This is a genomic window from Ureibacillus sp. FSL K6-0165 (assembly GCF_038004285.1).
In the GTDB taxonomy this organism is placed as follows: Bacteria; Bacillota; Bacilli; order Bacillales_A; family Planococcaceae; genus Ureibacillus; species Ureibacillus thermosphaericus.
In genome coordinates this window covers 1,823,187-1,938,529 of the sequence record NZ_JBBOQS010000001.1, presented here as the reverse complement: position 1 = coordinate 1,938,529, position 115,343 = coordinate 1,823,187, and the positions used below count along the sequence as shown (strand labels likewise).

Below are 115,343 nucleotides of genomic sequence, written 5' to 3'. Positions count from 1 at the left end.
ATCCCGAAGAAGTTCACCTATTTTTGGTATATAAATAACCATCTCATCTTGCAATTTTTGTGCATGATTAATATAGTTTGAATCAGCTTCTTCTGCATAACCGCCCGCTAATTGAATGGCATCGATAATTCGATCTTCTGTTGTTAATTCATATACGCCGGGAAATTTTACAGCCCCTTTTACATCAACAATGACTTTTGTAGAAGTGGGTTCTTCCGATTGAAGGGTTTCCATGTCATCGAAAATTTGTGGTTGAGGAATGGTTGAAACGAGTTCAGCGTCATCCGAACTGTCTTGCTGAAGTAAATAGATAGCAATGAATAGGCAAAGGATTCCGGGTGCTACAAGCATTTTTCCATACTTCTTTAAGAAATCGTGGAAAATCATAGAGCACCCCTTCTAGAAGGTAAATCATATGGAGTCACCTTTATGATACTCGATTTACCTTCTAAAGAAAAGATGTCATTTCACTGCACGAATAAAAATACGTTCACTCGTGTTGGTAGGTGATTGGTCTTCCCAATCTGCAGTTATAAATATTTGTGAAAAACCAACTTCCTTTAACCAATTTTCATAAGTTTCAATTGAAAAGGTTCTCTGATAATGTTGTTCATCAAAACGCTCATAAAGATTCGTTAAATCTTCCATTACAAAAAATGTGATGTCATGAACAACAGAATGCTCTTCTTCCCCTTTTTCTGTATACCAGATATAGAAAATTTCGCCGTCATCATACGTAAAAGGACTTTGTAAAAAGATTTCATCCATTTTATAAACGGAATGGACATCAAAAAATAGTTGACCTCCCACACGTAAAGTTGAATATACTCTTTTGAACGTTTCTTTCACTTGTTTTTCACTTTGTAAGTAATTGATTGAATCAATGGGAATGACAACAACATCTATATTTGAAAAGCCCTCTAAATCATCCATTGACATATGGTAAAACGGTATCGTCAAATCCTCTTTTTGGGACCGTTCTTGAGCAATTGTAAGCATCGATTCAGATAAATCAATGCCACTAACTTGATAACCCGCTTTACTAAAAAGTATCGATAATGTACCAGTCCCGCATCCGACATCTAATAATGTGGGATAATTGGAACTTGGTGCTAAGGCAGTAACCCACTTAACATACTGATCATATGGGATGTCTTCCATGAGAACATCGTACACTTCGGCAAAACGTTCGTAACTATTCACTGACACTCGGCACTTCGATTTGTGGTGCATCTCCCCATAATCGTTCTAAATTGTAGAATTGTCGTTCGTCCTTATTGAATACATGAACGACCATATCACCTAAATCGATTAAAATCCAACGAGCAGAATCGTATCCTTCAATTCTTCTAACATCAAAACCATTTTCTTCCGCTTTTTCTTTCACTTCTCTCGCAATCGCTTGAATTTGACGATCTGAATTTCCATGACAAATAATAAAATAATCTGCTAGTAATGAAATGTTTTTCATATTTAAAATGACGATATCTTCTGCACGCTTATCGTCTAATGCTTTATAAACTACTTGCAACAAATCTGCCATTGAGTCACAATTCCTCTCCTTCTGTATTTACTATCTATTTTTTCGAATTGTCAAAAAAGCTAAACAAATTATTTATAATAATCGTTATAACATTCGATGGAATCAGGAAAAATCGGCTGCTTTGTATGAACTAAAAAGGCAATAGAATGACGAATACATGCACACATCGCTTGATTTAAATCTTGTTGTGCCTTATTTCTTAATTTTTCTACTCCATCGAATGAACGATTCGGTTCAATCATATCGGCAATATAAATAATTTTTTCCAATTTCGACATGCCTGCTCGACCTGTCGTATGGAAACGAATGGCATTTAAAATATCTTCATTGGATATATGAAATTCATGTTCGGCAATCCAAGCACCTACAGGACCATGTAAAATTTCTGGCCCCCAATCCAACAATCTTGTATCCAGACCGTGTTCCTTTACGATATTTTTCATCCAATCTTCATCCGCATATTTCGCAACATCATGCAAAATGGCAGCTGTTTCTGCTGCTTTCACATCTGCTCCATATAGTTCAGCTAATTGAATTGCCGTTTCCATTACTCCTATTGTATGAATATAGCGCTTTTCTGGCATTCGAGATTTAATTCGATTCAATAATTCACTTCGCTCCATAAAGTCCTTCCTTTCGAATATAAGCTTCCACTTCCGGTGGTAATAGAAATCTTAATGTTCCACCTGTGGCAAACCGTTCACGTATTAATGTGGAAGATAAAGCTATATCTGGAGCTTCTACCATAATAATGTTATAAGGTGACTCCGACTTGGCACCAGGGCGCTTAATACCAACAAACTGAACAATTTTTACGAGTTCATCGATATGATGCCAAGTGTGGAGGGTATCAATCATATCTCCACCAATAATAAAATAAAACTCGACATCCGGCTCTCTTTCTCTTAATGCCACCATCGTGTCATAAGTATAAGAAACTCCACCACGTTCCAGTTCAATCGTTTCCACCGTAAATTCTTTATAAGGTTTTATTAGTAATTGCACCATTTGCAGACGATTTTCATTTGTTGATTCGTCTTCCTTTTTTTTATGTGGAGCAATTGCGTTTGGCATAAAGCGGACTTCATCAAGTTGTAAGGCATGATAAACTTCATTTGCCATAATTAAATGTCCGATATGTGGAGGATTAAAAGTCCCTCCTAATATGCCGACTTTTTTCATTAAAGAACACCTGACTTTAAAATTTATTTAGGTAATTCAATTCTTTTATTTTTCTTTGAAGGTTTATATAGCACAACTGTAAGGCCAATTAATTGAACAAGTTCAGAATTCGTTCCCGAAGCCAATGCTTCTGCTACATCGTGTTTATCTTCTTCACAATTATCTAGAATGCGAACTTTAATAAGCTCTCTAGCTTCAAGAGCATCTTCTATTTGGCGAAGCATTTGTTCATTCACTCCGCCCTTCCCTACTTGAAATATCGGATTTAAATGATGGGCTTCTGCCCGCAAAAATCTTTTTTGTTTACCTGTAAGCATAGGTTCCTCCTAGTAATCTATTTTAATTGCTCTATTAATTTCTCCATCATTTTTTCGGTGTTTGGATATTGACCTAGCCAATGGTTAAATGCGATTGCTCCCTGATGAATAAACATTCCTAGCCCAGTTACAATCTTTGCTTGTCGTTTTTCAGCTTCTAACAGGAAAGGAGTCATTAACGGATTATACACGATATCGGCAACAATTGTTCCCTCCTGTAATTGATCCAATGAAATTGGGAGCTTGTTTTCTCCAGTTGAAAGCCCTAGAGAAGTCGCTTGAATAATAATACCATATTGATCTAATTGTTTTTCTGCTTGTTCAAGAGAAAGAGCAATCCCTTCACCAAGTTCTTGGATGATTGCTTCTGCTTTTGAAACAGTGCGATTGGCAATATGGATTTGTTCATAACCATATTGCTGCAACGCAAAAGCAATTCCCCTGCTTGCTCCTCCAGCTCCAATCAGAAGCACTTTCTTCTCTTTGTTCTTTCCGACCGCCTCTTCTAAAGCATGTACAAAACCAGCACCATCCGTATTATAACCTTTTAATGAGCCATCATTTTGTCTAACAATTGTGTTGACTGCCCCCATCTTTTGAGCAATCGGATCGATGTCATCTAATAAAGGTATAATGGATTCCTTATGGGGAATTGTCACGTTCCATCCACTAGCACCTAGCAATTTTAAAGCAGCAACGGCTTCCTCTAATTGTTCACTTTTCACGTGAATTGGAATGTAAGTCGCATCAATTCCCATTTCATGAAACCACGTATTATGCATGAACGGCGATTTTGAATGAGCGATCGGATCACCAATAACAGCAAACCATTTCTTCATTACCTAACCCTCTTCCAATACTTAAATTAAAGAAGGACGTATAAATACTTCTACACCTTTAGGCGCATGACAAGCAACGACAACATTTGGTTGTTGCACTGTAATCCATCCTAGCCCGGAAATGACGATATCTGTTTTACCTTCTTTTATCGAAAACTCGTGACGAACAAATGGAGGTAATTGGTTGATAAACTCTTCCGAAGGCGGAGATAATAACTTGCCTCGGTGTTCATCATATAATGCGTCGGCTTTTTCCAATTTCGTACGATGGATTGGAAGTTCGTTTGATACATACACAGTAAACGAGTTGCGATTACCTTTAATAAAATCAAATCGAGCTAGTCCACCGATAAACAATGTCTGTTCAGCATTTAATTGATACACTTTTGGCTTAATTTCTTTTTTCGGTGTAATATACTTTAACTCACTTTCATGAATATGATGAGCCATTTGGTGATGATTGATAATACCGGGCGTATCGTAAATTGCTTTTCCATCTTCCATTGGAATTTCAATCATATCTAGAGTTGTTCCAGGGAAATGAGATGTTGTAATTAAATTCCCTTCTCCAGTAGCGCGTTTGATAATGCGATTAATAAATGTAGACTTTCCTACATTGGTACAACCGACTACGAATACATCTTTTCCTTCACGATATTGATCGATTGTTTCAATGACTTCATCCATTCCGTGTCCTTTATGGGCACTTACTAGTTTTACCTCGACAGGATGTAATCCAAATTCTCGTGAAGCTCTCTTTAGCCAACGCACCACTTTTTCTCGTTTCACAGATTTCGGTAACAAATCCGATTTATTTGCTACTAGTAATACCGGATTATTTCCAACAAATCGATGAATTCCTGGTATGAAGCTTCCATTAAAATCAAAGATATCTACAATTTTCACAATCAGTCCATCATGATTACCTAAGCCATTTAATATTCTCAAAAAGTCATCATCAGTTAATCGTACCGGTTGAATCTCGTTATAGTTTTTTAATCGAAAACATCTTTGGCAAATTACTGTTTCTTTTTCTAACGTTTTTGGCGGCGCATAGCCTGTTTCTTCTGGATTTTCAGTTTGAATTTTTACACCGCAGCCAATACAAGTTGGCATTTCTGTCATTATTGTTCCTCCCACATCGTAATTCCTTTTCTTTTTAATACTTTAAATAAGCGTCGTTCAACAAAACGGTTAAAGCGCGTAACAAAGCCATCCGACTCCGCTACAGGTCGAACTAAAAAAGTATAAAGTTGCAATCGTTTTGCACCTAAAATATCCGTAAGCAACTGATCGCCTACCATTGCCACTTCATTTCTATTTAATTGCAATTTATGAAGAGCAGCTTTATAAGCTTGTCCAAGCGGTTTTTTTGCACGATAAATATACGGTATTTTCAATGGTTCTGCAAACCGTTTTACTCTTTCTTCGTTGTTATTGGAAGCAATGATGATTTGGATGCCTGCTTCTTGCATCAATCTCATCCATTCAGCAATTTCTTTCGTCGCTTCCTTTCGATTCCATTCGATTAATGTATTATCCAAATCGGTTATTATACCTCGAATTCCAAGTGATTTTAATTTTTCTGGAGTAATTTCAAACACTGATGCAACAAATTCATTTGGTAAAAATAACTTATACAAAACCTTTTCCCCTCTTACAAAAATTTATTTCCCATTATAGCATAACCTTCAATTTGAAACCTATGTAGCACGAACATAACGATGGAACTCAATGCTCCTCACATAATACTACAACAATTGAAACATTTACTAAACTATCAAATGTTAAACAGTTCTTTCAAGCCTTTTCTTATGAATTTTACTTTTTTCTACAGAATAAGCGTCGTTACGCATTTTTTCATACTTCAATTCATATAATGTCGAAAAAAGCGGAAAGGATGACCTCCTTGAGCGGAATATTGGCATCACTGATTCAGCTTTGGTTAGATATTCCCGCATTTCTAGGATACCTTAAAGGTCAGGCATTTCATAAACCATTCACATCAGAAGAAGAAGCAAAAGCAATTGAACGATTTTTAGCGGGCGATGAGCAAGCGCGACTTGATTTAATTGAACGGAATATGCGGCTTGTTGCCCATGTGGTGAAAAAGTTCCATCCCCCACACGAACAATTGGACGATTATATTTCAATTGGAACGATCGGGTTAATGAAAGCTGTGAGCAGTTTTACACCAGATAAAAAAACTCGCCTCGCAACATATGCAGCCCGTTGCATTGAAAATGAAATACTCATGCACCTTCGAGCACAAAAAAAGGTCCAAAAAGACGTATCCTTATTCGAACCCATTGGAGTGGATAAAGAGGGACAATCTTTGCAAATACGAGACATCTTACAACTAGATGAAAAACCTGCAATCGAAAAAATCGAACAAAAAGAAAGTTTCGAACAATTGTATACGTATCTCAATACATTGGATCCGAGAGAATTGGAAATTATTATTTACCGTTACGGATTAAATAATGAAGAACCTTTAACTCAAAAAGAAATTGCAAAAAAATTAAACATATCCCGAAGTTATGTATCTCGAATTGAAAAAAGAGCTCTTGTGAAATTGTACCAACAATTTAAACATAATCAAAATGAAAGAGAAAGAGAACGGGAAAAAAAGTAAAACAATGAGCCAGCTCAAATGTTGAGCCGGCTCAATTCTTATATAAATAGAAAAAGCTCATTTAAATATTAATTTAAACGAGCTAATTGTTTTTTATTTTGATTTTACAGAACCGTCATTTGCACCGTACCAAGCAATCAATCCAACAAGTGCAGTAATTGTTACAGAAACTAACATTAATGTTAAAATCATACCTTTACCTCCTCCAAAAATGCATAACGAGCTTACATATATATTACTTTTTACCAAATGATGCAGTCAAGACCTTCTAGAATCCTTATAATTTCTCTATCGTTTTCAGAACAATTGCAGTTGAATGTTTCGCCGCCAATGGTAAAAACTCATCAAATGAAATGTCGGATTCTTTCCCTGCAATATCTGATAAGGCGCGAATGACTACAAATGGCGTTTGAAATTGATAACATACTTGGGCAACCGCAGCAGCTTCCATTTCACATGCTTTCATTTGCGGAAAATGTTTTCGAACCGCTTCAACTCGTTCAGGGTCATACATAAATGAATCACCGGAACAAATGAGCCCTACTCCATATTGATGTTCCCCTACTTCTTTTACCGACTCAACAGCCAGTTTCATTAACTTTTCATCTGCTTTGTAAGCAGGTGGCATTTGCGGTACTTGCCCCATTTCATATTTAAAAACAGTACAATCCACATCATGGTGTCTAACTTCATCTGATATTACAACGGAACCTACTTCTAAATCAGGGTCATAGCCGCCAGCAGAACCTGTATTGATAACAACATCTGGTTGAAAATGATGAAGTAAAATCGTTGTGGACATGGCAGCATTCACTTTTCCAATTCCGCTTTTCAATAAAACGACATCTTTTCCTTTATATGTACCAGTAGTATATTCACAATTTGCAATGGTCGTAACGGTTTTATTTTCTAATGCTTTTCGCAATAATTCAACCTCTTCTTCCATTGCACCGATAACTGCAATTTTCATATTTTAATTCCTCCTTGAAATCCACATCTATTCCAACTTAACGGAAATATCCATTGTGGTCAATTCATTACTTCATACGTGCCATCAATTTTTTTTAGTATTTCTACTTTAATTGGAATCCATCCTGCATTTTCAATCCATTTTATGTGAACTCGATATTTTTCTGTTTGATCTTTTGATGATACAACGGCAACTGCCCCTTTTCCTGTGCCATCATTTCTTACAGACCAATAAATAATATTATCTTCTTGTAATTCCACAGCATTTCGAATCGTCAATAATTTTTCTTCATAATCTACATGGCCCTCTTCAAAAGCAGAAACGTGCTCACCAGTTTGTCTCGTAGGCGTCACTTGCCAGTTGTTATTAACAATGACTTTTTCCACATTGGCATCTGAGGAAGTAGACACGATAATTTCATCATTGTTTTCATCATGAATGGACGAATTGTCTTCTTGCAGATTATTTGGCTCTTCATTTTTATTTGAAGCGTCTAAAGATTCTTCTTCATCCTTTTTACTATCCTGCTCCTCCAATTCTTCACTATCTTCATGTTCTTTTAATTCTTCCACTTTCGTATCTTCTCTAGCCACTTCATCTTCTTCATCATCTTTTACGATGAAATAAATATTAATCACAATTAACGTAAATACAATGGCTATCAATACATTGAGTATACGATTCATTTTTCGTTTATTATCTGAATAACGTTTCATTCTACGGCTATTTAATTCTTGTTTTTCCTTCGCCATATGATTCCTCCTTATATTTCTTTTTCCATATTACCAAGAAATTGAGATAAACAAATACTTCAACTAAATTTTTAATATTGTTGTCATATGAATATTACAAATGAAAAAGTCGACAAATTTTTATAAAATTTGTCGACTTTATTATCCATTAGTCGTTTGAAGAACGAATTGCTACGATTTTAACTTCCATTTCGCCGCCAGGAGTTGTTAATTTCACTACATCTCCAACTTTATGACCTAATAATGCTTTCGCGATTGGAGAATCGTTCGAAATTTTTCCTTCAAAAGGATCTGCTTCTGCAGAACCAACGATTACATACTCTTCTTCTTCGCCATCCGGCAATTCAATAAATGTTACCGCTTTACCAAGGGTAACGATATCTGCATCTTCTTCGCTTTCTTCAATAATCACTGCGTTACGCAACATATTTTCAATTGCAGAAATACGCCCTTCTACAAATGCTTGTTCTTCTTTTGCAGAATCATACTCGGAGTTTTCAGATAAATCTCCAAAACCACGAGCAACTTTAATGCGTTCTACAACTTCTTTTCTTTTTTCTGTTTTCAAATATTCAAGTTCTTTTTCTAATTTTTCTTTACCCGCTAAAGTCATTGGGTATTGTTTTTCGTTTGACAAGACACTCACTCCTTAAGAAACATCACTTTTTTCATCCAATCACATTACCATATTTTGTAATGCAATCGTTTTCTTTTTCTGAAGAAAAATTTCTTATATATGATAAAACCCGGTTATTAGAAAAGCATATGTTACCTTTGGACAATTTAGAAGAATCCAACGGACGCTTTCTAATAACCGAATTTTATTTCAACAATATATCAAATTGTCATTTAATAGTGAATAATGTAAAAATCATGCAAAAGAATCAATACCATACTCATCATATTATACTATGAGTTTTGTTTCAAGAGCAGTTCTTATTTATTTTTTCTTCTCATCATATTGTATCGGTGAAGTGGTTTTTCGACTTTAAATTTCACGATTTGAAGTGGGTGGTTCGCCACCTCAATCGGTTCATTCTCTTCATTCCACATTTGACCGACTGTCATAGTAAATGTATCGATTTCTGGACCGAAGAATTCTACCGTATCTCCTGTTTTGAAGTAATTGCGCTGTTGCAATGTAACCATTTGTGTTTCCTCATCATAATCAAAAACAAATCCAGCAAAATCCCATTCCGGCTTCTTCGCATGGAAACCAAACATTTGTTGTTTATAGCTAGGTTCGCCTTCAAAGAATGCTGAAGCTGTGGCACGATTTGCACAACGATCTAATTCTTCCAACCATTCTCTTTTAATTTTGAAATTTTCCGGATCCGCACAATAGCTATCGATCACTTTGCGATAAACTGAAATTACCGTAGCAACGTAATGAATGGATTTCATGCGCCCTTCTACTTTTAATGAATCAATTCCTAATTCTATCATATGAGGAATGGATTCAATTAATTTTAAATCTTTCGGGCTCATTGCAAAAGGTGCGTCTCCTTCATTAAATAAAGGTTTTTCTTCCCCATTTACATTTTCATATAAGTCATAATCCCAACGGCAGCTTTGACAACAACCGCCACGGTTTGAGTCACGAGCTGTCATGTGATTTGATAACACACAACGCCCAGAATATGCAATACACATAGCACCGTGAACGAATGTTTCAATCTCAATATCCACTTTTTCTTTGATTAGACGAATCTCTTCCGCACCTACTTCACGGGCTAAAACAACCCGATCCAAACCTTCAGATTTCCAGTATTTTACCGCTTTCCAGTTCGATAAAGATTGCTGAGTTGAAAGATGGATTTCCAACTCTGGCGCTACTCTTTTACATGTTTCAATAATTAATGGATCTGCTACAATGATTCCTTTTACACCTACGTCAGCAATTGCACGCAAATATTCTTCTAGGCCTGCCATATTTTCATTGTGGGCAAAAATATTTGTCGTTACATAAATTACTGCACCATATTTTTTTGCAAATTCAACACCTTCACGCATTTCTTCAATGGTGAAATTATCTGCATTGGAACGCAATCCAAATTCTTGACCACCGATAAATACTGCATCAGCACCGTAATGTACAGCTACTTTTAATTTTTCTAAACTACCCGCAGGAGCAAGTAATTCCGGCTTTTTCGTAATAATGCGTTTGCCATTTATTGTTTCACGAATGCTTTCATTTTCAATTAATTGTAACAATGGAGATCCCCCTTTCTTAATAAACTGTTTCCTTATAAATAAATCCAGTATCTAATGGACGTAATGGTGGTTGAATCGCTTTAATTTTTTCGAATAATTCATCTTTTATTTCATCATAAGCATCTTCCCCTTTATCGAAATAAGCATCAATTGCTTGTCGATAAAGGCTTGTTACTGTCGTAATATATTCTTCAGTTTGCAAAATTCCATCAATCTTCAACGAATCGATTCCCGCTTCGAAAAACTCTGTTAATTCATCAATTAAACAAATATCATTTGGCGAGAAAATATGCGTTCCATTCAAGTCTTCATATATCGGATATTTGTTGTTACGTTCTTTATCGTGTAAGAACATGTTTTTATTTTCTTTTCGATTTTCAATTTCCATTACTTCTCCTCGGTAAAGGAAATAGTTTCCTAATAATTTCCGTTTTGATTGGAACATGCAAGTCATCCCATGTACTTGTACTTCAATTTCGTATTTGGAGTTTTCTTTTATTTCTAAAATCTCATCAAGGGATAACTCACGGGCTAATACTGCACGCTTCGCTCCTCGTTCTCCCCAATAATTTACTTGGAACCAGTTTGTTGCTGTTGTTTCTGGATTCCAATGTAGGGGAATTGTAATACCAAATTCTCGAACTGACATGAGAACTGCAGGGTCACCGAATAAAATCGCATCAGGTCCAATTTGTTGTAATTGTTTTAAATATTCATCCAACGCATCAATGCGATCATTATGGAATAAAGCATTGCAAGAAACATAAACTTTCTTACCTGCTTCGTGGATGATTTGCGTGGCTTCTTTTACTTCGTCAATGGAAAATTCTCCGGCAAGTCTCAATCCAAATTTTTGTTCACCGATAACAAATGCATCGGCACCAGCCTCGATTAATTCTTTAATATGGGGTATTGATTTAGGCGTCACGAGTAATTCTGGTTTTTTCAAATGTCTTCACCTCTTTAAACAAATTAGTAAACCATCGCCAACGGGGACAAAGGTCGTAGAATAATCTGAATGGTTTTTAATCCACTCGGTAAACTCTTTTAAATTGCGAATCATCGAGCGTTTTCGTTTTGGTACTTCTTCCAATGGAATGTCCGATAATCCGTGCATGTAAATATTGTCAATATAAATGACTCCACCTGACGGAACTAGGGGAGAATATTTTTCAAAAAAGCGCATATTTTGCCCTTTCGCTGCATCAATAAAAACAGCATCAAAAGTAGATTGAAACTTCGTTACATCTACTTCTAACGCATCTCCTTCAATCACCGTAATTCGGTTTCCAACGTGACTTTCCTCAATAAACTGCTTAGCAAGTTGGACGCGTTGTTCATCTCTTTCGATTGTAACGATACGGCAATAAGGCACCGCTTCAGCAATGCGAATAGCCGAATAGCCAATTGCTGTACCAATTTCTAAAACTGTCTTCGGTCGTTGAATACGCAGTATTTGAGTTAAAACTTCGATTGCCGAAGCTTTCATAATCGGAACATGGTGATTTTGTGCATATTGTTCCATTTTTTGCAGCAATTCATTCCGAGGATGAATGAAGGACTCTATGAACTGATCTGAAAACTCCATGTTTTCTCTCCTTCAGATTATATATAAAAAGAAAAAAACCAAACGAGTTGGCTTTAATCAACTACACTATGGAAAAATCACATCTAATCATAACATGAAAATCAATGGAAAGCGAACATTCTTTACTATTTTCATATTGAAAAGTTTAGAATTCAGACTATTGACCGAATGATTACCAATATCGGAATTGAATGAATAAAAAATAGCAGTTAACCAACATGGTTAATTCTGCTATTTTTGCATTTTATTTATTATTCAAATAAAGACTTTTGTTTTGTAGATGTTCATCGTATGATTTCGCGAAATGATTGTTCCCTTCTTTATCCGCTAAGAAATAGAGATAATCAGTATCTGTAGGATTTAAAGCAGCTTCAATTGAAACGACACCAGCATTAGCAATTGGACCTGGTGGTAATCCTGGGTTCACATAAGTATTGTATGGACTTTGAACTTCTAAATCTTCATATAATACTCTTTCTTTATGTCCGCCTAATGCATATAATACAGTTGGGTCCGTTTGAAGAGGCATGCCGATTTCTAATCGGTTATAAAATACGCTTGCAATCGTCTCGCGATCCGTCTTTTCAGTGGCTTCCTCTTCCAATAATGAAGCAAATGTTAATAGCTCATGAACTGTCATCTCTTTTTCTGCAATTAAAGATTGATACTCATTGATGACATCGTTTGTTTTTTCAATCATCGGAATAACGATATCATCTAAAGTAACATCTTCTTCATAGAATGCGTAAGTCGCAGGAAACAAATATCCTTCTAACGGGTAACGGATGTTGGAATCCAATACCTCTTCCGTAATAAGTTCAGGATAAGAAGCCATCATGCTATTAATGAATTCTTCGCTGTTTACCTTCTCCATAAACTGTTCTTTTGTGTATTTCGTCTTTTTTTCAATAATGTTAGCAATCTGCTCTAATGTTAATCCTTCTGGAATCGTTATCGCTAGTACAGGTTCTCTATATACTTTTCCTGTTTTCAAGCTTTCTAAAATTTCATCTAAAGTCATGCTTGGCGACATCGTATAATTGCCGGCTTGGAAATTCGACTGATTATTAAATTTTGCGTAATATTTAAAGATTGTCGCATTTTTTATAATACCATGTTCTTCTAATATTTTTGAAATGGTAGATAACCCAGAGCCCATAGGAATTTCTACTTGAATTTGTTTTTCCGATTGTGGATCAACAGGCTGTAATGCACTTTTTACAAATAACGTGCCAGATAACCCAACAACTACAATTAACGTCAAAATAAACAGCGTTACTGTTGTTACAATTCGACGGACTACTTTTCCTTCTTGTTTACGCAATTTTACTTTATCCATTATTTCATTTTTCCTTTGTTGTTCTTGCTCCACTGGTTTCCCCCCTTGCAACTCTTAACATATCATATAAAATTATGAAAGAATTAACAATATTGAAATGCGCTTTCGGTTGACTCTTTCGTTTTGTATATGTATTTGTACGTTTTTTCACAAGAAAAAGTTCTATCAATCTTATCATTTCTGATAAATACGAATTTTCAAACAACAATTTATAACAATGATGATTTAATAAATTGTCAATACAACTGTTTTTATTATGTTTCCCTGCGGTATGAAAAAATCAAACCGCAGGAATTCTTCAGCCTAAAAGGATTGATTAGAGTTATTGATTCAAAAACTCAACTGTTTCTTCAATTTTTTTCCATTCCTCATCTGACTCTACTGGGAAAATTTCTTGTATTTCACCATCTTCCGAATCGACGTAGCTTGCAACATAAAGGTTTTCAATTGGTTCCGTTTCATCGGTTGTATACACGACATATTTTTTTCCGAATTCATCTAATGTAAATCGATAAATGACTTTGCATTCTATTTCATTTCCTTCTTCATCCGTTGCAATAAATGCGTCTCTTTCTTCTTCAGAAAATGTATCAACTAGTGTATTGTATACTTCTTCAACCATGTCCCACTCTTCTTCTGTTTCCAATTCCTGAAAATTCGTCATTTCTAAATTTTCATCAAGTTCATATCGTACTGCTGAAATTTCTTCGCTTTCATTACCATCTTCATCGATTATCGTATAAATGCAATAAGAATGGTCGTCTGTATCAAAGGTAAATAATACTTTGTATTTCATCTCTACACCATCTTCTGTTGTTAAATAAAAATATTGTTGATCCATGTTTTCCTCCTAATATTTATAACCTTTTCAAGTTTAGTGTGGAACGTTCCATGAAAAATAATCGATATTATTAACAAGTAAATCAATCATAAGCATGAAAAAAGTAGGCAAAATTTTGCCTACTTTATATGATTATTCTTCATCGTCTTCTAGTTCAAATTCTTCTTCCAAAGAATTTAATACTTCTTCAATCATATCCCATTCTTCTTCCGTTTCAATCGGCTGAAGTTCTCCATCTTCTCCATTTTCAGCAGGAGTAAATGAAGAAGCGAAAATTTCGATTTGACCATCTTCATCTTCTTCCGCACCGACGATTGTATATAATACATAGGACTTTCCGAATTTCTCAGAATCAAAAGTGTGTATTACTTCGCATAATTGCTCATTTCCGTCTTCATCAATTACAGTAATATGTCTTTCTTCATAATCATGTTCATGTACCATGTTGGTCACCTCTTTTTAAGAATATAAACAAAATATATAATCATCCCTCGACATAATTGTCTTTAGGAAAGTATAAAACATGATGAAATCACTTTATTCACCCAACATGGGATCTTATTTAAATGATTTACTATCCAAATATCCTTGTAAAATCATGACCGCTGCCATTTTATCGATTACTTTTTTTCTCTTTTTTCGACTGACATCGGCTTCAATGAGCATTCGTTCAGCAGCCATTGTTGTTAAACGTTCATCCCAAAGCGTTACTGGCAAATTGAACGCATTTTCTAAAAGCTTCTTATAGTTCTCGGAAGCTTCTCCTCGTGGACCAACAGTGTTGTTCATATTTTTAGGATATCCGACAACAAATTCGGTAACCCCGTACTCTTTTACAAGCTCTTTAATTCGTTCAATCCCAAATTCGCCAGTTTCTTCGTCTATATGAATCGTCTCAATTCCTTGAGCTGTTAAACCCAATGGATCGCTGATTGCAATGCCAACTGTCTTCGTACCGACATCTAATCCCATTACTCTCATTGATTATTCCTCATTTGTTATTTCTAATATAGAATTTCACAAGCTCTTCTAAAATTTCATCACGTTCAAGTTTACGAATTAAATTTCGTGCATCTTGATGGCGAGGAATATATGCCGGATCACCAGATAACAAGTACCCTACGATTTGATTTGTCGGGTTATACCCTTTCTCCTCAAGTGCAGAGTACACTTTTAGCATTACTTGCTTGACTTCATCTTCCATTGATTCTTCTGGAAAGCTAAATTTCATTGTTTGATCAAACGAACTCAAGACCAGCACCTCGCTTTCGGAAATAAGGAGTTGGAAATTCTAGCTCCATTTTCTATATTATAACTGATTCAATTAGTCAGTGAAATAGATTTCTTTTTAATTATTATATAGATTTAACGTAATCATACACAGATTGAAGGGCTTCATCAAGTTTTGAAACTTCTTTCGCACCAGCCATTGCCATGTCAGGACGACCGCCACCTTTTCCTCCGCATTTCTCAGCTACTGTTTTGACGATGTTACCTGCATGATATTCTTTACCAGCAATATCTTTTGTTACACCTGCACAAAGCATGACTTTATCTCCGTCAACAGCTCCAAGAACAATAACTGCTTTTTCAAGCTTCACTTTTAAATCATCCATCATTTGACGAAGTTGATTATTATCTTTTGCCTCTACTCGTGTAGATAAAACAGTTATATCGCCGATTTTTTGTGCTGAATCAAGAACGTTTGCTGTTTCAAGGTTTGCCAATTTTTGTGATAATGATTCATTTTCTCGTTGTAATTCTTTATATTCACTTTGTAAGCCTTGAATTCTCATTACTAAGTCTTTTGGATTTGCTTTAAATTGTGCAGCTGCTTCTTGCAAGATTTTTTCTTCTTCTTTTACTGCAAGATATGCCCCCTTACCAGTAACAGCTTCAATACGTCTTACCCCGGCACCAATTCCACCTTCTGAAACGATTTTGAACAATCCAATTTCAGATGTGCGGTTTACGTGTAAACCACCGCAAAGCTCAATTGAATAATCGCTTACTTGTACAACGCGAACGATATCTCCATATTTTTCGCCGAAGAGGGCCATAGCACCAAGAGCTTTTGCTTCGTCAATCGGCATTTCTTCAATAACTACTTCAATGTCGTCCCAAATTTTTTCATTGATGATTTGTTCAATTTTTTCTAACTCTTCTTTTGTTGCTTGTCCGAAGTGTGTAAAGTCAAAGCGTAAACGATCTGGACCTACATATGAACCAGCTTGATTTACATGTTCACCTAATACATCTTTTAAAGCACGGTGTAATAAGTGAGTTGCCGTATGGTTTTTCACAATCAGTTTTCTTTCTTCTGCATTCACTTGCGCCTTTACATGATCGTTAAGATGCATTTCACCTGATTCAACAATTACTGTATGAAGATGCTGCCCGTTCGGTGCAAGTTGAACATCTTTTACAACAGCTTTGAATGTATCGCTCTCAAGAGTACCTTTATCAGCGATTTGACCACCCATTTCAGCATAGAATGGTGTTTCCGCTAAAATGACTAATACCTCTTCTCCTTCAGAAGCTACATTTACTTCCTGACCGTTTCCTACCATAGCAACGATGGTTGAGTCACATTCTGCCACTTCATATCCAACGAATACGGAAGGTTGTTTTAAGTTCGTTAATACTTCATTTTGCACTTGCATAGAATCAACATCAACACGTGCACTTCTTGCTCGTTCACGCTGTTTTTCCATCTCCGCTTCAAAACCTTCGTAATCGATTGTCATTCCTTGTTCTTCAGCATATTCCTCTGTTAATTCAATTGGGAATCCATACGTATCATATAAGCGGAACGCGTCTTCACCTGGTATTTCATTACGCCCTAATTTCTTTTCACGTTCAATTACTTCATTTAAAATTTCAAGGCCACCATCTAATGTTTCTAGGAAACGAATCTCTTCATTTTTCACAACTCGTTGAATAAATTCACTTTTCTCACTTACTTCTGGATAGAAGTCTTTCATAATTTCTCCAACAGTTGGAACGAGTTCAAACATAAATGGCTTTTCAATACCGATTTGTTTTGCATATCTTACAGCACGACGTAATAAACGGCGAATTACGTAACCGCGTCCTTCATTTGATGGAAGCGCTCCATCACCGATGGCAAATGCGACTGTTCGAATATGGTCCGCAATTACTTTAAACGGTGTGTTGATATCTTCTTTATTGTTGAAAATTTCTTTCAAATCAATTTCACCAGGTCGTTTGTAACGACGGTTTGCAAACTCTTCAATTTTTTCAATGATTGGCATAAATAAATCTGTATCAAAGTTTGTCGGAACGTTTTGTACGACAGAAGTAATCCGTTCAAGGCCCATACCCGTATCGATGTTTTGTTTAGGTAGCGGCGTATATGTGCCATCTGGATTGTGATTAAATTGAGAGAACACTAAGTTCCAAACTTCTAAGTAACGTTCATTTTCGCCACCTGGGAATAATTCTGGATCGTTTGGATCATCGCCATATTCTGGACCGCGATCATAGAAAATCTCTGAATTTGGACCAGATGGACCTTCCCCGATATCCCAGAAGTTTCCTTCAATGCGAACGATACGTTCTTCTGGTAAGCCAATTTCATTTTTCCAAATGTTATAAGCTTCTTCATCTTCTGGATGGATTGTTACTGAAAGCAGTTCTGGGTCAAATCCCATCCATTTTGGATCTGTTAAAAACTCCCAAGCATAATGAATTGCTTCTCGCTTAAAGTAGTCACCAATAGAGAAGTTACCTAACATTTCGAAAAATGTATGGTGGCGAGCCGTTTTCCCTACGTTTTCTATATCGTTTGTACGAATGGATTTCTGAGCATTTGTAATACGTGGATTTTCAGGAATTTCACGACCATCAAAATATCTTTTTAAAGTCGCTACCCCAGAGTTAATCCAAAGTAAAGACGGGTCATTCACTGGAATTAATGAAGCTGATGGTTCAACTGCATGGCCTTTTTCAATAAAAAAATCTAAAAATTTGCGACGAATGTCTGCTGCTTTCATTCAATATTACCTCCTACTAATATTTTTGAAATTAAAAAAAGCCTTCATCCCAATAAGGGACGAAGACATTAAATTTCGCGGTACCACCCTCGTTACAGTTTCATTTCATATCGTACACCTAAATACTCGTTTAACCGTTTCATTTTGAAACTGTCACTCTAGCCACTGTAACGTAAGTGAACGGCAGGTTTTAACTGCACTCTGGAGTAGCTTTCCGCAATTGCCACTAGTGAAGATTCTTTCAGCCTACGGAATCTCTCTCTTTCCACTGGACAAAAACGTACTCTCTCCATCATCGTATTGAAGTATAAGCTGTTTATGATACATAGTACGAATTGAAATATTCTCACTAAATTATAAAAAAACGATAATTTCATGTCAATTAAAAATACCTTCTTTGTAAATTACTTCTTAACATGGATGGTAGGACATATACTTTCCAAAAAAGTATAGATGGGAGAGCAGATATGGAAACTATTTCGATGGAATTTTACACTGCACTAATGTCTATTATTTTTATCGATCTTGTTCTTGCTGGCGATAATGCATTATTGATTGGAATGGTTGCAAAAAATCTGCCATCGAAACAACAAAAAAAGGTTATTATCATTGGAACGCTAGCTGCCATTTTTATGCGCATTATCTTTACACTGCTTGCAGTGAAATTGTTAGAAATTGATGGATTACTATTTATTGGCGGCGTATTGTTAGTATATATAGCGATAAAACTGCTAGTGACTGAAGAAAATACCGATATACGCGTATCAAAGAAATCCTTTTGGGGTGCAGCTTGGACAATCATGTTAGCAGATTTTTTAATGGGCATTGATAATATTATTGCGGTTGCAGGAGCAGCTTATGGAAATATGCTACTAGTCATCTTTGGTCTCCTTATCTCTATTCCCATAATTGTTTGGGGAAGTACAATTGTCATTCGCATCATCGAAAAATTTCCTATTTTCATCTATTTAGGTGCTGGTGTCCTTGCATGGACTGCATCAAAAATGATTATTCAAGATGCTTATGTTCAGCCTTATTTAACAAATCCGTTACCTATAATCTTGTTCCAATTATTATTAATATTCATCGTTATTGCAATTGGTTTTATTCTGCGTAATAGAAATAAAACACATATAAGTACAAATTGAATATTGATTAACAAATTGAAATAGAATGGAAATAAAAGCTTTTGGGAGGTAAAATATGCAGCTTCTCTTTGAAGATGGTTTATTGCTATCAACAATTGAAATTTGCTATAAAGGGAAAAGTAAATTGTTAAGCCGAGTTGCAATCGATTCAGGTGCCTCCCATTCCTTTATCAATATTGATTCAGTACAAGAGATAGGTATCTATTTTGAAAACGGAGATTCGCTAGTTCGTCATTATGGAATCGGTGGAGTAGAATATAGTTTTATGAAAAAATTGGATTATGTAAAAATTGGCGAAAAGACGTTTCCTAATGTTCATATTGATTTTGGAACATTGCAAGGATTTAATATTCAAGGTTTGATTGGACTTGATATATTAAAATCCGGTGAATTTGTTTTAGATTTGAAACACTTAAAATTACTAACTCACTGAAAATGTAGGAAAAAATAGCCTGTTATACGAGCGAACTAGGATCCTAACTTCACTAGTCCGCTCATTCTGTTGGCAATCTCTGTTTTATATAAAAGATAATAGATTTTTACATTATGAATATCTCGAAATAATTTGTTGAAGCTTAGATTCAATATGGTACATATCCGCTTCTGTAAATGTAACGCGCACGTGGCTTTCATCCACATCCAACATTTCAGCAAACAATCCACCAAGTCCCCTTGCTCTTCTGTCCACTTCCAATAATAATTCCACGTAGCCTTCCTCTTGGGAAAGAAAAGCAATCTCTAGTTCATCTAATCGACCTCGAAACGGCCCTGTTACTGGAACAAATTCAAATTCTTGAATAAAAGGATAGTTTTTTCGGTATCGGAATGATACTTGTTCATTTTCCGCTTTTCGTAAACGAAAACCTAAATGTTGTACAGCATTTAACACATGAGAAGCCAATCTTGATGGACGAACTTCTATAAAGTCTTTATCTGTTGAATCCACACCGCTTTGAATGTCTAATTCCGTTTTCACCCATACTCTAGAATTTCCTATCGTTACAGGTGTGTCTACTGGCAGCACGAAAGAAAACGGGATGATTTTTGTTTCATTTGCTTGAATCATAAAAGGATCACTAATTTTGAATTTATGGAATGCAAATGGAACCGAAACTTTTCGATCATCGACTTCTTTTATATAAGTCGTATATAAAGTGAAATAAATCGTATTGATTTGTTGAGCAACATTTCCTCCATATACTTCTACTTCACCGCGCACCGTTTCACCAGCACTGTAGGAAGACTTCTCCAACTGAGTATCCACTTTTGCTGAACCAATACCAAAAGATGCTAGCATTTTGTTAAAAAATGACATAGTTTACTCTCCTTCATTTAAGAAATTTCCCCATTATTACGATTCTATTTTCGATAAAGTTTCAGTGAAGTATTTTCTGACATAGATTTACAGCATATAACGATTGATTTATTGAATCGTTTCTTACGAATCAGCGAATTTACTAAGATAATAAAAAAACTACATAACATGTAAATACACTTGCAAAGGGAGATATTGTGTGGTAAAGTACATTACGTGAAACAAATGACTAATTTTCTCATTTGGTCATAATTTATTAAAGTGAGGTGAATGTATTGAGCGTTGACAGAAAACAATTAATACTTGAAGCTGCAAAAAAATCCTTTTCTTTATTTGGATACAAAGCAACCACGATGGATCAAATCGCGAAACTTGCCAATGTGGGAAAAGGTACAATTTATACATTCTTTAAAAATAAGGAAGAACTATTTGATGAAATTATTACATCTCTTATTAAAGATATGAAAACTGAAGCAGAAAAAGCCATTAATCCTAATAGTAGCTTCGATGAAAACATTAATCGTGTATTATTAAGACTTCTAGAATTTCGACAGTCTCATCAGCTCACAATCAAACTTTTTCAAGAAGAAAGAGAACTGGGAACACAAGCAGTAGCAGAAGTAATACAGCGTGTTGAACAAGCAGTCATTCACTACATGAAGGGAATTATACAAGAAGCAATTGACCGTGGTGAAATTAAAGAGTGCAATCCTGAAATCACAGCATTTGTTATGTTAAAAATGTATGTTGCTTTAATATTTGATTGGGAAAAGCAGCATCCAGCTATTGATAAAGAAGAAATATCTAATTTATTTAAATTATATTTCATTGATGGATTGGCTAAATAACTTTAAGGTTTTAAGGGTCTCAATGTATTAGAGTACCCTATATATATTACGCAAGAATGACCAAATGAACAAAATAGTCATTACTTCCAGGAGGTAACAAAATGAAAAAATCGTCATTTATGGCGGAACTAAAATTTCTTCTTTCAAACCGGAAAATTCTCATATCGGTTTTAGCAGTTGCGCTTGTTCCTGTACTGTATACAGGAATGTTTATTTGGGCATTTTGGGACCCATATGCGCACTTAGAAGACTTGCCAGTTGCCATTGTCAATGAAGATTCCGGTGCTGAATTTGAAGGAAAAACGTTGGAAATCGGGAAAGAACTTGCTGAAAAACTCAATGACAGTGAACAGTTTAATTTCAAAGTAGTTTCAAAGGAAGAAGGTTATAAAGGTTTAGAGAATCGAGATTTTTATTTGCTAGTGGAAATACCAGAAAATTTTTCTAAAAATGCAACAACGATTCTAGATGATGAACCGAAAAAATTGGAACTAAAATATGTTCCGAATGAAAGTACAAACTTCCTTTCAGCTCAAATTGGAGAAACTGCCATGAGAGAAATCAAAGCGGAAATCTCCAAAAATATCATTTCAACTTATTCCGAAACCATGTTTGATTCCATTTCAAAGTTAGCAGATGGAATTAGCCAAGCAAGCGATGGAGCAAGCCAATTAAAAGATGGTGTAGCTGATTTAAATGATGGTTCAAAAACATTGAGTGACAATCTTGCAACATTGGCTTCAAAAATGATTGAATTCAAAGAAGGCGTAAACCGTGCAAGTGATGGTTCAAGCTCGATTGCTGCTGGCTCTAGTCAATTGAAAGATGGTCTTCGTCAAGTGAACGAAAATCTTCCATCCCTTGTCGAAGGAACATCTCAAGTAGAAGATGGCCTAAAACAAATGAAAGATCAACTTCCAGCTCAAGTTGCTACAGGAATTTCTGAAAATCTTAAAAATAGTGTTGAGAATATTAGTAATGGAATCGATCAATTAGAAACTCAATTATCTGCAGAACTTTCAACACAACTGACAGCTGGAATTGTCAATCAACTATCAAGCCAACTTGCAGTACAATCCATATCAACACAAACTCAAAACTTAGAACAAATTCAGGCTGCTCTCGTTGCCAACAACATTATGAGTGAAGAACAAGCTGCTGCCTTTATCGCGCAGCTAGCAAGCAATGTTCCTACGAAGGAACAAATTGAAGAGCAATATAAAACCCAATTAAAAGCCCAATTAGAACCTCAAATTTCTACGGGTATCAGCAAAGGACTCAAAGAAGGGTTAACACAATTTGAAACTTCACTAACAAATCAATTGCTTTCTTCAGCTGATGGTATTGAAGAGCAATTAAAAACTCAAACTGGCCCTGCCTTTGATCAATTAATTGCAGGTCTTGACCAAATTAATGCTGGACAACAAACATTGCAAAATGGTGTAAATAAACTTTATACTGGTTCAGTTGATTTAACAAATGGCGCTGGGGAATTAAGCTTAGGCATGAAACAGTTAACTTCTGGTGCAGGTCAACTTCAAGACGGTGCAAATCAACTAGCAGATGGTTCAAATCAATTAAAATCCGGCACAGATAAATTGTTAGATGGTACAACGGAATTAGCTGACAAACTTGCTGATGGAGCTGAAGAAGCTGGTTCAGTTAAGGCAAATGAAGATACGTATGACATGATGGGTGAACCGGTTGTTATTCAAAAAGAGGCAGTAAATGAAGTGCCAAATTACGGAACAGGCTTCTCACCATATTTTATGTCACTAGGCTTATTCGTAGGAGCACTAATGTTATCCATTGTATTTGAATTAAAACGACCAGTCATCCGACCGAAAAATGCTTTCACTTGGTTTGGTAGTAAATTTGGTGTGATTGCCATTGTCGGTATCATTCAAGCACTATTAGTAGATTGCATTTTATTATTGGCATTAAAACTAGAAGTTGTAAATCTTCCGTTGTTCATCCTAACTTCCATAATTGTAAGCATTGTGTTTATGACACTTATTCAAATGCTTGTCACATTATTAGGAGACACTGGACGATTTATAGCGATTATTATATTAATTTTACAATTAACAACAAGTGCAGGTACATTCCCAATGGAGTTGCTACCAAACACACTTCAACCAATCAATGCACTATTGCCAATGACTTATTCAATCCAATCCTTTAAAGCTGCAATCTCAAGTGGGGATATTTCATTCTTATGGCAGAACAACTTCATACTATTAAGCTACATGGCTGCCTTTATCCTCATTACGATTGGATATTTTGCACTTTCAACAAAAAAATCAAAAGATGTTGAAATGACTGCAGTAATGGATGAGTAAATATAATGAAGGAAAATGTATTAATTATTCATTGGAATCACATTGAACGTTTCATTTAATAAGAGGCTGGGACAGAACTTAATTTTTATGAAAAACAACAAAAATGAATATTAAAATTACGTTTAAATAGATTTAATATCCCACTTCTAAATCAAAAAAATGTTAGACCAAATATATCTTGGTCTAACATTTTTCTTTTTTTCCAACCTCTTTCTTACGATCAGTCAAGTATATTTTATTAATTTGTATATGTTTTTATTTTAGTTGTAGTTGTGAGGGGGTACCCCCTCACAACTACAACTAAATTTTGGCATGCCAAAAAGACCTAACGATTTTTAATTTTTTCGAAAGGTCATTTATGGTATAGTGTAGTTAATCGATTATTTAACTTAAGGCAGTTTCATAATCGTATAAAATGCCATGTGTCAGTAACTGGAACGTCACTTTTAAAAATTTATTGATACAGGCGATAATCGCAACCTTATGAGGCTTTCTCTGAGGTTGTGTTTTTAATTTATAATAGTAATCTACAAAATGATTCGGTTTATCTTTCTTCTTCATAATCATGGCACACACCATAAAATATAAAAGCTTTCGCAAGTGTTTGTTACCTCTTTTATTAATACGATCATGATACTGTGTATTCCCCGATTGATAGCGCATAATATCAATTCCCGCATAAGCATTCAATTGTTTAGCATTTTGAAAGCGACGAATATCACCCATTTCCCCAATTAATCTACAAGCAGTAGAATCACCGATACCAGGGATGGAACGTAAAACAATATACTCTTTTCGATCTTTTGATAAAGTAATCATTTGTTGGACAAGTGCTTCTTTTTTATCCTTTAATTCTGCTATTCGATTTGCGTAATCACGGACTTGTTCACATCGCACATTGGTAGATTTAATCGCTGGATAACTATTTTGAGCAGCTTCTAATAAAGCAATTGCTTTTTTCTCTGCACGTTCTAAAGAAAGGTTCTTTCTTGTATTCGCTTTTAGGCGATTCTTAATGACAGTTTTAGAGTGAGCTAAAACAAGTGTTGGGTGAGGGTATAGTTGTACTATATTTAAAAATAGTGCAGAATTTGGTGTCAGTATTTTTTCTAATTCTGGAAAACTCAATTGTAAAATGGAATGCATACGATTTTTTAATAAAATCATTTCTTCAGCAATTTCATCATAATAACGTGTCAATGCACGCATCTGCTCATAATAATCATCTTGGATATAGGTTGGTTCTCTCTCCATTTTAAAATGTGTTTTGGCTAATTCATGAGCATCGCTTATATCGGTTTTATGTCGACGCATCTTCGCCATTTGTAAGTTCGCTTCAAGGGGATTCATCCGACAATATGCATAACCGTAATCTTTTAAAAATGCTTCAATCGGTTTTGAATAAACACCTGTTGCTTCAAATACAATGTCTGGTGCTTGGTCATCAAGTGATGTAATATCTACTATTCGCTTATGCAATTGTTCAAAATCTCTTCGTGTATGATTGATTTCACCTTCATATTTGCACTGACGATAACTATCATAGATCGTTACTGTACTCTTTCCTTTACTAACATCTAAACCAATAACATGTTTCATTCCATTACTCCTTCTTTGCCAATTCATAGAAGTCTTCACATTACCTTATCGATTCCACTTTCTTATACACGATCTCTATGGACCCAACATACTAAACTGATTCGCATAAGGGTGTGAAGTTAGCCAGTTTTTAATACGGATTCAAAGATCCCTGAGGCTGGTCGACTTTTCTTCACTTCTACTATAAAAAATAGTAGCACAAACCTTGGCCTTGGTTTGTACTACTAATCTTAGTATGTTTTGATAGATGTTAGTTTAACACTAGAACTTGTTGCTGCCAATGCACTTATATTAGGAGCAAGCACCATACATGATACTAATATACTAAATAAAAATTTTTTCATAATTTGAATTCCTCCTATTCATCTATTAATTTACAACCCAACTATAATACAAAGTTTGGTAGAGTTTCCCCTTTTTTCCTAAATCGATCTTTACAAATCCTGATTTGTTCTTTTCGATGGGGAAATTGCAAATAAGATTAGATTTTTATCATTTATGATATTTTCCAAATATAATAAAGGATTTAACTTATTATTTAATTAACTAATTGATTAACTTTTAAAGAAGAATCGGGGGGATTATATTGGAAACAGATATTTCAATTTTTCTTTGTTTTGGTGCAGGTCTTCTAACTTTCCTTTCTCCTTGCGTGTTTCCTCTATATCCGGTCTTTTTATCCTATATAACAGGTTTAAGTATTGATAAAATACAAAGTAATGAGTTTAGGGATAAAAAAATTATATTCTTTCATACAGTTTGTTTTTTGCTAGGTTTTTCTGTCATTTATTTAGTTCTAGGATTAGGTTCTACTGAAGGTGCCACATTTATTGAAGCTTGGTATATTCAATACGGTAATTTAATAAGACAAATAGGTGCAATCCTTATCATTTTATTTGGTCTGGTTATATGATTTCTTATATTTTTGGCTTTAGTATTCCTTTTCTGTTAATCGCCTTTTTCTCAACAAAATTTTCATGGTTAAGAAAATATACTGGAGTTATTATGAGAATTGGTGGAGGAATAATGGTTGTAATGGGAGTAATTCTTTATTTTAATAAGTTCACAATGATTAATTCATTACTTCAACCAATATTCGGTGATTTCCAAGGATTTTGAATTGTTAGCTCTAATGCCCCCTGATAATACTTTAAATCTTGTTTTACTATCACAACATGACGAACGGATGATTCCTTAAAGTAATAACTCCCTATTAGGCAGACAGATGAAAAAATAAAAATCATCTGCCTAATAGGGAGCTTCTTTATGCCCCTTTATAAATATCAAAAAAATTCGTATTGAGACGGATTCAATTATAATGAACTGTTGATTATTAATTTTAAAAGTTGGCATAACAATAAGAAATTCACCAGATTTAAAAGATTGGATTCTAATTTAATGCTGTAACCGTCAAGTAGAATTAAACAATTTTCCACAAATAATTTTAAACAGTTTTCTACAATTAAGATTCAACAGTTTGCTAAATTAAAATAATACCTTTCTGTATTTCATACGAATGCTATCCGTTTCGTTATCGAAAGTGATAATTTCACTCCTATGTAATAAACGGTCAAGTATAGCTGTTGTTAAAGTAGGATCACCAAGAAATTTTCCCCATTCATTTGGCCCTTTATTAGAGGTTAGAATGAATGCTGCTTTATCATATAAATCATAGATAAACTGGAAAAATAGATTGGCTTCCTGAGTCTCGTAAGTCATGTACATGACATCATCAATAATAATTAAATCCGAAGCTATAATACGTTTGTAGCGTATTTTAGATTTATTGATATATTCTTTTGTTTTTAAAATATACATAAGCTGATTCATGGAGACAAAGGATACTTTGTATCCTCTCTCCACAGCGTGTATTCCTAATGCAACGGATAAATGTGTTTTTCCTGCTCCTGTTGGTCCCATCAAAATTAAAGTAAAAAATTCTTCAATCCAATTCAGTTCTTTTAATACATTTAGTTGTTTTTCACCAAGAGCTGTTTGTTCCTTCAAATCATAGGTATCAAACGTCAATATTTCTGGGAACTCTGCCCATTTCATTAATCTCTCATTATTTTTCTGCTCTCTACATCGCATCTCATAGCTTAAGATTTCATAAACCAGTTCATGATATGTCCAATTCTTTGCTTCAGCTTCACGGAGTAAATTCGGTAATTCTTTAGCCGTCTCAGCGAGGCGCAAGGTACGACATTTATCTTGTAAAATTTCATAGGGATGATGATTCATTCATTTTCACCTCCAGATAAGACTTTTAAATAAATGTCTTCGGATCGTTCTGGTGCTGATAAATCTTTATACTTCTCATTCAATTCAACGATTTTAGGTGAACTTTTTTGATATTGTACAGATAATGCATGTGCAATATCCCGAAAATCATTTGCACTGGTCATTCCAAGTTTCTTCATTTCAGATAAAGCTTCCTCACAATGATTTGGGTAAATTCTGATGGCTTGTTGTAGTACTTTGAGTTGATCCACTAAATGACGTGGATATCGTTCTTTCAATTTGTGTATTAACCATTGAATATTCTCTTTATCTATGAATGTTTCTTGAATTTGATGAATTAAAAGATCTCGTTTACTTGTGCTATGTTCCCGATGGGAGGGATCTGTAATAATCAATCCTTTTCCTTCGGATATTCGGTGCTTTGCTAACTCCATCCCAGTTTCTTTCAGTCGAATAATTAACCAACCATCCTCTTCTTGTAAATAAGCAAGATTTGGGGCATCTGCTCTATATGTTCCTTTAGGAACGCTATATCGATTTCCTTCATAACGAATAACATTGTCCTTATGGATATTTCTTGTTATACTTGGAGTTGAAACATTTGCGAAAATGTAAGTACCAGAGACTTTCTTTAAGTGTTGCTTTTCCAGGGCGTGCACTTCAGAAGGTCTCTTTTTCGTATTATGATGAACTTTATAGTTTCCTGTTCTTTTCAACCAAGCGTGGCACGATTGATTCCAATCTGAAAGATGATCGAATACTCGATTTTTGCTAAAATTATTTTTTACCACTAGCGTCGCATTAAAATAATTTAACACCTTCAAATAAACCGAATTTTCTGAAATATAATCTAAACACAAAAAAATCCTTTATAATGGTTGGGTGGTAGTAAACCATCCAAATCCAATACAAAGGACAAAACCATGGATAAGTTTACACGAAAAACATCATTTGAACAATGGTTTTCACCGATTAATCGTCCATTATTTGACGACCTAGTGAAAACACATCAATTAAATCACTATACCAAGAAGCTTTATATGGCTTCATTTATGAAACTGCTTTTGTATGCCCAACTCCATGAAACCGAGAGTTTACGGGCGTTGAGTGACGCTGTCTTTTTAGAAGAATTACAACGAGCAACGGGATTGGAATCGATTAGTTTTTCACAGTTAGGGAGACGAATCAATACCATCCCAACTGAGTTCTTTCAAACGATTTTTCTCGATTTAGTGGCACAAATTCATCGGAAAACCAATTTCCAAACAAGAAGAAAAGTGACAACGCCTTTGAAAATCATTGATTCGAGTACATTACCGCTTAATTTGACCAATCATAAGTGGGCAGAGTTTCGAAAAACAAAATCAGGAGTAAAGCTTCACTTACGACTTGTTTTTATGGAAAAAGGACTCTCCTATCCAGATAAAGCCGTACTCACGAATGCCAACGAACATGATCGTGGTCAACTAGAAGTATTCGTGGATGACAAAGAATGCATGTACGTGTTTGATCGTGGTTACTTGGATTATGGGCGCTTTGATCAAATGACGGAAGATGGCTATTTCTTTGTGACCCGTTTGCGTAAAAACGCTGTTGTCCGAGTGTTAGAATCCTTTTCGTTACCAGAAGATTCACCCGTATTCTCTGATGAAATGGTTGTCATTGGAACACCACAAAATCGTTCTGAAAACGTGTTTCGCTTACTCAAATTGCATGATACAAAAGGAAATGAGCTTCATTTACTGACAAATCGGTTTGACATTGACGCAGATGAAATTGCAGAAATCTACCAATCACGTTGGGCAATCGAACTTTTTTTCAAATGGATGAAACAACATCTGAACATTAAAAAGTTTTTTGGTCACAGTGAACAAGCTGTACATAATCAAGTGTACGTAGCCATGATAGTGTACTGTCTGAATGTTTTAGCTCAGCTGAACACGAATAGCGAACGCAGTTACTTACAAATTAGTCGCTATTTGAAGGCTTCTTTGTGGAAATCCGCTCACATTTGGTTACGAAAAATCGAAGGAAACGGCGTCCCATAAAGGTTTGCCAGTCGTTGTTGCACAAGTCATAGGTTATAGTAAAAAAATGGATGTTTACTACCCTCGCTTAGGTGTTTTCGTTTTTTCTCTAAAGTCCAGAAAAAATAAAACTGAAAATTCAGACATCATTTATGCGACGGTAGTGATTTTTTACAAATTTCACAACCTGTTCAATTTTACCTTTTGATTCCGGATCACTCTTTCTACATAAATAAACATTAAATTTACGGGTATGATGATATTTAGTAAATTCAGCTGTAAGAATTAAATCACCTGCATTTTCACTAACTGCTAATAACGCATCTTGGTCATAGACCATTTCTTCTGGCATTCCTCCAAAGTATTCAAATGCATTTTCATGCATTCGAATCATATCGGAAGTACGAAAAGGTCGATCGAGCCATTCTACATATTTATATCTTGAATGTGATAAAACAAATGCGATAAAATACAACTTTTTATTCTCACCTTGTCTGTTTTTGACGGTAGTTTGTCCAAAATCCACTTGAGCCTGTTTTCCCATTGGTAATTTTGGAACTACACTATATGTCCTCTGAACCTTTACCTTTGGAATCCGATAGTAATCCCTCATTTCGTTTAAATAATTTCGTACAGTGTTCTCAGCGACTTCCCTGAAACCTAACTTTTCTTCCAACCAATCATAAACTTGTGCAGCAGTTAAATCAGGATGTTCCTTCAACCACCCTAGAATTTGATCATGATAAGGGTCTAGTTTCTTTTCTCTTGTACGTAATGTACTTAAAAATTCTTCAAACTCATCAGTACTCATATTCAAATAATCTATCACTCTATTTCTTGAAATATTTAGTTTTCTTGCAATAGCACTCTTGGAGAATCCCTCTTTGTATAAACGATGAATCTCGATGTAAAGCATAAATCTGTTCACTCCTAATTCCTCACTTTCAATAGACTAGTAACAGTATATTTGAAAGTGATTGATGGTGGGGAAACTGTTTAATCTTATTTGGGGAATTCTGTTGAGTTCTATTTGTGGAAAACTGTTGATTCTAGTTTAGCGTTTACAAATGCCCCATTTTCTAAATCCAAATCTATATGTATGCCTTTCTAGTACAGCTTAAAGGGCGATTCTTTGATTATCTTCTACTGTTATCCTTTGGTTACTCACAAGTCCCTGGATCTATAAAGATTACGCATTCAAAAAACTTCCTTCAAAAACTGAAAAATCAATTGATAAATATATTTTTATAACAATTTCCGTTATCAAGAAAAATTAAACGGCTTAAGCCCATTGGAACATAGGCTCAAGCCGCTTAAAAACTTTATTTTTTAGAATGTCTACTTTACAGTTAGAAATTTAAAGTTTTCGAATTTCTAAAACACCCACATTTTATGCATCCATTACACTAAGTGTTTCACAATATTTTTAGCATATCTGTATGAAACCAAGCATTCATGTCCATTTTCCATTATTAATATTTTATTTTTTACATCATATTCGTGCAAATAATCAATATTTATTAGATAGCTGTTATGTGATCTACAAAATCTTGGATCCAATTTCTCTAAATCTTTTAATTTTCCATAAAACTCATAGATGCCATTTTTTGAATGCACTCTTATTTTATGAGGTATTGAAGAGGTTTCAAAATAATAAATATCTTCATAACGAATATTTTTTATATTCTCTCCTACTTTTATTTGAAGTACTTTTGTAGAACTATTATGGCCAAGTGTCAAATAATGTTGATATGCAGTTGTCAATGCTTCGATGATATTGTTAGCAAGTAATTGTTGATTCGACGTTTTAATAATGAAATCAAGAGCTGCTACTTTGTATTTAAAGGTTAATTTTAGTTTATTGGCAAAGGTCGTTACAAAAATAATAGTTGCTAATGGATCTTGTTTTCGTATAATTCTAGCTAATTCTAAACCGTTGATACTGCTATTCAATTCAATATCTAATATGTAACATTCAGCTGAATGATTTTCGATATAAGATATGACTTCTTCTGGTGTTGAAGCACATAATGCAATTTCAATACTTGGCAAATGAAAACTTGAATATCTTCTTATGACATTCTGCAGAAATTGTCTTTGTTCTAAATCATCTTCGCAAATTATGACCTTCAAGAAACATCACCTTTATCTTATTTCAATTTCTTGGATAAAGATATTTTCCTCAATGCTCGTATTCATTAGTACATTTGGGTAGTTATTTAAAATATCCTTAACATTGTTTAGGCCGTAGCCACGGTTTCCTTTTTTTGTTGAATAATGATTTTTATAAAGTTGATGAATATCTAATGTATTGGTGAAATTATTTTCAATAATCATTAATACTGAATTATCATTTGTTTTCATAATAGCAAGATTGATAAAGGGATTCTCACATTCAATACTTGCTTCTATAGCGTTGTCAATTAAAATCCCTATCATTCTTGATAAATCAATAATATCCATATAAATAGAATCGATTTTTTCTGGAATTTCGATTTGTATATCAATTTTCTTCTCTACAGCTGTTAATAGTTTTGTTAGTAATAATCCTTTTAGTTCCATCAGTTCTAAATTCCCTAAATCATGAATTAAGGAATTTTTTAATAGTGTATTTTTTTCAGTATTTATGATTTTTTCTTTAAAATATTTTTTTAAACCATCTAAATCTTTATTATCTATGTATCTCTCCATTGTAATTAAAATATTTTTATAATCATGACGAAATTTTTGCATTTCAATATTAATTTCATTTAATGAACTCATATATTGAGAAAACAATGCTTTTTGTATCTTCTCATGCTTTAATTTATTCGTTTCGTTGATACTATAAATAAGTAAGATGAACAAAAATGACATAACAATTAAGTAACATATTTGAATGATTAGATTAATTCTTGTTAGCTGCAATTCTTCGTATGATGTTGGAATAAAAATGTTCAAATATAAGACGATGACAGTTACACAACATAAAATACTGATGAGAAACTTGGTAATAAAATTAATGGGCAAATAATCTCGTTTATATAAATTTATGAGTAAATTAATGATTATAAATAATATTGCATAACAAAGTGCAAAGATTAGAGAGTGGAAGAAGACATTATTGTTTTTATTTAAAACCAGTTGGGCAATGTGGTCTGAAATCATTCCGATGAAAATAATTAAACATAAATCAATACATATTTTAAATAAATTAGAGTGAAAAATCAGAGCTAACACGATACTACCAAATAGTATAATGATGGCAATCCATGATTCCAGAAAATAAAATGAAACTAATGATATAACAGCTATTGATAGACTAATGGAAACAGAAAATAGATTTAATTTTATTTTTTGCAAATAAAAAATCGATAGGCAGATTACAGTAAATTCAATAATACTAACAATAAGTAAATCTGAAATTGTAACTCTCCCCTTTAAGCCTTGAATATATGATAGGGTTATCAAAAAATAATTCGTTTGATTGATTTGAGTATTATTTTAATCAAGGATAGGTTGGAAAATCACTATTTTTCATGATTGAAAAATAGTGATTTTTATATGTTAGTAATTTTGGGATGGCATATCCCAAACATTATTTATCGCAACTTACATTCACTAATTAAGATAAATGAAATAGGATTATGGAAATATTTATACGAAAAAATAGCACACATTTCACATTATACACCATAATCCTATAATAAAAAATTTAGATGAAAGAAAATAATGAAGATGCTTGTAAATATATTAAGTTCAATAACTATTTTACTATAAAACTCGCCATATACTTGTTAAGTTTAATAGTTTTTGTTACATCTAGGAGTAAAATTTAAACACTTATGACATAAAACTCCATTTAATCAAAATTTACATTAAGATAATGATGTGGTGGTGTTTATGAATTTTCTATCGAATATTGAAAATCGAATAGTCAATATGCTTACTCTAGAACATTACAATAATTTAGAGAGAGAAAAAATAAAATTTGGCGTGAGATTAATATTGAATGATATTTGGAAAATTATCATTATCTATCTGATCGCCATATTATTAGATTGTTTTTTTATCACTTTTTTCACTCACATTGTATTTTTTATTTTGAGACAAGTTTGCTTGGGGTTTCATTTTCAAAATAATATTGTTTGTTTACTGATGAGTATACTTGCATTTCCAATTGGTGTAATCATCATAAAAGATTTTCATCTAAGTATAGAATGGTTGATTTTATTCACTGGTGCAATGTCTTTATTTTTATTTATTTTTTCACCAATTGGTACGAGTAAACGTCCTGTTTTTAATTATAAACATAGACAGTATTTAAAAAAGAAAATAGCTTTTAGATTGTTTGTTTTATGGCTTTGTTTCATATTTATACCTTCCAGCAGAATTTTCATTTTTTACGGAATAACATTACAACTTATTTCTGTATTAACACAAAAATTTGTAGGAGGTAAAGAGAATGTTTAGAAAATTACTTGTCAGCAAAATTTCAGGTTTGGTTATTTTATTAGCTAATACAGCAACTACTATGGGATGTACATTAGTTTTTCATGAACCAGAACTTCCTGAAAGCTTAAAGAAAGAAAATCCTTTTAATTAATGGTATTATTTTAAGAAAAGAATTAGTGTTTTTTAAGTTGATAGAAAATTCTGTTTGGAAGTGTAGCATAAAAAGGGGATCGTTTTAAATTTTTAGACGATTCCCTTTTTTCTTATTCTTTCATTAAATTGAAGATATGGAATAATACATATTAGAAATGAATGGCTACTGGGATTTTTGATAATTTGACTAAAAAATAGATAATTGCTAATTAAGAAAAGAGTTGAGACAAAAGGTTTTCAGCCAATAGAAAAACCGAACGATTATTGAAACTCTATTCTGAGCTTCAATATCATTCGGTTTAATTAAATATCGAAATGCTAATGATAATTCGATTTTAAGAAGGCCAATTTTAGTTCTGTCCCAGCTTCTCCATTAACTCCAATAATCTTTTAGATAGAGATAAATTCCTCCTCATTTTTTTGAAACTGGATATGATGCAATTTTGCAAATACGCCATTTAAAGCAATTAGTTCCTCATAAGTGCCTTGTTCTTCAATTCCATTTTTCGTTACAACAATTATACGATCGGCGTTGCGAATCGTTGCAAGTCGATGCGCAATGACTAATGTTGTACGATTTTTGGACAACTCGTTCAAAGATTTTTGAATCATCATTTCTGTTTCAGTATCCAGTGCAGAAGTGGCTTCATCTAATATTAAAATTGGCGGATTTTTTAGGAACATACGTGCAATGGCTATACGCTGTTTTTGACCTCCTGATAATTTTAAGCCGCGCTCCCCAATCTGCGTTTCATAACCATCTGGAAGAGATTCGATAAATTCTTTCAAATGAGCCTTCTCAGCAGCCGCTTGTATTTCCTCAAAGCTTGCACCTAGTCTTCCGTATTCTATATTTTCACGAATTGTACCAGTAAATAAGAATACATCTTGCTGTACAATGCCAATCTGTTCACGCAACGATTTTTGTGTGATATCTCGTACGTCGATTCCATCAATAGTAATCGCCCCTGCGTTTACATCATAGAAGCGGGGAATTAATGAACAGATTGTTGTCTTCCCTGCTCCAGATGGACCGACAAATGCGATTGTTTGGCCAGCTTGGATATTAAATGAAATATTCCGTAATACCGGCTTTGATTCATCGTACTGGAACGATACATTGTTGAAAGAGATATTTCCTTGTAAATGAGGAACTGCTACAGCATTGGGACGATCCTGAATTTCCGGGTCTTGCATCAGTAATTCCCGGAAACGTTTAAATCCTGCCATTCCTTTTGGATACAGTTCAAGTAATGCACTAATTTTATCAATAGGTTTAATTAATACATTTGTATATAATACGAAACTTACTAATTCACCATATGTCAATTTGCCATTATAACTCAACCAAGCACCTACCACTAAAATGACTAAAGTCAATAGTCGTGTCATAAAATAGATGCTTGAGTGTGTCCCTGCCATCACTTTATAAGCAAATAGTTTGGCAGCGCGGAAATATCCGTTTTGTTGTTTAAAGCGCTTCATTTCAAATTCTTCGTTTGTAAATGATTTAACAACCCGGATTCCTGAAACACTATCTTCTACTCTTCCATTAACATCCGCAATTTTACTATACATTTCTTTCCAAGCATTGTTCATTTTATTGTTGCAGTAAGTCACTAACCAAATTAAAAAGGGTGTGAAAACAAGTGCAATAAACGTCAATGTCGGATTTACTTGGAACATAATAATGAACGCACCAATAAATGTCATCATTGCAATAAAGAAATCTTCTGGACCATGGTGCGCAAATTCACCAATATCAAAAAGATCATTTGTAATGCGGCTCATAATATGACCCGTTTTTGTATTATCAAAAAATTTAAAGCTTTGTTTTTGGATGTGATTAAATAAATCGCGACGCATGTCGGTTTCAATATTAATTCCTAGTTTATGACCCAAGTAGTTGACAACGAAGTTCATGATGGTGCTTAAAATGTAAACAAGTAATAATAAAATGCTGACTTGTACAATTTTTCCCCAATCGCCTTCAGGTAATAAGACATCAATAAACCATTGCACCGCAATTGGGAAAAACAAATCTAAAATAGCCACAAAGACAGCACATGAAAAGTCGATGATAAATAATCGTTTATGTGGTTTATAATAAGAAAAAAAATGCTTTAACATCTTCTTTTCCTCTCTTTTGATAGTCATATCTTGAATTATACAAAAATTTTTTGCAAATGGATAACATTTGTATTTAGACTAATGCTTTTTAAAAAGAAAAATAGGCAGAAGATCAAACTCTCCTGCCTATTCTACATCGTCATCTAAAATATTTAGTCACTCAAAACAGTTTGTACTGATGGATGAATCGAAAAGAACCCTTTTTTCATTAAGCCATCAAGATGTAATATTGAAGTTGCCTTCATCAATGATATTTCATATTAGATGTGACAGATTTCAATTCTTCTGCCATTGATGCAAGGGACTGGGCCGAAGCGGAAATTTCCTGCATCGCAGCCAACTGTTCTTCCACTGTTGCGACAACTTCTTCAGATGCCGCATTATTACCTTGAGCCACTTCCACAAGACCATCCAATTCTTCATTGACATTTTGAAGAGCTTTGGACATTTCTTTCACTGCTTCAGAAACTTCTTCCATTTGCGGCGAAATTTCTTTCGTTGTTTGGAGAATGTGGTTGAATTGTTCAATGGCTTCGCTTGTAATCTCTACCCCATCATCTACATTTACAGAAATCTGTTTCATCATCTTTACTGTATTTTCCGTATCATCTTGAATTTTCTTAATAATCTCCTGAATTTCTTTAGCTGATGATTGGGTTTGTTCGGCAAGGCTTCTTACTTCATCAGCGACTACAGCAAATCCTTTGCCATGTTCACCTGCACGGGCAGCTTCAATAGCCGCATTTAAAGCAAGCAAATTCGTTTGATCGGCAATTCCAGTAATTACATTTAAAATTTCATTAATTTGTTTTGAACTATCATATAAAGAATGAATAATGGACTGTGATTGGCTAACAGATGTATGAATGGATTTCATTTGTTCAACCGTTTTGGAAACAGCTTGGCCGCCTATGTCTGCCACCTGAATAGCTTTGCGTGAAAGTTCCGTCACGTTGGATGAACGTTCGGCGATGTCCTCCACTCCTTGCGAAACTTTTTTAAAGATATGGGATACATTCTCAACCATACTTGTCTGCGCTTCTGCATTTTTCGATACTTCTTGAATCGAATTGGACACTTGTTCAGTTGCTGCAGTCGTTTCTTCGGAGCTGGCAGACAATTGTTCCGATGTAGCCGCGACTTTTTCGGCTGTTTCGTCTATTTGAAGAGTCAAAGTACGCAACCCATCAATCATTTCATTAAAAGCCATTCCTAACTTTCCAATCACGTCATTTGTCGATATTTTTGCGTATTGGGTCAAGTCCCCTCCACTGACTTTTACGGCTAAATCACCCAATTGTTTAATCGGTCTGCTTAAAGATTTAATGATGAAAACAGCAGCAAAGATACCAAAGATAATCGCAATAGTTCCTACAATCCATGATAAATGTAAGATAGCTTCATTTGCTTCATCAATTTCTTTCTCATAAATCAGTCCGCCGATTTTCCACCCAGTCAATTCATCCGTAATGAAATGTAAAATTACGGATTCTCCATTTAATACTCCATTAACCTGTCCTTTATCTTTCTCATACAATTTGTCGTAAATCGAATCTATGGCTTCACTTCCCAATTCAGCAGATGGATGAGCAATATATTTATTGTTTTTGTCTAAAACGAGTCCATATCCCGCCTTGCCAATTTGAATGTTTTTCACTAATTCTTCCAACTTATCAAGATTGATGTCAATTCCTGCAACTCCAGTGCCATCATCGAGAGCTTTGGAGATGGTAATCACCATTTTTCCTGTACTTGCAGCAACATAAGGTTCTGAAATAAAGGTTTCTCCTTTATTCTCCATGGCTTGAATATACCAATCTCTTTCTCTAGGATCGTATCCAGCTTTAACCGCTAAATGTGCTGGTTCCTTCACAAATATTCCGTCTTCATTTCCTACATAGACACCAGCAATTTCGGGATGGGATTCTTGATAAAATTTCAGCCATTTACGTATTTCAGAATGATTGGATTCTTGAAATTGGGATCCTCTTATACGATTTGACAATATTTGAATATCCGTCATTTTCGGTTGAATTAGATCCTTGATAACATCATCGATTCTAGATACATTAGCCGAAACATTATCCAATATTTGGTTTCTTAATTCTTCCTTGGATGTTTGATAAGATAATGTGCCAATTAGCAAAGAAGAAAGGATTACAATAATTGTAATGGAAATAAATAATTTTATATGAAAATTACGAAAGCTAAACTTGCTGATTTTTTTTGAAACTTTTTTCACTGATAGTCCTCCCCTAGTTGAAAAGTGGCATCTCCTTTGCCTAAAAAGATTTTGTATTTTTGTTTTCTATTTGTTGTTTAATTTATTTAGCTTAACGGGTTTGGAATAAATTTGATAATTAATGTTAAAAGTAAATCTTGGGAAAATAATTAAGATCTTCTCATACTTCATTTAACCTCCAGTATTTAAAATATAAAATTCATGCATTGATCCTAAAAAGAAATGTCTTCTTTTCTAAATCAACACTTGCTGAAAAAAAACCCATTATTATATCGATATAAATTTCTAACTTTTTGATATATTCTTTTAAAATCTTTATTTTGTAAAACTTTAGAATTATAGATTTATTTTTTATTTAGTGTAATCAGTCTAATTTTCCATCTTACCAAAATATGATTTTATCTCTTATAAAACAAAATTAAATAGTTTTAAAGTCACATAATCAGACTTTACAATTTATAAAAAAAGCAACGATTCATACTTATGAATCGTCGCCTACTGGTTTTAGGGAATCATCAAATCTATTAATTATTGACAGGCATAATTTGAATTAATTTCCTTTCATCAGGGTTTTTATTATTCCATTTATACGTAACCATATACTGTTTACCTTCTTCGATTAACTGGTTTCTGGCGTCAATCTTATTCCCATTTCACATCCATTTTCCAACTAGTTAGTGTGTGTGGTAACGGATGTATCTTTGTACAAATTAAAAAAGCCTGAGGAAATCTTCCTCAGGCTGAAAGTATTGTCTCCAGATCTTCAATAGAATCGCAAAACAATGTTAACCCACTGTATGAATTTCCCACTCAAAACAACTTAAGAAGTTTTACTTTTTACTACCCCGTGTCCTAGATTATTCAAACGATCGGCTAAACCTAAACCGTGTTCAGGTTTTTCGTCATTGCCATTGATTACTCTTTCAAGCAAGGTTTGACTCCATTCATATGCATAAGAGCCATGTTCAGAATAATCGAGACCTGCAATTTCATCTTCGCTTGATACACGAATCGGATGAATAAAGTTAATCAGAACTGTTGCAACACTTACAATTAAGAATGTATAACTGATAACGGCTAAAACTCCAATTGCTTGAACGCCTAGTTGAGAAGCTCCATACCCATAGAATAAACCGCTAGCTGTCGAGAACAATCCGATTGCAAGAGTGCCCCAAATACCACAAATACCATGAACAGCAATAGCACCAACCGGATCATCGACACGTACTTTTGCATCTAAGAAACGAACACCTTCTACTAATAAAATACCTGATACGAATCCAACTATAATTGAACCTAGAATGGAAATATCTGCTGCACCTGCTGTAATCCCTACTAATCCACCGAGTACACCATTTAGTGAAATGGACGGATCAATTTTTCCAAAGCGGATTTTTGTATAAACGGCAGACGTCACAAAAGCTGCCGATGTAGAAAGTAGTGTCGTTGCAATGACATGTGGTACTAAACTTGTATCTGCTGCAAGGGTGCTTGCACCGTTGAAACCAAACCAGCCTAACCAAAGTACGAATACACCTAAAGCACCTAGAGGTATGTTATGGCCTGGAATCACATTGACCTTTTTACCTGTATATTTTCCGATACGAGGCCCGAGGAAGATGACAACGGTTAATGCGGCAATCGCACCAGTTAAGTGCACCACTGTGGAACCAGCAAAATCTGTAAATCCGAGCTGTGCAAGCCATCCGTCACCTGACCAAACCCAATGGCCTATGATAGGATAAACAATGATGCTCATTGCAACAGCAATCATTATATAGCTCATGATTCTTATCCGTTCTGCTACAGCACCTGAAATAATGGTAATGGAAGTTGCAGCAAACATTGCTTGGAATACGAAAAAGTCGATATCTTCTCTTCCCGATAAGAAAAATCCATTTGTTCCAAACATACCTCCAGCTGAATCACCAAACATCAAACCGAAGCCAACAAGATAATACAAAATGGAAACAATACTAATCGTTAAGAAGTTTTTCATGATGATGTTTAACGAGTTTTTTGCTCTCGTAAATCCTGTTTCCACCAAAGTAAATCCAGCATGCATGAAGAATACTAATATAGCACCTAACATGACCCAAACTAGATTCACAGACAATTCTATCGACTCAACAGTTGGTGCTTGTGCATAAGCTGGCATTGCAGCGAACAATAATAATGGAAAAATAGATAGCATTTTTTTCTTCATCTTCACTCGACTCCTCTCAACTTATATAATCGCTTCTTTACCATGTTCCCCTGTTCGGATGCGAATTGCTTCTTCAACAGGGATAATAAAAATTTTTCCATCACCTACCGATCCAGTTTTGCATGTTCTTTGAATCACTTCTATCACTTGATCTACTTTCCCATCTTCTACAACCAATTCAATTTTCAACTTTGGCAATACTTTAATTTCAAAAGTTGTACCTCGAAACATCCCCTCCACACCTTTTTGTTTGCCTGTACCGGCAGCTTCCGTAACGGTCATGCCACCGACTCCAATTGAGAATAAATTATCTCGCAATTCTTTAAACACTTCTGGACGCGTAATTACCTCAACTTTTTTCATATAACGTCCTCCTTTAAGTAGTTAATATAAAGTGATATAACGTTCACGTTCCCATGGATGCACGTTGATTCTAAATTCATCCCATTCAATACGTTTTGCTTCAATAAAGTGCGTTGTAATATGTTCGCCAAGTGCAGCTTTAATGACTTCATTTTGTTCGAGTGCGTCAATCGCTTCTTTTAAACTAGCTGGTAGACTGCGAATGTTTAATTGATCTAATTGTTCCTCATCCATTTTATAAATGTTAGAGTTTACTGGGTCACAAAGTGTTAATTTATTTTTAATGCCATCTAAACCAGCTGCCAGCATTACAGCTAGGGCAAGATATGGGTTTGCGGATGGATCTGGGTTTCTTAATTCAATGCGGGTACTTAAACCACGGCTTGCTGGGATACGAACGAGTGGACTACGATTTTTTCCTGACCATGCAATATAACAAGGTGCTTCATAACCAGGAACTAATCGCTTATAAGAATTGACTGTCGGATTTGTAATGGCTGCAAAACTATAAGCATGTTTTAAAATTCCGGCTAAATATTGTTTAGCAGTTTCACTTAATCCTAATTCATCTTTCTCATCAAAGAAGGCATTTTCTTTACCGCGGAATAGAGATTGGTGACAGTGCATTCCTGAACCGTTTACGCCATAGAGAGGTTTTGGCATAAATGTGGCATGTAGACCATGTTTTCTAGCAATATTTTTTACTACTAATTTAAATGTTTGAATTTGATCGGCTGCATCGACTGCATCGGAATATTTGAAATCAATTTCATGTTGTCCAGGGGCAACTTCATGGTGGGATGCTTCAATTTCAAAGCCCATTTCTTCTAAGGTAAGAACAATATCACGACGGCAGTTTTCCCCTAAATCTGTTGGAGCTAAATCGAAGTAACCTCCATTGTCGTTCAACTCCATTGTTGGATTGCCATGTTCATCTGCTTTAAACAAAAAGAATTCCGGTTCTGGACCTACGTTCATTGCTGTAAATCCAAGTTCATTCGCTTCCTTTAGTACCCGTTTTAATACGCCACGGGGATCACCAGGGAAAGGAGTACCATCTGGTAAATATACATCACAAATTAAACGTGCAATTTTTCTACCTTGTTCTGCTTCCCAAGGGAAGATAAGCCAAGTATTTAAATCGGGATATAAATACATATCTGATTCTTCGATTCTTACAAATCCTTCAATAGAAGAACCATCAAACATAATCTTGTTATCTAAAGCTTTTGGTAATTGACTAAGCGGTATTTCAACATTTTTAATAATTCCAAATAGATCTGTAAATTGTAACCGAATGTAGCGCACATTTTCCTGTTCAGCAATTTTTAAAATGTCTTCTTTTGTATAATTTTTTTTCATATTAAATTCCTCCTATTATCTATTGAAATTTCATTTATTTGATTGCTTGTTACAGCATTGTTTCTTTTGTGAAATAATCTAATTTTATTTCACCGTGGCAAATGTATTCTGCTCTGCCTTTTTTCCAAACGTGGTTATGTTCATCCCAATGAATTTCTAAATCACCTCCTGGAAGATGGACTGTTATTACTTGGTTTTGCTTCAGTTTTCCATTGAGCGTGGCTGCGACAACCGCCGCACAAGCACCTGTACCGCAAGCCATTGTTAAACCAGAGCCTCTTTCCCAAACTCGATAGTCGATTTCATTGTCATTTTTTACCTCTACAACACCAACATTTACTCTTTCAGGGAATAAATCGGAGAATTCAATCATTGGGCCGATTGTTTCTAACGGTACATTATGAACATCATCAACAAACATAATGGCGTGAGGGTTACCCATTGAAACACAAGTTAAGTAGTAAACATTTCCTCCTATCGTCAATGGTTCATTGATAGTCTTTGTTGTTGGGTCACCTTTCATTGGAATCATTCCTTTTAACAATTTCGGTTCACCCATATCAACTGTGACGAATTCCACTTCTTTTGTATTTTCTTGAGAAATGTGAACTTCAACGATACCGCCAAGTGTTTCTATAGTAAAACACGTTGAATCTATAAATTGATGATCATATAGATATTTCGCTACACATCTTAATCCATTTCCGCAATTTTTCCCCTCTGAACCATCTGCGTTAAAGATACGCATTCGAAAGTCGGCTACTTTTGAATCGCAAATAAGAATCATCCCGTCAGAACCAATTCCAAATCTCACATCAGAAAGATTTTTTGCTAGAGTTGGAAGTATTTGTTCTTGCAAAGTATTTTCTAGTAAATTAATAAAAATATAATTGTTTCCTAAACCATGCATTTTTGTAAAATACATTTCATCACCTTCCTTTGAAAATAAACTGAACTCCTTTCAATCGTCTTTCAATTTCCTTCATCACTTGCTGTTCTTCTTCTTCTGAATTAGCTTCAAAGGTAACGGAAAATCTTACGAAACTCCCTGCATCATCCCACGGAACTGTTGAAATCAAATGTTCTCGAATAAGGTATTGGGAAAAATCTTCCGCTGTTTGAAAGGAAGGCCCATCTTTGACCCCGATTGGAGCTTCAGCATATAAGTAAAAAGAGCCTTTCGGTTTTTCCACTTGAAAACCACACCCACGAAGAATATTCACTAGTAATTCATGGCGACGGGAATATTTATTTGCTGTTTGTTCGGTTATTTCAGGGTGGGATAAAGCGTAACTTGCAGCTTTTTGGATTGGAATAAATTGACCAGAATCGCTGTTATCCTTTACCGTTTGAAAAGCTTTTATTAATTTTGCATTTCCAGCAATAAACCCGATTCTCCATCCAGTCATATTGAAAGACTTGGATAAGGAATGGATTTCAACTCCTATCTCTTTTGCACCAGGTACCGATAAAAAGCTGAGTGGCTTCTCACCGTCGAACATTAATGCGGCATATGCTGCATCATGGACGACGATTAATTGATTGCTTTTTGCAAACTCAATAACTTCTTCAAAAAACTGTTTCGTCGCTACTGCACCAGTTGGGTTATTGGGATAATTTAAATAGAGCAGTTTTGCTTTCTTTAATACTTCTTGATCAATTTGATCAAGGCGAGGCAAAAAGTTATTTTCTTTTAATAATGGAAGATAAACAACTTCGCCACCGTAGTATTTTGTATAAGTTCCTAGCACCGGATAACATGGTGATGGCATTAATGTAATGTCCCCTGGGTTAATGAAAGCAGCTGGCAGTAAACTGAGTCCTGATTTAGATCCAATAACATGGTTAATTTCTGTTTCAGGATCTAAACCATTTACTCCAAATACCTCTGACATATAGCGGGAAGCAGCCACTTTAAATTCATGTATGCCATTATCTGAATAAAATCGGTTTTCAGGTTTTAAGGCTTCTTCGAATAGTTTTTCAACTACTCTTTTGTCTGCCATTGCATCAGGTTCACCGACTCCCAAATCAATTAAAGCCATATCCGGTTTTTCTTTAATGGCTATTCTTTTAGCTCTTTTAATTTTTTCAAATTTGAATATTTCTTCCTTTAAACCGAATGAAGGACCCCCAATTCGATCGGCAAATAATTGTTGTATATAATCTTCAGTCTGCACTTTAACCCTCCTAAAATTATAGGTTTACTTTGTTTGTTATTAACTGATGACAAGATTTTGCGGCTTCTTTTCCCTCTTGAATTGCCCATACAATTAAACTTTGACCACGTCTTGCATCGCCAGCAACAAACACGTTGTCTATATTTGTTTTGTAAGCACTACTATTTTTCAAGTTTTTAATATCAATATTTAATTGTTCAAATAATTGTTGTTCTGGTCCTTCAAATCCGATTGCCAGTAACACTAGTTGAGCAGGTATCATTTTCTCTGTATTTGGTATCGGTTCTCGAATTTTTTCACCTTTTTCATTCAATGTCGTTTTCATACCAACACTTTTCACAGCAACAAGTTGACCGTTATCATCACCAATAAATTCTAATGCAGTAGTTGTAAATAGCCTTGGATCATCTCCAAATTTCGCTAGCGCTTCTTCTTGACCGTAATCCAACTTATATGTCATTGGATATTGTGGCCATGGATTATCAGGCGTACGTTCTGATGGACGTTTCGGATAAATATCGAATTGGACGACACTTTTACAATTTTGTCTTAGAGCAGTAGCGATACAATCGACTGCTGTATCACCGCCGCCTATTACTACCACATCTTTTCCCTCAGCAGAAATATATTGACCATTTTTAAAATCTGAATCCAGCATACTTTTCGTATTGGCGTGTAAATAATCCATCGCAAAGTGGATCCCTTTTAAATTTCTTCCGTTAATTTGTAGATCACGAGGTTTCGTTGCACCTGTGCAAAGAATGACCGCATCAAACTCTGATTGTAATTGGTCAATCGAATAATCTTTCCCAACTTCAACGTTTGTTAAGAAGGTAATTCCCGCTTGTTCCATCAGATGGATTCGACGATCAACTACGTGTTGCTCAATTTTCATTTTTGGAATGCCATAAGTGAGCAATCCTCCGATTCGATCTGCTCTTTCAAATACTGTTATTGAATGCCCATATTTATTTAACTCATGTGCACTAGCTAAACCAGCTGGTCCAGATCCAATTACCGCAATCTTTACTCCTGTTCGTTTTTCTGGAATGTCAGGTGTTACCCAACCTTCTTCAAAAGCTTTTTCGATGATTGCCCACTCTATACTTTTAATGGTTACGGAGCTTTCATAAAGGGAAGCGACACATCCAGCTTCACAAGGAGCCGGACATGCTCTTCCAGTAAACTCTGGAAATGGATTTGTTTTGCTTAATCGTTCATAAGCCTCTTTCCATTTACCTTGGTATACAAGCTCATTCCATTCAGGAATTAAATTAAATACCGGGCAACCTGTCGACATTCCTCCTACAGTAGAGCCATTTTGACAAAATGGAACACCGCAATCCATACATCGAGCTGCTTGAGTTTTTAACAAGTCTTCAGAAGGTAATGTTGATATTTCCTTCCAGTCTTGAAGTCTTTCTAGTGGATTTCGATACTGGGCATTTTGTCTTTTATACTCCAAAAATCCAGTCGGTTTTCCCATTTTGTTCACCACACTTTCTTAATTAGTAACTTTCTAATAAATACAATTCTTGTTCATCTAAAATCTGCTTATATTTGTGAGGAATCACACGAATAAAATTCGAAACTTCTTTTTTCCAATTTTGAATGATTCGTTTCGCTACAAGACTATTCGTTTCTTGAACATGTTCTTTGATTAAAGAAAGCACAAACTGGATTTCTTTTTCACTTTCAATCGTTTCAAGTAATACAAGCTCATCGTTATAATTTTCGTAAAAATATTTGTTTGCTGGAGAATATACATAAGCAATTCCGCCAGACATACCTGCTGCAAAGTTTTTCCCAACTTCCCCTAAAATTACGACTCTACCACCTGTCATATATTCACAGCCGTGATCTCCTGTACCTTCGACTACAACAAGTGCTCCACTATTTCGAACACAAAATCTTTCTCCTGCTTTACCGCGAATAAAAGCTTTACCGCTTGTTGCACCATAGAATGCCGCGTTGCCGATGATGACATTTTCCTCTGCAACAATCTTTGTATTTGAAGAAGGAGCTACAATGATTTTTCCACCAGATAATCCCTTTCCGACATAGTCATTTGCTTCTCCTTCCAACTTCAACGTAATGCCATTTGGAATGAATGCTCCAAAACTTTGGCCTGCGGATCCTGTAAAGTGAATTTGAATTGTATCTTCATTTAAACCTTCACTTCCATGTATTTTCGAAACAACACTTCCAAGCATTGTACCGACAGAGCGGTTCGTATTTTTAATAGGAAGAGCAATATGAACTGGCTTCTTATGATTTAAAGCTTCCTTGCTTAATGGAATTAATTTTTCATAATCCAATGTTTTTTCTAGTTGGTGATTTTGGCTTTTTGTAGCTGTACGTTCACCATCATAGCTAACGAGTAACGAAGATAAATCCAGTTTCTTTTCCTTCCAATTCACATCATTCTTAATCTGAATAATATGCGTTCTTCCCACCATTTCCTCTATTGTTCTAAAGCCTAATTCCGCCATATATTCACGAATTTCTTGCGCAATAAAGTGCATTAGGTGGACAACGTGTTCAGCAGTTCCGATCATTTTTCTTCTAAGAACTGGATTTTGAGTTGCGATTCCCACTGGGCATGTATCTAGATGACAAACCCTCATCATGACGCACCCTAACGATACAAGTGGCAATGTTGAAAATCCGTATTCCTCTGCTCCTAATAATGCGGCGATTACTACATCTCTACCGTTCATTAGTTTTCCGTCTGTTTCGAGCACTACTTTGTTTCTTAAGCCATTTAGCATTAATGTTTGATGTGCTTCTGCTAACCCTAATTCCCAAGGGAGGCCAGCATGCTTAATGCTCGTTTTTGCTGCTGCTCCTGTTCCTCCATCATAACCACTGATGAGAATTACATCGGCTTTAGCTTTTGCAACACCAGCAGCAATTGTTCCAACACCACTTTCGGAAACTAGCTTTACGTTGATTCGCGCTTCGGGATTGGCGTTTTTCAAGTCGTAAATTAATTGCTCAAGGTCCTCAATCGAATAAATATCATGATGAGGCGGTGGTGAGATTAGTTCAATGCCCGGCGTAGAACCTCTTGTCTTTGCAACTTCTTCTGTCACTTTATGGCCGGCAAGCTGTCCCCCTTCTCCTGGCTTTGCACCTTGAGCCATTTTGATTTGAATCTCATCACAATTCACTAAATAATGACTTGTTACACCAAATCGACCGGAAGCCACTTGTTTAATGCGGCTTAATTTTGAATCACCATTTGGCAAAGGAATAAAGCGGTTTGGATCTTCTCCTCCTTCTCCTGAATTGCTTTTTCCGCCAATTCGATTCATTGCAATGGCAATTGCTTCATGAGCTTCTATACTAATTGAACCGAAAGACATGGCACCTGTTTTAAATCGTTTAAAAATCGATTCGATTGGTTCTACTTCTTCAATCGGAATTGGTTTTCGATCACTTTTTAATTCAAATAATCCTCTTAACGTTGTATTCGTTTCTTTCGACAGCATTTCGCTATACTTTTTGTAAAGTTCATATTTTCCTGTACGGCAAGCGAGCTGTAAAGTATGGATTGTTTCAGGACGATAAAGGTGATCTTCACCATTTTTTCGCCATTGGAAATCAGATCCTTCTTCCAATAAAAGTTCATCATCTTCCCATGCAGCTTTATGGCGAATAACTGTCTCTAATGCAATATCATTTAATTCAAGTCCACCGATTTGAGAAATCGTACGAGGGAAATAATTTTCAATTACTTCTCGACTCAATCCAATTGCTTCGAAAATTTGTGCACCGATATAACTTTGCACCGTTGAAATGCCCATTTTAGACATGATTTTTAATATCCCTTTTGTGATACCTTTCACATACTTATCAATTAAATCGTTATCTACTGCTTCTTCCAATTGTGAAAGGGATGCGTAAACTAAATAAGGATAAATAGCGTTAGCTCCATAGCCAAGTAGTGCTGCAAAGTGATGCACTTCTCTCGGTTCTCCTGATTCGACAATAATGCTTACTTTATTGCGAAGGCCTTTTTGTATTAGGTAGTGATGGACACTGGAAACAGCTAATAATGATGGAATGGCTGCATTTTGTTTGTTTACACCTCTGTCGCTAATGACAAGTAATTGATATCCATCATTTGCAGCTTTTTCAGCGTTTTTCAGAAGTTTTTTCAAATAAATTTCCATCGATTCTGGTTGTTCAGTAGGGAATAAAGTTGACAGTTTAGACACTTTCCAACCGTTTAAATTTAAACTAATAATTTTTAGCCATTCATTTTTAGTCAAAATAGGTGTTTTTAACTTTATTTTTTGATAGTCTTCTTTTTTAGGTTTTAATAAGTTACCTTCACTGCCCAAATACACTTCCATTGAAGTAACGTACGCTTCTCGAATAGCATCGATTGGTGGATTTGTTACTTGGGCAAATCGTTGTTTAAAGTAGTTGAATAATAGTTGTGGTTTTTTGGATAATACAGCGAGTGGCCCATCATACCCCATTGAACCAACTGGATCGTCTCCACGGACTGCTAAAGGTTTAATATATTTTTCCCATTCTTCAAAGGTATAGCCAAATGCTCGTTGGAGACGAATTATTTGAGTACGATCCATATTTTTTGATGTTTCTACATTTAATGCAGGAATGTTATCGATTGGTAAAATCATTTCAGCTGTCCATTGTTCATATGGATGTTCATTGATAAATTGCAGTTTTAGCTCCTCATCGAACAATAAGGCTTTCTTTTCGAAATCTACTACTAACATTTGACCTGGTTTTAAGCGGCCTTTTTGGACGATTTTTTCTTCTGGTATGTCGACAACTCCCACTTCTGAAGATAAATAGAAAAAGTCATCTTCCGTCAAAATGAATCTAGCAGGTCGTAAACCATTTCGATCAAGGCAAGCACCTGCTTGGTGTCCGTTTGTGAACCCCATTGCAGCTGGCCCATCCCACGGTTCCATTAATAAGCTATGATATTGATAAAACGCTCTCTGTTTTTCTGAAAGTAATTTATTATTTTGCCAAGGTTCCGGAATCATCATCATCATCGCTTGGGGTAAAGACCATCCGGACATCACTAAATGCTCTAAAACATTGTCAAACATTGCAGAGTCGCTGCCGTCGAGATTGACAATTGGATGAAGTGCCTCCAAATCATCACCAAACACTTCCGTTTTCATTGTTGCTTCTCGAGCAAACATCCAGTTTACATTACCGGTAATAGTATTAATTTCCCCGTTATGCATGAGCATCCTGTTTGGTTGAGCTCTGCTCCAACTCGGGAAAGTATTTGTACTAAAGCGGTTATGAACCATTGCCATTCTAGACTGGTAATTTTCATTCGTTAAATCGACATAAAAATTTTTTAATTGATTCGGTAACAGTAGCCCTTTATAAACAATGGTTTTCGATGAAAAACTAGAAATATAACAAGCATCAATATTACGCTCGAATTGTTTAAAGGTGTTTTCAATTTTTTTTCGGGCAATATATAAACGTCTTTCGAAATCATCATTTTGACTATTAACTGATGTAGGTATAACAAATAACTGATGAATTGAAGGGGCTGTTTGTATGAATTCATTTTGTAATACTTGATCGTTCGTTGGTACAGTTCTCCATCCGAAAATTGTCAAACTGTTCATTTCAACAATTTCTTCAATTCTTTGCTTGTATTCTTCTTGTTTCGTTTCCTCTTTTGGAAGAAAAATCATCATAACACCATATTCCCCTAAAGATGGCAGTTGTTTTCCCTGCTTTCCCCATTCTTTTTCAAATAATTCATGAGGTATGTCAGTTAAAATGCCTGAGCCATCACCTAACGTTTCCTTATCATCTCGACCTCCGCGATGAGTTAACCGTTCTAGGGCAATTAACGCTTGGGATACAAGTGAATGTGATTTTTCACCTTTGATATTCGCTAATAAGGCGATTCCGCACGAGTCATGTTCAAATTGTGGATTGTATAAACCTTGTGTTAATCCTTGATCCATTTTTCTGCACCCCTTAATTCTTCCTGTTTTCTTATACATACATCCTAACAAGTCTAAAACCAAAAATATTTAGACTATTAAGTTGAATCTTTGCACTTTTTTACACTTCTTCTTTTCTTCGGGTTTATGTTTGAAATAAAAAAACACTTGTCGAACTTATGCCAAGTGTTTTGCTGGAGGAGAGGATACGTTAATTCAAAGCAAAATCCAAAAATGAAACTCCCTCTAAATTACTAGGTATTCTATTTATCAATTAACAGTTCATATGTAACACAATTAATCATTTACTAGTTATTTCGAAATACTAAATATTTTTACAATATTTTATAAATATATTATAATGATGTAAGATTTTTACTATAAAAATTACAATATTTTCAGGAGAGAGAGCATCATGAACGTTGTTAAGAGATTGAAACTCCAAACGAAATTTAATATTTTAATAATCTTCGTTATTTTATTCTTAATGTTTTCAATTGGTTTTGTAGCAAAAATTCAAGTTGAAAAACAGTTATTATCTATTTATGAGGAAAAAGTTGCAGTTGAAGCGAAACTAGGTTTAAGCATAATTGATGAAAAGTATCCAGGTAGTTGGAACGTTCGTGAAGGAAACTTATATAAAGGCGTTATTAAAATTAATGATAATAATAAAATCTTGGATAAAATCGGAGAGACGACTGGTGGTATTACCAATATATTTTTAAATGATTCTACTGTAGCAACAAATATTGAGGTAAACGGAGAAAGAAAAATTGGTGCATCTGCCGATCCTGCCATTCTAGAAACAGTGCTTCAAAAAGGTGAAGTTTATATTGGAAAAGCCGATATTTCAGGCAAGTTGTATTTAACAATGTATCAACCCATCAAAGATGGAAAAGACAATATTATCGGTATGTGGCTAACAGGTACACCTATTGAATCAATACAAAAAAATGTTTACACAATATTAATTAATATTGTAATGACGATTGCAGTTATTGGGATTATTACAATGATTGTAATGTTATTCTTAATCCGTTCAATTATTCAACCAATTAAACTCGTCAATAATCAACTGAAAGAAATTGCAGTAGATGTAGTATAGATTTATGGACACAACTTGGTTAAGTCATTAATATTAAACTAACGAAAGGTTGTGTCCGAATCATGAGTCAAAAGCGCTATAATCAAGAATTTAAACAAACAGTAGTTGAGCTTTATCGCTCAGGCACTCCAGTCAGTCAACTCTCTAGCGAATATGGTGTTTCAGAAGTAACGATTTATAAATGGATTAAGCAACTCTCTCCAATTGAATGTGAACAGGAATTAACTTTGGCTGATATAGAAGCCATTCAAAAGGAAAATCTTCGATTAAAACAGGAGATCGAAATCTTAAAAAAGGCTATGACCATATTCGCGAGAAAATAGATGAGCAAGAACTGATTGACTTGATTACAAAAGAAAGCGAACATCATCCAATCCAAATGATGTGTCGTGTTTTAAAGATGCCTAAAAGTACGTATTATCAATCGTTTCACAAGAAGCCGAATAGCTATCATGTCGCCAACGAACAACTGCTTGAACGAATTCGAGCAATCCATAAAGAAAGTAAGGGTCGTTATGGGGCCCCTAAAATCTTTGAAATACTAAAAAAAGAAGGCTATACAGGCAGTATCAATCGAGTTCAACGTTTGATGAAACAAGCAGGCATCCAATCATGTATTGTAAAAAAATTCCGCCCAACACCAACACAAAAGCCCGTAGAAGAACGAGAAAATGTATTAAATCAAGATTTCACTACAACAACAATCAACGAAAAATGGGTAGCTGATATTACATATGTCCATACGCTTCGTGATGGTTGGTGTTATCTAGCGTCCGTTCTTGATTTACATACAAAAAAAGTGCTCGGATATAAATTCTCTCGTACCATGACAACAGAAATTGTGCTGGAAGCACTTCAGAATGCGATTCAAGATCAAAAGCCCGATCCTGGTCTTATCGTGCATACAGATTTAGGCACACAATATACAAGTGAAGCCTTTCAAAAACTACTAAAAAAACATGAAATAGTTCCGTCATTTAGTCGAAAAGGATGTCCATATGATAACGCTTGTATTGAATCTTTTCATGCCATATTGAAAAAAGAAGAAGTGTATCTAACCAAATACGAAAGCTTTGAGACAGCGAGAATTGCGTTATTTCAATTCATCGAAGGTTGGTATAATCGCAAACGAATTCATGGAAGCATTGGTTATTTGACACCGGATGAATACGAAAAAATATGCCGAATAGCAGTGTAAAACATGGGGTACAGAACACTTCCCCCTTCACATTTTTTGGCACAACAGCCATGGGTTTATTTCTCCACGTCCCAAGTAGATTGTCAAAGGATCTCTTCACTTTGACAATCTACTTGGGACGTGGAACAATCCATGAATGGTTGTTGTGCAAAAAAACTTAATCTTTTTGTGTCCAAAAACTTGACGTAGATCCACAGAGGGCGAAGGAGATTTAACGAAAGAAATTCAAATTCAAACTAAAGATGAAATTGGTGAAATGGCTTTGTCCTTTAATAAAATGTTAGGTTCTTTACGAGCCATGCTTAGTCAAGTAAGTGAGGCTTCTGAACAAGTCGCTGCTTCCTCAGAAGAATTATTATCTAGCTCTGAACAAACCGCTTCTGTAACCGATCAAGTGGTACTCTCAATCCAAGAGGTAGCAAAAACAATAGAAATTCAAGGTAAGAATACAACTGAGAGTGCTGAAGCTATACATGATATTACAAGAGGAATGCATTATATTGCAGATTCTATTAGTTCGGTTGCCGAGAACGCAAATGTCATGATGGCTCAAGCCAACTTAGGTAATACCCACATTCAAAAAGTAGTTGGCCAAGTAAAAAATATTCATGATGCATCATCCGATACACTAGAGGTAATGAAAAACTTAGAACAAAATTCAAATTATATTGGAAAAATTATTGATGTCATTACCGAAATTGCATCACAAATCAATTTGTTGGCATTAAATGCTGCAATTGAAGCAGCTCGTGCAGGAGAACACGGGAAAGGTTTTGCAGTTGTAGCTGACGAAGTACGTAAATTAGCTGAACAATCAAAATCATCAGCTGATCAAATTGTTGAAATTATCCATATCATCCAAAAAGACATTGATACAGCTGTTGATATGACAAGCAATGTTAATTCAGTTGCAAAAAATGGATTAGAAATAACCGAAGAATCCGGAAAATCATTTGAACAAATAGTAAAATCTATTGAGAATGTTACAGCTCAAACCCAAGAATTAAATTCTATAACAGAAGAAATTACAACAAATATTGAACAAATTAATTCTTCCATTGAAGAAATCGCAAAAATGGCCGAAACAAATGCGAAACATTCAACAGAAATTTCCTCTGCCTCAGAAGAACAACTGGCTACAATGGAAGAAGTTACTACATCCGCTACAACATTGGCAACAATGGCTGAGCAACTTCAACTGTTAGTGAAGCGATTTAAAATATAATACACGTAATAAACCGACATATTCCGTATTGGAAATGTCGGTTTTTTTGAATAATCTATTTAAGCATTTCTTTTTAGCGAGATTTCTTTTATCGTTGATTTTCTTATTCTCGGTAATGTCCGAATTTCCGATGGACTTTTCCCTGTATATGCTTTAAATTGTCGGCTAAAGAAATGAATATTATTATACCCAAGAGCATCAGCTACTTCTGTTACTGTCATGCCTGTATAATGCAACAAATGCTCCGCTCTTTTTATTCGAGTTTCAACAACATAGGATTGAATTGTTTGCCCCATGATTTCTTTAAATTTTTTTGAAAAATAACGTGGCGAAAAATTAGCGCGAGCAGCTAAACTTTCTACTGTATGATTTTTTCCGGGATGTTGTTGAACATAATTTGCCACTTCCCTGATTGTAAAGAACAACTGACTTTGCATTTCCGTGCTTTCTTCTATTTGTATTGTTTCTGACTGTTGATCTTCCCTTAACAGTTGAATCATTAATTGTTTTAATATCAACTTTCCTTCGATATCTGCAGCAAAAGTTTTCACTAAAAATAATCTTACATATTGAGAAAGAAGCGACTCAAAATGAATCCGATCTTGTAAAATTCGATAAGATTTTGGTATCATATTCGGCTCGATTTCAAGGTCGAAATGAATGTACGTAATTACAAGCGGATGCATTGGATCTTGGGTTGCCGTCGTCCAATCACCTGGTTTAAATAGAAAACAACTACCTCTTTGTAATTTAAAGTCTTTTCCGTTTAATATTAAAGTTCCTTTTCCACTCCAAACGTAAAGTAAATCATAATTTGGAATAGGTGCTTTTCGCTTCCACTGCCAATTTGGTTCACAATTAATTGTTGCTAATGATGGTTTGATAACAAATTGATCAGGATTTACATTTAACATAATAATACCCCTTCCTTTCTACGCTGTTTGTCATCAGCGTGCAAGAGTATCTCTGAATCCCTACACGACTTTGGCAAACCCAATCGGATTATTTTCTAATTGCATTTGTCAGACGATTTAATGATGGAAAAATTTTAAACAAAATGAATGAAAAATCCGTATATATTAAAGTTTAATATTATTTCAAAAAGCGTTTACAAATCAACTAAATTTACATTATATTTTTCAAGCCAAATATTCATTTGAACCAAATGGGCAATAAGTTGAGGGCCCGTCATTAGTTGGCCGAACCAGGGAATTTTAAATGATTTGTTGGAATCTAGCAGTTCTTCTAATTTTTCTTTCGAAATGAGTTGCAATATTGGTGAGTTTTTCTTCTGAATAATCTGTCGCAACATGTCAGTTACTAGCTTTGTATATTTAGGATGATGTGTCTTAGGATAGGGGCTCTTTTTTCGGTATAAAATATCCATTGGAAGAATGCCTTCTAGAGCTTTTCGCAATAATCCTTTTTCTCTTCCGCCTAGCATTTTCATTGACCATGGTATGTTCCATGCATATTCAACAATTCGATGGTCTGCAAATGGTACCCGCACTTCTAGACTAGCAGCCATACTCATTCGATCTTTTCGATCTAGCAATGTCGACATAAACCACACCATATTCAAATAAAACATTTCTCTGCGTCGGGCTTTATTCGGTTCTTCCCCTTCTAATTTCGGCACTTCTTGGATCGTTTCTTCATATCGTAATTTTATATAATCTTTCAATTTCAATGTATTTTGCCAGTATGGTAATAGTAGATTTTGTCTCTCTGATTCGGATTGCATCCAAGGAAAACCATCGTTTTTCAATAATTCTGTTTTATAGAACCAAGGATAGCCTCCAAAAATTTCATCAGCACATTCACCAGATAGTGCCACAGTAAAATGTTTTTTTATTTCTTCGGAAAATAAAAGTAAAGAAGAATCAATATCTGCCATACCAGGTAAATCTTTAGCAATCACAGCTTCCTTTAATTTTTCAGCAAGTTGTTCGTGGGAAATAATGGTCGTATGATGAGCAACACCTAGATGTTGAACTACTTTTTCAATCCATGGACGGTCTTCATCCGGTTGAAACAAACTCTTTTGAAAATAAGTACTGTTTTCTTCATAATCAATAGAATAGGTATGAAGAGGTCCTCTTTCTAGGTTATTGAAAAAATTTGAAGCAATGGAGGTAATAACACTTGAATCTAAACCACCCGACAAAAAGGTGCAAACCGGAACATCTGCAACTAATTGTCGTTCAACTGCATCTTTTATGAGTAAACGAACATTTTCGATAGTTTCTTCTAATGAATGAACATGTTTAGTACTTCTAACATTCCAATAACGTTGTATATTCAAGCCATGTTGATCAAAAATAAGATAATGGGCTGGCCTTAATTCATTAATCCCTCGAAATATTCCGTGCCCTGGCGTTCGGGAAGGACCTAAACCAAATAATTCTTGTAATCCTTCTCGATCAACTTCGGATTTTACTTTTGGATGGGCTAAAATTGCCTTCAATTCTGAACCAAATATTAAGCTTTTTCCGCTAAATTTATAAAACAAAGGCTTTACACCGAGCCGATCCCTCGCCATGTAAATTTTTTCACATTCCTCATCCCAAATAGCAAAAGCATATATACCGTTTAAATGTTTAACACATTCTTCTTTCCACTCGATATAAGCTGTTAACAATACTTCCGTATCAGAATGGGATTGAAATGAATAACCCCGATTGACCAATTCATTACGCAGTTCTTCAGTATTATATAGCTCACCATTGTAAACTATCGTATACTTATTAGAACCTTTTGTTTTCGACATTGGCTGAGAACCGCCAACAGGATCTACTACGATCAGTCTTGTATGACCAAGAGCAACATGCGTGTCACAAAAAATGTTAGAGGCATCTGGTCCTCTTTTGTTTAACGTTTGTGTCATCTTTTTTATAGTGACTTCTTGATGTTTCAAATTGTTTTCCCAATCAATCCAGCCCGTAATTCCACACATCATCCATCACTCTTTCGTAGTATAATTTTTTCTTGTTATTCATTTTATGATTTTTTGTTTATAAAGAACAATTTCATTTTTAAATGAAACCTATCTAATATCCATATGAATAATTGGTAAATACTACAAAAATCAGCATTTAAATTCTAAATTATATCAAACCTAAACACAAAATTTTCAAATAAATCTATATTTTTATATCATTTAAATCCTTTTTAATTCTCAAATCGCTAACAAACATTCTCGATTTGATATATAACATCGTACATAAGGGATGATCCAACATGGATACATCGCAATTCAGGTAAATGGCCATTGAATCGGATAGGGGCAAAAAATGGATGACTGGAAAAGAACATTTTATTGACATATAATAGTTTAGTGATATAGTTACCTAGGGTAACTATTTTATCGGAGGTGAAATCCTTTGGAAGGATTTTTTCAACATTATTTACGATTGTATCGGCCACTGATCAATGCTTTGAATGAACTTTTAAGCGAATACAATCTTTCCTATTCTTTATGGCAAGTTATCTATTACATAAAGCATAACGGTCCGTCAACTCTGGTGGAAATCGCCAAACGATACAGTGTAGAGAAGCCGTCCATCACTCGCAGGGTGAACGCTTTGGAGGAACTTCGATTAATTGAAAAAAGGGAAAGCCGAGATCGGAGAGAAAAGGTGATCCAGTTAACGCCGTTGGGTGAAGAAATTTATGCATCCTGCCGTAAAAAAATATCGAGCTTCGAAAGAAAGATGATGGAACACCTTACAGAGGATGAACTGCAAAACTTTTTCCATACACTTTCAAAAATTCAACAGCAATTTTACAGTAAAGAAGGAAAACAACAATGAATGAATCAAAATTATGGACAAAAGATTTTATTATCACATCAACCATTAATTTTTTGTTAACATCTGTCTTTTATCTACTAGTTGTCATTGTAGCCGTTTATGCAAAAACGGAATTTCACGCAACCACGAGTCAAGCGGGTCTTGCAACAGGCATTTTCATCATCGCCACATTAATTGGAAGACTGTTTATAGGCCGCGGCATCAATTCAATTGGCTACAAAAGGACATTGCTGATTGGCACTTGCCTATTTGCATTATCAAGCTTCCTATATTTTATTCAATTAAATATTTGGTTCTTTTTAATTGTGCGATTTTTGCACGGTTTGACCCTCGGTATTGCGGGAACGGCAACCGGAACCATTGTCGCCCAAGTCATTCCCAACAGCCGCAAGGGCGAAGGGATTGGGTATTACAGTATGAGTTCCACTTTGGCGACAGCCATCGGTCCCTTCATAGGGTTACTTTTAAGCCAGCATGTAAGCTTTTTGATCGTATTTGGATTGTGTACTTTATTAGGAATCATCGCATTCATCACTTCATTCTTTATTCAAGTATCAGAGCCTAAAGCGGTGAAAAAGGCGGAGAAAGACGTTAAAGGGTTCAAACTTTCGAATTTTATTGAATCGAAAGCCATACCGATTTCTTTCATCATGCTCATTGCCGCTTTATGCTATTCCGGAGTTTTATCCTTCATAAATTTTTATGCACAGGAAATCGGCTTGATGGAAGCCTCCAGTTTCTTCTTCTTTGTTTATTCCATCGCTATTTTGTGTTCACGTCCTTTCTCCGGGCGTCTGTTAGATGTGAAAGGCGCAAATTACGTAATGTATCCTGCGTTTATTCTTTTTTCGATTGGACTGATTGTTTTAAGCGCGGCACATAACAGTTTTGTACTGCTGTTTTCAGGGGTTTTGATCGGTCTGGGTTATGGCAACATGCAATCCTGCATTCAAGCCGTTGCAGTGAAAGTGACGCCCATCCATCGAATGGGACTTGCCACATCCACATTCTTCATTTTCCTTGATGCAGGTCTGGGCTTTGGCCCATATCTGTTGGGATTTATTGAGCCGTATACGACTTACAGCCAATTGTATTTCAGTTTAAGTTTTGTCGTTTTGGCAACCGTGCTCCTTTACTTTTTCCTTCATGGCCGTAAAGTGAAGAATTTTCAATAACAAATGGAAACCGGAATTTGCATTTGAATGTCGATATAAATAGTAAAACCGAACGTTGCAGACTCTCAGAATCAGAGATTCAGGCAATTGTTCGGTTTTTTATCCAAAGTGTATACAACCTTTTATTCATCCAAAAAATCATAAGGGGTGATACCATCCATCCCTATCATCGGATGGATTTTAGGTGCTGTTTCCGCATTAAGGACTGGAGGAAGGGAAGTAGTATCGCCTGTCGTCTGCTGTTCATTGCAATCGTCCGGTGAAAGATGCACGATTTGTTCATCAAGCTTCTCCCCTTCCATCTTCATTTCCTGATTTCGATCATCATTCATCTTCGCGGGATTCAATCGGGTCCTCAAAGTCGTAAAACGCTTCAAATCGTCCGTGCGTTGAATTCCCTTCATGAATTCTTCTGGCTCTCCGCATAATATTAAATAATTTTTCGCACGAGTAATTCCTGTATAAATCAAATTTCTACGAAGCATTTTCGAATAGCTTCGAACAATAGGCATAATCACGGTTTGGAATTCACTGCCTTGTGCTTTATGAATGGAGCAACAATAAGCCAGAGTAATTTGATTTAAATCTGATCGTTCATACGTCACTTCATTGCCATCATAAGAAACGACAACGATATCTTGTTTTTCAACCGTTTCTTTCGCTTTTAAGATTGCTACAATTTCTCCAATATCACCGTTAAAAACATTACTTTCCGGCTGGTTGACTAGCTGTAAAACTTTATCACCAATGCGGAAAATCGTATCGCCATACTTTACTTCTTTTCTCGTTCCATCCTCGTTTGGATTCACAAGCTCTTGAATTTCTTTATTTAAATAATCAATACCAGCTGGCCCCTTGTACATAGGTGCCAACACTTGTATATCACGTATAGATTGACCTTTTGCCAATGCACTTTTTACAACTTGTGTGACGACGCTGGCAATTTGATCTTTTGAAGCTTTAATAAAAGAACGATCGGTCGTTTTTTCAGTAAAGTTCGTTGGAATTTGCCCTTTTTTAATTTGATGGGCCAGTTCAATAATCGTAGAACCATCTGCTTGGCGATATACTTCTGTTAGTTCTATGGTTGGCACGACTTTAGAAGCTAATAAGTCCTTTAATACTTGTCCAGGTCCAACCGGCGGCAATTGATCTTGATCTCCTACAAGAACCACTTGAGCATTGAGAGGAATACTTTTTAACAATTGGTGACTTAACCACGTATCTACCATGGACATTTCATCGATTATTACAAGACGGCCTTCGATTTCACGATCTGATTCTTCCTCTTTTTCTTGACCATTAAAACCTAATAATCGGTGAATTGTCATCGCTGGTAAACCCGTAGATTCCGAAAGTCTTTTTGCAGCTCTACCAGTTGGTGCTGCGAGAATAATTGGAAACGGCTCTTCCCTCTTCGCATATTCTTTAGGATCTAAGGAAATTCCATGAAGTTCTGCATACACTTCAACTAATCCTCGAATAACGGTCGTTTTCCCTGTTCCTGGCCCACCTGTTAAGATCATAACGGACGAGTTTAGAGCTTGTTCAATGGCTCTTGCTTGCGTTTCTGCATAAGTCACTTCCAAACGTTCTTCGACTTCTCCGATTGCTTTTCGTATCTCGTCTTTTGAAAAAATTTGACTTTGTTCATTTTGCTTTAAAAGTTGCAAAATTTTAGTTGCGATGCCAACTTCACTAAAATATAAAGATGGCAAGTAAATTCTCGTCTCTTCGCCGCAAATTTTCCCTTCCTCTTCCAATTCAATAACCGCTTTTGAAATAGACTCAAAAGGAATTTCTACAGGTTGGCTCTGTTCCAGCATACCTTTAACCTCAGGCAATACATGTTCCGCTTCTAAATATACATGCCCTTCAGATAAAGCAGCTTGATTCAACACATGCAAGACTGCTGCTTTAATGCGGTCGGGATGGTTTCCTGTTATGCCGAGTTTACTGCCCAATTCATCGGCTTTTGTAAATCCAACCCCTTCTACTTCTTCAATTAAACGATAAGGATTTTCGGTTAACAAATGAATTGTTTCTTCTCGATATGTTTGATATATTTTCATTCCTAATTGCGGTCCGAATCCCCATTCGTTCAATTGAATCATAATTTTATCCAAACCTAAATTTTGTTCTAAAGTGCTGCGAATGGTCATTTTTTTCTCTTCAGATAGTCTTGGAACTTCATCGAGAATTTGTGGATTTTCCATCATTTTTTTCAGCGCATCAGTCCCTAGCGTTTTGACAATCAACTCAGCAGTTTTTGGACCAATACCCGGAAATAAGTCACTCGATAAGTAGTGAATGACACCTTGTTCAGTTGCAGGAACTTCCCTTTCAAACGTTTCTACTTGGAATTGAATTCCGTATTTCGGATGATGCTTCAAACTTCCAATAAAACGATAGTCATGTTCTTCATCAAGGGTTGGAAAATATCCTACAACTGTGATTTCTTTTTCTGTATATTGCAAATTCGTTTCCTTAATTTTCACTTTTACAATAGAATACATGTTGGATGCGTTATGAAAAATGGAAACAATTGGACGGCCTAAAACAAAGGTTTTTGTAGTTTTGAGTATGGTGAAGTTTTCCTCCATTTTCATACGCTCCTCTCCGAAAAAATCTCTTTAATATGATACCATTATTATGGAGTGTAACAAAATAGGAACTTCCACTTCTCGATTAAATAATAGACCAATGATATGATATAAAAAATACTGTTGAAGGGATTCGAGTGCACTATGGAATTTAGACCTTGTATTGATTTGCATGATGGAAAAGTCAAACAAATTGTTGGCAGTACTTTAGGACAAGAAACTGTCGTAGAAAATTTTATTTCTGAAAAAGATGCTTCCTATTATGCCGAACTATTTAAAAAGGATGGTTTAACAGGTGGGCATGTTATCATGTTAGGCCCTGGAAATGAAGAACAAGCCCAATTTGCTTTAACTGCATATCCGAGAGGACTTCAAATCGGTGGAGGAATCACTGCGGACAATGCAAAAAAATGGATTGATACGGGTGCCAGCCATGTCATTGTTACATCATACATATTTCACGATGGACAATTAGATATGGAAAGATTAGAACGTCTTGTCCAAGAGATTGGAAAAGAACACATTGTCCTTGATTTAAGTTGCAGAAAACGAGATGACAAATGGTTTGTCGTTACGGATAAATGGACGAAATTCAGTGATTTTGAAGTCAATCAAGAAAATATTTCCTTTCTTGAACAATATTGCGATGAGTTTTTAATTCATGCCGTGGATGTGGAAGGGAAAAAAAGCGGAATGCAGGAAGAATTAGTTCAGGATTTAGCGAAATGGACAAAGATTCCAACAACTTATGCAGGTGGAGTTCGATCATTACAAGATCTTGAAAGGTTTAAAAAATTATCAGGAGGAAAATTGCACGTAACAATCGGCAGTGCATTAGATATTTTTGGAGGCGATTTGCCATATCGAGATGTGGTGAATTATTGTAAGTCATAATTTTGAAGTGCTATAGTGAATTTTCCAATAGAAATTCAATCACAACGACTTGACATCTATTATCGTGATAAGATAAATTTCGTTTCTGAAACAAATAATAATATGAAGCTTAAATAGAGGTTAACATCAATGTTGGGTATCTACCGGCTAGTATACAAAAATTTCCAATTCAAAAGGCTATCTAGAAACTTAACTTCTAGATAGCCTTTCAACATTCTAATTTTTATTCTTTAAGCGCTCCATTACCATGTCATAAATATATTTTGCTTGTTCATGTTCTGGTTGAATTGTAAAGGCTTGTTCTAAGTGATATAACGCCTCTTTTGCATCCTCTGTCGAGAGGGCGTAGAGCACACCTAAATTATAATGAGCATCGGCATTTTGTTCATCATTATGTAAGACATACTCCAATTCCTTTTTTGCTAAATCAAACATCTCTAACTTACATAATAAAATGCCGTAACTTAAACGAATTTGCATATCATCCGGCGCAAGTTCAGCAGCTCGTTGCATATATGGAAGTGCCAGTTTTACTTTATTTTCCTTTTCTAATGCTTTCCCTAACATGTAATAAGCATCGGCACCTTCAATTCCATATTCAATCGACTTTTGATAAAGTTTTGCCGCCTCTACAAATCGCTCCGAATTATAATATAAGTTTGCTAATCCATAATAGGCCGTTGCAGCTTTTTCATCAAGAGTAATCGCTTTTTGAAAAAATCTCTCTGCACGCTCTATCTCGTTCATTGCGGCAAGGACATTCCCAAAATTAATATAGCCTACTGGATCATCCGGATTTTGTTCAATTGCTTCCGTGAAAGCTTTCACTGCATCTTCATAACGCTCTTCCTGCAATGCTTTGATGCCTTCTTCATTATAGTTCATGTTCTCACCTCTCATCAAAAATTGGCGACCAACTTAGCCGCCAATTATCCTACATAAGTTAATTTTTCACCATTTTTTAATACTTCATCAATTGTTCCTCCGCCTAAACATACTTCCCCATCATATAAAACAACAGCTTGTCCAGGCGTAATCGCTCGCTGCGGCACTTGGAACGTAATATGTGCCTTTTGATCATCTAAAAGCTCCACTTCTACTGGAGTATCTTCTTGTCGGTAGCGGAATTTAGCTGTACAAGTAAATTTCTTTGGTTTCGGTTGATTGGATGTGAAGCCCATATTTGTTGCGATTAATGATGTAGAATACAATGCTTCATTATGGAATCCTTGTCCCACATATAACACATTGCGTTTTAAATCTTTCCCCACAACAAACCAAGGTTCACCTTCACCGCCAATGCCAAGGCCGTGTCTTTGTCCAATTGTATAATACATTAGCCCATCATGTTTCCCCATAACTTTGCCATCAAGGGTTTCCATGTTACCAGGTTGCGCGGGCAAGTAGTTACTTAAAAATTCTTTAAAATTGCGCTCACCAATAAAACAGATGCCTGTTGAATCTTTTTTCTTCGCCGTTGCAAGACCAGCCTCTTCAGCAATTTGTCTTACTTTCGGCTTTTCAATATGCCCGATTGGGAACATGACCTTTTGCAGCTGTTGCTGATTCAATTGATTTAAAAAATATGTTTGGTCTTTATTCCGATCGACGCCGCGCAATAACACGACTTCCCCATCTCGCTCTTCCACTCGAGCATAATGTCCTGTTGCTAAATAATCAGCGCCCAGCTTTAATGCATGTTCAAGGAAAGCTTTAAATTTAATTTCTTTATTGCACATCACGTCTGGATTTGGCGTGCGACCAGCCTTATATTCCTCTAAAAAGTACGTAAATACCTTATCCCAATATTCTTTTTCAAAGTTAACAGCATAATACGGAATTCCAATTTGGTTACAAACTTTAATCACATCTTCATAATCTTCCGTTGCTGTACAAACACCGTTTTCGTCTGTATCGTCCCAGTTTTTCATAAAGATACCAATCACGTCGTATCCTTGTTGCTTCAACAAATAAGCAGCAACAGATGAGTCAACCCCACCGCTCATTCCAACGACTACACGAATTTGTGATGGGTCACGAGTTTCTACCATGTATTTCACCTTTTCTAATTCTATGAATTCGTCATTCTTTTCACGATTTTAGCTGTACGTTCAGCTGCAATTTCAACATCTTCCTTTGTTAATCCTAAACCAAAACTAAAACGAATGGAATTACGAAGCTCTGATGCACCTTTTCCAAACATTGCAACAAGCACATGAGACGGGTCAATGGAACCTGCTGTACACGCTGAACCGCTTGATGCATAAACACCGTCCATATCCAAATTCACGAGGAACGATTCAACGTCCATTCCTGGAAAACTAATGTTTAATATATGTTTAAGGAAATATTCATGATCGCCATTTACCTTGTAAGTAATTTGTTCCCGATTTAATACGTTTAAAAAGATCGTTCTAAATTGAAGATATGTTTCCTGTCTTTTTTCCATTTCCCGCTGTGAGATTTCAACAGCTTTTGCAAAACCTACAGCAGCATGTACATTTTCCGTCCCTGCTCTACGTTTTCTTTCCTGTGAACCACCATAAAAAGTAGCGACGAGAGGCGTTTTTTCTCGTTGATACAAAAAGCCTATTCCTTTTGGTCCGTTAATTTTATGGCTGGAGACACTTAAAAGATCAACATGTAATTCATTAATATCGATTTTTTCTAATCCATAAGCTTGAACAGCATCGGTATGAAAAATCGCCTGATGGTCTTTTAAAAGTTCGCCAATTTCTTTAATAGGTTGAATCGTACCGACTTCGTTATTTCCATACATAATCGTTACTAAAATCGTGTCAGCTCGCAATGCATTTTTTACAGATTCAACAGAAATGCGACCGTTTTCATTTACTGGTAAATATGTTACTTCAAAACCTGCTTTTTCTAGCTGTTCACATGCATGTAGAACAGCATGGTGTTCTACTGATGTTGTGATAATATGTTTACCTTTCGATTTTAAAGCTTGAGCTACTCCAAATATTGCTGTGTTATCAGCTTCTGTTCCACCACTTGTTAAAATGATTTCTGTATCTTTCGCGCCAATGGATTGAGCTAAAATACTTCTCGCTTCGTCCAATATCTTTCTTGCAGATCGTCCTGCTGCATGAATGCTGGAAGGATTTCCATACACACGAGCCATTACTTCCGTCATAGAATTAATGACTTCTGGATGAACTGGTGAAGTTGCTGCATGATCTAAGTAAAACGTTTGCATAATGTGCCGATAAACTCCTTTATTCTTAAGTGCAATTAAATATAGAACATATAACCGTCATACTCTGTCTCGTCAGTATAATTTGCTAAATCTTCAATCGTTGTCGTATCAAGTACCTGTTTTACTGCATCGCGAATGCGAATCCAAAGCTGTTGTTGTGGTGGCTCTTCTTCTTCAATTCCCTCCACTGGTTGGATTGGACCTTCTAATACACGAATTACATCTGCTGCTGAAATTTTACTTGGTGGAATTGCAAGTAAATAACCGCCGTATGCACCGCGCACACTTTTTACTAAACCAGCAATACGTAATGGAGATACTAATTGTTCTAAGTATGCCTCTGATAGATTTTTTTCTTCCGCAATTTTACGTAATGGGAGTGGACCATCCCCATAATGTTTTGCTAATTCGATCATAATTGTTAAACCATATCTACCTTTAGTTGAAATTTTCATCTTACTACACCTCAAATTTCTATTCCCATATTCTTCGTCTAGTATAACATAACACCTTTTATTCCACTTGGAAAAGGTCTATTATAATTTATAAATGAAAAGTTTTTTAAGTTCATCGGAGGAAGTACTATGCAAAATGAACCATTGGCATTTCGAATGCGCCCTAGAAATATAGATGAAGTAGTTGGGCAACAACATATTATTGGTAAAGATACCGCTTTATATAAAATGATTCAAAACGGACATGTTCCGTCAATGTTATTGTACGGTGAACCAGGAATTGGGAAAACCTCTATCGCCTATGCTATTGCAGGAAGCACAAATTTACCTTTCTTTCCTTTAAACGCAACGATTGCTGGAAAAAAAGATGTTGAACAAATTGTATCAGAAGCAAGGCTCACAGGAAAAGTCATACTGTTTTTAGATGAGATTCATAGATTTAATAAACTTCAACAAGATACATTATTACCCCATGTGGAAGATGGGTCAATTATTTTAATCGGTGCTACGACAGAAAATCCATTTCACGATGTCAATCCAGCAATCCGTTCCCGATGCGGGGAGATTTTTCAACTAAAACGTTTGACTCTTGAGGAACTTGTCCAACTGTTAAAAAACGCATTGCATGATGAAGAACGAGGATTAGGAAAATATTCAATTGATATTCATGATGAACAAATAAAAAAAATTGCGATTGCTTCCAATGGTGATGCTAGGAAAGCTTTAACTTTGTTAGAATCAGTCTTTCATGCTTCAGAAGAAATAGATGACATTGTGCGTGTGGAAGATTCTACTATCGAACACTTGGCGAAACGCATCGGCGTATATGGAGATAAAGGTGGCACGCATTTTTATAATTTATTGTCCGCTTTGCAAAAATCTGTGAGAGGAAGCGATGTCAACGCAAGTTTATATTATTTAGCCCATTTGCTTGAAAATGGAGATTTAATTGCAGTTTGTAGAAGACTTTTGGTGATGGCATATGAGGATATTGGCCTTGCGAATCCCAATGTAGGCGCCCATGTATATGCAGCAACAGAAGCAGCAAAAGTACTCGGCTTACCTGAAGCGAGAATTCCCCTTGCCAATGCAGTCATTGAAATGTGTTTATCTGAAAAATCCAATTCCGCATATCAGGCATTAGACGCTGCAATTAAAGCCATTCATGAAGGAAAAACTGGGGATATTCCTATGCATTTGAGGGATGCTCATTATGCGGGAGCAAAAACATTAGGTCACGTTGGTTACCAGTACCCTCACGACTATCCAATAGGCACTTTTGGTGGTTGGGTAAATCAACAATATTTACCAGACAATCTTCAAGATATGGAATTTTATCGCCCTGTCATTGCAGGAGAAGAAAAAAGGATGGCAACGATCTATGAAAAGTTAAAATCCTTAAAAAATCATAACAATCAGTAAATCCTTAATCGAGATAAACCGAATTTGTTTTCAGATTTTATCGATCGAGTAGGAGGGAGCGATTAACTCCCGTCCTCTCACACCACCGTACGTACGGTTCCGTATACGGCGGTTCAATTAAGATGATTGACGCAAGTCTTTATAACTTCCGTGAATAGCTGTTCTCTTTATGCCAGTGGTCACTCCACCCTCCAAGAGGTCTCCCACGGGATTCACCGCTTCCTTCCTCAAGTGAGGTACTACGTTTTCTGTGTTCATCATGACTCACTGAATGCCAAGGGCTATTCTCTCTTAATTGTTCGGTCCTTCTTAGTAGTTCTAAACCAACTAATACTATGACCTCTGCTGACTTCTGACGGTTCAGCTACTTATCACTAAGTAGGTTATGAAGCGTACTTCACATATCCGCCAGACCTCCCCGGGTAAGAATGTAATCTTTCCTTCCATCTATCTGCTTCATTTACTCTGTACCACCTTTGGCAGAAAGGACTTTGTTTTGTTTAGCAAACTCATCCAATGATACCTAGCCTTATATGAAGTTCGTGTTCCTCAGACCGGAAGTTTGCCGCTCGCTTCCTTCAGATTCCGCGTCACCACGGACACCCTTGCGTTAAGCTAACTGTTACTTCTGCCTTCACAGTTCGGGACTTACACCCTATAGATTACACCCATGCCAGGCGCACTAAAAAGAGCGAATGAATAAAATTTTTCATTCGCTCTTTTTCTTATTTCCTGGTTTTAAACGTAAAGTTGTTCGATTTTTACCGTTTCCCTAACTTTCCAAAAAAAAGCATCAAGTGGTAGCCATGTTTATTAATTTAGGATATTCTTTCCATATTGATTGCAAAATTCATTGAAAAAACGAATGCAGTCTTTTAAACCATTATTTTTATCAAGGTAATAGCGTTCAAATTCATCTTCTTCATGAAATAATTGATTATATGTTTCGCTCAACTCTTGTAAAAATTCTAAATTGCGTCCTTGAACATCCGGTAAACAATTTGCTGCATCATGAAAAGATTTTTTTATTTGCTCTTTTTGTTCCTCAGTCATTTCCTTTACAAGGTTCATATATGCAATTGTTTTGAAGTATATAATTTTGCTTACTATATCAATAAATAAAGACCAATACATATCGCTTTCCGGCAATCTTCCATCTTTTCTTTGCACATATTTTTTGAAGTAAGTAACCGATTCATCCAATAACTGTTTTAACTCTTCAAAAGCCAAATCCCATTTTTGCGAAGTATCAATATAATCGAAGAGAATCCCATCCAATTCTTCTTGAAGCTGGACTAAATTCAATATGTCATTTCTTATTTGAATTTTTGGCATAAAATACCCCCTTGTATGCTCGTATTAAGTTTTACTATATCAATAAAATCCTTATTATTTTGAATGAAATAATAAAACGTGAAAAAAATGTATTAAATCTGTTTTTTTAGCTTCATTAATAGCAATTTCCGAATATGGGGGTATTTATAAAAAAGTACGATTCGATAGAATTTAAAAGCTACCATTTTCTATTGTCTCTTCATTATGATTACACACACTCATTATTTTATTAGAAAAATTATTTCATTATTCATTCTAATTAGATAATTATTGTTTTACACGCTTAATTGGTATGTCTTTTAATACAGAGTTGATTACCCAGCTTGCACAAATAAGCCCACAAACGGATGGACAAAAAGCGTTTGATGATGGGGGCATTTTAGCTTTTCGGATGGACGCATCGGGATTCCCTACTTCTTCAACAACATCCGGTCTTACGACAATTGGTGATTCATCTGAAAAGACTACCGTTATGCCTTTTTTTATACCTTCTTTTCTTAATTTCGTACGAATAACTTTTGCCATTGGATCTGTATGAGTTTTTGAAATATCTGCAATGCGGAATCTTGTTGGATCCATTTTATTTGCAGCACCCATACTGGAAATAATCTGGATATTTCGCTTTAAACATTCTTTCATTAAATGAATTTTATACATGATTGTATCTGAGGCATCAATGACATAATCAATATCATATTCAAATAGTTTTTCATACGTTTCTTCGTTATAAAACATGTGTAAATGAATAACTTCACATTCTGGATTAATATCTGCAATTCGTTCTTTCATAACTTCTGCTTTTGGTCTTCCAATCGTTGATAAATACGCAACCAATTGGCGATTAACATTTGTGATATCTACCACATCTTTGTCTACTAAAATAATTCGCCCTACACCACTTCGTGCACATGCTTCCGCAGCAAAAGAGCCAACTCCTCCAATCCCTAAAATTGCAACGGTTGTATTTTTTAATTTATCTAATCCTTCTTTTCCTATCGCAAGTTCGTTTCTAGAAAATTGATGTAACATACCTTTCTGCCTTTCATTCGAATTTTTCACATCGGAATTATATCATAAGTGTTGGTTAGAAGTGTATACGTTTATATTTCCAAAGTATTAATAACAAACAAAAGAGGTTGGGACAAAACCCACCTCTAACTAAAAATAGCCGCTGGCATTTTACACAAGTAAAATGTCGGCGGCTTAATTTTATTGCATCATAAAAGGACACTTTCTGCTAAAATTTAAGTATCTGACCCCAAAAATTTTAGCCAAAGGAAGTGTCCTTATGTTTAAATATTATAACATGAATCAACTAGTTTTGCCTTTAGATTTAGAAGTAAAATTACAAGAAAATGATATTGCCTTCCACATTCATCATTTAGTAGAAAGTATTCCACATGAAGCCTTTGAGCCATTTCTTCGAAATACAGGTTGTCCTGCTTATCATCCACGCATGATGTTAAAAATTATTTTGTGTGCTTATTCTCAATCTGTCTTTTCAGGTCGTAAAATTGAAGCACTATTAAAAGACAGTATTCGCATGATGTGGTTAGCCCAAGGATATGAACCCAGCTATCGTACAATTAACCGTTTCCGTGTTCAACCTGAAGTAAAAGAGTTAATCCGTCAGTGTTTTGTCCAATTCCGTTGCCAACTCGTACAAGAAAAATTGATTGATCAGGAAGCCATTTTTATTGATGGTACAAAGATTGAAGCGAATGCGAATAAGTTTACATTTGTATGGAAAAAATCGATTGAAAAATACCATCACAGTTTAATTGAAAAGTCGAATCAGCTATACAGCGAACTGTTAGAAAAAGAAATCATACCTGAAATTGAACGTGAAAGCGAGGATGAACTATTAATAGAAGAACTCGCTCAAATGGTTCAAAAAGTAGATGATGTGATTACAGAATATGACCAAAAAATTGAAGCATCGTCAGATGCCTCAGAACGAAAAGCATTAAGAAGCAAGCGAAAATATCCGAAGAAAGCATATAAACAGTTAATTGACTTTATCATACGTAAACAGAAGTACCAAAAAGACTTTGAAATCTTTGGTGAACGGAATAGTTATTCCAAAACAGATTCTGATGCGACGTTCATGCGAATGAAAGATGATTATATGAAAAATGGCCAACTGAAGGCGGGATATAATGTACAAATCGCAACAGAAGGTCAATACGCACTAGCCTATGGAATTTATTCTAATCCCACAGACTCGCGTACTCTAATTCCTTTTTTGGATGAGATTGAGAAACATTTTTTTAATTTACCGAAGCATATTGTCGCAGATGCAGGTTATGGTAGTGAACAAAACTATGATGAGATACTTTCGAAACGAAGACGAGAAGCACTGATTACGTATAACATGTACTTGAAAGAGCAAAAGAAAAAGTATAAACAAAACAAATTTAATCCAGACAATTGGCAGTATGACAAGGAAAGTGATACATACACTTGCCCGAATCAGCAACGCCTCGTATTCAAATATGTATCAGTACGTACAGATAAAACAGGTTTCAAACGAGAGTTTAAAATCTATGAGTGTGAAGATTGTTCGGGATGCCCCCTTCGTTCATCTTGCACGAAAGCAAAAGAAGGCAACAATCGAAAACTCATGGTGAATGAGAAGTGGAAAAAACAAAAAGAATATGTAAGAGCGAAGCTTTCAGAAGAGAAAACGAGTTCAATTTATCGTCAACGCAAAATTGACGTAGAACCAGTTTTTGGATTCTTGAAGGCTAATTTGCGTTTCACTCGATTTTCTGTACGTGGAAAATCGAAGGTTGAAAACGAAATAGGTATCGCATTAATGGCCGTGAATTTACGAAAATACACAGCACAGGTATGAGTTAACAAAAGATAGTAGTAAAAAAAGCAAAAAAGGCGAATTTGAGTGAGCTCAAATTCGCCTTTTTCTCGTTTTGAAGCTAGTTATGTCCCAGCCTCTTGAAGCGTGACGAATCCCGAAGATGCCGTAGTGCGTCATTAACACCGTTTTGAACCCGCTATCTCGCAGGTGGGTGCCCTCACTGACTTTTTAAACGTCCCCTATACTTTTGGCGTTCTGATGGGGCATGTTTGCCAAGTCAAAATATTGAGCTCCCTTTTTATTGTTGTTCGGTCAAAACTGTTAATATGGCATTCACAAACACTTCAGGATTCGTGTTGGTATTATCATAACATTAGTTGAAGTAAATTTCAATGAATATAGATTAAATTGTGTTAATTTTTTGTTTATTTTAATTAGAATTTGATTTTTTGCGTGCAAAAAACAAAAGAAAAATCAAATCCATTTATATTTTTAATATGAAAGGGCCTAGAAAGTCGAAATCTTTCCAGAACCCCTCACTCTTCATAATCATGGTTTTTTATAAATCTTTGTTCCTGAGATAGTCAAAACAAGTTTCACTATTCTCATCATAATTTATCTGTAACTTAGCGTGGAAGACAGTAACAAAGTAGCCGTCTAAAAATGACTTTTCAGACGGCCCCTTTTCTATGCTTATTTATTAAATACATTCACTTTTAAATGTAATTCTTCTAGTTGTTTTGGTGAAACTTCGCTTGGCGCATCAGTCAGCAAGCAACTTGCAGTAGCAGTTTTAGGGAATGCAATCGTATCTCTCAAGTTGTTGCGACCTGCTAAAATCATCACTAAACGGTCTAATCCCATCGCAATTCCACCATGAGGCGGCACACCGTATTCGAACGCTTCAAGTAAGAAACCGAATTGTTCTTTTGCTTGTTCCTCTGTAAATCCAAGAAGTTTGAACATTTTTTCTTGTAAATCTCTCTCATAAATACGTAATGAACCGCCGCCTAATTCATAACCGTTTAACACGATATCATAAGCTTGTGCTCGAACTTGATCTGGATTTGTATCCATTAATTCAATATCCTCATCAAATGGACGAGTGAACGGATGGTGAGCAGCAGTATAGCGTTTTTCATCTTCGTCCCACTCAAGTAATGGCCAATCTGTTACCCAAAGGAAAGCAAATTGTGATTCATCGATTATGCCTAACTCTTTTCCTAGTTTATTGCGCAATGCACCAAGAGAAGCGGCAACAATAGAAGCATCATCTGCTCCGAACAATAATAAGTCTCCAGGTTCAGCACCAGTCGCATTTTTGATATCTTCTACAATTTGACCTTCAAAGAATTTCGCGATAGGACCAGTGAAACCTTCTTCCGTCACTTTAATCCAAGCTAATCCTTTAGCACCGTAGATCGCCACAAATTCTGTCAATGCATCAATATCTTTACGAGTAAACTTGTCGTTTGCCCCTTTAACATTGATTGCTTTTACAACGCCGCCTTTTTCAACCGCGCTCGTAAATACTTTGAAGTTGCTATCTTTTACAATGTCCGTAAGGTTGATTAATTCTAAGCCAAAGCGAACATCTGGTTTATCGGAACCAAAACGATCCATCGCTTCTTGGTAAGAGATGCGTGGGAATGGAGTTTGCACTTCAATTCCTTTTACTTCTTTCATGACAACAGCTAACATGCGTTCTGTCATATCGATAATTTCATCCATGGACATGAAAGATGTTTCAATATCCACTTGAGTAAATTCTGGTTGACGGTCAGCACGCAAATCTTCGTCACGGAAGCAGCGAGCGATTTGGAAATATTTTTCGAATCCTGCCACCATCAATAATTGTTTGAATAATTGTGGTGATTGTGGCAATGCATAGAATTCTCCTTCATGCACGCGAGATGGGACTAAATAGTCTCGTGCACCTTCTGGAGTAGATTTTGTTAAAATTGGCGTTTCCACTTCCAAGAAACCGTCATTTTGCAAGAAGTTACGGATTGTACGCGTTACATCGGAGCGTAATTTAAATGTGTTATACATAACAGGACGTCTTAAATCTAAGTAACGGTATTTTAAACGTACATCTTCATTGATGTCGACATAATCCTCAATGGCAAAAGGAGGTGTTTTAGATGTATTAATAATTTTAATATCCGTTGCGACAACTTCTATTTTACCAGTTTCGATGTTTGGATTTACTTGGCTTGGATCACGAAGTACAACTTTTCCTTCTACTTCGACTACAAATTCGCTTCGAATTTTATCTGCAATTTCGCGGGCTTGTGGCGCTTCATCACCAAATACAACTTGTACAATACCAGTGCGGTCACGAACATCTACGAAAATTAAACTTCCTAAATCTCTACGACGTTGTACCCAACCTTTTAAAACGACTTGTTGTCCATGATGTTCTTCTCTTAATTCTCCACAATGATGTGTTCTTTGAGCCATTTTCTATTCCTCCAATTTTTTAATCTAATCTATAGAAAGCTGTTGTTTCAGATAATTTACGATTTCATTAATTTCTACTTTTTCTTGGTTTCCTGTTTCCATTTGTTTCACAACTACAACTCCCTGTTCAAGCTCCGTTTCGCCGATAATCACGACAAATTTCGCTTGAAGACGGTCAGCAGATTTCATCTGAGCCTTCATTTTACGCATCAAATAATCCATATCTGCAGAAATGCCTTTTAAACGGAAAGAGCTAATTAATTCCACAGCTTTTAATTTAGCTTCATCACCAAGGGCAATGACATAAACATCAAGCGCGTCATCTAACTCTAATTCAACCCCTTCTGCTTCTAAAGCAAGGAGCAATCTTTCAATCGATAAGGCAAATCCAATACCTGGAACATCTGGGCCGCCAATTTCTTCTACTAGCCCATTATATCTTCCACCACCGCAAAGAGTTGTAATTGCTCCAAAGCCTTCTGCAGTGCTCATTATTTCAAAGGCTGTGTGAGTATAATAATCTAAACCTCGAACAAGATTTGGATCTACTTCATATTCAATTCCTAGAACTTCCAAATATTTCTTCACTTGTTCAAAATATTCTCTTGATGTCGGTGTTAAGTAATCCGTTAATTTAGGAGCTGTTTGCATGAGCGGGTGCTCGCGGTCTAATTTACAGTCTAAAATGCGTAGTGGATTTTTTTCCAAACGATTTTTACAATCATCACAAAACTCATGAATGTGCGGTTTGAAATGATTGATTAGTGCTGTTCTGTGGGTATCTCTCGTTTCTTTATCTCCTAAAGAATTAATCATTAATTTTAAATCTTTTAAACCTACTGTTTGGTAAATGTCCATTGCAAAAGCAATGACTTCTGCATCGATAGCAGGGTCAGCACTACCAATCGCTTCAACACCAAACTGAACGAATTGACGGTATCTTCCAGCTTGTTGACGCTCATAGCGGAACATTGGACCCATGTAGGATAGTTTAATTGGTTGATCAGGTGCTCCATACATCTTATGTTCGACATAGGCACGAACCGTTGAAGCAGTTCCTTCTGGACGCAACGTTAATGAACGGCCACCACGGTCTTCAAATGTGTACATTTCCTTCTGAACAATATCCGTTGTGTCCCCTACACTTCGTTGAAATAACTCCGTATGTTCAAAAATAGGTGTGCGAATTTCTTTATATCGATAAACGCGAGCTAATTCTCGTAAAATGGATTCAATTTTTTGCCATTTAGGTGTGTTTTCAGGCAAAATATCCTGTGTGCCTCTAGGTACTTTAAAAGCCATTTCCTATCTCCTTTCTATAAACAAATTTTGGAACAAAAAAATGCTCTCATCCCTTATAACAAGGGACGAAAGCATATCACTTCCGCGGTTCCACCCTAGTTGATGTGTATGAACACACCCACCTCATAACGGATAACGGCCGTTTCCGTTTTTCCCTACTTAAATTTCAGGAAAAAGCCTCCCAAGTGTTCTTCGCAAATACCTTCTGTAGGAAAGATTGCAGCCAAAGTCTTTCCCTCTCTGAACATACAGTAAATGCTACTCTCTTGTTCAAAGGCTATCGACACATTTTCACATTAATTTTAATCATAATTGTGCAACGAAAAGTTGTCAACTATTTTCAAAAAAGTATAGATTTATACATGGATAACATTTTACAATAAATAAAGAGATTTTCACATTATTTGTTATTTGAAAGTTGGATGTTTATGAAGCGCAATATACTTATTCTTTGTATAGTAATACTCATTTCTTGTACAACTACATATTTTTCAGGCTTCGTATTAGCCAACAATGAAGAATCTCGCATTGTTTTTGCGGAGAAATTGCATTTGAGAGAAGGACCTGGTTTGTCGTTCGATATTATCGATACCCTTGAAAAAAACAAAAGATTGAAGGTATTGGATCGTCAAGGTGATTGGTTATATGTAGAGGTTAATGAGAAAAAAGGATGGGTCGCATCCTGGCTAACTCAATCAGAACAAATAAATAACGTCGAAAAATATGCTATCGCCCAAGTTAATCATTTAAATATTCGTTTGGAGCCGTCACTTTCTGCTCCTGTACTAGGTCAGTTACATACTGGAGAGCAAGTGGTGGTATTAAATGAAAGGAATGAGTGGGTTCAAATCCAGCATCAACAATTGACGGGATGGGTTTCATCCGAATTTATCACGATGAATGAAGGTACTATCGATGAATTAAATAACACGGTGAGTGAAAAAACCGAATCGGCTGAAGTAAAAGAATCAAATCATTTTACAATCGTTGTCGATGCTGTAATCGTAAGACAAAAACCAAACTTAAAATCGAAAAAATTAGGCATTGCGAAAAAAGGAGAACAATTCGCAATTCTAGCTCGAGACCACCATTGGATTCAAATCGATTTTAATGGAAAGAAAGGTTGGATTTATAGCTTTTACGGTACATTCGACAATTCTTCGATAGAGGAAGAAAAAGAAGAACAAACCATTACAATTATCTACAATGGGACAAATATTCGAAAAGAACCCACAACTTCATCGGACGTAATCATGAACGTCCAAGCTGGAGAACAATTTAAAATCATTAAGAAGGAACATGATTGGTATAAAATTCAACTTTCTGAAGATGCAACAGGTTATGTAGCAAGTTGGGTAGTTTCGACAAACGAACAATCCGTAAAACAAGATAAGAAAGATAATCGAAAGAAAGGCACTCTTAATGGCGTAACCATTGTGCTTGACCCCGGTCATGGAGGAAATGACCAGGGAACTGCTGGTCTAAGGAACACAATTGAAAAAGAAATTACATTAAAAACGGCGGAACTGTTAAAATCTAAATTGCAGCAAGCAGGAGCAGAAGTCTACTTAACAAGGGAATCTGATGTGTATGTGGGTCTACATAAGCGTGTATCACTCGCCCACCAACTTGCTGCGGATGCATTTATAAGCATCCACTATGACGCAACTGAAGATCGGACAATCTCAGGTTTTACCACATATTATTTCCACTCTTATCAAGAGTCACTTGCACAATTTGTTCATGATGGATTATCAGATCAGATCAAATTGCGGGATCGTGGCGTGCAACAAGGGAACTATTTAGTATTACGAGAAAATAAACAAAATGCGATATTAGTAGAATTAGGTTATTTAAGTAATCCAAGTGAGGAAAAAGTGATTAATACTGACCTCTTCCGTGAACAAGCAACAATGGGCATTTATGAAGGAGTACTCCAATATTTTGATGCACAGCTAAAATAAAAAATTGGCTTTCTGGAAAGTTCAATCTTTCTAGAAAGCCAATTTATTTTATTTCGATTCTAAAATAATTGTAACTGGACCATCATTCACAAGGGATACATCCATCATGGCTCCAAAAATGCCTGTTTCAACTTTTAAACCTTGTTCACGTAAGGCATCATTAAAGGCATTCCATAAAGGCTCTGCTTGCTCAGTTCGAGCTGCTTCTACAAAGCTTGGTCTTCTCCCTTTCTTCGTATCTGCATATAACGTAAATTGAGAAACAGATAAAATATCTCCGCCATGCTCTTTAATTGAGTGATTCATTTTTCCCTCTTCATCTTCATAGAGGCGAATCTCTGCTACTTTTTTTGCTAAATATCTCACATCTTCTATCGTGTCTGTATGCGTTATACCAACTAATAAAACATATCCTTTGTCAATTTTTCCCGTTACTTTTCCATCAACTGTTACTTTTGCTTCTTTACTACGTTGCAAGACCACTCTCATCGACAAACACACCTCAAACCAACTAATTAATAACCCGCTGTACGGAATAAATATCTGGCATTTGTTTAATTTTCTCTACAACTTTGTGTAATACAGAAATATTTGTAATAGCTATTGTTAAATGAAGCGTTGCAATTTTATCATGAGCAGCACGACCAGAAACAGCTAAAATATTCACTTTCGTCTCTGTAACCGCATGCATAACATCGTTTAATATTCCTGGGCGATCAAATGCAGATATTTCAATATCAACAGGATATTCTTTCTTCCCTTGTGCTTCACTATGCTCCCATTCCACTTCAATTAGGCGATCTTCCCCACCTGTTTGAACATTAGGACAGTCTATACGATGAACAGATACACCTCTACCCTTTGTAATAAATCCAACAATCTCATCTCCAGGAACTGGCGTACAGCAACGAGAAAGTCGAATTAACAAATTATCGATGCCTTTTACAATAACACCTAATTCACCATTCTGTTTCTTTTGTTTCGGGTTTTGCATTTCTTTTTGAATTTTTTCAAGAGCTTCTTCTTGCTCTCTCTCTCTCCGCTTTTTCTCAGCGAGGCGGTTCACCACTTGTTGAGGTGTAATTCCTCCTACACCTACTGCTGCATATAAATCTTCTTCATTTGTGAAATTTAACTTGTTCAAAACCCGTTGAATATTTTCTTCTGAAAGCACTTCTTTTACATCAAATTCTTGTGCTTTTATTTCTTTTTCAATTAAATCTTTTCCTTTGAGAACATTTTCTTCACGCAAGTGCTTTTTGAAGAATTGTTTAATTTTATTTCTCGCTTGAGAACTTTGAGCAATTTTTAACCAGTCTCTACTTGGCCCAAAAGATTGTTTAGAAGTTAAAATTTCAACAATATCCCCTGTTTTTAGTGGTGTATCAAGCGGTACCATTTTCCCATTCACTTTGGCACCAATTGTTCGATTTCCGACCTCAGTGTGCACTCGATAAGCAAAATCAATTGGAACACTTCCTGCAGGTAATTCAATAACGTCTCCTTTTGGTGTAAACACATAAACCATATCGGAGAATAAATCTAGCTTCAGCGATTCCATAAACTCTTCTGCGTTGGAAGATTCGTTTTGGAATTCTAAAATTTCGCGGAACCAAGTTAATTTTTGATCGATGCTTTCCTTACTTGGATTCAGTGATTTGCCTTCTTTATATGCCCAGTGTGCAGCAATCCCGTATTCTGCAATTTTGTGCATTTCCTTCGTACGAATTTGCACTTCCAATGGGTCGCCATAAGGGCCGATGACTGTTGTATGAAGGGATTGATACAAGTTTTGTTTCGGCATAGCGATATAATCTTTAAAGCGACCAGGCATTGGTTTCCAAAGTGTATGTACGATTCCTAGTACCGCATAACAATCTTTGATGCTATCTACAATGATGCGTACAGCCAATAAATCATAAATCTCATTAAACTCTTTATTTTGTAAAACCATTTTCCGATAAATACTATATATATGCTTTGGACGACCGTAGATTTCTGCATCAATTTCAACTTGATTTAATTGAGAGCGAATTTCGTCCATTACATTTTCTAAATACGCTTCCCGTTCCGTACGCTTTCTTTTCATTAAACTTACAATTCGATAGTATTGTTGAGGATTTAAGTAGCGAAGAGCCGTATCTTCCAATTCCCATTTCACCTTAGAAATTCCTAGGCGATGGGCAAGGGGAGCGAAAATTTCTAACGTTTCTTTCGCAATTCGACGTTGCTTTTCTGTAGATAAGTGTTTTAACGTACGCATATTGTGAAGGCGGTCGGCAAGTTTAATTAAAATCACACGAATGTCCTGTGCCATCGCAACAAACATTTTTCGATGATTTTCCGCTTGTTGCTCTTCCTTCGATAAATACTTAATTTTTCCTAGTTTTGTAACACCATCTACAAGCAAAGCTACTTCTTCACCAAACTCGGCTACTAAATCTTCCCTAGTAACAGAGGTATCTTCCACTACATCGTGAAGAAATCCAGCAGCTACTGTTTGTGGATCCATTTGAAGGTCCGCTAAAATTCCAGCAACTTGAATTGGGTGAATAATATATGGTTCCCCTGACTTTCGGGTTTGTTCTTTATGTGCTTCTTTTGCCACTTCATAAGCTTTTTTCACAAATTCGACGTGCTCATCATTCATATAAGTTTTTACTTTCGAAAATACATCTTCGGGCGTCAAAATTTGCTCCTTCGCCATGATTTGTCCACCTTCAAAAATTTTTCTGTTTTATATATAAAACTAATTGTAAAAAAGTATAAATAAAATGTAAAGCCAAGTCTTATCATATTGCGTTTATCTAACAAAATAATAAACCGTTGTCAGATGAAAAAATATTTTTTTAAAAAAATTTTCGCTTATTAAAGTAAAAGAATCCGCACAGTTATTCAAAGTGCGAATTCTTTTTGGGAAATCAATATTGAAGCAATGTTTTGATCGGGTAATTTCCAATTTTTTCGCGGCCATTTAATTCTGTTAGTTCAATAATGAATGCACAACCAGCAACGGTACCACCAAGTTTTTCAACTAATTGAATTGTAGCATCCACCGTACCACCTGTTGCTAGTAAGTCGTCAATAATTAACACTTTTTGTCCTGGGGAAATTGTATCTTTATGCATAGCAAGTACATTCGTACCATATTCTAATGCATATTCAACACTAACTACTTCTCTCGGCAATTTTCCTGGTTTACGCACCGGAGCGAATCCAATTCCTAATGCATACGCAACAGGACATCCGATAATAAATCCACGTGCTTCTGGCCCAACGATAATATCTGCTCCCACTTCTTTTGCAAATTCAACAATTTGATCAACCGCATATTTAAATGCTTCACCGTTATCCATTAACGGCGTAATATCTTTAAAACTAATTCCTTCTTTTGGAAAGTTTTGTACAATTGCAATATGTTCCCTTAAATCCATTCCATTTTCCTCCTTAGGAATAAGATAATTCCTTCATTCGATTATCAAACCATTGTTTTAACTCTGAATAAGTTGAGTATAAAAATTTTTGTTCCAATTCGATTTGCTGTTGTCGCAATTGATATGTGGTAGCTTCAGTTAAAGAACGTTTACTTGCAAATTCATTGACGGAAAGCAAACCATTTTCTATTGTAACAAAACCGAGCTCAAAAAACACCTTTGTCATAAACTTTATTGTATCCACATTTAAACCAAAATGTTTGGATAGTTGATGAATATGTTCGTTTAAGTTAAAGAATGGGCGATTTTTTAGAAATGTATAGTATTGAGCAAAATGCTTTCGTGTTGGCATGCCATTAAAATATTGGGAATTCGGTGTGTAAAATACCGCATAAATACGTTGCGGTTTTGCAATTTCAATTAGCTTTTCCATTGTATGAATACGTTTTGGTAAATCCAATAATACAATATACGATGAAAGAGAATTGTCAATTTCATCTTCAACTAATTGAATGGATGGTATGACTGCTTGAAAATATTGAATTGTTTCCTCACGAAAAGCAATAAAGGATGATTCTTCAATAGGAATGCTTCCCACCCAATGATTGGCATTTACTTTTCCCCGATAATCAAATAACTGCCACTCAAGTATCTGAACATCCGAAAGTAAAAATTGCGGTTTTTTTCTACCTTGCCATTCATTGATTTGCAAATCACCAACAATGGATAATTTCACGCCATAGGAAATTTCATTGAATAAATAACCTTTGTTAAAACCAACTGCATCAAGAATTCCATATGCATCTTCCAATTCCATTTTTATATGGTTCTCATTTGCACCGATTTTGCGCATTGAACGAATCGAAACTTGTTGTATAGCAAAAATCGGCTTTTCAAATCCAACACCAAATGGTTTCAACTTCTGTAATTCTTCAATTGCTTCAACCGTTACTTCACTTAAATCGATAGGAACATCAATGTATAATGTCGGCGTTAACATTTCATCGGATAAACATGTTGATGCTTGTTGATGAAGTCGTACTCTCAATTCATCGATATGTTCAGCTGAAAGCGTCATACCTGCAGCCATTGGATGTCCGCCAAAATGCGGAAGAATATCCCGATTTTTTGCTAGTTCATTGTATAAATGAAATCCTTCGATGCTGCGTCCTGAACCTTTTGCTAATCCCAATTCTGAATCGATCGATAACACGATTGTCGGTTTATAATATTTCTCTACTAAACGGGAAGCAACAATTCCAATTACCCCCGGATTCCATCCTTCTTTTGCCACGACAAGCACTAAAGAATTGCTAATATCCGGATTATTTTCAATCATTTCTATTGCTTCTTCAGTAATCGAATTGACATACTCTTTTCTCTCATTATTTTTTTCATTTAGCAATTTAGCTCCCATTGTGGCACTTGCTAAATCTTCACTCATTAAAAACTCTACACCGGGTTTTGCATCACCTAGGCGTCCTATAGCATTTAATCGAGGACCAAAATAAAAACCGATAATTTCTTCATCGATTTCATGCTGCTTTACTCCTGATGCTTCACATAAAGCTTGAACCCATGGGTGATTTGACTTTCGCAATTTCTCTAACCCTTTACGAACAATGTATCGATTCTCTCCAGTTAAGGGGACAAGATCTGCGATTGTGCCAAGTGCAACGTATTCAAACAAATGCTCAGGCACCTCTCCATATAATGCGTGGGCAAGCTTAAAAGCTACGCCTACCCCTGCCAATTCACCAAAAGGATATTTCCCTTCTGGTACCCTCGGATGAATAATGACGTCTGCAGGCGGCAGCTCTTCTCCCGGTTCATGGTGATCTGTAACAATCACATCCATACCAAGCTCTTTTGCTATGCGTATCGGTTCGATGCCGCTAATTCCATTATCGACAGTAATAATCAGTTGGATTCCTTTCTCATGTGCCAATCTGAACAATTCTTCGTTTGGCCCATATCCATGTGTGAAGCGATTCGGAATCTCAAAATCTACATCTGCTCCTAAATCAAGCAATGTATGCAATATGACGGACGTACTCGTAATACCATCTGCATCATAATCTCCATAGATTAATATCTTTTCCCCTCGATGTAATGCTAATTCAATTCGTTCTACCGCTTCTTTCATCCCCGTTAACAAATAAGGATTATGTAGTTGGTCATCTTTCATATGTATAATATTTCTAGCTTCATCTAGTGTCTTCACTCTTGATGCTAATATTTTTGCAGTCAAACTAGAAATATGTAAATTGTTTTGTAATTGTTGAACAAACATTTCATCGGGAATTTGGATCTTCCATTTTTTTGATGATTGTATCATTACCTCACATCCTCACGAAGTCCATTATACCTAAATTTCATAAGTATTGGATAAAAAACTTATATTAATCTAGTAAAGTTTATCTTCCAATAATAAATAAAAGATACTCCCTAAACTAGAGAGTATCTGAAATAGATTATTAAACTACTGGCTCGTCTGAACCCCATTGCTTCTTCTCTTTTTTCTTCACTGTCGTACCTTTTTTGCTCATTTCGCGCACTTTTAGTGTATACCATAGTTGTGCTGCAATACAAATGGAGGAATACATTCCCGTTACTAATCCAATGAGTAAAGCGATTGAGAAATTTCGAATTGCTGGCGCACCAAAAATTAAGAGTGCAACAACAACTACGATTACCGTCAATACTGTATTTACGGAACGTCCCATCGTTTGACGGAGGGATTTATTGATGATTTCGGCAAGTTCTTCTTTCGATTTGATTTCGCCTTTATGTTCGATATTTTCACGAATACGGTCGAAGGTAACAATCGTATCGTTTATGGAATAACCGACAATGGTTAAAATTGCTGCAATGAAAGTTATGTCCACTTCTAAGCGCAATACGCTGAAAATTGCCACCATGAAGAATACATCGTGTAATAGTGAAACAATTGCACCTACACCCATTCTCCATTCGAAACGGAATGCCACATAAATGACAATACCAAGAGCGGCAAAACTTAGAGCGTAAATCGCATTTTTAACGAGTTCACGACCAACTGTTGGAGAAACTGTACTTACATTTGGTTCATGACCGTAGTCTTCCATCACTGCTGATTTTAAATCTAACGTTTCTTGTTGCGTGAAATCTTTTTTATAAGTGGCAACAGCAGTATCTTTATTTTCACCACTTATGACTAATTCATCTGCTGGGAATCCGATTTTCTCTAAATAATCGGCCATTTCTTCTTGGGTCGTCGGCTCATTTGAAAGTATTTCAACTCGAGTACCACTTGAGAAGTCAATGCCTAAGTTTAATTTAAAGATTCCAAGCATTACAACCCCGATCAACAAAATAATCATTGAAATAGCATAAAACTTTTTGCGGTTATGAACGAAATCAATGCGATCGAAGTTTGTTGTTAAATCTAATGTTTCTACACCTTCTGAAGCGTCATGAATTTTTGATTTTCGAACACCATAGAAGAATGGATTATCGAATTTGCCACTCTTAATGAGTAATCCAAGTAATACACGTGATAACCATACTGATGTTAAGAAACTTAATAAAATGGAAATAATTAACGTTGTCGCAAAACCTTTAACTGAGCTTGTACCAAAGTAGAAAAGTACAACCGCAGCTAGTAATGTTGTTAATTGTGCATCTATAATCGCGCTTAGTGATAGTTTAGATCCCATTTGGAATGCTTCTTTTGGTGATTTACCAACACGTATTTCTTCTCGAATACGCTCTGCTGTTAAAATATTCGCGTCCACAGCCATACCAATACCAAGTACAAGAGCTGCAATACCTGGCAACGTTAATACTGCACCAATTAAATTTTGAATAAGCAGTACTAAATAGGCAAATACCGTTAACGTGATAATCGAAATAAAACCAGGTAATCGATAGTAAAACAACATAAAGATGAAAATTAATAGAACACCAACAATACTAGCGAATACAGTGCTATTTAAAGCTTGTTCCCCAAACTGAGCGCCCACTGATGTTGCATAAATTTCTGTTAATTTTACAGGAAGTGCCCCCGCATTTAACATACTTGCCAAATTTTTCGTTTCCTCAACAGTAAAATTCCCTGAAATCATAACGTCTGTTGTATTTAAAGTTTCTTTTACAGACGCTGCTGAAATAAATTTCGGATCAGGCTTTGTTGCTTCTTCTTTATATGAGTCTTCTCCTTCAACAAAATCCATCCAAATAACAAGTAAGTTCTGACCTGGTGGCATTTGAGAAATTTTCGATGTAATGTCTGCAAATTTTTGTGCATCTTTTAACGTCAATGTAACGATTGGTCGATTTTGTTGGTCGAAGGAAGCCGCAGCACCGCCTTCTTTCAAATCAGAACCGTCTAACAGTAAATTATCGTTTACATCACGAAATGTTAAATTCGCCGTACTTGATAACATTTCCCGAGCAGATGATTGATCGTCTATTCCAGCAAGCTGAACACGAATCCGATTCTCACCTTCAACCTGAATACTCGGCTCGCTGACACCGAAAGCATCGATACGCTTTGATAAAGCGGTCGTCGTATCTGCTACGATACTTTGAGTAATTTTTTGCCCTTCTTTTAAGGGTTCAACTTCATACAAAACTTCAAATCCGCCTTGTAAGTCAAGTCCAAGTTTTACATCTTTTAATACTCCTTTTACTGTGAAGCCCATCGCACCAAAAAGTACGATTACAGCCAGTACAAAGGAAACGATCCGGCTTTTTGAATTCATTGATAAATCCTCCTTGATGCAATGTACAATAGCTTGTACATACATAAACACGTGCAAGCATATCTTTACAATAATCTCTTGAATTAGTACTCCGAAATTTTTTTCGTGATATTTCCACCAAATGAAGAATAAACTTGGAGTGGATAAGCTCAATCGAAATTATTGCAAAAATATACCTTTCCTTTTCTTATGTAACAAACTAATTATGAAACACGAAAGTCAACCTGTCAAACCGAATCTATACATTTTCTTTGTCAGAATTGTTATTATTTGTAGGATTTAATAATTCTCTCAATTCTTCTTGATTTACTTCAGAAAACCAATTTGTGCTTTGGAATTGTTGGATTTGCAAATAATTCACGATTTCTGAAGCTTTTAATGAAAAAATTGTTGATACGGCTTCATGAATTCGAATTTCATCCAAATTTTTCTTTCGCCACTTTTTTTGAAGACAATAATTCCAAATTTCTTCAATCGTAATACCTTCATACCCGTTTAAGTTCATTTCTTCTAATTTGCTCTTAAGCACAGGCAAAACTTTTGAAAATAAGCGCTCATGTTCGACCATAGGCAAATCACTCCATCGTTCTGTATTAACTGTTTTTAGGAAAGCATACAAATATTGTAACGAATAATAGAATAATTGAGAAGGGATTGTATGGATGGCATCATTTGTTAGAGGAACTATTTTTCTCACAGTTGTCATTTTTTTGTCAAAACTATTCGGTTTTATTTATAGAATGCAATTTATGAGGGTAGCTGGCGAAGAAGCTGTTGGAGTTTATATGACTGCCTATCCAGCGTATATATTCTTCGTTTCAGTATTACAGCTAGGCATCCCTATTGCTGTAGCGAAAGTAATTGCAGAACTATATGCAAAACGCCAAATTGGACAACTTCATTCCGTCATGAAAACAGCATTTAGATGGTCAATTTTATCCATTATCTTATTTACACCGATTCTTATATTATTTATTCCATATTTGGCAGAAACGCTATTACATAATAAAGGAACAAAAATTACGCTATATATTGCGTTAGGGGCTGTACCAATTATTGTATTTTCCGGTTTAATTCGAGGATACTTACAAGGTATTGCCATCATTTCAGCAACAGCCTGGTCCCAAATGATCGAACAGCTGGTACGCATCGTTTTAATCTCTTTAGCATTGCCATTTTTCGTTGTGCCGGACAACCCTGAATTAACGGCTGCATATGCAATGGCAATTACTGCAGTTGGTGAATTTATTTCGTTTATTTATTTATACATTCATTATTTCATGAAAAAGAAAAAACTAAAAAAACCCTCCTCACAAAAACCATATCCGGCAATGCCTTTACTGCGTATTGCCGTTCCAAGTGCAGGAAGCAGATTGTTTGGCACATTCACATGGTTTTTGGAACCAATCGTCTTTTTGAAGGCATTAACCATTGCAGGACTGACAGCTGCAGGAGCAACGACTTTATACGGAATTATTTCTGGTGTACATGTACCGTTATTATTATTCCCTTCTTTTATTCCTAATGCTTTAGCGATCGTTTTAATTCCAGCAGTGAGCGATGCTGTAGCAAGGAGTAATACAAGGTTACTGAATAATCGCATCGGAATAAGTTTACGCCTTTCATCCATCATTGGTGCCTACGCTGCGACATATTTCTTTTTGCACGGTGATGAACTTGCTATGCGGCTCTTTCACTTAGAGGAGAACCGTGGATTTATGAAAATTTTAGCTCCAATTTTCTATTTTTATTATATCCAAAGCCCTCTACACTCCATTTTGCAAGCAATGGATGAAGCAAAACCTGCCATGATGAATTCCATTTATGGCGGAATCGGGAAATTATTCGTCATGTTTGTACTAGCATCTCAACCATTTATTCAAGAATATGGTGCAATTATCGCAATTGGATTTGGTGTATTAGTAACATCTTTTTTACATATGGCAACACTACGGGCGCACAAAATGATTAGTTCCGGTTTCCGATTCTTTGCAATTCCTTATGTGATTTTTATTCTTACTTGTATTATTCAAAGTTATATTTTCAGTAAAATTTCCTTTAATTTTTGGACAAATAGTGCTTTAACCATTATTGTTTTAACAATCTTTCTACTAGTAACAAATCAATTAAAATGGAGCGATTTTCGATTTTTACGTTCCATTCTTATTCGTCGACTTTAATTGTACGTGCAAATCGTAATTTTCATAACAACAATAAAAAATGTCTTCCGGCTTTTCATAGCCCTTCTTTTTTAAGTTTTCCAACAGCCATTCTCTATCTTTTTCAAGGAATTTTAGATGCCGATCTATTATATATCCATCAACAATCAGTGGAAAGATGAGCGGGTCATCATCTTTTAAGAAAATCGATAGTCTACCAGACGGTTCAAGAAATGCATATTTAATTTGCTGTACGGAAGGAATGCGTTCTTCACGCATTTGTTGAAATAAATCGTCTAAATTATATCGTTGCTTTCTCATTTCTTCTTGATTAATAACACCATCTTCCACAATTATCGATGGATCTCCATCAATTAAATCACGGATTTTCTTACTTTTTAATGCAATCAACGAATTTAAATACTGGATGGCGAGCAAAATAAGAATTGGAAAAACATTTTCAAATAACGGTTTATCTAAATCATCTAAAGCAAAAGCAACACATTCAGCAATGAGCACAAATACCACTAAATCCATAATGCTTAGTTCGCCTACTTCCCTTTTACCCATGAGGCGAAAAACGACAAGCACGAGCAAATATAAAAAGACCGTTCTGAAAAGAATTTGTAAATACACTTCCATACATCCCACATCCTTTCTTTCCTATTGTTGGCCAAGCGATTGTCAACTATACAAAAAAAGGGCTGTCCAGAAAGTCAATCACTTTCTGAACAGCCCTACTCCTTACTAGTAATACTCTCTTAAAAACTTTGCTCCTGCGGTGGTCACATCAAACTGTCACCAACCTCGTCGCAAAGGGGGCGTCTCAAAATGACTTTTCAGACGCCCCCTTTTATTCGTTGTCTATGGATTAATCGTTGATAACTCGTCCAATTGCTTGACGCTCAAATTTTAAGCGAGTTTTGCCATCAACTAGAAGATATACAGCAGAATCTTCTAAAGCATCTACTTCACCGTGAAGTCCACCGATTGTTACGACTTTATCTCCACGCTTTAAATTATTTTGCATTTCTTGTGTCGCTTTTTGTCGTTTTTGAGCAGGACGAACTAAAATAAACCACATTGCAACAAACATGATAATGATTGGTAATAAGTTATATAATGTTTGCATCCAGTATATCCCCCTTTCTATCTCTCACCTCATAAGTATAGTATAAAACGAAGGTAAAAATCGATTTTATTTTCTATTTTATTAGAAAAATTTCTTAAATTATTCAAAGTTTGCTTCTTTGCTTAAAAGTTTTTCGCATTTGGTTTATTAAATCCATATTGCTCAAAAAATTCATTGCGGAAATCAAGCAATCGATCTTCTCTAATTGCTTGTCTTACTTGTTCCATCAATCTCAATAAGAAATAAAGGTTGTGGTACGTTGTCAGTCTTAATCCAAAAATTTCTCCAGTTCGAATTAAATGACGAATATAAGCTCTTGAGTAATTTTTACATGTATAACAGTCACAGTTTGGATCAAGTGGTCCAAAATCTTTCGCATATTGAGCGTTTTTAATAACAAGACGGCCTTGCGAAGTCATTAGCGTTCCGTTTCGAGCAATTCTCGTTGGCAATACGCAGTCGAACATATCAATACCTCGGATTGCCCCTTCAATTAAAGCATCCGGTGAACCTACCCCCATTAAATAGCGTGGTTTATTTTCAGGAAGTAGCGGTGTTGTAAATTCTAATACTCGGTACATCACATCTTTTGGTTCACCTACGGATAATCCACCTACAGCATATCCAGGGAAATCCAATTCTATAAGAGCTTCCGCAGATCGTTTTCTTAAGTCTTCAAATTCCCCACCTTGCACAATACCAAATAACCCTTGTTCTTCTGGACGCTGGTGTGCTTCTTTGCATCGTTTCGCCCAACGTGTTGTTCGATCCACGCTCTGCAACATATATTCATAAGTTGCTGGATATGGTGGACATTCATCGAACGCCATGATGATGTCCGCTCCTAAATCGTTTTGAATTTGAATGGATTTTTCAGGGCTTAAAAATAGCTTATCTCCGTTTAAATGGTTCCGGAAATAAACTCCTTCTTCTTCAATTTTTCGAAGGTCGCTTAACGAAAATACTTGGAATCCACCTGAATCGGTTAATATAGGGCGATCCCAATTCATGAATTGGTGCAAGCCGCCCGCTTCTTTTACGATTTCGTTACCAGGTCTGAGCCATAAATGATACGTGTTGGATAAAATTATGCCCGCGCCCATCTCTTTTAACTCTTCAGGTGACATCGTTTTCACCGTTGCTTGTGTTCCAACGGGCATGAATGCTGGTGTTTCAAAGGAACCGTGTGGCGTATGGACAATTCCTAGCCTTGCTCCTGATTGTTTACATGTTTTGATATGTTCATATCGAATTGCAGGTTGTGTCATTTGTAAATTCCTCTCTTCATCTAAAGTATAAACAGTACTTCGATTGTTGAGTGTTATGCTTTTGGCCGAATAAACATCGCATCACCAAAACTAAAGAATCGATATCGTTCTTTAATCGCTTCACTATAGGCATGGAAAATCGTCTCTTTTCCAGCCAATGCACTCACAAGCATTACTAAAGTTGATTTAGGTAAATGGAAATTCGTAATTAAACCATCAATACATTTAAATTCATAGCCTGGATAAATAAATATATCTGTCCATCCTTGTTCCGCTTTGATTTTGCCATCATATTTGGAAGCGACAGTCTCAAGGGTTCTTGTAGATGTAGTACCGACTGCTATGACATTGCCACCTTGTTCTTTCACTCGATTAATCGTTTCAGCAGCACTTTCACTAATGCTATAAAACTCTGAATGCATTTCATGTTCTTCGATTGTTTCACTGCTTACAGGTCTGAATGTTCCAAGACCAACATGAAGGGTAATAAAGACAATTTCAACCCCTTTATTGCGAATTTTTTCAAGAATTTCTTCAGTGAAATGAAGTCCTGCTGTTGGAGCTGCTGCAGAGCCAATTTCTTTTGCATAAACTGTTTGATAACGCTCTCTATCTTCCAATTTTTCATGAATATATGGTGGTAGTGGCATTTCACCTAATTTTTCTAACACTTCATAAAAAATGCCCTCGTAACTAAACTCAAATATTCGTCCACCATGATCAAGAACGTCCGTACAAGTCGCACGCAACAGTCCATCGCCAAAAGAAATTGTCGTGCCTATTTTTACCCTCTTTGCAGGTTTGACTAATGTCTCCCATCTATTCTTTTCCAATTGTTTTAACAATAAAACTTCGATATGAGCTCCCGTTTCTTCTTTTATGCCAAAAAGTCGAGCCGGCATTACACGGGTATCATTCAATACAAGACAATCACCCGCATTAAGCTCATCTACAATATGAGGAAATTGATGATGTTCAATTTCTTTTGAAAAAGGATTTACGATCAGCAATCTACTTGCTGCACGATCTTTTAGTGGTGTTTGAGCAATCAATTCTTCTGGTAAGTTGAAATCAAATTCTTCAATTTTCATACATAACTTCCTTTTACTTTGTTTCATCGTAATAAGTATAACCAAGATGTTCAAAAGCTAATTTTGTCGCCACACGTCCTCGTGGCGTACGTTGAATAAATCCGATTTGCATTAAATATGGCTCGTACACATCTTCTATCGTGATGCGTTCTTCTCCGATGGAAGCCGCTAATGTATCTAATCCAACGGGTCCACCATTAAATTGTACAATCATACTTCGTAGCAATTTATGGTCGATTTGATCTAAACCGTATCGATCCACTTGAAGTAATTCAAGAGCTTGTTTCGCAAGATCAAGGGTTATCATTCCATCCCCTATCACTTGTGCATAGTCTCTTACCCGCTTCAACAAGCGATTAGCAATACGAGGAGTTCCGCGAGAACGCCTTGCAATTTCCTCTGCAGCTCTGTCATCAATCTCTACTTCAAACAGTTTACTACTTCTTTTTACAATTTCAATTAATGAATGTTCATCATAATAATCAAGTCTTAATAATACACCAAAACGATCTCGTAAAGGAGCAGATAAAGAACCTACCCTTGTTGTAGCTCCTACTAATGTAAAAGGCGGCAAGTCCAATCGAATAGAGCGGGCGTCATGCCCTTTCCCAACGACGATATCAAGGCAAAAATCTTCCATCGCTGGATACAGCACTTCTTCAATTGTTCGGGAAAGGCGATGAATTTCATCTATAAAGAGGACATCCCCAGGCTCTAGTGAACTAACAATAGCCGCTAAATCTCCTGGTCGTTCAATTGCAGGCCCACTTGTAAGCCGAATGTTTACATCCAGTTCATTTGCGATCACATTAGCTAGAGTGGTTTTTCCCAATCCTGGCGGACCGTATAGCAACACATGGTCTAACGATTCTTGTCGGAATTTTGCCGCTTCAATAAAGATCTTTAAGTTATCTTTTACTTGATGCTGCCCGATATATTGAGAAAGCCTTTGAGGTCTCAAAGATAATTCAATTTGGTTATCCAATTCATTTGCTTCACTTGAAACGATTCGATTCACTTGCCGCCCTCCTTGTTACTTTGTCGTTAACAAAAGTTTTAATGCATATTTCATATAATTTTCCGTCGTTTGTAAATCTTCCTTTTCACTTAATAAAGGCTTAATTTTCTCTAATTCTTTTTCGGAATATCCGAGTGCATGAAGAGCCAACATTGCTTCTTCTAATTCATGTTGATATGGATTCACACCAAATAGTTGCAATTCATCTTCAGCACTTGGAAGTTCCACATGCTCAAGGAGCGAACCAAGTTTCCCTTTTAAATCTAGAATCATTTGTCTAGCAGTCTTCTTCCCGACACCAGGAAATTTAACTAAATACTTTTCATCTTCCATTTCAATGGCTGTAATAACATGCGAAGGATTTCCACTTGCAAGAATTGATAACGCACTCTTTGGACCGATACCGGAAACTTGTATAAGTTTTTTAAATAATTCTCGTTCTTTTATCGTTTTAAAACCATACAATTGCTGAGCATCTTCTCTTACATGCATATGTACAAATACTCTTTGTTTTTCTTCATTCACACGAAAAGCAAACGGATTCGGTGTGATGATTGCGTATCCAATCCCGCTCTGTTCTAAGACGACATATTCAGGTGTAATGCGCGTCACTTGTCCGATGATATAATCGTACATTTTCATTCCTCACATTCGGAGTGTTGGTATAAACACATTATTGAAACAAAAGAAAGACCGTCTTTTATGACGGTCAACTATTTACTATTCTATTTTATATTAACATAATCTCGTATTTTATCCTACTTCAAACATTTCTTGAATTTTATCAGTTGTTGCCATCAGTTCAGGCCAATGCCTTAACGCCTTTTCTGTAAATGGCATTATATATTCTAAGAAAGCATCTTTCTCATAATCACCTAGATGCAAGACATATTGCCATTCTCTTAACAGTTCATTAGGGTATTGCAAGTAATGTAATTTTGAAAGACAAATTTCCCTTAAATATTTATTTTCATTTAATAATGTTTCAATATCATAATCTACATTTGGTAGTGCCCGGTGCATCCATAAAATCATCTCTTCCGCCGCATCGCCAACAACCGCTAAATCAAAATCAATTAATTTCATTCCATCTCTTGTCATTAAAAAATTGTGGTGCACAACATCGCCATGTAGCAATGTCATCTTTGTTGGAAAAGAACCTGGGTTTTGACGTATCTTTTTTAACGCTTTATTCGCATAGAGAACAATATCGTAATATTGATGACGCAAATATTTTACCAGCTCATTTTCTTGCAATAAAAACCGTTCAAGTCTAGCATTCCATTTTTGAATGAGTTTCTGTTTTGGAATGACAGAATAATGGCTCCATTCAATCTGTTCATTTGTTTCATGTAATGCCTTTAGTATTTTCACTGCTTTCTTTCTATGTTTTGTCTTGGAAAAATCCGCGCTATAACTATTCTTTTGCCAACTTTGAACAAGCAAATAAGGCTCTTCTGATTTTTTTAATGGAATGATATAAGGAAACTGAATTTTTTCTAATTCTTCATGAATTAGCGCTACTTTTTCAAATACATGAAATTGATCATATTTTTTTATGAATAGTGTTTCGTTACCTGCATGTTGCTTCCATATATTATTTTTAATTTGCATTTAGTATGACCACGGTTTAAAATGTGGTGCACAAGGATTCATTCTCGGTGGATAATATTGCTGCATACTTGGGTCGAATCCTTGATCCATTTGTGGATACATTGATTGTGGCATAGATTGAAACATCGGTGGATACATCCCTTGATTCATAGGATGATAACCTTGTGGCATTTGATAATAGTCGTATGATGGCATTGTTGCTTGTTCAAAAACATTGTAGTCCTGATGTCCTTCTTGCATTTGGCTATTATAATCCTGACTCAATGTTTTTTCCCCTTCTTTTTGCTCATCTTGTGAAGTAGATTCAAAGAGCCAATCTGTATCATCATTCTGAGTTGTATGATATTCTGTTGCCATTTGTGTCATCATAGGATTTTCTGCTTCGCTTCCGTCATACATTCCTGCTTCGTACGGATAACTGTATTGCATATCCGGAGCTGGTTGACCGGAGTATGGCATACCTTGTGAATAATCCATTCCATACGGCATCATTTGTTGATAATCCATTCCATAATGCATTGGATATTCAGGGCATGGCGGCAACATATGTTGGTTTGTGAAATATGGTTGAGCATGATGTTGCATATGGTCTTGCGCTTCTCTACAACCGCAACGCTCTACTTTGTGCGGTTTACAGTTGCAAGGATGTTGCGGCATGCATGGAATATAAATAGGTTGTGGCACCGGAACATATTCAATGTGAGTTTGAGGAACCGGTACATATTCTTTCTCTACTACTTTTTCCTTCTCTTTTTCCTTTTCTTCTTTCATTCCTTCTGGTTGTGGAATTTTGATGAAAATCGGCTGTGGCATAACTGGTTGTGGGATTGGCATTATATGTGGATGTTGCATGTGTCGTTGAATATTCAGATGTGGTGAAAAATCAAAGTGGAATTCTGTCTTTTCGTGTGGATGCATTTGTTGAATCGGCATCGGAACAATTTGTGGTACTGGTGGTGTTGGAGGAATTTCAGGCAATTTCATTTCTTTTTCTACTGGTTGTTTTTTCGGTGGTGTTTCGATTGGTTTGGCTTTCGGCGGAATCTCTACTTTTTTATCTTTTGGCGGTGTTTCAATCGTTTTTGCTTTATCTGGCATTTCTTTATGTCCATACGAATGTTTCCGAGTTGAATGATCATCTGGTAAAATAATTTCCATACCAGGCACAATATAATCTGGATTTGCTAAATGTGAATTTAATCTTTTTAACTCCTCAAAATCGATACCATATTGCTTAGCAATTTTCCAAAGAGTATCTCCTTTTTGAACAATGTGAGTTCGCACAAACATCCTCCTTTTCTCGTTTTATAATATGACAATGAATCAAAAAAGACACAAAAATAATTCCCTTTACTACTCCTCGTGTTAAACTATGTTTAACAGGCTTATCCGTATACACATTATTTTATTAGAAGGTGTGATTGTATGAAAAAAATGCTTGGTGAAGAACGGAGAAATGAATTGCTAAATATCCTAAAGAATTCAAAAGAGCCCATTACAGGTACACAATTAGCAAAATATGCAAATGTTAGTCGACAAGTGATTGTTAACGACATGAATTTATTAAAAGCGCGAAATGAACCGATTATTGCAACAAGCCAAGGATATTTATATATGAATCAAGACGATACAACGGCTTTATTTGAAAAAAAAATTGTTTGTATACATAATGCTGAAGAAACAGAAGATGAATTGTTGACGATTGTAGATTGTGGGGTAACAGTAAAAAATGTAATTGTTGAACATCCGGTGTATGGAGAAATTACAGCTTCGATGATGTTATCATCCCGCATTGACGTAGAAAAGTTTCTTCAAAAAGTGAAGGAAACAAATGCAACTTACCTTTCTGTCTTAACGCAAGGAACCCATTTACATGTCATTTCAGCGCCGACAAAAGAACAAATTGAAGTAGCCGAAAAAAGGCTGCGTGAAAAGGGGTATTTGATAGAAGAATAGTTCTTTAAAAAATTGTTGAAGGAAAAGTAATAGGCAGAACAATTATTAAGAATTAAGGCTGGTTAGAAAACAATATTACTTTCTACCAGCCTGTTTATGTTTATAAGAATCTTTCCATATCTTCTTTATTTGGTATTTTACAAGATTGATTTTTTCCAAAAATATAACGATGTTTTGCAATAAAATCGTAAACTGTATCCCGAAGAATAGGTGGGAATATCATCAATATAGAAAAAACTTTCCAAAACCCTTCTAGCCCTAGAGAAATGCGCAATACGGCCGATGATTTCGCATAATAACGTTGATTTTCAATTAAAATCATGCTATTTAAATCTTTTGGAACTTGATACTGATTACATAACAATTTTCCTACTTCACTTTGTAGAGATGCAAACTGAAATTTTTTTTGAGGGTCTCGTTTCATGATAAAATGAACACTTCGACTGCAAAAGTTACACTCACCGTCAAATAAGATGATTGACTTCAACATGATCACTCCGATGCATTATATGTATAATAAGTTCCGAGTGATTTCACTTTACAGCCAAGAGCATGTAACTCCTCAAAGGCTCCTCTCATCATCGGTTCACTTTCATCTGCAAGCACATCAATAATAAAGAAATAGTTTCCTAATCCCGTTTTTAGTGGTCGTGATTCAATTTTGCTCAAGTTCAATTTTCTCCAGGCAAAAACCGAGAGCACTTGATGCAACGCTCCGGAAACAACATCTTGAGGCAACGTCAACATTAGCGTCGTTTTCGGTTGACCATCTGATTTTTCGATTGGTAAACGAGTATTGTGCTTTGATAATACAACAAATCGAGTATGGTTAAAATGGAAGTCATGAATATTGTGTTCCACAATTTCCAATCCATACTTTTCAGCAGAAGACGCATTGCCGATTGCTGCAATACATTTATCAGGATTCTCAGCGACCATTTTTGCCGCCTGCGCAGTGGAGGTAGTTTGATGCAACGGAACATGGCTAAAACGATAAAATAAATATTTATGGCACTGAGCTAAAGCATGTGAATGGGAATAAATACCCTCTAGTTTTTCCCAATTATCTTTTTGCGCTTTATTGACCATTAAATGCTGTTGAATTTTTAATTTAATTTCCCCGATGATATATAAATTTGCTTCATGAAATAAATAATCAATTGTTAGTGGTACACTGCCTTCTAAAGCATTTTCCAAGGGTACAACCGCATAATCCACTAAATCATTTGTTACTGCGTCAATGCACTCTGGAATCGTTCGATAAGCAATGTTCCATTCATTCGGGAAAAGTGAATTTGTTGCTAAGTACGTAAATGAAGCTTCCGGTCCTAAATAGGCAATCCGGTACTTCCATTCATTGTTTGTCACCATTAAGCCTCCCATCAATCAATAAATGGCTTATTTTAAAGAATGAGTTATAATGCCCCCGAGCTTATCACTTCAGCAGATTCGACAAATTCTAACTCATTCATTTTTTTGATTAATTCATTTAAGTCCATCATCATACTTGTAACGTCTAGTGATAGGGTAACATTGGCACGACCTTGAATCGGAATGGTTTGATGAATGGTTAATATATTGCAATGAGCTTCAGTAATAATTTCCAATACTTTTGCTAATGTTCCTTTTTGGTCTTGCAACTGAATAATCATCGTTAAAATTCTTTCTTTTACGATGGAGTGAAAGGGAAAGACAGCATCCCGATATTTATAGAAGGCACTTCTAGAAAGATCCACTTGCCTTACCGCATCCCATATGGAGTTGACCTTTCCTGTCTCCAACAATCGCTTTGCCTCTAATGTTTTTTGCATGGCATCGGTGAGCACGTCTTCCCGCACTAAATAATAGCGTTGTTCAGCAACATTTTTCATCTCCATCCCCCCTACTATTCCACAAATTCAAATTCATAATCTAAAATGCGTACTGTATCTCCGTCCTTTGCACCTCGTTCTCTTAATGCATCATCCACTCCTAAATGACGAAGCTGTCTTGCAAATCGACGAATCGATTCATCACGGCTGAAGTCAGTCATTTTAAATAATCTTTCAATTGTATATCCACTAAGCACATATGCTCCATCATCATCTCGAGTAATTTCAAATTCTTGCTCTTTCGCCTCGTGTTTATATAAAACAGTTGCATCACTTTCTTCAACTATATCATGCAGTTCAAAGTGAGGAGTTACTTCTAATAGATCTGCAATTTCATGTAATAATGGTTTAAGCCCTTTTCGCGAAATCGCTGAAATTGGAAACACTTTTATGTCGTCGCCAATTTTCTTCTTAAATTCAACTAAATTCTCTTCTGCACCAGGCATGTCCATTTTGTTCGCTACGACAATTTGAGGTCGTTCTGTAAGGCGTAAATTGTATTGTTTTAACTCCTCATTTATCGTCACATAATCCTCGAATGGATTGCGTCCTTCCATTCCAGACATATCGATAACATGCACAATTACTCTAGTTCGCTCAATATGGCGCAAGAATTGCATCCCTAACCCCACACCTTGATGGGCTCCTTCAATTAAGCCCGGTAAATCTGCCATGACAAAGCTGCGACCATCATCTGTTTCAACTACTCCTAGATTTGGAACAATCGTTGTAAAATGATAGGCACCGATTTTTGGCTTTGCTGCGGAAACAACGGAAAGCAGTGTCGATTTCCCAACGCTAGGGAATCCTACAAGTCCAACATCTGCTAATACTTTCAATTCCAATATAACATTTAATTCTTGCCCAGGTTCTCCTTTTTCTGAAAGTTCAGGTGCAGGATTTGCTGGTGTGGCAAAGCGCATATTTCCTCGGCCACCTCTGCCCCCTTTTGCAATAATAGCGCGTTGTCCATGTTCAACTAAATCCGCAATGACGTTTCCAGTTTCTTCATTGATCACTACCGTTCCAGGTGGAACTTTTACAATTAAATCTTTTGCATTTTTTCCATGCATCCCTTTGCTCATACCATTTTCGCCTCGGGGTGCTTTAAAATGGCGGTTATAGCGGAAATCCATTAATGTACGTAATCCTTCATCCACTTCAAAGACGACATTGCCACCATTTCCGCCGTCTCCACCAGCTGGACCACCATACGGTACATATTTTTCACGGCGAAAGGCAACCATTCCATCTCCGCCATCTCCGCCCTTAACATATATTTTTACGTGATCTACAAACATAATTTCACTCCTTAAAGGTTAAAACATATTTCCAATCATTTATGGATTCTTTTTCAGTGGTAATGTCCAAATTGTTACTATATTTCTCCGAGCTAAAAGGTTCAATATTCCATTTTCCATGTAAATCAAAGGTGATTAGTAAGATTTCCTCTTTGGATTCAATCGTAAGCAACAACTCTTGTTCACTGTATGGATCTAAATGAGGATAAACATGTTGAATCGTCTTTTCTAAGTATTCTACAGTTTCTTCATCTTTTTTCACCTTTGGAGCAGTCGTCACATCTATTTTTAACTTTAATTCAATTGAGGGAAATCGATAATGAAAAGTTTGAATCCATTCAACGGTTTTAGGACAATTTAATCTATTTAAAATTGATAATGATTTATAATGATTACAGTAATTTTCTATAATCTTTTTTGCGTCATCAATTCGGTTTAAATCTAAGTGCATTTTAATTAATTGCAACTGATTAATAAAATCATGATTAGCTGCTCTTAATATTTCATTTACAGTTAGCTTAGTCAATTTCCCCACTCCCATACAATAATGCTCGGCAATACCTATTTAAGTATAGCAATTTTTTCTTTATATTTCTTCTATTGGAAGGAGTTTTTTTAGATAGAAAAAAGGACTGCATTTGCAGTCCTTTCATAATCAATCAAATTATGCTTCTTGTGCAACAGGGTATACACTTACTTTTTTCTTATCGCGTCCCATACGTTCGAAGCGTACAATTCCGTCAATTTTAGCGTAAAGTGTGTCGTCTCCACCGCGGCCTACGTTAGCACCTGGGTAAATTCTTGTACCGCGTTGACGGTAAAGAATTGAACCACCAGTTACAAATTGACCATCCGCACGTTTTGCACCAAGGCGTTTTGCTTCAGAGTCACGACCGTTCTTAGTAGAACCTACCCCTTTTTTAGAAGCGAAAAATTGAAGGTCTAATGATAACAATAATTTCATTGTGTTCCACCTCCTACTTGCCTGTAGTTGATTTGGATATATTGACCGTAATTTTGTACCATTGAATAAACTTGTGCAGTCATTACTTGCACAATCAATTGTAATTTTTCATCTACTTCTGAATCTATATCCGTTGGCAAGTCTACTTTTAAGTAGCCTCCACCTTCATTTGCCTGCTCGATTTTCGGTTCAATATTTAATAGTGCATAAATAGCATTGACCGTACCAATCGCAATGGTCGATGCACCTGCACATACTAAATCTTTCCCTGATTCATCGTATTCAGCATGTCCAGAAAATTCAAAGGCAGATACACGGCGATTTTCGTCGTGATGTAGGGTTACCGTAATCATCCGGTCACCTCTTATGCGTTGATTGATTCAATTACTAATTTAGTATAAGGTTGACGGTGACCTTGTTTACGACGATAGTTTTTCTTAGGTTTGTATTTGAAAACAGTGATTTTTTTACCACGGCCTTCTTTCACAACTTTCGCTGTTACAGTTGCGCCTTCAACAGTTGGAGTACCAACTTTCACTGTTTCGCCACCAACGAAAAGAACTTTATCGAAAGTTACTACCTCGTTTGGCTCAACACCTAATTTTTCTACGTAAATTTCTTGTCCAGCTTCAACTTTATACTGTTTTCCACCAGTTTCGATAATAGCGTACATTACTTGCACCTCCTCTAGTCTAAGACTCGCCTGTAAGAAAGGTGATCATCATGATACTTTATAACCTTTCCAGAGCGGTTGTAGCACAGGTGCTACAAACAATAACATATGAAATGTTATCATACTGAATGTGTTAAGTCAATCGATTCAATACATATTTTTCAAAGGCGATTCGGTATTTTCGATAACGCCATTCTTGTATGATATGAAACCATAAGAAAATACTAAGAACAAATAAAAATAGTGTTTTTGGCAACAGAATAAATGTAATGATTACCGTCAACGTAATTAGTATGAAAGAGATTGCTAAAAACAATTCATATACTTTCGCTTTTTTACAAAAAAGTAAAATAAGCGCGAAAACAATTCTTCCTCCATCGAGAGGCCATACAGGTATTAAATTGATGCACAATAAAACGATTTGAATTTTAATAAAAGGCTTGGCCAATAAAGGATCTAGAAAAGGAGCCATCAACATACAACAAAATGTAGCGACAGGTCCTCCTAAGCTAATAAGGAGTTGCTTGTGAGGCGACAACGAGTAGCCACCTTCAAGTTCAATTTCCCCACCATACGGCATGATTACACATCGCTTGACTTTTACCCCTAACAGCCAAGCCATTAGAATATGTCCAAATTCGTGAATTAATAATGAAGTTAGAATAAGTGCATAATAGGAAACATTTCCATAAAGTATCATGCCAAATAAAAGGGGTAAAAATAATGGATGAATCGTCATACGCATCATGGTCGCATATGCTCTTTCATCCATAGTAATGTTTCTTCTAAATTAAGAATGTTCCCATCCTTCTCTACTTGAATGTACAAATCCCCTGGCTCTTTTTTCCCGATTGTGCCTCCCCTTTCAATAGATGTGTAAGGCAACAATGAAAAAGAATCCACATTTCCATAAGTCACAGTCGTATCATCCTCATAATATACTGAAATCGTTTTCCCCGTATCTTTTGAATATCCCGTATATACGACTAGACCATGATCAATCGCAATTAAGGGTACCGATTCTTCGTAGGTAAATAAGTACCCTTTGAAGTATGGCTTAACTTGTACAAATGTTAATAATTCTTGATTAATAGGCTCTGAGGAAACAGCAATCGTGTCATGTGCTTTCTTATCAAATATCTCCCTTAAAACATTTCTCATGAACGTTAAATCTTCAGAACTATATACAATTTTTTTCACATCAATGGAGATTCTTCCCGTTTCATGTAAGAAGTTACCAATCAGCACACCGGTACAAAGCAAAAATGAAGCGATCCATTTCCATTTTTTGTTCATACCCTCATCCATTCTCATTTTTCCTTAGTATATGAAAAATATGAAAATACGATTCTATATGTTGAAAAATGAGAATAAAGGGATGAATAATAAGACTGCTCAAAAAGTTAACATACGTTGTTGATTCTTTCTCGACTTTGCGGAAATCAATTTAAATTGCTATCAACAAAGCTTCAGAACCCTTTTTGTACAGTCTTTTTTCTCCTCTGTATTATTTTGAAAAGATTGAAATTAATTTTCTAAATACTCCTTTATGCTGTTCTTCAAGCGTCATCAATGGAACCGATTCTCCTAAAATTCTTCTAGCGATGTTACGATATCCCAATGAAGCTTTATTATTTGGATCCATCACGATTGGTTCACCTTTATTTGAAGAAGCAATAACGTCCTCACAATCGATTATAATTCCTAATAAATCAATGGATAAATGCGTTGTAATTTCATTGATATCCATTGCATCACCTTGGTTCATTAAATCTTTTCGAACTCGGTTAATGATAAGCTTCGGAGGATCAATTTGCTCTTGTTCGAGTAAACCGATAATTCGATCTGCATCACGCACTGCCGAAATTTCTGGAGTTGTAACAACAATAGCGCTATCCGCACCAGCTACAGCATTGCGATAACCTTGCTCTATCCCTGCAGGACAATCAATTAAAACATATTCAAATTCTCGTTTTAATTCTTCAATTAAACTTTTCATTTGCTCAGGTGTCACGGCATTCTTATCAGTTGTTTGGGCAGCTGGCAGTAAAAATAATTTATCGTCTACACGTTTGTCTTTTACTAAAGCTTGATGAATTTTGCAACGCCCTTCAACCACATCTACTAAATCGTAGATGATGCGATTGTCTAAACCAAGAACAAGGTCTAAATTTCTGAGGCCAATATCCGTATCCACTAAGCATACTTTTTTCCCTTGAAGTGCTAGAGCAGTACCTAGGTTAGCTGTTGTTGTCGTTTTGCCAACTCCGCCTTTACCTGAAGTTATTACAATAGCTTCCCCCACATTAGCTACCTCCTTTTGTGTTTAGTAATGGTCGTATATTTCGCACTTCTTGTAATCGATCATATGAAATATTTCCATTTTTATTTATATATGCAAATAATTGCTCTGCATGTTCTTTTATAATTGGTTTTTCATTCGACATCACTTCAATCACATCTGCTATGTAAACATGAGTTGGTTCGAACCATGAAGCAGCTACAATGGCCTCACGATTTCCGTCAATCCCTGCATGAGCGATGCCTTTTAATTTTCCCAATACGAATATATTACCACCAGCTTCAATTTTTCCATTTGGATTGACATCGCCAACAATAATAATATCACCTGGCGCTTGAATGACTTGTCCTGAACGAACAATGCCTACATATGTATCACATTGATTTTCTTTAATTTTTGCATTGTTTTCATCCACTGTAATGACATTGCTAAACACTTTCGATACGACCATTTTACCAGGTTGCTCAATAATTTTAATTATTTCTTGTTTTTGATGTTCAAGAAGGTAGCGATAGCCTAAATCGAGAGAGACATTCACTCTACCATCAATTCCACCTTCTGATACTTTTTTCTCAAGTTCTTCAACCAGTTCTGCGTAGGCGCACTGATCATCAAGCCGAAGCACTAAACCGTCTTTTGTCCCTTTCATATGGACAAGCTGTTTTTTCATAAGAGTGACACCTCTCGCTTGATTAAAATTAAGATAGTTCGCGAGCTTTTTGCAATACTCGCGCATCTATTAAATATTTAAATGCCCAACCAAGCATAATTAAGTAGAGTAAATTAGCTAGAATTGAAGGGATTAATCGAATCAATAAAAACTCTTTAAAAGGCAAAGTGGTAAATTGAATAAAATGGAAGAAATAGTATAAAATAAGTTCCATCAATGCAACTAAAACTACTGACAGAATTGTCGTAATACTTAAATGTTGGTGGATATATTTTACAGACCAACCAGCTGTATAGCATACCAGTGGGTACAACACAGTGTATAAACCAATGATATCAATGTAAAACACATCGTACAAGAGTCCAAAAAACAAACCGTACGTTACCGCACGTTTGCGACTGTAATAAATAGAAATAAAAATTAAATAAAGTATAAGAAAACGAGGAACTAAATAAATTATCTCCCCGTTCCATTCAATCGGTGAGAACAATGCGAATTCAGGTTCTAATAAAAATAATACAATTGCAATAAAGGGAATCGTTAAGCGGATCCACATTATTCTTCACCCTCACCCGGTATGCCCGTATTATTTGTTAAGTCTGCATTTGTTCCATCACCATCAGAACCGTCGATGACCGTTGCACTACGCTTTGCAATAATGACTTCTTCTAACATTGAAAAATCAGCAGATGGACGTATATATGCCATTTTCGTTAAACCAAAGTCTTCCGTTGTCACTTCTGTAATTTCTCCAATGAGTATTCCTTTTGGGAAAATACCTCCTAAACCTGAAGTAACAACTTTTTCACCTACACTAATTTCTATACTGGAATCAATTCTTTTTAATATTAATTCATTACGCTCTTCGTCATATCCTTCAATTAAGCCAAAAGCGACCACTTTTTCACCTTGAACCATTGCTGAAACTCGGAAATTTGGATTGTTTGTATACAATAATTCCACTTCAGAAGTAAAAGGAGTAACTAAGCTTATTTTACCAATTAATCCTTTAGTCGTCATAACCGCCATGTTTTGCTTTACACCATGGGAAGAGCCTTTATTGATAATAATTTTTTCTTCCCACTGATCAGGATTTCTTGCAATGACTGTTGCACGAAGCGGATCGTAATCTCGTAAGCTATCTTTTTTTTCCAATAGTTCCCGCAATTGTTCGTTTTCCGACTTTAAAGTATTTACTTCTGCCTGTAAAACTGCAAAATCTTCCAACCTCATTTTCAAGCGCTGGTTTTCTTCATAAGTATTTAATAATGATTGAATATTATAAAAGATACCTGTTATGTAATTAGCTGGCTTAGCAACAACACTTTGTGCTAAGCCAACTGAATCTTTAATGAATTGTTCGGGGAGAGTCGCATTTTGACGATCGCGTAATGAAAAGCTGATCAATGCCACAAGTAAAATCATACCAACTAAAAGTATAATGAGTTTTTTGTTCGAAAAATGTGGCATTGCTATCCCCCCTTATTTTTTCAACTGCTGAGATCGAATTAAATCAATATGTTCTAACGCTTTTCCTGTACCTAACGCAACACAATCTAACGGATTTTCAGCAATAAATACAGGCATTTTTGTCTCGTCACTTATTACTTTATCAAGATTTTTTAAGAGCGCTCCACCACCTGTAAGAACGATTCCTCGTTCCATGACGTCTGCAGAAAGTTCTGGTGGGGTTTTTTCTAATGTTTTCTTCACGCCATCAATTATAGCTGCAATGGCTTCTTTTAATGATTCAGAAATTTCACTAGCTGAAATTTCAATTGTTTTCGGTAACCCTGTCAATAAATCTCGGCCACGAATTTCCATCTTTTCATCCATTTCATCAACACGTGCTGTACCGATTTCCATCTTAATCTGTTCCGCTGTTCTTTCTCCAATCGTTAAGTTATATGTTTTACGGATATAGCTTATGATTGCTTGATCCATTGCATCCCCAGCAATTCGAACAGATTCGCTTGTCACGATGCCACCTAAGGAAATAACGGCAACCTCCGTTGTTCCTCCTCCTATATCAACTACCATAGAACCAGTTGGATCCCAAACTGGAAGTTCTGCTCCGATGGCAGCTGCAAATGGCTCTTCAATTGTAAAGGCTTCTTTTGCTCCTGCTTGGCGAGCTGCATCAATAACTGCTCGCTGTTCAACAGAAGTAATACCATATGGTACACAAATCATCACATTTGGCTTTTTCCAATTTGAGCCAGAATTTTTCAACGCCTGCTTTAAATAATATTGAATCATCGCAGTCGTAATATCGAAATCTGCAATAACACCATCTTTCATTGGTCGAATAGCTACTATGGAGCCAGGTGTACGACCAATCATATTTTTCGCATCATTTCCGACTGCAACTATATCACCTGTTTTTGTATTTTTCGCCACAACAGATGGTTCACGTAACACAATTCCTTTTCCTTTAACAAAAACTAAAGTATTCGCTGTACCAAGGTCTATACCTACATCTTTTTGTCCTAATCCAAACAAGTTTTGTACTTCCTTTCTATTTACGCCTTTCTTTCTCTAAGACTGTCCAAAATCATAAGTTTTATTATAGCGGATAATGTCGAAAAATTATAGTGTTACAAATAGTTTTTACCCGCTTTTCATGCAACACATATAATTTTCGCATTTATCATTGTATTGTGAAATAGTGATTGAAACAATGAAAAAAACATTATTTGAAATTACAATCTCATTACAAATCCACCTTTTATTAGACGAACTTTACGAAAACAGGTTCGTTGAAATGAAATCGTCACGAAAAAAGCCGAAAATCCAAAAAAATGGGGGACTTTCGACTTTTTTGGAATCAACCTGTCATATTTGACTTATGAATTAAATATAACCTTGCTCTTTTAAACTAACGTATTGATGATCACCAATAATGACATGATCAATTAGTTCTATTCCAATTATAAATCCCGCTTCCTGAAGCCTTTTTGTCACTTCAATATCTTCGGGACTTGGTGTTGCATTCCCACTCGGATGGTTGTGGGCACAAATAATTGAAGCAGCTGAACGTTTCACAGCTTCTTTAAATATTTCACGTGGATGGACGATGGACGAATTCAAGCTTCCAATGAAAATCGTTTGCTTATGAATCACCTGATTTTTCACATTTAAATACAATGCTACAAAATGCTCTTGTTGTAAAGAGCCTATTTCAGGCATCAAAAAAGATGCGGCATCTTTTGGTGAGCGAATCGTAAAGCGTGAATCCATTTGCTTTTGAGATAGTCTTCTACCTAGCTCAATTGCTGCCAATAATTGCACCGCTTTCGCTTGACCAATTCCTTTTATTGATACAATTTCTTCCAACGTAGCATGTTTTAATTCATGTAATTTTTCAAAATAATTGAGCACACGATTTGCCAATGATAAGACCGACTCTTGCTTCGTTCCCGTTCTCAATAAGATAGCAATCAGTTCTTGGTTTGATAAGCTCTGCGGCCCCTGTTTTATTAGCCTTTCCCTCGGACGATCATCGATATGTAAATCGCGTATCATCAAATCAGGAAAAGTGCCGATGGACATCTCATCACATACCCCCTATAGTTCGATAATTTTTAATTCCATCATTTTTTCAAATAGGGATGCAATCGGAAGTCCAACAACCGTATTATAATCACCTTCTATTCGGTCGATAAATAATGCACCAGCTGTTTGAATCCCATAACCACCAGCTTTATCGAAAGGGTCATTTGTTTGAACATACATTTCAATCATCGGTTTCGGCAGGTTTTTAAAATATACGTCGGTTACTTCTACAAAGGATTCCGCTTGCCGATCTTTTGTTATGATAGCCACAGCAGTCATCACTTGATGGCGATTCGATGAGAGTTTTTCTAAATGGCGAATCGCTTCTTCCTTTGTTTTTGGCTTGTGAAGAAGCTCGTCATTGAACACAACGATAGTATCTGCACCAATAATTGTTTTTCCAGGGCAATGACTTGCAACATCTTGCGTTTTTAATAGTGCCACTTTTTGAACATAATCTTTGAAGTCCCTCGCTTGCACTGAAGTCTCTTCCACGCTGCTCGCCATTATTTCAAAAGGGACTCCTAGCTTTGCAAATAATTCTTTTCTTCTTGGTGAGGCTGACGCTAAAACGAGTTGATGACTTGTTCTAAATTTCATTTCCATTCCTCCTATACATAATATAGCCTAGGAATGGGATTTTGAAAAATTCATCGTACTTTAGGAAATAACAAATTTGACTGCAGTTTGTATCTTTAAAATTTAATTTTCAAACAGTCATTTTCTGTAAAATAGTGGGCTAACAGATGCATTCGAATAATTGATAAATCACTTGATATACTTGATAATGCGAAGGATATTGTTTGCCAATCGGGAGGAAAATCTTCTTTATTTTCGACACCTTCAAAATTAAATTTTGCAGGATCATTACTTTTCAGTAAAGAAGGAAGATTTTTTAAAGCTGGTTCAGAACAACCTGCAGCGGATAATGTAAAAGGCTTGGCAAAGGAAGGAGGATCATCAGATTTCACGACCCCTTCTTTCGTAGTCGAAACACTGGACCAAACATAATAATTCCCATCAATTTCAACGACAGCGCTTGTGTTTAAACTAGCATAGCCATATACAAAATCTGTTGCAGCTTCAAAACTTGAAAAAACTCCATGCTGATTGGCATAAAATTGCTCACTGTAGCCATCCTTCACATCTTCTTCATTCTCTTCTGTTTGTTGCGAGCTAACGGGAATTAATTCATTTTGATGTTTCTGCTCGGTATAAGTTGAATTCATGGAATTTAGTATAAGAATGAATAATAGAACACCTACAATCCCTGTAATAGAACCTAATAGAGCAGCCCTTACGATTTCTCGTCGCCCAATGATATGTGGAAATTTCATCGAATCACCCTTTTCAATTCAACAATCACCATTTCAAATCTGTAGTCGAACAATGTCTATATTATTTCATATGTTTATTTTTAATTGAAAATGATAATGGAACAAATCTAAAAGATAATTATTTGTAAGAAACCATTAGAAAAGGGTTTATCAATATAATAGGATTTCTAGGGTCTTGAGACATTAAATCATATTCTTAATTGATTGCGTATTTCTGCTAATAAATAAAGGGAACCGGTCACGAATGTAATCCCTTCAAAATTTACACTTGATTGAATAAATGGGATACAGTCTTTCAATATTACTTTTTTCTTCGCCTTTGAAAGATGTAGTAAATCTTTAGCTTTCGCAGCTCGAGTATTTTGAAAATCGACAAAATAAAATTCATCGCTAATTGTTTCTAAGGAGCGCAACACTTTCTCAATATCTTTATCTGCAACCATTCCTAGAACGAAACGAATCCTTTTATTTGGTAACTGTTGTTTAATCGTTTCGATAAGTTTCTCAATGCTAGCTGGATTATGGGCTCCATCAAAATAGACATTCGGAAACACTTGTTCAAAACGAGAAGGTAAACTTGTGCAACCCACTGATTGTCGAACCAAATCGATCTGAACTTCAATTTGTAAGATTTTCGCCATCTCTATAAAAGCAGTAATTGCAAGTGCCATATTTTCTCCTTGGTGGGCACCTAGCAACTTTCTCTTGAGTTTTTCAATTATTATTTTTTCCTTGAAATTTATATACTTTTCCCCTTGTTCATCTGCCTCAACAGTAAACGTCTCGTCATAAGCATACAAAGGTGATTGTTGAATATGGGCTTTTTGTTTCACAACAGTTAAAGCTTCTTCTGGTAATTTCCCAATCACCACAGGTTTCCCATATTTCACAATTCCTGCTTTATGCTGTGCAATTTGCTTAATCGTATGACCTAGAATTTGAGTATGCTCTAGGGCGATGCTAGTGATAATTGAAACTAATGGATTGACTACATTTGTGCTGTCTTCTAATCCGCCTAAGCCCGTTTCAAGAAGCACTAAATCTACTTGCTCATTAGCAAAATGAAGAAACGCTGCACATGTAAGGAGCTCAAAATCTGTTAATAATCCGCTGATTCCTGCGTGATTCATTTGTTGAAAAACAACGTCCATTTGCTTTTGTGTAATCGGTTTGCCGTTTATTTGAATTTGATCGTGTACATCCACCACACATGGTGACATAAATTTTCCAACGGATAGTCCATGATTTAGCGCCATTTGTTCTAAAAAGGCGATGGTTGAACCTTTTCCATTCGTACCTGCAACATGTACTACTTGAAGCTTTTCTTGTGGATTATGAAGCAATGTCAACGCTCTTTTTATCGACTCTAATCCCGGTTTTATCATACTGTCACTATGAACATTCCATCTTTCTTTATATTGTTCAAAATTGAGAATCATACGCTTCTTCCTTCATCTTTAAATATTTCCGAACTTCCGCAATGAATAAAATAGAACCTGTTATGATGAGTAATTCATCTTTCTCCAGATTCTTCAACTGCTGTTCTATAAGCATCTTCCAGTTTTCATTTACAACCTTAAAAGGATGCCCTGAACAACTTGCCAAATTCTTTGCTTTCGCAGCGCGCGGTATAGGTATCTCTGTGAAATAAATCGCTTCTGCAACTTTGTCTAACATGGAAATGCTCTCTTTATAATCTTTATCGTTCATCACAGAATAAATAAACTTATACTTATAGTCTGGATATTGATTTATAAGAGTATCAATGAGCGCCCTAGTTCCTTCCGGATTATGAGAGCCATCTAATATAACTTGTTTACCAAACCGTTCGAAGCGCCCAGGCCAAAACGCTTTTTCTAATGCTGATTGAATGTGATGATCTGTAATCTTAGAAAAACCGATACTTCTTAGTATAGTTATTGCAGTTAATGCACAACTGGCATTTACGATTTGATGGGCACCCATCATCTTTAATGATATATCTAACTTCACATTGCCTAAATGGTACGTAAAATGCTGATTTGATGTATTCAGCGTAATATTCGACACGAAAAAGTCTTCCCCATAAACAAATATAGGAGCTAGTTTTTGTTCTGCTTCGTGACGAATAATATTCATTGCTTCTTCATCCTGAACGGCGGTAACCACAGGTATATTTTTTTTAATAATCCCCGCTTTTTGATAGGCAATTTCTGTTAAAGTATCCCCAAGTATTTCAGTATGATCTAGAGATACTGTTGTAATAATAGAACATAATGGTGTGATGATATTTGTACAATCGAAACGGCCACCTATTCCAGCTTCAATAAGTGCAATATCAACTTCTTCTTCTGCAAAATACATAAACGCGATAAGTGTCATTAGTTCAAAAAAGCTAGGATAATGCTCTCCCAGTTCATCAATAATTTTAAATAGCTGATTCGCAAGGGATAAAAATCGTTCATCTGTAATATCTATACCATTAATGGTGATTCGTTCATTCACCCGTTCTAAATGCGGTGATGTAAAGGTTCCTACTTTATATTGAGCATGTTGTAAAATTTCCTTTAAATAATTTAAAGTAGAACCTTTCCCATTCGAACCAGCAATATGTATGAACGTGACTTTTTCATGGGGATTGTTAATAAGTGGCAAAATTTTGTTCATTGCCTGAAAAGGTTCCCCTTTATGCTTTTCAGCCTTTAAACCAAACATAAAATTCGTACATTCTTCCATTGATGTAAACAAATAACCCCGCCTCCTAACCATCATAATTTTACTCCAAAAGGAATGGCGTATCATCAAAGAAATGATTTTTGATAATAAATAAACTGCCTATGTAGATAACTCACTAGCTTGTGAGGATACATCTTTTGTTTGCGCAGATACAATCCCTAGTCCTGTAAATATCAATCTACTTGTGCAGATAACATCCTTGCTCGTGCGAGTGGATTTTCCGCTTGCGCAGATAACACACTAGCTTGTGCAGTTGGATTCCACACTCGGGTAGATAACACCCCTGTTTGTGCTGTTGAATCCTCCACTTGTGCAGATCCACTCTTGTTCGTTCACATTACACCAACTAGCTCAGATACAATTCCCTCTCGTTTGAATATATCCCTAGCATGCACAGATTACTCCACCGGCACATGAAAAAAATTCGCCAAGCCGAAAAAATACTTCAGCTTGAGCGAATTTCAAAATCAAAAAAATGATTACATTTGCTTCAATTCATCCAAACGTTTTTTCACTGTATCATATTTTTCTTGATAGTCAGCAAGTTTTTCACGTTCTTTAGCAACTAGTGCTTCCGGAGCTTTTTTCACGAAGTTCTCGTTGGAAAGCTTGCCAGATACTAATTTTACTTCCTTCGCCCATTTATCTAACTCTTTTTCAAGACGTGCAATTTCTTCTTCTAAGTTAATGAGCCCTGCTAACGGCAAGAATAGCTCTGCGCCTGTCACAACTGCTGTCATCGATTTTTCAGGTGTTGCAACCTGTTCCCCAATCACTAATTGTTCTGGATTACAGAACTTCTCAATATAAGCTTTATTGTCCTCTAGAATTTTTACTGTTTCCGCATCTTTCGCTTTAATAAATAAAGGAACTTTTTTGCTGATTGGAGTATTCACTTCTGCACGGATATTTCGAACTGAACGTATAATGTCCATAAGAAGTTTCATATGATTAGATTCTTCTTTGAAATTAAATTCTGGTCTTACTTTTGGCCACTCAGCAACAGTGATGGATTCGCCTTCATGTGGAAGGTGTTGCCAAATTTCTTCTGTAATGAATGGCATCATTGGATGAAGTAGGCGCATTGTATTGTCAAGCACATACGCAAGTACGGAGCGAGTTGTAAGTTTTGCCGCTTCATCGTCTCCATATAGTGGAAGCTTCGCCATTTCAATATACCATGAACAGAAGTCATCCCAAATGAAGTTGTACAATTCACGCCCAACTTCACCGAACTCATAACGTTCAGCTAAGTCTGTTACTTTTTCAATCGTTTCATTTAATCGTGTCAAAATCCATTTATCGCTAACACTCAATTCACCGGATAAATCAATTTCTTCGTATTTTAAACCGTTCATATTCATGAGTGCAAAGCGAGATGCATTCCAAATTTTATTTGCAAAATTCCAAATCGCTTCGACTTTTTCATTCGTATAACGTAAGTCTTGACCTGGTGTAGAGCCAGTTGCTAAGAAGTAGCGTAGAGAGTCTGCACCGTACTGGTCAATCACATCCATTGGGTCTACACCGTTTCCAAGGGACTTACTCATTTTACGTCCTTCCCCGTCACGAACCAAACCGTGGATGAGCACATCTTTGAATGGTCGTTTGCCGGTAAATTCAATACCTTGGAAAATCATGCGGGATACCCAGAAGAAGATGATGTCATAACCTGTAACAAGCGTATTTGTTGGATAATAGCGTTGATATAATTCATGATTTGTATCCGGCCAACCCATTGTTGAGAACGGCCATAATGCACTAGAGAACCACGTATCTAATACGTCCGGATCTTGCGTCCAATTTTCCGCATCTTTAGGTGGTTCTTTTCCAACATAAATTTCACCCGTTTCATTATGATACCAAGCAGGAATTTGATGGCCCCACCAAAGCTGACGAGAAATACACCAGTCTTTAATATTTTCCATCCAATGAATATACGTATTTTCAAAGCGTGGTGGAACAAAATTCACTTTATTTTCTTCATCTTGTTGAAGTTTCAATGCCGCTTCTGCAAGAGGCTTCATTTTTACGAACCATTGTTTAGATAAATAAGGCTCAACTATTGCCCCAGAACGCTCAGAGTGTCCAACGGAATGCGTATGTTCCTCAATTTTTATTAAGTAGCCTTGTTGTTTTAAGTCTTCCACAATTTGCTTGCGGCATTCAAATCGGTCTATACCTTGATATTTGCCAGCATTTTCGTTCATTGTACCGTCTTCATTCATTACTAAAATTCGTTCTAAATTGTGACGGTTTCCTACTTCAAAGTCATTTGGATCATGGGCTGGTGTAATTTTCACAACACCTGTACCAAATTCCATATCCACATATTCATCTGCTACGATTGGAATTTCACGATTGACAAGCGGTAAGATTACTGTTTTGCCGATGTACTGTTTATAACGTTCATCTTCAGGATGAACAGCTACAGCAGTATCCCCAAGCATTGTTTCAGGTCGTGTAGTAGCAACTTCCAAATAACCAGAGCCGTCCGCAAGCGGATATTTCATATGATAGAAGGCACCAGGGATTTCTTTATAGATTACTTCGATATCAGATAAAGCAGTTTTTGCTTCCGGGTCCCAGTTGATGATACGTTCGCCTCGATAAATGTATCCTTTTTCATAAAGACGTACGAACACTTCTTTTACAGCATCAGATAAACCTTCATCCAATGTGAAACGCTCTTTTGTATAGTCCAATGACAATCCTAATTTTGCCCATTGTTCACGAATATGGCTAGCATATTCTTCCTTCCATTCCCACGTTTTTTCAAGAAATTTTTCACGACCCAAATCGTAGCGACTTTTTCCTTCTTCACGCAACTTCGCTTCTACTTTTGCTTGTGTTGCAATTCCAGCATGGTCCATACCTGGAAGCCATAATGCATCATATCCTTGCATCCGTTTCATGCGAATAATAATATCTTGCAATGTTGTATCCCAAGCGTGACCAAGATGCAGTTTTCCTGTTACGTTTGGTGGTGGAATAACAATGGAATATGGTTTTTTGTCACTATTTGGATCTGCTTCGAAAAATTTCCCTTCTAGCCACCATTTATAACGACCTTGTTCAACTGAATTTGGATCGTACTTAGTTGGCATTGTCACGTTTTCTGACATGAATGTTCCTCCTTTAGTTGATTGATTTTTGGCAAAATAAAAAAACTCCTTATCCCAAAAAGGACGAAGGAGTTTCGCGGTACCACCTTTTTTCCATTTAGACAATAAATGTCTAAATAGCGCTCATTTCGATAACGGTGTTCAACCGACTTTTACTACTTCAATTTCATAAAAGTTGCTCCATGGCTACCTTCAAATGCGTGCATGCGGAAACTTTTCAGCTACCGTTTCCTCTCTTTAGCATGCAACATCATTTTACTCTTCCAATTCATCGCATCATGTGTATTCAACTGCTTAAATCATTGTATAAAATTTAGCAGCAGTTTTCAAGTTTGAAGGAAATGAAAGGAGTGATTTCCATGTCATTATTCCACAAAAGACGAAAAAGTTATAATCCTTGGTTATTACCACCTTGGCTTCGAAAAATACGTTTTTTTGCAAAAAGCATTTGTATCCCAATTACAGTTTTTCAAGCTATTCGCGTCGTTTTTATTCCTACGACAGGTGATGTATTACTGCTGTTTCTACTTGCCCTCATTTCATGGTTGTTATGGACGGATATTATCTAAATTTCAATACGCTATAATTTTCAGAAAGCTCATTATAGAAGTCATCTGAATCAGAAGGAAGCTTAAA

General features: G+C 35.8%; 108 protein-coding genes, 1 other RNA gene, 1 pseudogene and 4 other annotated features (2 of these 114 cut by a window edge). Of the genes and pseudogenes, 23 read left to right on the top strand and 87 right to left on the bottom strand.

Annotation, left to right across the window (positions count from 1 at the left end):
- The 9 genes from NST00_RS09660 to NST00_RS09620 all read right to left on the bottom strand — a co-directional run.
- Positions 1-387: the 5' portion of a helix-hairpin-helix domain-containing protein gene (locus tag NST00_RS09660; RefSeq protein WP_016838589.1), read on the bottom strand. Its footprint begins 252 nt before the window's first position; only the first 387 of its 639 coding nucleotides appear in the window; it begins with the start codon at positions 385-387; its stop codon lies beyond the left edge, outside the window.
- A 75-nt stretch (positions 388-462) separates the two neighbouring features.
- Complete coding sequence (locus NST00_RS09655; RefSeq protein ID WP_340709899.1) at positions 463-1,203, bottom strand: class I SAM-dependent DNA methyltransferase; 741 nt, start codon at positions 1,201-1,203, stop codon at positions 463-465.
- Entirely contained in the window at positions 1,196-1,543 is a 348-nt protein-coding gene (gene rsfS, locus NST00_RS09650) for a ribosome silencing factor (protein WP_340709898.1), read from the bottom strand. The genes NST00_RS09655 and rsfS overlap by 8 nt, the downstream gene beginning before the upstream one ends.
- Before the next feature lie 68 nt (positions 1,544-1,611).
- Entirely contained in the window at positions 1,612-2,166 is a 555-nt protein-coding gene (gene yqeK / locus NST00_RS09645; protein ID WP_340709897.1) for a bis(5'-nucleosyl)-tetraphosphatase (symmetrical) YqeK, read from the bottom strand.
- A complete protein-coding gene (locus tag NST00_RS09640; protein WP_016838593.1) occupies positions 2,153-2,725 on the bottom strand; it encodes a nicotinate-nucleotide adenylyltransferase in 573 nt (190 codons plus the stop codon). The genes yqeK and NST00_RS09640 overlap by 14 nt, the downstream gene beginning before the upstream one ends.
- Positions 2,726-2,748: 23 nt before the next feature.
- The gene (gene yhbY, locus NST00_RS09635; RefSeq protein WP_096551267.1) at positions 2,749-3,042 is read right to left on the bottom strand and encodes a ribosome assembly RNA-binding protein YhbY; all 294 of its coding nucleotides are present in this window, start codon (positions 3,040-3,042) and stop codon (positions 2,749-2,751) included.
- A gap of 17 nt (positions 3,043-3,059) precedes the next feature.
- Positions 3,060-3,881 carry a shikimate dehydrogenase gene (gene aroE, locus NST00_RS09630; protein WP_340709896.1) on the bottom strand — a complete coding sequence of 274 codons (822 nt, stop codon included), beginning with the start codon at positions 3,879-3,881 and terminating at the stop codon, positions 3,060-3,062.
- Positions 3,882-3,902: 21 nt separating this feature from the next.
- The gene (gene yqeH / locus NST00_RS09625) at positions 3,903-5,006 is read right to left on the bottom strand and encodes a ribosome biogenesis GTPase YqeH (RefSeq protein ID WP_096551271.1); all 1,104 of its coding nucleotides are present in this window, start codon (positions 5,004-5,006) and stop codon (positions 3,903-3,905) included.
- Entirely contained in the window at positions 5,006-5,524 is a 519-nt protein-coding gene (locus NST00_RS09620; protein ID WP_016838597.1) for a YqeG family HAD IIIA-type phosphatase, read from the bottom strand. Before NST00_RS09620 ends, yqeH begins: the two co-directional genes overlap by 1 nt.
- Before the next feature lie 266 nt (positions 5,525-5,790).
- On the opposite strand from NST00_RS09620, the gene sigK reads away from it, so the two are divergent.
- Positions 5,791-6,516 (top strand): RNA polymerase sporulation sigma factor SigK, encoded by a 726-nt coding sequence (gene sigK, locus NST00_RS09615; RefSeq protein WP_016838598.1) that lies wholly within the window; start codon positions 5,791-5,793, stop codon positions 6,514-6,516.
- 277 nt (positions 6,517-6,793) lie between these two features.
- Here sigK and mtnN read toward each other — a convergent pair whose 3' ends face one another.
- From mtnN to alaS, 12 genes are all read right to left on the bottom strand, one after another.
- Positions 6,794-7,486 (bottom strand): 5'-methylthioadenosine/S-adenosylhomocysteine nucleosidase, encoded by a 693-nt coding sequence (mtnN, locus tag NST00_RS09610; protein WP_016838600.1) that lies wholly within the window; start codon positions 7,484-7,486, stop codon positions 6,794-6,796.
- A gap of 59 nt (positions 7,487-7,545) precedes the next feature.
- Entirely contained in the window at positions 7,546-8,238 is a 693-nt protein-coding gene (locus NST00_RS09605; RefSeq protein WP_016838601.1) for a YrrS family protein, read from the bottom strand.
- Between the two features lie 148 nt (positions 8,239-8,386).
- Positions 8,387-8,875, bottom strand: a complete 489-nt coding sequence (gene greA / locus NST00_RS09600) for a transcription elongation factor GreA (RefSeq protein ID WP_016838602.1) — start codon at positions 8,873-8,875, stop codon at positions 8,387-8,389.
- 299 nt (positions 8,876-9,174) lie between these two features.
- Entirely contained in the window at positions 9,175-10,440 is a 1,266-nt protein-coding gene (locus tag NST00_RS09595; RefSeq protein WP_172597920.1) for a peptidase U32 family protein, read from the bottom strand.
- Between the two features lie 28 nt (positions 10,441-10,468).
- Positions 10,469-11,401: a peptidase U32 family protein gene (locus NST00_RS09590; RefSeq protein WP_340709895.1), complete on the bottom strand. Its 933-nt coding sequence runs from the start codon at positions 11,399-11,401 to the stop codon at positions 10,469-10,471.
- A gap of 6 nt (positions 11,402-11,407) precedes the next feature.
- Positions 11,408-12,040 carry an O-methyltransferase gene (locus tag NST00_RS09585; RefSeq protein WP_016838605.1) on the bottom strand — a complete coding sequence of 211 codons (633 nt, stop codon included), beginning with the start codon at positions 12,038-12,040 and terminating at the stop codon, positions 11,408-11,410.
- Between the two features lie 244 nt (positions 12,041-12,284).
- Positions 12,285-13,379, bottom strand: coding sequence for an endolytic transglycosylase MltG (mltG, locus tag NST00_RS09580; RefSeq protein ID WP_040764647.1), 1,095 nt, complete (start codon positions 13,377-13,379; stop codon positions 12,285-12,287).
- Between the two features lie 322 nt (positions 13,380-13,701).
- Positions 13,702-14,220 (bottom strand): DUF1292 domain-containing protein, encoded by a 519-nt coding sequence (locus NST00_RS09575; RefSeq protein WP_340709894.1) that lies wholly within the window; start codon positions 14,218-14,220, stop codon positions 13,702-13,704.
- Between the two features lie 132 nt (positions 14,221-14,352).
- Entirely contained in the window at positions 14,353-14,664 is a 312-nt protein-coding gene (locus NST00_RS09570) for a DUF1292 domain-containing protein (RefSeq protein ID WP_016838608.1), read from the bottom strand.
- Positions 14,665-14,778: 114 nt separating this feature from the next.
- A complete protein-coding gene (ruvX, locus tag NST00_RS09565) occupies positions 14,779-15,201 on the bottom strand; it encodes a Holliday junction resolvase RuvX (protein ID WP_016838609.1) in 423 nt (140 codons plus the stop codon).
- A gap of 10 nt (positions 15,202-15,211) precedes the next feature.
- On the bottom strand, positions 15,212-15,472 hold the full coding sequence (locus tag NST00_RS09560; RefSeq protein WP_016838611.1) for an IreB family regulatory phosphoprotein: 261 nt from the start codon (positions 15,470-15,472) through the stop codon (positions 15,212-15,214).
- Positions 15,473-15,575: 103 nt separating this feature from the next.
- A complete protein-coding gene (gene alaS / locus NST00_RS09555) occupies positions 15,576-18,236 on the bottom strand; it encodes an alanine--tRNA ligase (RefSeq protein WP_340709893.1) in 2,661 nt (886 codons plus the stop codon).
- 52 nt (positions 18,237-18,288) lie between these two features.
- Positions 18,289-18,541: a binding site (T-box leader), on the bottom strand.
- Positions 18,542-18,703: 162 nt separating this feature from the next.
- On the opposite strand from alaS, the gene NST00_RS09550 reads away from it, so the two are divergent.
- Together NST00_RS09550 and NST00_RS09545 are read left to right on the top strand one after the other, a co-directional pair.
- Complete coding sequence (locus NST00_RS09550; RefSeq protein WP_016838614.1) at positions 18,704-19,384, top strand: TerC family protein; 681 nt, start codon at positions 18,704-18,706, stop codon at positions 19,382-19,384.
- A gap of 55 nt (positions 19,385-19,439) precedes the next feature.
- Entirely contained in the window at positions 19,440-19,817 is a 378-nt protein-coding gene (locus NST00_RS09545) for an aspartyl protease family protein (protein ID WP_016838615.1), read from the top strand.
- Between the two features lie 111 nt (positions 19,818-19,928).
- On the opposite strand, the gene NST00_RS09540 is transcribed toward NST00_RS09545, so the two are convergent.
- Positions 19,929-20,699: a sporulation protein gene (locus NST00_RS09540; protein WP_016838616.1), complete on the bottom strand. Its 771-nt coding sequence runs from the start codon at positions 20,697-20,699 to the stop codon at positions 19,929-19,931.
- Between the two features lie 275 nt (positions 20,700-20,974).
- Here NST00_RS09540 and NST00_RS09535 point away from each other — a divergent pair, with 275 nt between their 5' ends.
- Together NST00_RS09535 and NST00_RS09530 are read left to right on the top strand one after the other, a co-directional pair.
- Entirely contained in the window at positions 20,975-21,547 is a 573-nt protein-coding gene (locus NST00_RS09535) for a TetR/AcrR family transcriptional regulator (protein WP_016838617.1), read from the top strand.
- Positions 21,548-21,648: 101 nt separating this feature from the next.
- The gene (locus tag NST00_RS09530; protein ID WP_016838618.1) at positions 21,649-23,889 is read left to right on the top strand and encodes a YhgE/Pip domain-containing protein; all 2,241 of its coding nucleotides are present in this window, start codon (positions 21,649-21,651) and stop codon (positions 23,887-23,889) included.
- 384 nt (positions 23,890-24,273) lie between these two features.
- Here NST00_RS09530 and NST00_RS09525 read toward each other — a convergent pair whose 3' ends face one another.
- Positions 24,274-25,488 carry an IS110 family transposase gene (locus tag NST00_RS09525; RefSeq protein WP_340709892.1) on the bottom strand — a complete coding sequence of 405 codons (1,215 nt, stop codon included), beginning with the start codon at positions 25,486-25,488 and terminating at the stop codon, positions 24,274-24,276.
- A 586-nt stretch (positions 25,489-26,074) separates the two neighbouring features.
- Between NST00_RS09525 and NST00_RS14995 the strand changes: the two genes are divergently transcribed.
- A complete protein-coding gene (locus NST00_RS14995) occupies positions 26,075-26,401 on the top strand; it encodes a cytochrome c biogenesis CcdA family protein (protein ID WP_016838621.1) in 327 nt (108 codons plus the stop codon).
- A gap of 572 nt (positions 26,402-26,973) precedes the next feature.
- Here the strand turns inward: NST00_RS14995 and istB are convergent.
- A complete protein-coding gene (gene istB / locus NST00_RS09515) occupies positions 26,974-27,729 on the bottom strand; it encodes an IS21-like element helper ATPase IstB (protein WP_016839664.1) in 756 nt (251 codons plus the stop codon).
- On the bottom strand, positions 27,726-28,547 hold the full coding sequence (locus NST00_RS09510; RefSeq protein WP_340709891.1) for a hypothetical protein: 822 nt from the start codon (positions 28,545-28,547) through the stop codon (positions 27,726-27,728). The genes istB and NST00_RS09510 overlap by 4 nt, the downstream gene beginning before the upstream one ends.
- 105 nt (positions 28,548-28,652) lie before the next feature.
- Here NST00_RS09510 and NST00_RS09505 point away from each other — a divergent pair, with 105 nt between their 5' ends.
- Complete coding sequence (locus NST00_RS09505) at positions 28,653-29,777, top strand: IS4 family transposase (protein ID WP_339287653.1); 1,125 nt, start codon at positions 28,653-28,655, stop codon at positions 29,775-29,777.
- A gap of 118 nt (positions 29,778-29,895) precedes the next feature.
- Here the strand turns inward: NST00_RS09505 and NST00_RS09500 are convergent, their stop codons facing one another.
- Positions 29,896-30,672, bottom strand: a complete 777-nt coding sequence (locus NST00_RS09500; protein ID WP_340709890.1) for a DDE-type integrase/transposase/recombinase — start codon at positions 30,670-30,672, stop codon at positions 29,896-29,898.
- A gap of 321 nt (positions 30,673-30,993) precedes the next feature.
- Between NST00_RS09500 and NST00_RS14990 the strand changes: the two genes are divergently transcribed.
- Positions 30,994-31,089: an IS3 family transposase gene (locus NST00_RS14990; protein ID WP_408056490.1), complete on the top strand. Its 96-nt coding sequence runs from the start codon at positions 30,994-30,996 to the stop codon at positions 31,087-31,089.
- 68 nt (positions 31,090-31,157) lie between these two features.
- On the opposite strand, the gene NST00_RS09495 is transcribed toward NST00_RS14990, so the two are convergent.
- Together NST00_RS09495 and NST00_RS09490 are read right to left on the bottom strand one after the other, a co-directional pair.
- Positions 31,158-31,889 carry a LytR/AlgR family response regulator transcription factor gene (locus NST00_RS09495; protein ID WP_016839645.1) on the bottom strand — a complete coding sequence of 244 codons (732 nt, stop codon included), beginning with the start codon at positions 31,887-31,889 and terminating at the stop codon, positions 31,158-31,160.
- Positions 31,890-31,901: 12 nt separating this feature from the next.
- Complete coding sequence (locus tag NST00_RS09490; RefSeq protein ID WP_340709889.1) at positions 31,902-32,765, bottom strand: GHKL domain-containing protein; 864 nt, start codon at positions 32,763-32,765, stop codon at positions 31,902-31,904.
- A gap of 873 nt (positions 32,766-33,638) precedes the next feature.
- Between NST00_RS09490 and NST00_RS09485 the strand changes: the two genes are divergently transcribed.
- Together NST00_RS09485 and NST00_RS09480 are read left to right on the top strand one after the other, a co-directional pair.
- Positions 33,639-34,208 carry an accessory gene regulator ArgB-like protein gene (locus tag NST00_RS09485; protein WP_340709888.1) on the top strand — a complete coding sequence of 190 codons (570 nt, stop codon included), beginning with the start codon at positions 33,639-33,641 and terminating at the stop codon, positions 34,206-34,208.
- Positions 34,201-34,341: a cyclic lactone autoinducer peptide gene (locus tag NST00_RS09480; protein WP_016839648.1), complete on the top strand. Its 141-nt coding sequence runs from the start codon at positions 34,201-34,203 to the stop codon at positions 34,339-34,341. Before NST00_RS09485 ends, NST00_RS09480 begins: the two co-directional genes overlap by 8 nt.
- A gap of 392 nt (positions 34,342-34,733) precedes the next feature.
- On the opposite strand, the gene NST00_RS09475 is transcribed toward NST00_RS09480, so the two are convergent.
- The 9 genes from NST00_RS09475 to gltB all read right to left on the bottom strand — a co-directional run bounded on the left by NST00_RS09475 (position 34,734) and on the right by gltB (position 50,810).
- The gene (locus NST00_RS09475) at positions 34,734-36,473 is read right to left on the bottom strand and encodes an ABC transporter ATP-binding protein (protein ID WP_016839649.1); all 1,740 of its coding nucleotides are present in this window, start codon (positions 36,471-36,473) and stop codon (positions 34,734-34,736) included.
- A gap of 244 nt (positions 36,474-36,717) precedes the next feature.
- A complete protein-coding gene (locus tag NST00_RS09470; protein ID WP_340709887.1) occupies positions 36,718-38,715 on the bottom strand; it encodes a methyl-accepting chemotaxis protein in 1,998 nt (665 codons plus the stop codon).
- Between the two features lie 820 nt (positions 38,716-39,535).
- Positions 39,536-40,921 carry an ammonium transporter gene (locus NST00_RS09465; protein WP_168412521.1) on the bottom strand — a complete coding sequence of 462 codons (1,386 nt, stop codon included), beginning with the start codon at positions 40,919-40,921 and terminating at the stop codon, positions 39,536-39,538.
- A 21-nt stretch (positions 40,922-40,942) separates the two neighbouring features.
- Complete coding sequence (locus NST00_RS09460; RefSeq protein WP_096551303.1) at positions 40,943-41,284, bottom strand: P-II family nitrogen regulator; 342 nt, start codon at positions 41,282-41,284, stop codon at positions 40,943-40,945.
- 21 nt (positions 41,285-41,305) lie between these two features.
- Entirely contained in the window at positions 41,306-42,646 is a 1,341-nt protein-coding gene (gene glnA, locus NST00_RS09455; RefSeq protein WP_016839418.1) for a type I glutamate--ammonia ligase, read from the bottom strand.
- Positions 42,647-42,695: 49 nt separating this feature from the next.
- Complete coding sequence (dapF, locus tag NST00_RS09450; protein ID WP_016839417.1) at positions 42,696-43,571, bottom strand: diaminopimelate epimerase; 876 nt, start codon at positions 43,569-43,571, stop codon at positions 42,696-42,698.
- 4 nt (positions 43,572-43,575) lie between these two features.
- Positions 43,576-44,826, bottom strand: a complete 1,251-nt coding sequence (locus tag NST00_RS09445; RefSeq protein WP_016839416.1) for an LL-diaminopimelate aminotransferase — start codon at positions 44,824-44,826, stop codon at positions 43,576-43,578.
- Between the two features lie 16 nt (positions 44,827-44,842).
- Positions 44,843-46,312: a glutamate synthase subunit beta gene (locus NST00_RS09440; RefSeq protein WP_168412520.1), complete on the bottom strand. Its 1,470-nt coding sequence runs from the start codon at positions 46,310-46,312 to the stop codon at positions 44,843-44,845.
- A gap of 22 nt (positions 46,313-46,334) precedes the next feature.
- On the bottom strand, positions 46,335-50,810 hold the full coding sequence (gltB, locus tag NST00_RS09435; protein WP_340709886.1) for a glutamate synthase large subunit: 4,476 nt from the start codon (positions 50,808-50,810) through the stop codon (positions 46,335-46,337).
- A gap of 394 nt (positions 50,811-51,204) precedes the next feature.
- Here gltB and NST00_RS09430 point away from each other — a divergent pair, with 394 nt between their 5' ends.
- The 4 genes and pseudogenes from NST00_RS09430 to NST00_RS09415 all read left to right on the top strand — a co-directional run bounded on the left by NST00_RS09430 (position 51,205) and on the right by NST00_RS09415 (position 54,317).
- Entirely contained in the window at positions 51,205-51,894 is a 690-nt protein-coding gene (locus NST00_RS09430; RefSeq protein ID WP_340709885.1) for a cache domain-containing protein, read from the top strand.
- A 62-nt stretch (positions 51,895-51,956) separates the two neighbouring features.
- Positions 51,957-53,092, top strand: a protein-coding gene (locus tag NST00_RS09425; RefSeq protein ID WP_445329555.1) for an IS3 family transposase whose coding sequence is annotated in 2 segments (ribosomal slippage) — positions 51,957-52,191 and positions 52,191-53,092 — 1,137 coding nt in all. Because the reading frame shifts where the segments join, the coding sequence is not laid out codon by codon here.
- Between the two features lie 211 nt (positions 53,093-53,303).
- Positions 53,304-53,378: pseudogene (locus NST00_RS09420) on the top strand (HAMP domain-containing protein); the annotation flags it as partial.
- Positions 53,370-54,317, top strand: coding sequence for a methyl-accepting chemotaxis protein (locus NST00_RS09415; RefSeq protein WP_340710168.1), 948 nt, complete (start codon positions 53,370-53,372; stop codon positions 54,315-54,317). The pseudogene NST00_RS09420 and the gene NST00_RS09415, both read left to right, overlap by 9 nt.
- A 59-nt stretch (positions 54,318-54,376) precedes the next feature.
- On the opposite strand, the gene NST00_RS09410 is transcribed toward NST00_RS09415, so the two are convergent.
- Both NST00_RS09410 and asnB read right to left on the bottom strand, forming a co-directional pair.
- Entirely contained in the window at positions 54,377-55,231 is an 855-nt protein-coding gene (locus NST00_RS09410) for a helix-turn-helix domain-containing protein (protein ID WP_168412518.1), read from the bottom strand.
- 194 nt (positions 55,232-55,425) lie between these two features.
- Positions 55,426-57,273, bottom strand: a complete 1,848-nt coding sequence (gene asnB / locus NST00_RS09405) for an asparagine synthase (glutamine-hydrolyzing) (RefSeq protein ID WP_016839411.1) — start codon at positions 57,271-57,273, stop codon at positions 55,426-55,428.
- Positions 57,274-57,700: 427 nt separating this feature from the next.
- Between asnB and NST00_RS09400 the strand changes: the two genes are divergently transcribed.
- Positions 57,701-58,129 carry a MarR family winged helix-turn-helix transcriptional regulator gene (locus NST00_RS09400; protein ID WP_016839410.1) on the top strand — a complete coding sequence of 143 codons (429 nt, stop codon included), beginning with the start codon at positions 57,701-57,703 and terminating at the stop codon, positions 58,127-58,129.
- On the top strand, positions 58,126-59,304 hold the full coding sequence (locus NST00_RS09395) for an MFS transporter (RefSeq protein ID WP_340709884.1): 1,179 nt from the start codon (positions 58,126-58,128) through the stop codon (positions 59,302-59,304). Before NST00_RS09400 ends, NST00_RS09395 begins: the two co-directional genes overlap by 4 nt.
- A gap of 122 nt (positions 59,305-59,426) precedes the next feature.
- On the opposite strand, the gene recD2 is transcribed toward NST00_RS09395, so the two are convergent.
- Positions 59,427-61,907 carry an SF1B family DNA helicase RecD2 gene (gene recD2 / locus NST00_RS09390; protein WP_340710167.1) on the bottom strand — a complete coding sequence of 827 codons (2,481 nt, stop codon included), beginning with the start codon at positions 61,905-61,907 and terminating at the stop codon, positions 59,427-59,429.
- 144 nt (positions 61,908-62,051) lie between these two features.
- Here recD2 and hisA point away from each other — a divergent pair, with 144 nt between their 5' ends.
- Positions 62,052-62,801 carry a phosphoribosylformimino-5-aminoimidazole carboxamide ribotide isomerase gene (gene hisA / locus NST00_RS09385; RefSeq protein WP_340709883.1) on the top strand — a complete coding sequence of 250 codons (750 nt, stop codon included), beginning with the start codon at positions 62,052-62,054 and terminating at the stop codon, positions 62,799-62,801.
- 216 nt (positions 62,802-63,017) lie between these two features.
- On the opposite strand, the gene NST00_RS09380 is transcribed toward hisA, so the two are convergent.
- Genes NST00_RS09380 through cymR form a run of 4 tightly spaced genes read right to left on the bottom strand, consistent with a single transcriptional unit; the run spans position 63,018 to position 66,473 of the window.
- Positions 63,018-63,686 carry a tetratricopeptide repeat protein gene (locus NST00_RS09380; RefSeq protein ID WP_016839406.1) on the bottom strand — a complete coding sequence of 223 codons (669 nt, stop codon included), beginning with the start codon at positions 63,684-63,686 and terminating at the stop codon, positions 63,018-63,020.
- Between the two features lie 44 nt (positions 63,687-63,730).
- Positions 63,731-64,852, bottom strand: coding sequence for a tRNA 2-thiouridine(34) synthase MnmA (gene mnmA, locus NST00_RS09375; RefSeq protein ID WP_016839405.1), 1,122 nt, complete (start codon positions 64,850-64,852; stop codon positions 63,731-63,733).
- A gap of 20 nt (positions 64,853-64,872) precedes the next feature.
- Entirely contained in the window at positions 64,873-66,018 is a 1,146-nt protein-coding gene (locus tag NST00_RS09370; RefSeq protein WP_168412513.1) for a cysteine desulfurase family protein, read from the bottom strand.
- A 35-nt stretch (positions 66,019-66,053) separates the two neighbouring features.
- Positions 66,054-66,473 carry a cysteine metabolism transcriptional regulator CymR gene (cymR, locus tag NST00_RS09365; protein WP_016839403.1) on the bottom strand — a complete coding sequence of 140 codons (420 nt, stop codon included), beginning with the start codon at positions 66,471-66,473 and terminating at the stop codon, positions 66,054-66,056.
- A 129-nt stretch (positions 66,474-66,602) separates the two neighbouring features.
- Between cymR and NST00_RS09360 the strand changes: the two genes are divergently transcribed.
- Entirely contained in the window at positions 66,603-67,895 is a 1,293-nt protein-coding gene (locus NST00_RS09360) for a replication-associated recombination protein A (protein ID WP_016839402.1), read from the top strand.
- Positions 67,896-68,012: 117 nt separating this feature from the next.
- On the opposite strand, the gene NST00_RS09355 is transcribed toward NST00_RS09360, so the two are convergent.
- The 3 genes from NST00_RS09355 to NST00_RS09345 form a co-directional block, all read right to left on the bottom strand.
- Complete coding sequence (locus NST00_RS09355; protein WP_172597779.1) at positions 68,013-68,156, bottom strand: hypothetical protein; 144 nt, start codon at positions 68,154-68,156, stop codon at positions 68,013-68,015.
- A 552-nt stretch (positions 68,157-68,708) separates the two neighbouring features.
- Positions 68,709-69,230: a hypothetical protein gene (locus NST00_RS09350; RefSeq protein WP_016838380.1), complete on the bottom strand. Its 522-nt coding sequence runs from the start codon at positions 69,228-69,230 to the stop codon at positions 68,709-68,711.
- A 267-nt stretch (positions 69,231-69,497) separates the two neighbouring features.
- The gene (locus NST00_RS09345) at positions 69,498-70,259 is read right to left on the bottom strand and encodes a tRNA threonylcarbamoyladenosine dehydratase (protein WP_168412377.1); all 762 of its coding nucleotides are present in this window, start codon (positions 70,257-70,259) and stop codon (positions 69,498-69,500) included.
- 259 nt (positions 70,260-70,518) lie between these two features.
- On the opposite strand from NST00_RS09345, the gene NST00_RS09340 reads away from it, so the two are divergent.
- Positions 70,519-72,087, top strand: a complete 1,569-nt coding sequence (locus NST00_RS09340; RefSeq protein ID WP_340709761.1) for an IS1182 family transposase — start codon at positions 70,519-70,521, stop codon at positions 72,085-72,087.
- A gap of 108 nt (positions 72,088-72,195) precedes the next feature.
- On the opposite strand, the gene ssrS is transcribed toward NST00_RS09340, so the two are convergent.
- From ssrS to hisS, 3 genes are all read right to left on the bottom strand, one after another.
- A non-coding RNA gene (gene ssrS, locus NST00_RS09335) (6S RNA) lies at positions 72,196-72,402 on the bottom strand.
- A 339-nt stretch (positions 72,403-72,741) separates the two neighbouring features.
- The gene (aspS, locus tag NST00_RS09330) at positions 72,742-74,511 is read right to left on the bottom strand and encodes an aspartate--tRNA ligase (RefSeq protein WP_340709882.1); all 1,770 of its coding nucleotides are present in this window, start codon (positions 74,509-74,511) and stop codon (positions 72,742-72,744) included.
- A gap of 24 nt (positions 74,512-74,535) precedes the next feature.
- Positions 74,536-75,813: a histidine--tRNA ligase gene (hisS, locus tag NST00_RS09325; RefSeq protein ID WP_168412379.1), complete on the bottom strand. Its 1,278-nt coding sequence runs from the start codon at positions 75,811-75,813 to the stop codon at positions 74,536-74,538.
- A gap of 58 nt (positions 75,814-75,871) precedes the next feature.
- Positions 75,872-76,096: a binding site (T-box leader), on the bottom strand.
- Positions 76,097-76,241: 145 nt separating this feature from the next.
- Between hisS and NST00_RS09320 the strand changes: the two genes are divergently transcribed.
- On the top strand, positions 76,242-77,777 hold the full coding sequence (locus NST00_RS09320; protein ID WP_026019079.1) for an SH3 domain-containing protein: 1,536 nt from the start codon (positions 76,242-76,244) through the stop codon (positions 77,775-77,777).
- 48 nt (positions 77,778-77,825) lie between these two features.
- Here NST00_RS09320 and dtd read toward each other — a convergent pair whose 3' ends face one another.
- The 6 genes from dtd to NST00_RS09290 form a co-directional block, all read right to left on the bottom strand.
- A complete protein-coding gene (gene dtd / locus NST00_RS09315; RefSeq protein WP_340709881.1) occupies positions 77,826-78,266 on the bottom strand; it encodes a D-aminoacyl-tRNA deacylase in 441 nt (146 codons plus the stop codon).
- Between the two features lie 22 nt (positions 78,267-78,288).
- Positions 78,289-80,484: a RelA/SpoT family protein gene (locus NST00_RS09310; RefSeq protein ID WP_016838386.1), complete on the bottom strand. Its 2,196-nt coding sequence runs from the start codon at positions 80,482-80,484 to the stop codon at positions 78,289-78,291.
- A 214-nt stretch (positions 80,485-80,698) separates the two neighbouring features.
- Positions 80,699-81,211 (bottom strand): adenine phosphoribosyltransferase, encoded by a 513-nt coding sequence (locus tag NST00_RS09305; RefSeq protein ID WP_340709880.1) that lies wholly within the window; start codon positions 81,209-81,211, stop codon positions 80,699-80,701.
- A gap of 13 nt (positions 81,212-81,224) precedes the next feature.
- Positions 81,225-83,549 (bottom strand): single-stranded-DNA-specific exonuclease RecJ, encoded by a 2,325-nt coding sequence (recJ, locus tag NST00_RS09300; RefSeq protein ID WP_340709879.1) that lies wholly within the window; start codon positions 83,547-83,549, stop codon positions 81,225-81,227.
- A gap of 139 nt (positions 83,550-83,688) precedes the next feature.
- Positions 83,689-85,956 (bottom strand): protein translocase subunit SecDF, encoded by a 2,268-nt coding sequence (gene secDF, locus NST00_RS09295; protein WP_340709878.1) that lies wholly within the window; start codon positions 85,954-85,956, stop codon positions 83,689-83,691.
- 238 nt (positions 85,957-86,194) lie between these two features.
- Positions 86,195-86,524, bottom strand: a complete 330-nt coding sequence (locus tag NST00_RS09290; RefSeq protein WP_016838390.1) for a post-transcriptional regulator — start codon at positions 86,522-86,524, stop codon at positions 86,195-86,197.
- Between the two features lie 94 nt (positions 86,525-86,618).
- Between NST00_RS09290 and NST00_RS09285 the strand changes: the two genes are divergently transcribed.
- On the top strand, positions 86,619-88,136 hold the full coding sequence (locus tag NST00_RS09285) for a putative polysaccharide biosynthesis protein (protein WP_168412381.1): 1,518 nt from the start codon (positions 86,619-86,621) through the stop codon (positions 88,134-88,136).
- On the opposite strand, the gene NST00_RS09280 is transcribed toward NST00_RS09285, so the two are convergent.
- From NST00_RS09280 to NST00_RS09245, 8 genes are all read right to left on the bottom strand, one after another.
- Positions 88,107-88,757 (bottom strand): DUF421 domain-containing protein, encoded by a 651-nt coding sequence (locus tag NST00_RS09280; RefSeq protein WP_016838392.1) that lies wholly within the window; start codon positions 88,755-88,757, stop codon positions 88,107-88,109. The genes NST00_RS09285 and NST00_RS09280 overlap by 30 nt on opposite strands.
- Positions 88,758-88,986: 229 nt before the next feature.
- Positions 88,987-89,247 (bottom strand): preprotein translocase subunit YajC, encoded by a 261-nt coding sequence (gene yajC / locus NST00_RS09275; protein WP_016838393.1) that lies wholly within the window; start codon positions 89,245-89,247, stop codon positions 88,987-88,989.
- Between the two features lie 122 nt (positions 89,248-89,369).
- A complete protein-coding gene (tgt, locus tag NST00_RS09270) occupies positions 89,370-90,515 on the bottom strand; it encodes a tRNA guanosine(34) transglycosylase Tgt (protein ID WP_016838394.1) in 1,146 nt (381 codons plus the stop codon).
- Positions 90,516-90,568: 53 nt separating this feature from the next.
- A complete protein-coding gene (gene queA, locus NST00_RS09265; protein ID WP_016838395.1) occupies positions 90,569-91,606 on the bottom strand; it encodes a tRNA preQ1(34) S-adenosylmethionine ribosyltransferase-isomerase QueA in 1,038 nt (345 codons plus the stop codon).
- A 13-nt stretch (positions 91,607-91,619) separates the two neighbouring features.
- On the bottom strand, positions 91,620-92,624 hold the full coding sequence (gene ruvB / locus NST00_RS09260; protein WP_016838396.1) for a Holliday junction branch migration DNA helicase RuvB: 1,005 nt from the start codon (positions 92,622-92,624) through the stop codon (positions 91,620-91,622).
- Between the two features lie 15 nt (positions 92,625-92,639).
- Complete coding sequence (ruvA, locus tag NST00_RS09255) at positions 92,640-93,260, bottom strand: Holliday junction branch migration protein RuvA (protein WP_340709877.1); 621 nt, start codon at positions 93,258-93,260, stop codon at positions 92,640-92,642.
- A 117-nt stretch (positions 93,261-93,377) separates the two neighbouring features.
- Positions 93,378-94,238 carry a phosphotransferase gene (locus NST00_RS09250; RefSeq protein ID WP_016838398.1) on the bottom strand — a complete coding sequence of 287 codons (861 nt, stop codon included), beginning with the start codon at positions 94,236-94,238 and terminating at the stop codon, positions 93,378-93,380.
- Positions 94,239-95,528 carry a LysM peptidoglycan-binding domain-containing protein gene (locus NST00_RS09245; protein WP_083839527.1) on the bottom strand — a complete coding sequence of 430 codons (1,290 nt, stop codon included), beginning with the start codon at positions 95,526-95,528 and terminating at the stop codon, positions 94,239-94,241.
- Between the two features lie 135 nt (positions 95,529-95,663).
- On the opposite strand from NST00_RS09245, the gene NST00_RS09240 reads away from it, so the two are divergent.
- Positions 95,664-96,194 (top strand): transcription repressor NadR, encoded by a 531-nt coding sequence (locus NST00_RS09240; protein WP_016838400.1) that lies wholly within the window; start codon positions 95,664-95,666, stop codon positions 96,192-96,194.
- A gap of 100 nt (positions 96,195-96,294) precedes the next feature.
- On the opposite strand, the gene NST00_RS09235 is transcribed toward NST00_RS09240, so the two are convergent.
- The 22 genes from NST00_RS09235 to NST00_RS09130 form a co-directional block, all read right to left on the bottom strand.
- Positions 96,295-96,684 (bottom strand): thiol-disulfide oxidoreductase DCC family protein, encoded by a 390-nt coding sequence (locus NST00_RS09235; RefSeq protein ID WP_311733635.1) that lies wholly within the window; start codon positions 96,682-96,684, stop codon positions 96,295-96,297.
- A 2-nt stretch (positions 96,685-96,686) separates the two neighbouring features.
- Positions 96,687-97,562 carry a prephenate dehydratase gene (pheA, locus tag NST00_RS09230; RefSeq protein ID WP_016838402.1) on the bottom strand — a complete coding sequence of 292 codons (876 nt, stop codon included), beginning with the start codon at positions 97,560-97,562 and terminating at the stop codon, positions 96,687-96,689.
- A 47-nt stretch (positions 97,563-97,609) separates the two neighbouring features.
- Positions 97,610-98,065: an ACT domain-containing protein gene (locus NST00_RS09225; RefSeq protein ID WP_016838403.1), complete on the bottom strand. Its 456-nt coding sequence runs from the start codon at positions 98,063-98,065 to the stop codon at positions 97,610-97,612.
- Positions 98,066-98,079: 14 nt separating this feature from the next.
- Complete coding sequence (obgE, locus tag NST00_RS09220) at positions 98,080-99,366, bottom strand: GTPase ObgE (protein ID WP_340709876.1); 1,287 nt, start codon at positions 99,364-99,366, stop codon at positions 98,080-98,082.
- 4 nt (positions 99,367-99,370) lie between these two features.
- The gene (locus NST00_RS09215; RefSeq protein ID WP_340709875.1) at positions 99,371-99,892 is read right to left on the bottom strand and encodes a Spo0B domain-containing protein; all 522 of its coding nucleotides are present in this window, start codon (positions 99,890-99,892) and stop codon (positions 99,371-99,373) included.
- Positions 99,893-100,030: 138 nt separating this feature from the next.
- On the bottom strand, positions 100,031-100,321 hold the full coding sequence (rpmA, locus tag NST00_RS09210; protein WP_026019082.1) for a 50S ribosomal protein L27: 291 nt from the start codon (positions 100,319-100,321) through the stop codon (positions 100,031-100,033).
- A 5-nt stretch (positions 100,322-100,326) separates the two neighbouring features.
- The gene (locus NST00_RS09205) at positions 100,327-100,683 is read right to left on the bottom strand and encodes a ribosomal-processing cysteine protease Prp (protein WP_016838407.1); all 357 of its coding nucleotides are present in this window, start codon (positions 100,681-100,683) and stop codon (positions 100,327-100,329) included.
- Between the two features lie 11 nt (positions 100,684-100,694).
- Positions 100,695-101,003 (bottom strand): 50S ribosomal protein L21, encoded by a 309-nt coding sequence (gene rplU / locus NST00_RS09200; protein WP_016838408.1) that lies wholly within the window; start codon positions 101,001-101,003, stop codon positions 100,695-100,697.
- 12 nt (positions 101,004-101,015) lie between these two features.
- Positions 101,016-101,093, bottom strand: a sequence feature (ribosomal protein L21 leader region).
- Between the two features lie 43 nt (positions 101,094-101,136).
- A complete protein-coding gene (locus NST00_RS09195) occupies positions 101,137-101,775 on the bottom strand; it encodes a M50 family metallopeptidase (RefSeq protein ID WP_339288331.1) in 639 nt (212 codons plus the stop codon).
- Positions 101,748-102,299, bottom strand: a complete 552-nt coding sequence (locus NST00_RS09190) for a peptidoglycan DD-metalloendopeptidase family protein (protein WP_026019083.1) — start codon at positions 102,297-102,299, stop codon at positions 101,748-101,750. Before NST00_RS09190 ends, NST00_RS09195 begins: the two co-directional genes overlap by 28 nt.
- 211 nt (positions 102,300-102,510) lie before the next feature.
- Complete coding sequence (gene minD, locus NST00_RS09185) at positions 102,511-103,308, bottom strand: septum site-determining protein MinD (protein ID WP_016838412.1); 798 nt, start codon at positions 103,306-103,308, stop codon at positions 102,511-102,513.
- 1 nt (position 103,309) lies between these two features.
- A complete protein-coding gene (locus tag NST00_RS09180; protein ID WP_016838413.1) occupies positions 103,310-103,975 on the bottom strand; it encodes a septum site-determining protein MinC in 666 nt (221 codons plus the stop codon).
- A 28-nt stretch (positions 103,976-104,003) separates the two neighbouring features.
- Positions 104,004-104,531 carry a rod shape-determining protein MreD gene (gene mreD / locus NST00_RS09175; protein ID WP_016838414.1) on the bottom strand — a complete coding sequence of 176 codons (528 nt, stop codon included), beginning with the start codon at positions 104,529-104,531 and terminating at the stop codon, positions 104,004-104,006.
- On the bottom strand, positions 104,531-105,445 hold the full coding sequence (mreC, locus tag NST00_RS09170) for a rod shape-determining protein MreC (protein WP_096551349.1): 915 nt from the start codon (positions 105,443-105,445) through the stop codon (positions 104,531-104,533). The genes mreD and mreC overlap by 1 nt, the downstream gene beginning before the upstream one ends.
- Positions 105,446-105,457: 12 nt before the next feature.
- On the bottom strand, positions 105,458-106,477 hold the full coding sequence (locus NST00_RS09165) for a rod shape-determining protein (protein WP_016838416.1): 1,020 nt from the start codon (positions 106,475-106,477) through the stop codon (positions 105,458-105,460).
- Between the two features lie 351 nt (positions 106,478-106,828).
- A complete protein-coding gene (gene radC / locus NST00_RS09160; protein WP_016838418.1) occupies positions 106,829-107,527 on the bottom strand; it encodes a RadC family protein in 699 nt (232 codons plus the stop codon).
- Between the two features lie 15 nt (positions 107,528-107,542).
- On the bottom strand, positions 107,543-108,130 hold the full coding sequence (locus NST00_RS09155) for a Maf family protein (protein WP_016838419.1): 588 nt from the start codon (positions 108,128-108,130) through the stop codon (positions 107,543-107,545).
- Between the two features lie 95 nt (positions 108,131-108,225).
- Entirely contained in the window at positions 108,226-108,867 is a 642-nt protein-coding gene (locus NST00_RS09150; protein WP_016838420.1) for a hypothetical protein, read from the bottom strand.
- 188 nt (positions 108,868-109,055) lie between these two features.
- Entirely contained in the window at positions 109,056-110,306 is a 1,251-nt protein-coding gene (locus NST00_RS09145) for a bifunctional folylpolyglutamate synthase/dihydrofolate synthase (RefSeq protein WP_016838421.1), read from the bottom strand.
- Positions 110,290-111,594: a bifunctional folylpolyglutamate synthase/dihydrofolate synthase gene (locus NST00_RS09140; protein WP_016838422.1), complete on the bottom strand. Its 1,305-nt coding sequence runs from the start codon at positions 111,592-111,594 to the stop codon at positions 110,290-110,292. The genes NST00_RS09145 and NST00_RS09140 overlap by 17 nt, the downstream gene beginning before the upstream one ends.
- Before the next feature lie 161 nt (positions 111,595-111,755).
- Entirely contained in the window at positions 111,756-111,890 is a 135-nt protein-coding gene (locus NST00_RS09135) for a hypothetical protein (RefSeq protein WP_016838423.1), read from the bottom strand.
- A gap of 171 nt (positions 111,891-112,061) precedes the next feature.
- Positions 112,062-114,707 carry a valine--tRNA ligase gene (locus NST00_RS09130; RefSeq protein WP_168412388.1) on the bottom strand — a complete coding sequence of 882 codons (2,646 nt, stop codon included), beginning with the start codon at positions 114,705-114,707 and terminating at the stop codon, positions 112,062-112,064.
- A gap of 56 nt (positions 114,708-114,763) precedes the next feature.
- Positions 114,764-114,988: a binding site (T-box leader), on the bottom strand.
- Between the two features lie 78 nt (positions 114,989-115,066).
- Here NST00_RS09130 and NST00_RS09125 point away from each other — a divergent pair.
- A complete protein-coding gene (locus NST00_RS09125; RefSeq protein ID WP_016838425.1) occupies positions 115,067-115,276 on the top strand; it encodes a hypothetical protein in 210 nt (69 codons plus the stop codon).
- Here NST00_RS09125 and NST00_RS09120 read toward each other — a convergent pair.
- Positions 115,269-115,343, bottom strand: partial view of a hypothetical protein gene (locus NST00_RS09120; protein ID WP_168412389.1) — the end only. The gene runs 777 nt beyond the window's last position; 75 of the gene's 852 nt are visible here — the last part of the coding sequence; its start codon lies off the right edge, out of view — the gene reads right to left on this strand; it ends in the stop codon at positions 115,269-115,271. The two genes, NST00_RS09125 and NST00_RS09120, sit on opposite strands and share 8 nt — an antisense overlap.

Bases quoted from the DNA above. Each gene is read 5' to 3' on its own strand.
- rsfS (WP_340709898.1), bottom strand. From the start codon at position 1,543: ATGGCAGATTTGTTGCAAGTAGTTTATAAAGCATTAGACGATAAGCGT.
- yqeK (WP_340709897.1), bottom strand. From the start codon at position 2,166: ATGGAGCGAAGTGAATTATTGAATCGAATTAAATCTCGAATGCCAGAA.
- NST00_RS09640 (WP_016838593.1), bottom strand. From the start codon at position 2,725: ATGAAAAAAGTCGGCATATTAGGAGGGACTTTTAATCCTCCACATATC.
- yhbY (WP_096551267.1), bottom strand. From the start codon at position 3,042: ATGCTTACAGGTAAACAAAAAAGATTTTTGCGGGCAGAAGCCCATCAT.
- aroE (WP_340709896.1), bottom strand. From the start codon at position 3,881: ATGAAGAAATGGTTTGCTGTTATTGGTGATCCGATCGCTCATTCAAAA.
- yqeH (WP_096551271.1), bottom strand. From the start codon at position 5,006: ATGACAGAAATGCCAACTTGTATTGGCTGCGGTGTAAAAATTCAAACT.
- mtnN (WP_016838600.1), bottom strand. From the start codon at position 7,486: ATGAAAATTGCAGTTATCGGTGCAATGGAAGAAGAGGTTGAATTATTG.
- NST00_RS09605 (WP_016838601.1), bottom strand. From the start codon at position 8,238: ATGGCGAAGGAAAAACAAGAATTAAATAGCCGTAGAATGAAACGTTAT.
- NST00_RS09585 (WP_016838605.1), bottom strand. From the start codon at position 12,040: ATGGAGTTTTCAGATCAGTTCATAGAGTCCTTCATTCATCCTCGGAAT.
- mltG (WP_040764647.1), bottom strand. From the start codon at position 13,379: ATGGATAAAGTAAAATTGCGTAAACAAGAAGGAAAAGTAGTCCGTCGA.
- NST00_RS09575 (WP_340709894.1), bottom strand. From the start codon at position 14,220: ATGGATCAACAATATTTTTATTTAACAACAGAAGATGGTGTAGAGATG.
- NST00_RS09570 (WP_016838608.1), bottom strand. From the start codon at position 14,664: ATGGTACATGAACATGATTATGAAGAAAGACATATTACTGTAATTGAT.
- ruvX (WP_016838609.1), bottom strand. From the start codon at position 15,201: ATGAGAGTAATGGGATTAGATGTCGGTACGAAGACAGTTGGCATTGCA.
- alaS (WP_340709893.1), bottom strand. From the start codon at position 18,236: ATGAAAGCAGCAGACATTCGTCGCAAATTTTTAGATTTTTTTATTGAA.
- NST00_RS09550 (WP_016838614.1), top strand. From the start codon at position 18,704: ATGGAAACTATTTCGATGGAATTTTACACTGCACTAATGTCTATTATT.
- NST00_RS09545 (WP_016838615.1), top strand. From the start codon at position 19,440: ATGCAGCTTCTCTTTGAAGATGGTTTATTGCTATCAACAATTGAAATT.
- NST00_RS09540 (WP_016838616.1), bottom strand. From the start codon at position 20,699: ATGTCATTTTTTAACAAAATGCTAGCATCTTTTGGTATTGGTTCAGCA.
- NST00_RS09530 (WP_016838618.1), top strand. From the start codon at position 21,649: ATGAAAAAATCGTCATTTATGGCGGAACTAAAATTTCTTCTTTCAAAC.
- NST00_RS09525 (WP_340709892.1), bottom strand. From the start codon at position 25,488: ATGAAACATGTTATTGGTTTAGATGTTAGTAAAGGAAAGAGTACAGTA.
- istB (WP_016839664.1), bottom strand. From the start codon at position 27,729: ATGAATCATCATCCCTATGAAATTTTACAAGATAAATGTCGTACCTTG.
- NST00_RS09505 (WP_339287653.1), top strand. From the start codon at position 28,653: ATGGATAAGTTTACACGAAAAACATCATTTGAACAATGGTTTTCACCG.
- NST00_RS09500 (WP_340709890.1), bottom strand. From the start codon at position 30,672: ATGCTTTACATCGAGATTCATCGTTTATACAAAGAGGGATTCTCCAAG.
- NST00_RS09485 (WP_340709888.1), top strand. From the start codon at position 33,639: ATGAATTTTCTATCGAATATTGAAAATCGAATAGTCAATATGCTTACT.
- NST00_RS09480 (WP_016839648.1), top strand. From the start codon at position 34,201: ATGTTTAGAAAATTACTTGTCAGCAAAATTTCAGGTTTGGTTATTTTA.
- NST00_RS09475 (WP_016839649.1), bottom strand. From the start codon at position 36,473: ATGTTAAAGCATTTTTTTTCTTATTATAAACCACATAAACGATTATTT.
- NST00_RS09465 (WP_168412521.1), bottom strand. From the start codon at position 40,921: ATGAAGAAAAAAATGCTATCTATTTTTCCATTATTATTGTTCGCTGCA.
- NST00_RS09460 (WP_096551303.1), bottom strand. From the start codon at position 41,284: ATGAAAAAAGTTGAGGTAATTACGCGTCCAGAAGTGTTTAAAGAATTG.
- glnA (WP_016839418.1), bottom strand. From the start codon at position 42,646: ATGAAAAAAAATTATACAAAAGAAGACATTTTAAAAATTGCTGAACAG.
- dapF (WP_016839417.1), bottom strand. From the start codon at position 43,571: ATGTATTTTACAAAAATGCATGGTTTAGGAAACAATTATATTTTTATT.
- NST00_RS09440 (WP_168412520.1), bottom strand. From the start codon at position 46,312: ATGGGAAAACCGACTGGATTTTTGGAGTATAAAAGACAAAATGCCCAG.
- gltB (WP_340709886.1), bottom strand. From the start codon at position 50,810: ATGGATCAAGGATTAACACAAGGTTTATACAATCCACAATTTGAACAT.
- NST00_RS09430 (WP_340709885.1), top strand. From the start codon at position 51,205: ATGAACGTTGTTAAGAGATTGAAACTCCAAACGAAATTTAATATTTTA.
- NST00_RS09415 (WP_340710168.1), top strand. From the start codon at position 53,370: ATGTTAGGTTCTTTACGAGCCATGCTTAGTCAAGTAAGTGAGGCTTCT.
- NST00_RS09410 (WP_168412518.1), bottom strand. From the start codon at position 55,231: ATGTTAAATGTAAATCCTGATCAATTTGTTATCAAACCATCATTAGCA.
- asnB (WP_016839411.1), bottom strand. From the start codon at position 57,273: ATGTGTGGAATTACGGGCTGGATTGATTGGGAAAACAATTTGAAACAT.
- NST00_RS09395 (WP_340709884.1), top strand. From the start codon at position 58,126: ATGAATGAATCAAAATTATGGACAAAAGATTTTATTATCACATCAACC.
- recD2 (WP_340710167.1), bottom strand. From the start codon at position 61,907: ATGGAGGAAAACTTCACCATACTCAAAACTACAAAAACCTTTGTTTTA.
- hisA (WP_340709883.1), top strand. From the start codon at position 62,052: ATGGAATTTAGACCTTGTATTGATTTGCATGATGGAAAAGTCAAACAA.
- NST00_RS09380 (WP_016839406.1), bottom strand. From the start codon at position 63,686: ATGAACTATAATGAAGAAGGCATCAAAGCATTGCAGGAAGAGCGTTAT.
- mnmA (WP_016839405.1), bottom strand. From the start codon at position 64,852: ATGGTAGAAACTCGTGACCCATCACAAATTCGTGTAGTCGTTGGAATG.
- NST00_RS09370 (WP_168412513.1), bottom strand. From the start codon at position 66,018: ATGCAAACGTTTTACTTAGATCATGCAGCAACTTCACCAGTTCATCCA.
- cymR (WP_016839403.1), bottom strand. From the start codon at position 66,473: ATGAAAATTTCAACTAAAGGTAGATATGGTTTAACAATTATGATCGAA.
- NST00_RS09360 (WP_016839402.1), top strand. From the start codon at position 66,603: ATGCAAAATGAACCATTGGCATTTCGAATGCGCCCTAGAAATATAGAT.
- NST00_RS09355 (WP_172597779.1), bottom strand. From the start codon at position 68,156: ATGATGAACACAGAAAACGTAGTACCTCACTTGAGGAAGGAAGCGGTG.
- NST00_RS09350 (WP_016838380.1), bottom strand. From the start codon at position 69,230: ATGCCAAAAATTCAAATAAGAAATGACATATTGAATTTAGTCCAGCTT.
- NST00_RS09345 (WP_168412377.1), bottom strand. From the start codon at position 70,259: ATGTTACATCAATTTTCTAGAAACGAACTTGCGATAGGAAAAGAAGGA.
- NST00_RS09340 (WP_340709761.1), top strand. From the start codon at position 70,519: ATGTTTAAATATTATAACATGAATCAACTAGTTTTGCCTTTAGATTTA.
- aspS (WP_340709882.1), bottom strand. From the start codon at position 74,511: ATGGCTCAAAGAACACATCATTGTGGAGAATTAAGAGAAGAACATCAT.
- hisS (WP_168412379.1), bottom strand. From the start codon at position 75,813: ATGGCTTTTAAAGTACCTAGAGGCACACAGGATATTTTGCCTGAAAAC.
- NST00_RS09320 (WP_026019079.1), top strand. From the start codon at position 76,242: ATGAAGCGCAATATACTTATTCTTTGTATAGTAATACTCATTTCTTGT.
- dtd (WP_340709881.1), bottom strand. From the start codon at position 78,266: ATGAGAGTGGTCTTGCAACGTAGTAAAGAAGCAAAAGTAACAGTTGAT.
- NST00_RS09310 (WP_016838386.1), bottom strand. From the start codon at position 80,484: ATGGCGAAGGAGCAAATTTTGACGCCCGAAGATGTATTTTCGAAAGTA.
- NST00_RS09305 (WP_340709880.1), bottom strand. From the start codon at position 81,211: ATGGATTTAAGGGAACATATTGCAATTGTACAAAACTTTCCAAAAGAA.
- recJ (WP_340709879.1), bottom strand. From the start codon at position 83,549: ATGATACAATCATCAAAAAAATGGAAGATCCAAATTCCCGATGAAATG.
- secDF (WP_340709878.1), bottom strand. From the start codon at position 85,956: ATGAATTCAAAAAGCCGGATCGTTTCCTTTGTACTGGCTGTAATCGTA.
- NST00_RS09290 (WP_016838390.1), bottom strand. From the start codon at position 86,524: ATGGTCGAACATGAGCGCTTATTTTCAAAAGTTTTGCCTGTGCTTAAG.
- NST00_RS09285 (WP_168412381.1), top strand. From the start codon at position 86,619: ATGGCATCATTTGTTAGAGGAACTATTTTTCTCACAGTTGTCATTTTT.
- NST00_RS09280 (WP_016838392.1), bottom strand. From the start codon at position 88,757: ATGGAAGTGTATTTACAAATTCTTTTCAGAACGGTCTTTTTATATTTG.
- yajC (WP_016838393.1), bottom strand. From the start codon at position 89,247: ATGCAAACATTATATAACTTATTACCAATCATTATCATGTTTGTTGCA.
- tgt (WP_016838394.1), bottom strand. From the start codon at position 90,515: ATGACACAACCTGCAATTCGATATGAACATATCAAAACATGTAAACAA.
- queA (WP_016838395.1), bottom strand. From the start codon at position 91,606: ATGAAAATTGAAGAATTTGATTTCAACTTACCAGAAGAATTGATTGCT.
- ruvA (WP_340709877.1), bottom strand. From the start codon at position 93,260: ATGTACGATTATATCATCGGACAAGTGACGCGCATTACACCTGAATAT.
- NST00_RS09250 (WP_016838398.1), bottom strand. From the start codon at position 94,238: ATGCAAATTAAAAATAATATATGGAAGCAACATGCAGGTAACGAAACA.
- NST00_RS09245 (WP_083839527.1), bottom strand. From the start codon at position 95,528: ATGTTTGTGCGAACTCACATTGTTCAAAAAGGAGATACTCTTTGGAAA.
- NST00_RS09240 (WP_016838400.1), top strand. From the start codon at position 95,664: ATGAAAAAAATGCTTGGTGAAGAACGGAGAAATGAATTGCTAAATATC.
- NST00_RS09235 (WP_311733635.1), bottom strand. From the start codon at position 96,684: ATGTTGAAGTCAATCATCTTATTTGACGGTGAGTGTAACTTTTGCAGT.
- NST00_RS09225 (WP_016838403.1), bottom strand. From the start codon at position 98,065: ATGAAAAATGTTGCTGAACAACGCTATTATTTAGTGCGGGAAGACGTG.
- obgE (WP_340709876.1), bottom strand. From the start codon at position 99,366: ATGTTTGTAGATCACGTAAAAATATATGTTAAGGGCGGAGATGGCGGA.
- NST00_RS09205 (WP_016838407.1), bottom strand. From the start codon at position 100,683: ATGATTACGGTAACCCTACATCACGACGAAAATCGCCGTGTATCTGCC.
- rplU (WP_016838408.1), bottom strand. From the start codon at position 101,003: ATGTACGCTATTATCGAAACTGGTGGAAAACAGTATAAAGTTGAAGCT.
- NST00_RS09195 (WP_339288331.1), bottom strand. From the start codon at position 101,775: ATGGATGAAAGAGCATATGCGACCATGATGCGTATGACGATTCATCCA.
- NST00_RS09190 (WP_026019083.1), bottom strand. From the start codon at position 102,299: ATGAACAAAAAATGGAAATGGATCGCTTCATTTTTGCTTTGTACCGGT.
- NST00_RS09180 (WP_016838413.1), bottom strand. From the start codon at position 103,975: ATGAAAAAACAGCTTGTCCATATGAAAGGGACAAAAGACGGTTTAGTG.
- mreD (WP_016838414.1), bottom strand. From the start codon at position 104,531: ATGTGGATCCGCTTAACGATTCCCTTTATTGCAATTGTATTATTTTTA.
- mreC (WP_096551349.1), bottom strand. From the start codon at position 105,445: ATGCCACATTTTTCGAACAAAAAACTCATTATACTTTTAGTTGGTATG.
- radC (WP_016838418.1), bottom strand. From the start codon at position 107,527: ATGTCCATCGGCACTTTTCCTGATTTGATGATACGCGATTTACATATC.
- NST00_RS09155 (WP_016838419.1), bottom strand. From the start codon at position 108,130: ATGAAATTTAGAACAAGTCATCAACTCGTTTTAGCGTCAGCCTCACCA.
- NST00_RS09150 (WP_016838420.1), bottom strand. From the start codon at position 108,867: ATGAAATTTCCACATATCATTGGGCGACGAGAAATCGTAAGGGCTGCT.
- NST00_RS09145 (WP_016838421.1), bottom strand. From the start codon at position 110,306: ATGATTCTCAATTTTGAACAATATAAAGAAAGATGGAATGTTCATAGT.
- NST00_RS09130 (WP_168412388.1), bottom strand. From the start codon at position 114,707: ATGTCAGAAAACGTGACAATGCCAACTAAGTACGATCCAAATTCAGTT.
- NST00_RS09125 (WP_016838425.1), top strand. From the start codon at position 115,067: ATGTCATTATTCCACAAAAGACGAAAAAGTTATAATCCTTGGTTATTA.